The following is a 115,343-nucleotide window of genomic DNA, read 5'->3' as shown; positions in this document are numbered from 1 at the left end:
AGCTCTTCCGGTCGTGGGTCGTCAGCGGAGACGCGGCCGCCACCTTCACCGCCGAGCTGATCGAGCGCCTGGAGGCCGGCGCCTACACCATGTCCGGCGAGCAGGGGACCGTGTTCGGCGAGCCCAGCGAGGCCTCGTCGGCGCAGCGCTGACCGGGCCCCGGTGCAGGACCTGCGCCCGGCGGCGGGGTGGCGCGGCCAGCTAATCAAGTTTGACTACCTTGCCCGGGTTCGCCATGCTTGGCGAAGTGTTCAAGTTTGACTACCGATGTCACTCCCAGGGGGAGCAGTGATCCATACCCGTGAACTCGGCCGGACGTTCAAGACGAAGACCGGCACCGTCGAGGCGGTGCGCAGCCTCGACCTCGATATCGGGGCGGGCGAGCTCGTCGCGTTCCTCGGCCCCAACGGTGCGGGCAAATCCACCACGTTGCGCATGCTCACCACGCTCCTGCTGCCGACCTCCGGCAGCGCCGCCGTCGCCGGATGCGACGTGGTCGCCGACCCCCGCGGGGTGCGCCGGCGCATCGGCTACGTCGGCCAGGGCCACGCGGCCGGAACGGGCCAGTACGTCGCCGAGGAGCTGATCAGCCAGGGCCGGCTCTACGGGCTTAGCAAGGCCGAGGCGAGGTCGCGCGCCGCCGAGCTGCTGGCTGATCTGGAGCTGGAGGGCCTGGACAAGCGCGAGGCCGGCCACCTCTCCGGCGGGCAGCAGCGGCGGCTGGACATCGCCATGGGCCTGATCCACCGGCCCGAGCTGCTGTTTCTGGACGAGCCCTCCACCGGCCTCGACCCGCACAGCCGCGCCAACCTCTGGGCGCACATCGCCCGGCTGCGCGAGAGGTTCGGCACCACCATCCTGCTGACGACCCACTACCTCGACGAGGCCGACGGCGTCGCCGAGCGCGTGGTCGTCATCGACCACGGCTCGGTGATCGCCGACGGCACGCCCGACGAGCTCAAGGGCAAGGTCTCGGGCGACCTGGTGACCCTGGAGACCGGCTCGGAGGAGGACGCCCGCGCAGCGGCGGCCGCCGTCGAGGCGGTGCCCTCGGCGCACTCGGTGGACACCGCGGCGGCCGCGGTGCGGCTGCGTGTCGACCGCGGCGACGCGGTCCTGCCCGAGATCCTGCGCGCCGTCGACGCGCGCGGGCTGGAGCTGCGCACCGTGCAGGTGCACCGGCCCTCGCTGGACGACGTCTTCCTCACCCTGACGGGGCGCAGCCTGCGCGAGAGCGCCGAATGAGCGCCCGGCCCGCCCTCCGCCACGACATGACGGACCGAAAGGAACGCTGACGATGTCCCTCCTGCGCGACACCTGGCTGATCTGCCTCCGCCAGTTGCGCCCCACCCTGCACAGCCCTGTCACGGGCATGGGCTTCAGCATGCTCCAGCCGGTGCTCTACCTGACGCTCTTCGCGCCGCTGCTGGCGGGGATGCCCGGCGGAATGGGCCAGAACTCCCTGCAGTGGTTCGTGCCGGGTGTCCTCGCCATGCTCGCGCTGTTCGGCACGTCCTTCGCGGGCTTCGGGCTGCTGCCGGAGCTGCGCAGCGGCGCGCACGAGCGGCTGCTGGCCGCACCGGTCAACCGCGTCGCCCTGCTCCTGGGGCGGGTCATGCGCGACATCACGGTGCTGCTCTGCCAGGCGACCGTGATCCTGCTGCTGGTCCTCCCGTTCGGACTGCGGGTGTCGCCAGCGGGCGCTGTCGCCGGTCTGCTGGTGCTGCTCGTCATGGGCATCGGCCTGGGCACGCTGTCGTACATGCTGGCGATGTCGGTGAAACAGGAGTTCCTCTTCCCGGCGATCCTGCAGACCACGACGATGCCGCTGATCCTGCTGTCCGGCATCCTGCTGCCCATGGACCTGGCGCCGACCTGGCTCTATGCGCTTTCCCGCGCCAACCCGCTGAGCCACGTCGTCGACGCCGAGCGTGCGCTCTTCGCCGGTGACTTCGGCGACCCCTCCGTCTACATCGGCTCCGGCGTGGCCGTCGCGGTCGCCGTCGTCGCGCTCGGCCTCGGCACCCGCCTGATGCGCCGCCTGGCGGCCTGACCGGGCGCCCGCCCCGCACCGGGCGGCCGCGGGACGGGCGCGGGGCCTTGCGGCTGGGATGTTAGTCGCTAACATGTTAGTTACTAATATTTCTTCGGCGAGGATGTGCTCATGGGCGACGACTGGCGGGAACGGAAGAAGGCGCGGACCCGGGAGCGGATCCAGCGCGAGGCGCTGCGCCTGTTCGGCGAGCAGGGCTACGACGACACCACGGTGGCGGCGATCGCCGCGGCCGCGGGCGTCTCCCACACCACCTTCTTCCGCTACTTCCCGACCAAGGAGGACGTCGTGCTCGGCGACGATTACGACCCTCTGATCGAGGAGGCGCTGCGTAGCCGCCCGCGCTCCGAGGGCCTCGTCGAGCGGGTCCGCGGCGCGGTGGGCGAAGGGCTGGCCGCCGTCTACGCCGCCGACCGCGACGCGCTGCTCGCCCGCGTGCACCTCGTACTGGGCGCGCCGGCACTGCGCGCGCGGCTCTGGGAGCAGATGCAGGACACGCAGTCGCTGTTCGAACGGGCGCTGGCGGACACCGACGACCCGGCCGAGGTCCCGATGCGGGTCCGCATCGTCGCCGCCGCGTGCCTGGCCGTGCTCGTCACCGCCCTCACCGAGTGGAGCCGCGGCGAGGGCGGTGCCGAGCTGCCGGAGCTCGTCGACGATGCGTTCCTCCAGCTGAGCGCGGAACTGGCATGAGGCGGCACCGGCGCGGCACGCGCCCGCACGGAGCCGGCGGGGTGGACACGCGCGGACCGGACGCCGGTGCGGCGGTGATCGCGGTCGAGGACCTGCGCGTGCGCTACCGCGGCGCCGACGCGGACGCCGTCGCGGGGATGACCTTCGCCGTCGCCCCCGGCGAGGTGTTCGGCTTCCTCGGCCCCAGCGGGGCGGGAAAGTCGACGGTGCAGCACGTGCTCACCCGCCTTCTCCGCGGCTACACCGGCAGCGCCCGGGTGTTCGGCCGACCGCTGGGCCGCTGGGGCGCCGATTACCACGAGCGCATCGGTGTCGGCTTCGAGCTTCCCGTCGCGTTCGGCAAGCTCACCGCCGCGGAGAACCTCGCCGCGGTCGCGGGCCTCTACCGCCGGCCGACGCGTCCGGTACGCGAGCTGCTGGAGCTGGTGGACCTCGGCACGGCCGCCGACCGCCGCGTCGACGGCTTCTCCAAGGGCATGCGCATGCGGCTCAACCTGGCCCGCGCGCTCGCCCACCGGCCCGATCTGCTGTTCCTGGACGAGCCCACCGGCGGCCAGGACCCCGTGCACGCCGCCGCACTGCGCGACGTGGTCCGCGACCAGGCGCGCCAGGGCACGACGGTGTTTCTGACCACCCACGACATGGCCACGGCCGACCGGCTGTGCGACCGCGTCGCGTTCGTCGTGGACGGCCGGATCGCGGCCGTGGACTCGCCGCGCGCCTTCAAGCTGCGCTACGGGCGGCCGGGAGTGCGGGTGGAGTACCGCGTCGGGGGCCGACTGGACTCCCGCGATGTCCCGCTGGACGCGCTGGCCGCCGCTCCGGACCTGGCCGAGCTGTTCGCGGGCGGCGCGGTCGAGACGGTGCACACCCGCGAGGCGTCGCTGGACGACGTGTTCGCCACCGTCACCAGGACGCGGCTGTGACCGTGCCGGGTGCGCCGGCGCGCGCGGCGGCCGGACTGGCGCTGGAGTGGCGGGTGGAGCTGCGCCACGGCGTCCCCGCGGCCGCGGCCGTACTCGCCGTGCTGTGGAGCGCGGTGCTGGCCGCCGTCCCCGCCGGCGCCGCCCCCGCTGCCGCCGTCTACCTGCTGATCATCGACACCGCGGGCTTCGGGGTGCTCTTCGCGGTGGTGCTGGTGCTCTTCGAGCGGACGGAGGGCGGCCGGGACGTCCTCGCGGTGTCGCCGCAGCGTGCGGCGGAGTACGTCGGCGCCAAGCTCGCCGTGCTCACGGCGCTCTCGGCGGCGATCGCGGTCCCGGCGACCCTGGCGGCCGCGCGCGAGCGGTCCCCGGCCGCCGCCGCGGCGGCGCTGCCGCCGGTGCTGCTCGGCGTGGCACTGCTGTCCCTGCTGCTGGTCGGCCTGGCGCTGGCGGTCTGCGGGGGCGCGGGCGGGCCGGGTGTGCTGTTCACCCGGCTGCCCCTGGTCGCACCGCTGGTCGCGGCGCCGGTGGCGCAGGTCTCCGGTGCGCTCGACCACCCCCTTCTGTACGCGGTGCCCACCACGGGCGGCGCCGAGCTGATCCGCGCCGGGCTCCTCCCGCACGCGGCCCCGGGACCGGTGCCCCTGGCGCTGGGCGCGCTGTACCTGGCGGGGTGCGCGGCGGCCGCCGCCGCGACCGCCTGCCGGGCGGTGGGGCCCAGGACGGCGGCCGGCGCGCCTTCGGGCGGCCCGCCGGCGGTACGGGCGGGCGGCGCCGAGGGCGCGTCCCGCGCAGCCGCCCGCGCACCGGCAAAGGCGCGGCCGGTGCGCGCGGGCGCGCCGGCCGCGCGAGCGCGCGGCCGGGCCGTGGGCGGGCTGGCCCGCATCGACCTGCGCGGGCTGCTGCGGGATCCGATGCTCAGCGCGCTGCTGCTGGGCCCGGCCGTGCTGGCGCTGCTGCTGAGGTGGGGGCTTCCGCCGGTGAGCGGGTTCCTCGCGGACCGCTACGGGCTGCACACCGAACCCGTCACCCCGGTGCTGCTGGCGGCGCTGGTGGTACTGCACGTGCCACTGATGATGGGCGCGATCGGCGCCCTGCGCACGGTGGAGGACGCCGACGACGGCACGCTGGCCCTCTTCCGCGTCTCGCCCCTGGGCCTACCGCGGTATCTGGCCTACCGGCTCGCCGTCGCGGCGGTCGCCGCGGCCGCCGGACTGGCCGCCGCGGTGCCGCTGTCGGGCCTGGCGCCGGACGTGCCGGCGGAGGGGCTGCCCGCACTGGTGGCGGCGGTCGGGCTGGCGGCACTCCAGGCGGCGCTGCTCGTGCTGGCCGTCACCGCGTTCGCGGCCTCCAAGGTCGAGTCGCTGGTGCTGGTCAAAGCGGCCGGAGCGGTGTTCACGCTGCTACCGGCCGCGGTGTGGTGGCTGCCCTCCCGGGCGGTCTGGCTGCTGGCGCCCGTGCCCGCGTTCTGGCCGGTGGCGGTGCTGCCGGGCTACGGCGCCGCTCCGTGGCCGGCGGGGCTCGCGGCGGGGGCGGCGCTGTCGGCGCTGACGGGTGCCTGGCTGCTCCGCCGGACCCTGCGGCGCCTGGAGCGCGGGTGAGCGGGCGGCGCGCCCCTGTGCGCGGGTGCGGTGAGCGAGCGGCGGAGAGCCGCGTGCGACGGGAAGCCCCCCGCGCACCGGTCCGTGCGGGGAGCGCGGGTCAGGCTGGCCGGGGGCGGAAGGACGGGATGGCGTCGTTGACGCGGTCGTCGGCGTAGGAGGCCCGGGCCTCCGCTGCCGCCGTCACGACGGCGCCGACGGCGGGCGCACGGGCCGCCAAGGGTAGGTGCTGGAGAGCACCATCGTGCTGGACGGGCGGCCGTGCTCGGCCAGGCGGTCGATGACCTCCTCGAAATGCGCCATCGACGCCACCGCCACCAGCAGCACGCAGCAGGCGTCGCCGGTGACCCGGTGCAGCTGCAGTATCTCCGGCATCGCCATGGCCGACGCGTCGCGCAGCAGGCACAGGGGGCCGAAGCACTCCATGCGCACCAGGGCGGTCACCGGCAGTCCCGCGGCGGCGGGATCGACGTGGGCGTGGTAGCCGGTGATCACGCCGGTGTCCTGCAACCGCCGCACCCGGTCCGCCACAGCGGGCGCCGACAGGTTCACCCGCCGCGACAGCTCGTTGTAGGACAGCCGCGCGTCCTCCTGCAGTTCGGCGAGTATCCGCCGGTCGACGCCGTCCAGCATCCGCCCTCCCGTCACCCGCCACCACCCCGAGCCGGGGCGCTGCGCGCCGCGTGCCCGCAGGTCACCCGCCACCACCCCGAGCCGGGGCGCTGCGCGCCGCGTGCCCGCAGGTCACCCGCCACCACCCCGAGCCGGGGCGCTGCGCGCCGCGTGCCCGCTCTGCCGACCTCTGCCCGCCGCACGATGCGCGGCGGAAACGCCGCTTCCGGAGCCGGTTGCCGACTCGCAGGCGCCGTCTTGCATCCGTAACCCTGAAGAGCGATCTCGCTTACGCATGCTAAGCGAGACCGCCGGATCCGCAACCGCCGGCCATTCATTCAGCGGACCCGATTGGCGCATGCTGAGGATGATCAGTCCCTACGGTGCCGACGGCGAGGAGAGCGACGATGGCGATGACCGCGTCCTACGACAACGGGTGGTCCGCGGCCCGAGGCGCGGCCGCGGAGAGTGCCGGGGAACCACGGTCCTGCCCGGTGCTGGGCGCCGACGAGGCCGCCGCCTACACCGACTACGTGCACACCGAGACCCTGCTGAGCCTGCAGCGTCCGCGGACGGGCGAGCCGGCCGAACTGGACTTCATCATCGCCACGCAGGTCATGGAGCTGCTGTTCCGGCTCGTCCGCCACCACTGGGAGGCCGCCCGCGACGCGCTGGAGGCCGACGACACCGGATCGGCCCTGGCCGCGCTGCGCCGCGGCGCCGGTACGCAGGACGTGCTGGCCGAGTCGTGGGGCCTGCTGGCCACGCTGACGCCCACCGAGTTCGACAGGTTCCGCGACGCGCTGGGCGTGGCCTCGGGCGTGCAGTCGGCGTCCTACCGGCAGCTGGAGTTCCTGCTGGGCAACAAGTCGGCGGGGTTGGCGCGCGCCCACGAGGACCTGCCGCTCGCCCACGCGGAGTTGGAGCGCGCACTGGCCGAGCCCGGCCTCTACGACGCCGCGCTGCGGCTGCTGCGCCGTCGCGGACTGCCCGTTCCGCACGAGGCCGCCGAACGCGACTGGCGCCGCCCCTATACCGCCGACCCGCGGGTGGAGCGGGCCTGGGCCGAGGTCTACGCCGACGAACGCCCCGAGAACGACCTGCTGCAGCTGGCGGAGGCGCTGCTGGACACCGCCGAGCGCGTCACCCGCTGGCGGCACCGGCATTTGATGGCGGTCAAGCGCGCCATGGGAGCCAAGCCGGGCACGGGCGGTTCCAGCGGGCTGGACTGGCTGGCCCGCAACGCCGCGCAGGACGTCTTTCCCGAACTGTGGTCGCTGCGCACCGGCGTATGACGGCCCGGGCGTGAGGCGGCGGCGCGGGCGGGCATGCACACCACGTGCCGACCGTCCGCGCCCGCCCGAACGGCGGCTCCGGCCGCCGGAGCCGCCCCGCGCGGCCGGCGGGCCGCCCCACCACCCAGCTCAGGAAGGCGCACCGCGATGACACCCACCACCCGTGACGACTGCCTCCGCCGCGACGAGAAGGACCCGCTGGCCGGCTTCCGCGACGAGTTCCTGCTGCCCTCGGGGACGGTCTACCTCGACGGCAACTCGCTGGGCGCCCTGCCCGCCGCCACCCCGGGCCGCGTCGCGCGGACGGTCGAGCAGGAGTGGGGCGAGCGGCTGATCGCGAGCTGGAACGAGGCCGGCTGGTGGGAAAAGCCGCGCACGCTCGGCGCCGGGATCGCGCCGCTGGTGGGCGCCGCGCCGCACGAGGTGGTGGTCGGCGACGGCACCTCGGCCAACCTCTTCAAGGCGCTGGTGGCGGCGCTGCGGCTGAACCCCGAGCGGCACGTCGTCCTGGGCGAGCGGGGCAACTTCCCCACCGACCTCTACATCACCGAAGGCGTGAGCGAAATCATGGGCGCCGTCGAGCGCCGGGTCCACGCGGACAACCGCGCCGCCCTGGCCGGCGCGCTGGCCGCGGGTGACGTCGCGGTCCTGCTCCTCAGCCATGTCGACTACAGCACGGGCGCCCTGCGCGACATGGCCGAGATCACCCGGTTGGCGCACGCCAACGGAACGCTCGTGGTGTGGGACCTGTGCCACAGCGCCGGCGCGCTGCCCGTCGAGCTCGCGTCCGACCGGGCCGACTTCGCGGTGGGCTGCACCTACAAGTACCTCAACGCCGGTCCGGGTGCGCCCGCCTTCCTCTTCGCCGCCGAACGCCACCACGCCGCCTCCCGGCAGCCGCTCACGGGTTGGCACGGCCACGCCCGCCCGTTCGACTTCTCCGCCGGGTACGCGCCCGCCGAAGGCGCGAGCCGGTTCCTCAGCGGGTCGCAGCCGGTGGTGGCCGCAGCCGCTCTGGAGGCGTCCCTGGAGCTGTGGCAGCGCGTCGACCTCGGCCTGCTGCGGGAGAAGAGCCTGGCGCTGACCGACCTGTTCATCGAGGCGACCCGCCCCGCCGGGCTGCGGCTCGCGACCCCGCGCGAGCCGGAGCGGCGCGGCAGCCAGGTGTCGCTGCGCCATCCGGACGGCTACGCGATGGTCCGGGCGCTGATCGAGCGCGGCGTCGTGGGCGACTTCCGAGCCCCCGACATCCTGCGCTTCGGCTTCGCCCCGCTTTACCTGCGCTATGCCGACGTGTTCGATGCGGCCCAGGCGCTGGTCGAGGTGGTGCGGAGCGGGGAGTGGCGTGACCCTCGCTTTGCCGTCGCCACGGGCGTGACGTGACGCACGGACCGCCGCCCTGAGGGGGCGGCCCCGCCCGGCACTCGTCAAACTGTGACGGGTGCCATATTTTTCGCGGTTTAAACCGCCGAACAGCCGTGTATGCGGGCGTTTCGTATGGCGCGGTCCGCAGTCGGGTCCGTCCTGATCTGCGACTTTACGTTCCTGCTTGTGGCGTTTGACTTTTTCGTGGGCTACAGTCCTTCGTGATCGGTTCGTGACCTGGTCATTACCTTTCCAGGATCCAGGTCTGCCTAGCCGATGCCGAGCCCCGGGATCTGACCCCGGGGAGGAGAGGCCCCCGACCTCTTGCGGGTGGGCCGCGCATCCAGCGCCTGCCCCGGTGCGCCGTCGTTCGACGGCGGCCGGCGATCCCGCCGCTCCTGGCCATCCAGTCAGGAGTCCCCACCAGGTACATCCGGCATTCGGACGCCCCTGTCTCCGGCGTATCCGAAATGCCCGGTATGTCGTGCCTGCGCGGCCTCGCTCGGCCCCCGCTCAGTCGAATTGGGTTTGCGTTTCTATGAGTTCTGACCCCATCCAGTACGGCCAGACCACCGCCTCCTACTTCTGGGACGACGGCTCCGGGATCAACGGCGACACGGGCGCCCCCGCATCCGGCCTGCCGATGCAGAAGGGCATGGCGGCCAGCCCGAGCTGGCCCCTCGGCACCGAGGGCTACGTCGAGTACAACGGCAAGAAGGCCGAGTTCTTCATCGGCGACCGCGGACCGGGCGACCCCGCCGAAGGCTGCGGCGTGATGCTCGACCTTGACGGCCAGACCTTCGCCGACCTGGTCGGATCGAGCTGGAACGACTCCAGCTACACCGTCGCCAGCGGCCAGGGCCACATCGAGCTCGAGTACTACATCACCGAGTGGGGCGACGGCGCGGGAACGCCCGGCGCGCCCATGCCGATGAGCGAGTCCGAGGTCTGCGACGGCCGCGAGGTCCAGCCCGTCCCGGCCTCGGCCAAGGACAACGGCGACGAGAAGAAGCAGAGCAAGGAGAAGCCCGAGCAGGCCTCCTCCGAGCAGAACAAGGACGACGGCGGCGACGACGGCGGCTCCGGCGGCGAGTCCAAGGCGCAGGAGTCCGAGGAGTCCGGCGGCGACGGGTCGAAGACCCAGCAGGCCGACGGCGACCAGCAGCAGCAGAGCGGCGCCGCCTCCGGCAAGGACGACGGCGGGTCCGGCAAGGGCCTCACCGCTGAGACCGCGGCCAACGACGTCTCCGGCATCTCGCTGGCGGGCAACGACCTCCCCATGGCCGCCGGTGTCCTCACTCTGGCCATCCTGCCCGCGCTGCTGGTGGCCTTCCTCTTCGCGCGGCGCCGCCACGCCACCGACTACGCCGGCTCGGGCCGCCACCGCGAGGCCTCGCTGCTCTCGGCCGAGGGCATGCGCGGGACCGCGCAGAGCGTGCGCGAGACCGTGGGCGCCTACTGGGAGCGCGCCGCCCGCGCCGTGCGCGAGCGCGGCTCCGGGCGCACCGGCCGGGAGTAGCCCCCGGCCCTGCGGCGCACGCGGCCGCGCCCCCGCCCCGGCTCGACCGGTCGGCGGGGGCGCGGCCGCCGCGTCGTCTCCGGGCTCACATGTCGCCGACGAGGAGCGCCGGCCGCTCCACGCAGTCGGCGAGGAAGCGCAGGAACGCCCCGGCCTGCCCGCCGTCGCACACCCGGTGGTCGAAGGCCAGCGTCAGCTCGGTCACCGGGCGCAGCGCCACCTGGCCGCCGTGCGCCCACGGCCGCTCCACGATGCGCCCCATGCCCGCGATCGCCGACTCGGGGTGGTTGATGACCGCAGCCGCGCCGTCGACGCCGAACACGCCGTAGTTGTTCACGGTGAACGTGCCGCCGGTCAGCTCGGCGGGGGGCTGGGTGCCCGCCCGGGCCCGCTCGGTGCGTGCGCTCAGCTCGGCCGCAAGCTGCCGGGTGCTCAGCCGGTCGGCGTCGTGTACGACCGGCACCACCAGCCCGCGGGGCGTCTGCGCGGCGAAGCCCAGGTGGACGCCCGCCGGGCGGACCAGCTCCTCGCGCTCGGCGTCGAACCGCGAGTTCAGCGCGGGCCACCGCTGGAGCCCGAGCACGCAGAAGCGGGCGACCAGCGCCAGCAGACTCACCGGGCGCTCGGGGTCGGCCTCGTTCAGCGCCGTGCGCAGCTCCAGCAGGCCGGTCGCGTCGGCGTCGACCCAGACCGTCGCCTCGGGGATCTCCCGCCGGGACCGGGCCGTCCGGCGCGCCATCTCGCGGTGCGCGGCGGAGAGCGCGACGCGCTCGGTTCCGGCCGCGTGCGCGTCGGCCGCCGCTCCGTTCGGTGATGCGGAGGTGCGCGCGACGCCGTTCGCGCTCGGTCCGGGAAGCGGCGGCGCCGGCGGCCGCTCGGCCGCGGCGGCGGCCGCATCGGCGCGGGCGGGAGGCGCCATGGCCGCGGCGGCCGCCTCCACGTCGCGCCGCAGCACCAGCCCGCCTTCGCCGCTTCCGGACAGCGCGGCGGCGTCGATGCCGTGCTCGCGCGCGATCCGGCGCACCAGCGGCGAGATGACCGGTGCCCGTTCCCCGGGACCCGGCCGGGGGCGGGGAGGCGCCGCCGACGCCGTTGTCGGCGGCGCCTCCTCCATGGCGTCCCACCAGGGGAGGCGGCGGCGGGACGGGCTTTCCGGACGGGTACCGAAACCGACCAGGACTGCACCGGAACCGGCCGCATCGCCGCGGGAGTCCTGCGTGTCGGCGGTGTCGGCGGTGTCGGCGGTGTCGGCGGTGTCGGCGGTGTCGGCGGTGTCGGCGGTGTCGGCGGTGTCGGCGGTGTCGGCGGTGTCGGCGGTGTCGCGAGTGTCCGGCGCGTGTTCCGGACCGCCCGCGTGTCGGCCAGTCCCGTCCCGCTCGCCGGTATCGGCGGCTCCGGTGTCGGCCGCGGTGCGCACACTGACCAGCGGCGACCCCACGGCGACGGTGTCGCCCGGGGTGCCGTGCAGCTCCTCCACGGTCCCGCTGAACGGGCACGGCACCTGCACCGCCGCCTTCGCGGTCTCGACCTCGGCCACCGGCTGGTCCACGGCCACCGCCTCGCCCACCGACACCAGCCACTCCACGATCTCGGCGTCGGTCAGCCCCTCGCCCAGGTCCGGGAGCAGGAAGCTGCGCACCGGGCCCCGGTCCGCCGCGCTCACGCGCCCACCTCCGAACGCTGCGCCGCAGCGCGGACCGGTGCCGCGCCGGGCACCCAGGACGACTCCCACTGCAGCCGGTCGACGGCGGAGAGGATGCGGTCCACGCCGGGAAGGTGGAACTCCTCCAGGTGCGGCGGCGGGTAGGGGATGTCCAGGCCGCACACCCGCAGCACCGGCGCCTCCAGGTAGTGGAAGCACCGCTCCGTGACGCGCGCGGCGACCTCGGCGCCGAAGCCGGCGAACCCGGGAGCCTCGTGCACGACGACCGCTCGGCCGGTGCGCCGCACCGACGCGGCCACGGTCTCGTCGTCGAAGGGGGAGAGGCTGCGCAGGTCGACCACCTCGGCGGAGCGCCCCTCCTCGGCCGCCGCCTCGGCGGCCAGCAGCGCGGTGTCGACGGTCGGGCCGTAGGCGACGATCGTCAGGTCGCTTCCTTCGCGGCGCACCACGGCGCGGTCCATCGGCTCGGTGCGCGCCGGGAGCTCCACATCCTCGCCGGCCCAGTAGCGGCGCTTGGGCTCCAGGAACACCACCGGGTCGGGCGACTCCACCGCCTCGCGGAGCATGGAGTAGCCGTCGGCCGCGGTCGCGGGGGTGACGACGCGCAGGCCCGGTGTGTGGGCGTAGTAGGCCTCGGAGGAGTCGCCGTGGTGCTCCACGGCGCCGATACCGCCGCCGTAGGGGATGCGGATGACCAGCGGCAGCTCCAGGCGACCGCGGGTGCGGTTGCGCATCTTGGCCACGTGCGAGACGACCTGCTGGAAGGCGGGGTAGGCGAAGGCGTCGAACTGCATCTCGATCACGGGTCGGCGGCCGTACATCGCCATGCCCACCGCGGTCCCCGCGATCCCGGACTCGGCCAGCGGGGAGTCGAAGCAGCGGTCCTCGCCGAACTCCGCGGACAGGCCGTCGGTCACCCGGAAGACCCCGCCCAGCGGTCCGACGTCCTCGCCGTAGACGACCACCTCGGGGTCGGCGGCCATGGCGTCGCGCAGCGCAAGGTTGAGTGCCTGGCCGAGGGTGGTGCGCGCCATCAGCGGCCTCCGTCCGGCTCGCCGGCCCGCTCGGCGTGTGCCGCGGCCTCGCGTACGGCGGCGCGCTGCCGGCGCAGGGCCGCCGTGGGCTCGGCGTAGACGTGGGCGAACAGGTCGTCGGCGCTGCGCCGCGGCGGCCGCGAGAGGCGGTCGCGCACCGACGCGGCCAGCCGGTCGGCCTCATCGTGGAAACCGGCCATGCCCGCGTCGTCGAGCAGGCCCTCGCTGCGCAGCAGCGCCTCCAGGCGGGCCAGCGGGTCGCGTCGGCGCCACCGCTCCACCTCGGCGTCCTCGCGGTAGCGCTTGGGGTCGTCGGAGTTGGTGTGCGGCTCCACCCGGTAGGTGCGCGCCTCGATCAGCGCCGGGCCGCCGCCCGCCCGGGCCTCGGCCAGTGCGCGCGAGACCACCGCGTGCACGGCCGCGGCGTCGTTGCCGTCGACGTGGTAGCCGCGCATGCCGTAGCCGATGGCCTTGTGCGCCAGTGTCGGGGCCGCGGACTGCTTGTGCAGCGGCACGCTGATGGCCCACTGGTTGTTCTGGATGAGGAAGACGACCGGGGTGTTCCACACCGCCGCGAAGTTGTACGCCTCGTGCGCGTCGCCCTCGCTGGTGGCGCCGTCGCCCATCAGCACCAGCGCCGCGGTGTCGGCGCCCTTGCGGCGGGCGGCGTAGGTCAGCCCCACGGCATGGGAGGCGTTGGTGGCCAGCGGCGTGCACTGCGGCGCGCAGCGGTAGGCCTTGGGGTCGTAGCCGCAGTGCCAGTCGCCGCGCAGCAGGGTCAGCACCTCGACCGGGTCGACACCGCGGGCGACCAGGGAGACGCAGTCGCGGTAGGTGGGAAACAGCCAGTCGTTCTCGGCGAGGGCGAGCACGCCGCCGACCTGGCAGGCCTCCTGGCCGCGGCTGGAGGGGTAGACCGCCAGTCTGCCCTGCTTGGCCAGCGCGCCGGCCTGGCCGTCGAAGCGGCGGCCGACGACCATGGCGCGCAACAGCGCCTCCAGGGTGTCCGGGGCGGGCAGGTCGAAGCCGGCCCGCACCGCCGGGTCGGCGGTGCGGCGGCCCTCGGCGTCGATCAGACGGATGGGCTCCGCGGAGGGGACCGTGGGAACCGCAACCGGTGGCGCGTCGCTGGTCGTCATGGTCCGAATATGCGGCTGGGTGTCGCATAATGTCCATAATGAGCCGCGTATCGTAGACGGATGGCTAGACCTAGCGACCGTGGAGGCGGATCCGTCTCGATGTGCTCCCACTCCGCCGGTGTGAGGTGAGACACATGGCCACCGCTTTGGACGACGTCGACCACGTGATCATCGACCTGCTGCGCGCGGACGGCCGCATGTCCATCCGCGCGGTGGCCGAGCACGCGCACATCTCCCGCGCCAACGCCTACGCCCGGCTGCACCGGCTGCGTTCGAGCGGCGTCATCCGCGGATTCACCGCGGTCATCGACCACGAGAAGTACGGCAACGGGCTGGCCGCCTACGTGTCGGTGCGCATCGAGCAGCACTCCTGGGAGAGGTTCCGCGACCACCTCAGGGACATCCCCGAGGTCGACCACGCCGCGCTGGTCTCCGGCGACGTCGACCTCCTGCTGCTCGTCCGGGTGGCCGACGCCGCCGCGCTGCGCACCTTCGTGCTGGAGCGCCTGCAGCGGATCCCGGAGGTGCGCAACACCCAGACCATGTTCATCCTCGACGAGCCCGCGCTGCGCGAACCGGACTGAGGCGCGGTGCGCGGGGTCCGCGTGCGCCCGCCCCGGCGGCGCGGCGCCGCGCCGCCGAGTCCCGCCGCATCCGTCCTGAGCGGCAGCGGGTCCATCGGCCTCACCCGGCTTCCCATTCGTCCAATACGGCGGAGCGCACGGAGCCTAGCTTCGGACCGAACGCATCGCACAGGCGCAGGGATGCGCGCGAGGAGGGATTCCGATGCACGAGGCGAACGGGGCCGCGACCGTGTGGCCGGTGCTGCTCTACCGCGACGCCGCGAAGGCGATCGACTGGCTGGTCGAGGCATTCGGCCTCACCCGGAACCTGGTCGTGCCCGACGACGGCGGCCGTATCGTCCACGCCGAGCTGGGGTGGCGGGGCGGTGTGATCACCCTCGGCGGCTACGACGAGGACGCGGCCTTCTCGAATCTCAAGCCCGGCGGCGGCGCTGTCTACCTCGTCGCCGCCGACCCCGACGCCCGGTTCGCCCGCGCCACCGCGGCCGGGGCCGAGGTCGTGCGCCCGCTGAAGGACGAGGACTACGGTTCCCGGACGTTCACCGTGCGCGACCTCGAAGGCAACTCCTGGACCTTCGGCACCTACGGGGGAGCCGCCCCGCCGCAGGCCTGATCGCCGGCGGGCGGCGCGGCGGGTGCGGGGCGGACGGTGCGCGCCGCGCCCGCCGCCGCGAGCCGGGGCGGAGCCGATCCGGATGCCGGGCGTTAGGGTTGGCAATCGGCCGCGGTGGCCGATCCGGGCGGGGGCGGGGGAGCCGAACGCACGCCCGCGGGAAGGCCCCGCCGGCGGCCCGGCGGCCGAGTGCCGTCCGGGTCCGGAACGCGGCGCCGCGCATGCCGCACCGCCGAGCGGGCAGCCGACCCGCGCGCCCGTGGGCCGGAGCCGCCCGGCACAGGCGAAGCCCGACGCACGAGAACACACCATCAGGAGGGATCCGACCGATGCCTGGACGGTACGGGGGCCAGGAGCGCCGCCACGGCGGAGGACGGCCGGAGCGGCGCGGCGGTCCGGGTGGCGGAGGCGGCCGCCGCGACGAGCCCGAGATCCGCGGTCGGCGCGACGACGCCCGCTTGGCCGAGGAGCTGCGCAAGATGGACGGCTCCTCCTACGGCCGCTACAAGTCGCTCACCGGCGACTGGTCCTTCCCCGACTTCACGCTGACGGTCGACCGCGTGCAGTCCGACCCCTTCGCGCCGCCCTCCCGCGTGTCCGTGCGCATCCCCGCCGACGTCGCCGAACTGCCCGACTCCGCCTGGCACTCGCCGGTGCGCCGCCGGGCCACCGCCGACTACCTGGTGCGCCGCGCCTACCGCGAGCTCAAGGGCGCCCGGCTGCGCATCGACGCGGGCGGCCAGGAGGTGCTCGACCGCGCCGCCTGCCAGATCCGCGACGGCGAGGTGCTGCTGCGGCTGGGTATCGAGATGCCGGGCCACGGCCGCAGGATCGACGGCCGCACCGCCGAGCGCGAGCTGTGCGAGCGGCTGCCCGACATGGTCGACGCGCTGCGCTGGCCCGCGCTCGACGCCGCCGAGGCCGCCGCCTTCGCCGACACGGTCGAGGACACCTGCGCGCTGCGCGACCGCCTGCCCGACCTGGGCCTGGTGGCCTTCGTCGCCGACGGCTCGGTGCTGCCGCGCCGCAGCGGTGTCAGCGACCTGCCCATGCAGGGCAGCGCCGTGCCCTTCCGCTCACCGGAGAGCATGCGCGTCTCCGTCAGCCTGCCGCACGCGGGCGAGGTCAGCGGCCTGGGCATCGCCGAGGGCATCACCCTCATCGTCGGCGGCGGCTTCCACGGAAAGTCGACCCTGCTGCACGCCCTGGAGCGCGGGGTCTACGACCACGTCCCCGGCGACGGCCGCGAGCTGGTGGTCTCCCGCGCCGACGCGGTCAAGATCCGCGCCGAGGAGGGCCGCCAGGTCGAGCGCACGGACATCGGCGCGTTCGTGCGCAACCTGCCCACCGGCGCCGACACATCCGACTTCTCCACCGAGAACGCCTCGGGCTCCACCTCCCAGGCCGCCAACATCGCCGAGGCCCTCGAAGCCGGGTCGACGGCGCTGCTGATCGACGAGGACACCACCGCCACCAACCTGATGATCCGCGACGCCCGGATGCAGCGCCTGGTGCACGGCGACCGCGAGCCGCTGACCCCCTTCGTCGACCTGGTCCGCCCGCTGCGGCGGGACCACGGGGTCTCCACGGTGCTGGTGATGGGCGGAAGCGGCGACTACTTCGACGTCGCCGACCAGGTCGTCATGCTCGACGGCTACCGCCCCTACGACGTCACCGACCGCGCCCGCGAGCTGGCCGCCGAACGCGCCGACGCCGACTTCGCCGCGCCCGCCGCCCGCGTGATCGACCCCCGCTCGGTGGACGCCACCGCGCGCGGTCGCTCCCGCATCAAGCGCCGCGACATGGACGTGCTCACCTTCGGCGAAAACGAGATCGACGTGCGCAACCTCGCGCAGCTCGTCGACTCCGGCCAGATCATCGGTGTGGGCCTGGCGATGCGGCTGCTGGCCGAGGGCGGCCTGCTCGGCGACGACCGGACGCTCGCCGAGGCGCTGGACGCACTGGAGGAGCGGCTGGAGGGCGACGGGGTGACGGCACTCGGGCGCGGCTATGCGGGCGACTACGTGCTCCCGCGCCGCTACGAGATCGCCGCCGCGCTGAACCGGCTGCGCAGCCTGCGGGTGCTGCGTTCACAGTGACGGGGCCGACTCCGGCGTTGGGGGCGGGGCGGTCGCGCTCGACTATTCTGGACAGCGAATCCGACCGCGCGCGCAATCGCCGCGCGTGTGTCGCCGCCGCCCCGCCGCCCCGTGTGCGAATGGAGACCCTGCCAGGTGCGTGACCACGCTGACCTCTACCAGCTCCGCCAGGCCGCCGAGGAGGCCGCCGGGACCGTGATGCTGGTCGTGCTCGACGGGTTCGTGGACGCCGGTACGGTCGGCCGCCAAGCCGCCGACGCCCTCTTCGCCGCGTTCGAGGCCGAGGAGATCGCGGCCTTCGACGTCGACCGGCTGCTGGACTACCGGGCCCGCCGCCCCGTGCTGACCTTCGTCGAAAGCGCCTATACCGAGTACAGTCCGCCCAAGCTGTCGCTCTACCAGATGCGCGACACCGAGGGCACCCCGTTCCTCCTGCTGCACGGGCTCGAACCCGACCACGAGTGGGAGGCCTTCGCGGCGGCGGTGCGCGACCTCGTCGAGCGGTTCTCCGTGGGCCTGGCCGTCGGCCTGCACGGGATCCCCATGGCGGTACCGCACACGCGGCCGACCACCGCCACCGCCCACGCCACGCGCGCCGAGCTGGTGTCGGGGCACACGCCCTGGATCGGCCGCGTCAACGTGCCCGCCAGCGCCGCCGCGCTGCTGGAGTTCCGACTGGGCGAGTGGGGCCACGACGCCCTCGGCTACGCCGTGCACGTGCCCAGCTATCTGGCCCAGTCGGAGTACCCGCGCGCAGCCATCGCCGCGCTGGAGTTCGTCTCGGGCGCCACCGGCCTCGCGCTGCCCAGCGCCCGGCTGAAGGAGGCCGCCGAGCAGACCGACGAGGAGATCGAGCAGCAGGTCGAGGCCTCCGAGGAGGTCCGGCGCGTGGTCGCCAACCTGGAGCAGCAGTACGACGAGTTCATGGCGGCCCGCGAGAGCGCCGGCGAGGCGGGCTCCGAGCGTCCGATGTTCGGCGAGGACGGCACCGACCTGCCCACCGCCGACGAGCTCGGCGCAGAGCTGGAGCGATTCCTCGCCGACCGCGAGGGCGGCGACGGCTGAGTCCCGCCGCCGGCGGGCCGCGCCCGCCGGCGCCACCCGCACACCCGCGCGCGGCCCCGGCGGGACCCCGCGCGCTCGACACGACACCGGGAAGCCCGTGCTCTACCAGCTCCTCTTCTCCGCAGTCCTGCGGCGCACCGACGCCGAGTCCATCCACCGGATGAGCTTCGCGGCCCTGCGCGGGCTCGCCGCGGTGCCCGGCGCCCCCGCGGCCATGCGCGCCGTCCTCGGCCCGCGCGAGCCCGGACTCGCCGTGCAGGCCTTCGGGCGGGAACTGCCGGGGCCGCTGGGCCTGGCCGCCGGCTTCGACAAGAACGCCGAGGGTGTCACCGGCCTCACGGCGCTGGGTTTCGGACATGTCGAGGTCGGCACCGTGACCGCCCACCCGCAGCCGGGCAATCCTGCGCCGCGCCTGTTCCGGCTCCCGGCGGACTCGGCGATCGTCAACCGGATGGGCTTCAACAACCACGGCTCGGTCGTGGCCGCCGACCACCTGCGCGCACTGCGCGCCCGGCGCGGAGGGGGACGTCCGGTCGTCGGCGCCAACATCGGCAGGACCAAGGCGGCGCACGAGTCCGAAGCGGTGGCCGACTACGTCGAGAGCGCCCGCCGGCTGGCGCCCTTCGCCGATTACCTGGTGGTCAACGTCAGCTCGCCGAACACCCCCGGACTGCGCGACCTCCAGGCCGTCGAACGGCTGCGGCCGCTGCTGCGCGAGGTCAAAGCGGCGCTGGACGGCGACGGGCACGGCACGCTGCCGCTGCTGGTCAAGATCGCCCCGGACCTCGCCGACGACGACGTCGACGCCGTCGCCGATCTCGCCGTCGACCTGGGGCTGGACGGCGTGATCGCCACAAACACCACCATCTCGCGCGCGGACCTGCGCAGTTCCGACGAGGAGGTCGCGGCAGCCGGGGCCGGCGGGCTCTCCGGCGCCCCGCTGCGGCGGCGGTCCCTGGAGGTGCTGCGCCGACTGCGGGCCCGTGCGGGGGAGGGCCTGTTGCTCATCGCGGTCGGCGGGATCTCCACCCCTGAGGACGCCTGGGAGCGCATCCGGGCCGGCGCGACGCTCGTGCAGGGCTACACCGGGCTCGTCTACGGCGGGCCGCTGTGGCCGCGCCGCATGCACCGCGGCCTGGCACGGCTGGTGCGCTCGGCCGGATACACGTCGGTGGCCGAGGCCGTGGGGGCCGACGCCGGCACCGACGCGGCCCCGCTGCCCGGCTGAACGCCCGCCCGCCCGTGCCGTGCGCGGTGCTCCCTCCGTGTCTCCGCCGGCGGCGCCCGCGCACGGGCGCCGCGCGTCAGATCGGGCAGCCGTCCAGGAGGATGCACTCCTCGTTGGCCACCGGGTCCCTCGTGTAGTACGGCCGGCCGGCCTCGGTGTCGCCGAGCAGGTCGGGGACCGTCACCGCGGCCCAGCCCTGCGACTCGAAGTGGTCCAGGATCTTCGGCAGGGCCTCGACGGTGGTCCGCTCGGTGTCGTGCAGCAGCACCAGGCCGCCGGGCGGGGTCGCGGCGACGTTGGCGGCGATCTCCTCGGCGCTGATCCCGGTCCAGTCCTCGGAGTCGGTGTCCCAGACGATCTGCGCCTGGCCGTGCTCCTTCGCCACCTCGCCGACGGCCTTGCCGGTGTCGCCGTACGGCGGGCGCAGCAGGTCCACCCGCACCCCGGCCTCGCGGCGGATCAGCGCGTCCACGGTGTCCAGCTCGGTGTCCAGCTCTCCGCGGGACAGGTCGGTGAACCGCTCGTGGGTCTCGCCGTGGCTGCCGATCGCGTGGCCCGCCGCCCAGGTGCGGCCCGCGAGCGCGGGCCGGTTGCGGATCGCGTTGCCCGACAGGAAGAAGGTGGCCGCGGCGCCGCGGCGGTCGAGCAGGTCCAGGACCTCGCCGGTGTGCGGGCTGGGGCCGTCGTCGAAGGTCAGGGCGACACACACGGTCTCGACGCCGCAGTCGTGGTCCTCGCGGGGCGGGACCGCCCCAGGTACGCCGGGGCCCGGGGGAGGCGGCTCGTCCGGCGGCGGGTCCTGGGGCGGGGAGTCCACGGAGAACGCGCGGGGATCGGTCCGCGTGGCGGCCAGCACCCGATCGCCCAGCTCCGACAGCAGCGGGCGGGCGTCGGCGGCGGCGACCACGGCGGCGACGCGGCCCTCGGCGACCGGCGCGACCCGCCCCGCGTCGAACTCCACGAGGAGGGCGCCGTCCGGGTTGAACCCGATGGAGTCGTAGAGCCGGAAGCCGGGGTGCAGGCGCCGCGGGTCGCCGGCGCCGTGCTCCAGCTCCTCGGCGACGAGCCCGTTCAGCTCGCGCAGCTCGGCGTCGCCGGCGAGCAGCTCCGTGGAGTAGGCGGTGCGTCCGGTGCGCACGTCGTAGTAGTAGGTGGAGTAGGCGTCGTGGCGGCCGCGGTGGTCGACCTCGGTGCGGACCATGCGGACACCGACCAGCCCCTTGGCGGCCGCGGTCAGCTTCCAGCCGACCTCCATCCGCTCGGCCTCGTCATAGGCGTTGCGGAAGTCCGCGGCCTCGCGGTCGGCGATCGCCGCCAGGCGGCCGGTGAGCGGCTCGGCACCGGGGATCTCGGGGACCGACCCGCGGAGGTCGAAGCCGCCGGATTCGTCCTCGACGCTGCGCTCGCTGAGGCCGGGCACGTTCTCGGCCGCGAACGACGTGAACGCGGTCGGCGGCGGAACGGGCGGTGCGAGCGCGTTGCATCCGGTCGCCGCGGCGAGCGCGGCCGCCAGGACGAGCACCCGGCCGCGCGCCGGGGCGCTCGGAGCGGAGGCCGCGGGAGATGGGGACATGCGCCGGAGGGTTCCTTCCACGTGGCCGACAGCGCCGCTCCGGGCCGGGGCGGCGGGTCGCCTCATCCGGACCCCGTCGGCGTCCATGCAAGAAACGTAGGACACCCGGTGCCGCCGAAGAAGCAGCGTCGCTGTATGTGACCACAACAGGTCAGCGGCCTGCGCAGGACAACGCACTTCCGTCCTCGGGCGTCGCCCCGCCGGCGGTCCGGCGCGGCGGCGGGCACCCCTGCGCGCGGGGACGGACCGCCCGCCGGCCTCGGAGGGTCCGCCGCGTCCTCGCGCCGGGCCCCCGTCGGTGTCGGGGCGGGGAGGTTCAGCGGGGCGTCAGGGGCAGAGCGGAGTCCAGTTCGGCGCCCAGCAGGGGGCCGGCGAGGTGGGAGGAGCGGATGCGCACGCCGGTCACCCGGTCGGCCAGCGCCAGCACCGCGGCTGCGGGCTCGGTCTCGGCGACCGTGCCCCCCAGGCCCACGGCGCCCATGTGGGCCTCCAGGGAGTCGGGGCGGGTGCCGCGGCGCACCCGCGGCGTGCGGGCGTCGAAGAAGGTCTGCAGCACGCCGTCGATGACCCAGCGGAACTCGTAGCGGTGGTCCATCAGCACGCGCACGGAGACCAGCTCGGTCTCGGCCGAGAGCGCGCGGTAGCACTCGGGCCGGGTGGCCCGGCAGCCGGTGGGCTCGATGATCACCGTCCAGCCGCCCAAAGACAGCGCGTGCACGGTCATCGGCGGGCGGTCGTCGGCGCAGCAGAGCGCGGCCTCGACGGCCTCGGCGATGGGCAGGCAGCGCATGTCGCGCTCGGCCACTCCGAGCCGCCCCAGAGCGGCGGCCTTACCGAGTCCTCGGACGTAGGAGAGGCAGTACGCTTCGGCGAGGTCCGGCTGAGTCTCCCGCAACCAGGCATAGTCGCGGGCCAACGCAACGGCCATCGGAATTCCCTTCACGTCCACGGGGCACGCTGTGGTGGCTGCTCACATCGTCGGGAACGACCGCCCTCATCCTTCGCGTTCCCCAGGGAGCCCCGCTCAAGCGGGCCGGTAGAGGACACGTCGGCGCGGTTCGGCGGTCCCTGCGCGGGTACCCGGGTATCCGGCGGGGGGTCCGTCCCAGTGCCACGGCGCCCCAGCCTACGCGCGCACGCGGGGTGCCCCGCACTGGGGACACCCCGCGTGGTGTCGCCGCTCATCCGCGGTCGGTCAACCCTCCGCTTCGACGAAAGCCCGGGTCACGGCCTCGCGTCAGTTCGACGGGCTCGCCGAGGCCGACGGTTCGGGCTTGGGCGGGTGGCCGTCGATGTACTTCTTTCCGGGGTCGGTCTCGCCGAGCAGTTGCGACACCGTGACCATGGTGTAACCCTTCTTGTCCAACCGCTTGAGGATCTCGGGTACGGCGTCGATCGTCGAGCCGTGGATGTCGTGCATCAGCACGATCGACCCGGGCCGGGCGCGCTCGACGGCGCGGTCGCTGACCAGATCCGCATCGTGGTCGCGCCAGTCGTTGGTGTCGATGCTCCACAGGATCTGCGCCTGGCCGAGCTCCGCGGTGACGTCGGCGACCCCTTCGTCGGTGGCGCCGTAGGGCGGGCGCATCAGGTCCATGCTGTAGCCGGTCTGGCGCCGGACGAGCCCGTTGACCGTCGCCAGCTCGTCGTCGATCTCGCCCTTGCCCAGCGACGTGAGGTCCGGGTGGTGGACCGTGTGGTTGGCCAGCTCGTGTCCCTCGGCGTACTCGCGGCGGACCGTGTCGGGGAACTCGCGCACGGGCACGCCGGTGACGAAGAACGTCGCCTTTGCGTCGTACTTCGCCAGTGCGTCCAGCAGCTCCGGCGTGCGCCCTCCCGGACCGTCGTCGAAGGTCAGAGCGATGCACTTGGAGTCGGGATCGTCGCAGTCGACCTCGTCGGGGTCCGTGGCGAACGTCCCCGGGACGCTGCCCTCGGGCGGGCTGTCCTTGGGGGCGCTCGCGGCGTTCTCGATCTCGAACTCGGGCGTGACCACCACGGCCGCCTCGCGGGCCCGCTCGCCGAACGAGGACAGCAGCGGCGCCGCCTTCTTGCGGGGCACGACGGCGCGGACCCGGCCCTTCTTCGCCGGGGCGATCTGGCCCTCGTCGAACTCCACCACGAGGCCGCCGTCGGGGTTGAACCCCACGGAGTCGTACATCTCTGCGATGGGGTGCAGCTTCGAAACGTCGACCCCGTCGCGGTCCTTCAGCCGCTTCTTGACCAGCCCGTCGAGCTCCTCCAGGCTGCCCTGGCCGTCCAGCAGCTCGGTGGAGTAGGCGGTGCGGCCGGACTCGGTGTTGTACCAGTAGGTGGAGTAGCCGGTGCGCTCGCCGTCGCCGTCCTTCTCGTGCTGGGTGAGGCGGACCGCCAGGACGTTGCCGCCCGCGGCGCTCACCTGCCAGTCGACGGTGTAGGACTTCGCGCCCCGCTCGGCGCTCGCGAAGTCCCGCGCCTCCTGCGCGGTGATCTCGCCGAGCCGCTCGGTGAACGGGCCGGCCTTGGGCACGCGCGGGTAGGACACGTGCGTCTCCACACCGCCGTCGAGGGTCTTGGTGGAGGTCTGCTCCTCCAGGCCGGGGATGTGCTCCGTGTCGACGGCGGTCAGCTCGTCCGGTGCGCCCGTGGCGGGCGTGGCCCGAGGCGAGGCCGACGCCGAGGCGTCCGACGCCGCCGGGTCCGCATCGCCGCCCGTGCAGGCGGTCAGCGCCAGAAGCAGCGCCAGAGCCGCCGCGCCGGGTGCCGTACGCACGGTTGCTGATCGGGAACGGGGCGTGACGGCGCCTGGCCGTGACCCCGGATGCGAGCCGACTGGCTGGTGCTTCAACTGGTGCGCGTCCTTCACGGTTCTGGAGTCGGGTGCCGGTGAATGTGTCGCCCTGGGAATCCGCGCGGGTTCCGCGAATGACATATCGATTCGGACACGGTCCATCGGTCGAGGGTAATCTCCGCAGGGGCGAATTAGGCGACAGAAGACGTCATGTTGCAGCCAACAACCGCACAAGGTTGGCAAAGCCCGCCGCAGCGGATCGGTCTCGCGTTCCGTCGGAGCGGTTCGGGGCGGCGGCCACCAGGCCTCGTCCGGTCGCTGTGCGGGCCCGGGAACGCTGTGTGGGGAGGCGTCCACGGGCGGCCGTGACTGCCTGGACTATAGTTGCAGCCGCGGTCGGTACACGCATGTTGCGCCGTGCGTGTCGCAAGAGGGAACCCGGTGCGAATCCGGGACTGCCCCGCAGCGGTAAGTGGGAACGAAAGCCGTCATCGGCACTGGGCGTACGCGCCTGGGAAGCGGCGGCCGGTAGGAGGAGCGGCCCGAACGGGCCGTGCCGTGCCCACGAGTCCGAATACCTGCCACCGCCCGCGGGCGAACGCGCCCGCGGTGGTCCGTGCGCCTCGAGGGAGGGCCAGGGCGGTGACGCGCGTGCGCTCGCACACCCTCTCCCGCGGCCGCGGATCGTCCGGCTGATCGACGAGGGAGAGAACAAGCCATGCGAGAAGGCCACACGTCCGCGGGCGGTGCCGCATGATGCCCACGACCGTCCACGGATACCCGCGCATCGGCGGCGACCGGGAGCTCAAGCGCGCCTGCGAGTCCTACTGGGACGGCCGCTCCAGCGCAGCCGACCTGGACGCCGTCGCCGCACGCCTGCGCCGAGGAGTCTGGGAGTCGCTGCGCGACGCCGGGATCGGCGCGATCCCCTCCAACACGTTCTCCTACTACGACCACGTCCTCGACGCCGCGGTCCTGTTCGGGCTGGTGCCCGAGCGCTTCCGGGCGGCGTTCGAGGCCGCCGAGGACCGCGAGTCCGAGCTCGCCGCCTACTTCGCCATGGCGCGCGGGACCGGCGACCTCCCGCCCATGGAGATGACCAAGTGGTTCGACACGAACTACCACTACCTGGTCCCCGAGCTGTCGCCCGCGACGCGGCCGCGCCTGGCGGGCGGCAAGCCGCTGTCGGAGTACACCCAGGCCAAGGGGCTGGGCGTGCCGACCCGGCCGGTGCTCGTGGGGCCGCTGACGCTGCTCATGCTGGCCAAGCCCGCCGCGGACGCCCCTGAGGGCTGGCGGCCCCTGGACCTGCTCGACGACCTGCTGGGGTGCTACTCCGAGCTGCTCGCCCGGTTGTCGGCCGTGGGCGCCGAGTCGGTGCAGATCGACGAGCCGATCCTGGCGAGCGACGAGGGCCGCGCCGAGCTTGCGTGCCTGGAGTACGCCTACGGCCGCCTGGGCGACCAGGCCCGGCGGCCCGACCTGCTGGTCTCCACCTACTTCGGCGCGATCGGCGCGCAGGCGCTGGAGGTGCTCAAGGGCACCGGTGTCGAGCGGATCGGCCTGGACTTCGTCAGCGGCCCCGAAGGGGTCGGCGAGCTGGCGCGGGTCTCCGGCCTGGGTGACAAGACACTGGTCGCGGGTGTCGTCGACGGGCGCAACGTCTGGCGCGCCGACCTGCCCGCCAAGCTGTCCACACTGGGCTCGGTCCTGGGGCTCGCCGGCCGGGTGGAGGTGAGCACCTCGTGCTCCCTGCTGCACGTGCCGATCGACCTGGACGCCGAGCCCGGCATGGACCCGGCGGTGCGCGAGCGGCTCGCGTTCGCCAAGCAGAAGGTCGACGAGGTGGTGCTGCTCGGCCGCGCGCTCTCCGAGGGGGACGAGGCCGTCACGGCGGAGCTGAAGGCCGCCCGCGGCGCCCCGCCCGCGTCCTTCACCAACTCCCGCGTGCGCGCCCGGTTGCAGGCGCTGGGCGGCGAGACCAGCCGGGTGGGTGACGAGCAGCGCACGGTCGCCGGCAAGGAGCCCGTGCTGGCGACGACCACCATCGGCTCCTTCCCGCAGACGCCCGAGGTCCGCAGGGCCCGCGCCGACCACCGGGCCGGGCGCATCGGCGGAGCGGAGTACGAGCGCCTGATGCGTGCGGAGATCGACCGCGTCATCAAGCTCCAGGAGGACATCGGCCTGGACGTGCTCGTGCACGGCGAGCCCGAGCGCAACGACATGGTGCAGTACTTCGCCGAGCAGCTCGACGGCTATGCCACCACCGCCAACGGCTGGGTCCAGTCCTACGGGTCGCGGTGTGTGCGCCCGCCGGTCCTCTACGGCGACGTGTCGCGCCCCGAGCCGATGACCGTCGACTGGATCACCTACGCCCAGTCCCGCACCGCCCGGCCGGTCAAGGGCATGCTCACCGGCCCGGTGACCATGCTGGCGTGGTCGTTCGTGCGCGACGACCAGCCGCTGGGCGACACCGCCCGGCAGGTGGCGCTGGCCCTGCGCGACGAGATCGCCGACCTGGAGAAGGAGGGCATCCGCCACATCCAGGTCGACGAGGCCGCGCTGCGCGAGCTGCTGCCGCTGCGTGAGGAGGCGCGTGCCGGCTACCTGGCCTGGGCCGTCGACTCCTTCCGGCTGGCGACCTCGGGCGTGGCCGCGAGCACCCGGATCCACACGCACATGTGCTACTCGGAGTTCGGCAGGATCGTCGGGGCGATCGAGGCGCTGGACGCCGACGTCACCAGTGTGGAGGCCGCCCGCTCGCACATGGAGCTCGTCGGCGACCTCGCCGCGAAGGGGTACCGCCGGGCGATCGGCCCGGGTGTCTACGACATCCACTCCCCGCGGGTGCCCTCGGTTCCGGAGATCGAGGAGTCGCTGCGCAGCGCGCTGAGCGCGCTCTCGCCGGAGCAGCTGTGGGTCAACCCCGACTGCGGACTGAAGACCCGCGGGTACGCGGAGGTCGAGCCGGCGCTGCGCAACATGGTCGAGGCGGCGCGGCGGGTCCGCGCCGAGCTGGGGCGTGCTTGACGGGCCGCTGAGGTAGGGCGGCCGTAGGCGGGCCGGGGCGCCGCCCCCGGCCCGCGACCGCGCACTCGGCGGCCGCAGGAACCGGGCACGCGGGCACACGAACCCGCGGGCACACGAACCCGCGGGCACACGAACCCGCGGGCACACGAACACGGACACACGAAGGGGGTGCGGCCCGCGGGCCGCACCCCCTTGCTCGGCTCGCGCGCAGTGCGCGGCGGCCGTCAGCCTCCGATGGGGCTGAGCGACTCCTCGCCGAGGTCGTGCATCAGGCTCTCGACGTCGGAGAACTCCAGCGGCGCCGGAGTGTCCTCGTCGGCGGAGAGGCCGGGGGAGAGGGAGTAGCGCACCTCGACGTTCATGTTGCCCTGGCGGATCAGCATGGTGGAGACCGAGTCCTGAGTGCTCAGCACGACCTCGGTGGAGAACACCAGCACGGCCTCGTCACCCAGGTCCGCCTCCTCCTCGTTGTGGACCTCCAGCTCGCTGTAGCTGTTGCTCTCGTCGGTGGCGTAGTCCAGGTTGGACTGGAACTCCTCCTTGGCGCCCTCGATCGAGTCGGAGCCGCCGTAGGGGGTCTGGTAGGTGAGCGAGAGCCCGCCGTAGGTCTCGCCCTCGCCGTCGACGTACCAGTTGCACGACGAGGAGGAGTCGGTGAGGTTCTTGCTGCCGTCCTGGATGCCGTGCTCGGCGAGCATGTCCGCCGGGATCGCGGAGCAGGGGTCCTCGGGCAGCGCGTAGGGCGGACCGCCGGCCTGCTGGGTGTCGTCCCCGGTGTCGCCGCTCGGGTCCTCGTCCGGGGGCTGGGTGGTCTCGTCCGGCGTGTGGGTGGGGTCGGTGACGGGGGGCTGCTCGCCGGGGGTGCGCAGCAGCACCACCAGCACGGCGATCACCAGTACGACGATCACCGCGCCGCCGCCGATGACGATGAACAGGCCGGCCTTGCTCTTCTTGGGCGGCGGGTAGCCGCCGCCGGGGTCCATCGGCCCGCCCGGCCCACCCGGCCCGCCGGGGCCGTAGGGCGGCTGGCCGCCGGCGAACATCTGCTGCTCGGCCGGCTGCTGGAACTGCGGCCCGCCGGGAGGGCCCTGGGGGGCGTAGCCGCCGGGAGGGCCGTAACCGGGCTGGCCGCCCGAGGGATCGTTGTAGGGGTCGCCGTAGGGACCGCCCTGGGGCTGCTGGGGGTACGGCTGCTGCGGCGCCTGGTAAGGCCCGCTGCCGTAGGGCTGCCCGGGAGGGGGAGGAGGCGCACCCTGGTCGGGTCCGGGCTGGCCGTAGCCGCCGTAGGGCGGCTGCTGCCCGCCCGAGCCGCCCTCGCCTTCCGGATACTGCGGAGGCTGTGTGTAGGGCCCGTTGTCGCTCATGACTCCCCTCGCGCCAGCTGAATTCGAAACGCTGTCTGAGACGCGCGTCGGCGTGCTTCTGGTTCCACCACCCCTGCGGCCGCCCTCGGTCGCCGTGGGCGGGCCGCGGGGGGACGCGCGTGCTCCCGGACCGGTTCCGGGCGCAGGTGTGACCGCGCCGAAGGCACGGGTCGTTCACGGCCCCCGGCCGCGTCGCGGCCGACCGTGCCCGCGGGTGGAGGTTCGCGGACCGGGGCCGGGGTTCGCATCCTAGCGTCCGAGTGTGCACGCGAGAGTGACGGGGGAGGGCCGAACCTGCGGATATCGTCACCGTTTCGTGCCAGGACCGTACTCTTTCGTGTCCTGGGCAGCGAGGTTTGCGGTACCCGGTAGGCGGTGCAGCAACCGGGGCCGGAACCGGACGCGCCCGCGGGGACCGTGCCGCGGCGGCGGATCGTTGCCCGATCGCAACGGCGGAGGGAGTACGGGACCTGGCGGCGGACTACGGTGGAAACCGCTTCCTCTCATCCGTCCGGGACAGCCCCCGGTCCGCGCGGCCGCAGGGGCGGGAAGGCCCCCATTGCCATCGTCGGACTCCGGCGGCCCCGCGCCGCCCTCCAAGCAGCGGCGCCGAAGCGGCTACGGGCCCTTCGCCTGGACCGTCTTCGTCCTGGCGATCGTCTCGGTCCTGGCCCTGCTCGGCGGCTGCGTGTCGGTCCTCTACGGCCCGCTGGTCACAGGCGGCACCTGAGCGCCGGGACCCGTCGACGGGGACCGGGCCGCCGCTCGGGAAGCGGCGGCCCGAGCGTCGGAACGGCCTTAGAACATCGAGATGTGCACGTGGTCGTAGTGGTTCTCGGTGATGCTGCCGCGGTCCTCCATGGGGCGCCAGCCCTCGCCGCCGCGGCGGATGTCCCAGATCTCCTGGCGGTAGATGACGTACATGATCCCCAGCCGATCGGCGTTCTTCTGCGCCCAGTCGGCGATCCGCTGGCCGCGCTCCACCTGCTCGGGTGAGGGCATCTGCCCGTTGGCGTCGACCATGAAGTCGCAGGCGCGGCCCTTGGGGTGCTCGCCCACGACCCAGCCGCCGTCGGGCCGGTAGCAGCCCACTCCGCCGGTGCCGGGGCTCTCGCCGAACTTCTCGATGACCAGCCTGCGCATCTGCTCGGTGCGCGGGGTGATGTTGTAGGGCCCCTGCATCTCCTGGACGGGGTAGTCGGCGATCATCTTCTGCACGTCGGCGCGCCGGTCCTCCAGTTCGTCGAGGTCCTTCTCGACCTCGTCGACCTTCTCCTCGGCGTTCTGCTGCGCCTTCTCGTCGCGTTCGATGGCCTGTTCGAGCTGGTCCACCTTGTCCTGGTTGGTCGCCGAGAGGTGGCCCACGAGCTGGGCCTGGTCGATGATGGCCTGCGGGTCGTCCTCGACGAACATGGCCAGGGCGGGGTCGAGGCCGCCGCCGGTGTAGCTGGCGACCGCCAGCTGGCGCACCTGCTTCTGAGCGTCCCCGACCTCTTCGCGGGTGCTGTCGGCGCGCTCCTCGGCGGCCTGGGCCTCCTCGATCACCGCGTTCATGTCGTTCAGCTCACCGCGGTACTCGTCGCTCAGGCTGTCGGCGCGGTCGCGGAGCTCGGACAGGCTCGGGTCGGCGGGCAGTGGCGCGGCGCTGGACGGCAGGGAGACCAGCGAGCACGCCGCCAGCACCGCGGCGGCCAGGGCCGCGGCCGTGCCGCGGCGGCCGGCTCCGGGCGGGTCGTCGAGGTCGCGCGGGCACGGGGGATCAGGCGCCCAGAAGTCGGCGAAGTCGTTCGCTCGGTCGGGTCGTTCGGACTCCACGTGGGTCGCTCTCCTCGGCTGGCGCGCCCGCCGGACGGGGAGGCGCGCTCTCGATCGGATGCGCGGTGCGACTCGGCGCGGCCGCGTAGGCGGATCAAGGGCGCGCCGAGCGCCTGCGAACAGGCCGGTGTTTAACTTGTCGCAGGCTAGGGCAACTATCTAGGTTTGCCAATCGATGGCCCGCCTGAGGGGCGCCTTTGATTCTACGGAGGCTCCGGGGGCGGGCGGGGCGGGCGCGCCGGAACGGATCCGGGCCGGTGGGAGCCGTGGAGGGAGTCCGCGTCCCGGCGCCGGGCGCCGGGACGCCGTGCGTCGCGGCCGGGTGCGGCCGAGCGGGACCTTCTTCGCCCGTCCAGCCGATTCCCAGGTCAACCGTGGGTCACCAGTGTGTTCGGACGGTGTGTCCGAACGCGCCCCGCGGTGCTGAAGGGGGTCGTGGGACGTCATCACGGTAACGGTTGGGTTTCGTCGAGGGGTCCGGGCATTGACTGCGCGAGTGTGACCCGATTCTCTTATGGGAGCGCTCCCAAGAGGGGGTACGGGGACGCGGTCAGATTGGAATCCTCGTGTGACGTAAGGGGTCGCAGATGTTTAAGCGTAGGCGCGGTGCCAATGTGGCCACCGCGATGCTGGGCGGCGGAGCACTGCTCCTCGCCACCGCATGCGGTGGCGGAGGAAGCGCCGGCGACGGCGGTGAGATCGAACTCGTCCTGGACACCTTCGGCGTCATGGGCTACGACGCGCGGATCAAGGCGTTCGAGGAGGAGCACCCCAACGTCACGGTCAAGGAGCGCAACGTCACCGACCTGGCGAACTACACCCCGCAGCTGCAGCAGAACATCGCAGCCGGCAGCGGCGCGGGCGACGTGGTGGCCATCGAAGAGGCCAACGTCGCGCAGTTCTTCGCCCAGCCCGACCAGTTCGTCGACCTGAACGACCACGGCGGCGCCGAGCTGGAGGACGACTTCCTGGCGTGGAAGTGGGACCAGGGCCACGGTGCCGATGGGCAGCTGCTGGGGCTGGGCACCGACATCGGCTCCATGGGCATGTGCTACAACGTGCCCCTCTTCGACGAGGCGGGCCTGCCGACCGAGCCGGACAAGGTCAGCGAGCTGTGGCCGACCTGGGACGACTTCACCTCCACCGGTGAGGAGTTCATGGACGGCGACACCGGGGCCTCCTTCGTCTCCTCCATCCAGCCCTACTACCGGGCGGTGCTCGCCCAGTACGGCGGAGAGCCCTTCCAGAACCGCCAGGGCGATCTGGTCATCGAGCAGACCGACAGCACCCGCGAGGCCTACGACACGGTGACCGCTATGGCCGACGCCGGCCTTTCGGGCAGCCTGCCGATCTGGTCCGAGGAGTGGAACGCCGGCATCCAGAACAACTCCTTCGCCACGCTGCCCTGCCCCTCGTGGATGCTCGGCCACATCGAGTCGACCGCGGGCGACGAGGGCAACGGCCAGTGGAACGTCGCCGAGGTCCCCGGCGAGGGCGGCAACTGGGGCGGCTCGTTCCTCTCGGTCCCCTCGCAGGGTGAGAACCAGGAGATGGCCGTCGAGCTGGCCAAGTTCCTGACCAGCCCCGAGGGCCAGCTGAGTGCCTGGGAGGAGGCCAACGTGCTGCCCTCCAGCCCGCAGGCGCTGGAGGACCCGAAGATCACCGAGTTCACGCGCCCCTACTTCAACGACGCGCCCGTGGGCGAGATCTACAGCTCCACCGCGATGGAGCTGAAGCCCGTCTACTACGGCCCCGACACCCAGGCCATCGACGACGCGTTCCGCGCCGCACTGGAGTCCGTCGAGCAGGGGCAGGCCTCGCCTGACGAGGGCTGGAACGCGGCTCTGGAGGAAGCCAAGCGCGCCACCGGCGAAGGCTGACCCTTCCCGCCCGGCGGCCCGGCCTCTCCCCTCCGGCGGTGACGTTGCGTCCACGCCCGTCACCGCCAGGCCGGGCCGCCTTTCACGCTGGCATGACCCGCCCGGGCACGATCTGCCCGCCTCAGCAGCCCTGGACGCCTCCAGGGCGATTCGAAAGGAGTGCGACGTGACCTCCCTGCAGCACGGCGCCCCGCCGTCACCCTCCCCGGGGTCGCCGGACGGTGCCGGTCCCCGCCCTCCCGGTCCACGGGAGCGGGCGCGTGCTCGCCGCAGCGAGATGCTGAGCAAGCTCGACACCCGAACCTCGCCGTACCTGTTCATCACCCCGTTCTTCCTGCTGTTCGGGGTGTTCGGCCTCTTCCCGCTGCTTTACACCGTGTGGGTCTCCCTGCACGACTGGAGCCTCATCGGGGGCAACGAGGGCTTCACCGGCCTGGACAACTACGTCCGCCTGGTCGGCGACGAGAAGTTCTGGAACGCGCTCTACAACACACTGGGCATCTTCGTCATCGCGGTCGTGCCCCAGCTGCTCCTCGCCCTGCTGCTGGCCGACACGCTCAACCGCCGGATCCGCTTCGCCAACCTCTTCCGGATGACGCTGATCCTGCCCTACATCACGTCGATCGCCGCCCTGGCGATCGTCTTCAGCGTGGTCTTCGGCGGCGAGCAGTTCGGACTGATCAACCAGCTCCTGACCGCGCTGGGACTGGACCCGATCGCCTGGCAGGGCGACCGCTACTGGTCCTGGGCCGCGATCGCGACGATGATCGACTGGCGCTGGACCGGCTACAACGCGCTCATCTACCTGGCCGCCATGCAGTCCATCCCCAAGGACGTCTACGAGGCCGCAGACCTCGACGGCGCCTCGCGCATGCGGCAGTTCGCGCAGATCACGGTCCCGCTGCTGCGGCCGACGATCATCTTCACGGTCATCATCTCCACGATCGGCCAGATGCAGCTGTTCACCGAGCCGACGATCTTCGGGACCAACGGCTACGGCGGCGGCAACCAGGGCCAGTTCCAGACGGTGATGATGCTCGTCTTCCAGGAGACGTTCGACTACCAGAACTTCGGCTACGCCGCCGCGGTCTCCTGGGTGCTGTTCCTGATCGTGGTGGTCATGGGACTGATCAACGTGTGGCTCACCAGCCGGATCAAGGGGGCGGAATGACGGCCACGACCACCGGGCGGCCCGCGCCGGCGCACGCGCCGCAGCGCCGCCGCCCGCAGAGCCGGCGCCGGGGCGGCGGTCTGCGCCGCATGCGCCAGGCCACGCCGCTGACCTACTTCGCGCTGCTGCTGACCTTCGTCCTGTCGGTCTTTCCGCTGTGGTGGATGTTCGTCGTCGCCACGCGCACCACGACGGCCGCCTCGCAGTTCCCTCCGGCGCTGGTGCCCGGCGGGAACTTCTTCGCCAACGTCGAGCGCCTGTTCGCCAACACCTCGGCCAACTTCACCACCGGCATGCTGAACTCGGTCATCGCCTCCACCTCGGTGGCGGTCTCGGTCGTGTTCTTCTGCTCGCTGGCCGGGTTCGCCCTGGCCAAGCTCAAGTTCAAGGGCCGCGGGTTCTTCACGGTCGCCGTCGTCGTGACCATGGCCGTGCCCGTGCAGATCGGCCTGGTGCCGCTGCTGATCCTGATGGACTGGCTGGGCTGGCGGGGCGAGCTCCAGTCGGTGATCGTCCCGTTCATGGTCAGCGGCTTCGGCGTCTTCATGATGCGCCAGTACGTGCTGCAGACCATCCCCGACGACCTGATGGAGGCCGCGCGCATCGACGGCTGCTCCACCTTCCGGATCTACTGGAGCGTCGTGCTCCCGGCGCTGCGGCCGGCGATGGTCGTGCTGGCGCTGCTGACCTTCATGCAGACCTGGAACGAGTTCATCTGGGCGCTCGCGGTGCTGACCCCGGAGAACCCCACGGTGCAGTTCTCCATCCAGCAGCTGAACCAGTCCGCGTTCGCGCGCGACTTCGCCCTGATGTTCACCGGCGCGACCTTCGCGACTCTGCCCCTGCTGATCATTTTCTTCGTGTTCGGCCGCCAGCTGGTCGGGCGCATCATGGAAGGTGCGATCAAAGCGTGACCCAATCACACGTGTCCACCGTCGCCGATCCGACCGCCGACACCGAGACCGACCCCGGCGCCGATCCGGCGGTCCGATTCCCCGAGGGCTTCGTGTGGGGCGCCTCCACCGCCTCCTTCCAGATCGAGGGCTCGACCACCGCCGACGGGCGCGGCCCCAGCATCTGGGACACCTTCTCGGCGACCCCGGGCAAGGTGCTCAACGGCGACACCGGCGACCCCGCCGTCGACCACTACCGGCGCTACGCCGAAGACGTCGAGATCATGCGGGACATGGGCATCGGCGCCTACCGGTTCTCCGTCGCCTGGCCGCGGATCCTGCCCGAGGGCGGCGGGGCGGTCAACCGGGCCGGGCTCGACTTCTACGACCGGCTGCTGGACAACCTGCTGGAGGCCGGAATCACGCCCTGGCCCACCCTCTACCACTGGGACCTTCCCCAGGCGCTGGAGGACAAGGGCGGCTGGCCCGAGCGCGACACCGCCTTCCGCTTCGCCGAGTACGCCGAGGTGCTGCGCGACAGGTTCGGCGACCGCGTCCGGGACTGGACGACGCTGAACGAGCCCTGGTGCGCGGCGTTCCTCGGCTACGCCGACGGCGTGCACGCACCGGGCCGGCGCGACCCCGCAGCCGCGCTCGCCGCGGCGCACCACCTGCTGCTGGGCCACGGCCTGGCCACCGCGGTCCTGCGTGAGGGGGGTTCCGACCGCCGTGTGGGGCTGACGCTGAACCAGACCACCGTGCGGCCCTACACCACCGCGCCCGCCGACGTGGCGGCGGCCCGCCGCGCCGACGCCGTGCGCAACCGGGTCTTCACCGGTCCGCTGTTCCAGGGGCGCTACCCGGCCGACCTGCTCGACGACCTCGCGGCCATCACCGACTTCGGCTTCGTCCACGACGGCGACCTCGAGCTCGTCTCCGCGCCGCTGGACCACCTGGGGGTCAACTACTACACCCCCGAGTGGGTCTCGGCCACCACCGAGGGCGTGGACCCCGCGCGCATCGAGAGCGGCGGCGACACGGGCGCCTTCGTCGGCTGCGACGACGTGGTGTTCGTCAGCCAGGGCCTGCCGCGCACCGGCATCGGCTGGGAGATCGACGCCACCGGGCTGTACGAGGTCCTGGTGCGGCTGGCGGCCGAGTGCCCCGGTGTGGACATGTACGTCCACGAGAACGGTGCGGCCTACGAGGACGAGGTCGGCCCCGACGACCGGGTGCACGACCCCGACCGGGTCTCCTACATCGACGCCCACCTGCGTATCGTGCACGAGGCCCTCAAAGCCGGTGTGCCCATGCGGGGCTACTTCGTCTGGTCACTGCTGGACAACTTCGAATGGGCCTGGGGCTACTCCCAGCGCTTCGGCGTCGTCCACGTCGACTACGAGACGCAGCGCCGCCGCGTGAAGGACAGCGGCCGCTGGTACGCCGATGTGGTGCGAAAAGGTGGCCTCCCCGGCTAGCGGCGGATGCGATCCTGGTAGGGGTGTGGACGAGCCCGGCGCGGCGGTGATCGGGGAATCGGGGAGAGTGTTGCGATGAGTGGGGTCCGGCGGCCGACGCTGGAGATGGTGGCCACGCGCGCCGGTGTCGGGCGCGGCACGGTCTCACGCGTGATCAACGGGTCGGACCAGGTCAGCCCGGCGACGCGCGAGGCGGTGCGCAACGCCATCGCCGAGCTGGGCTACGTCCCCAACCACGCGGCGCGCACCCTGGTCACCCGCCGCACGGACACCGTGGCGCTGGTGGTGCCCGAGCCCAACGACCGGCTGTTCGCCCAGCCGTTCTTCGCCCACATCGTCCGCGGTGTCAGTGCCACGCTGAACGAGCGCGACCTGCAGCTGCTGCTGACCACGGTCCGTTCCGCGGACGAGTACGGCAGGCTCGGCGACTACCTGACGGCCCACCACGTCGACGGCGTGCTGCTGGTCTCGCTGCACGCCGACGACCCGCTGCCGGACCGCCTGGCCGAGGCGGGTGTGCCGTGCGTCATCGGCGGCCGGCCGTCGTGGCAGACCAGCCACCCCATCCACTACGTCGACATCGACAACGTCGGCGGGGCGCGCACGGCGACCCGCCGGCTCGTCGAGACGGGGCGGCGGTGCATCGCCACGGTGGCCGGCCCGCCGGACATGGTCGCCGGCGAGGACCGGCTGGAGGGCTACCTCAAGGCCATGCGCGAGAGCGGGCTCGCCACGCCGCCGGAGCGGATCGTGCGCGGCGACTTCAGCTACGAGAGCGGCGAGGCCGCGATGCGCGAGCTTCTGGAGGCTGTCCCCGACGTCGACGCGGTGTTCGTGGCCTCCGACCCCATGGCCCTGGCGGCGATGCGGGTGCTGCGCGACAACGGGCGGCGCATCCCCGACGACGTGGCGGTCATCGGCTACGACAACTCCTCCTTCGCCTCGCACAGCGACCCGCCGCTGACCAGCGTGCACCAGCCCACCGAGCGGATGGGCGGCGAGATGGCGCGCATCCTGGCCGACGTCGCCATACCGGGCGAGGCCGAGTTCAGCGAGCAGGTCCTCGACACCCACCTGGTCGTCCGCGAGTCCGGCTGAGGGGCGCCCGGCGCCCCCGACGCCGCCCCCGCGCGCCGGGCCGCGCCGCGGGCTCTCCCGAGGCTGCTCACGGCCCTGCCGCCGGCGGTGCGGCGGCTCCGTGCACCCGGGTGGACACGGACGGGAGACCTCCGCCGCCGGGATACCGTGAAGCCGGGAGGAAAAGGGCCGAAAGGCCCGGCGGCCACTGCTGGGAGGGGAGCATTCGATGCGGTGGGTCACCTATCTTTCGCCGAGTGGGGGAGAGGAGCGCTCCGGGGTCGTCGACGACGGCTGCGTCTTCGGCTACCCGGGCGCGCAGAGTGTTCCCGAGCTGCTCGAAGAGAACCGCGACACCCTCGCCGACGCCTACCACAAGGCCCTTGCGGCACCGGTGGAGATCATCGTCGAGTTCGAGACCCGCCTGTGCGCGCCGGTGCGCCCGGAGCGCCCGGTGCCCGCCCGCCTCGAAGGCGTGTGGACGCGCCTCGCCCCCGCACTGGTGCGCGGTACCGACGACGGGGTCGTGCTGCCCGCGGGCGAGACGGCGCTGACCGCCTCTGTCGGCGTGCTGGCGCTGTTCGGCGGCCAGGGCAGACACGCCGGCTACACCCCGGCGTGCCTGTGGCGGACGCCCGGCGGCGGCCCGGTCTCGCTGAGCGTGGGGCCGGCCATCGTCACCCACGACGAGTTCGACGGCTCGCCGCTGGTCGTGGAGGCCTCCGTCGACGAGAGCGGCGTCGCGCGCGCCGAGCTGGACGGGGGACTGGCCTGGGCGGCCGAGGCCCGCGACGGCCGCGCGGCCGCGGCCCTGTCGGAGCGGAGCCGGCCTTTGGAGCGCGGCGAGGAGGTCTACGTCGACGGCGGGCCGCTGGGCGAGTTCGAGCTGCGGGTGGGCTCGGGCGCCTGAGGACCGCTCAGGCGGTGTACTCCCAGTGCCACGGCTCGAAGCCGCCCCGGGCCCACGGCGGGTTGCGCCATCCGAAGCCGGGGGCGTGCGCCGCCATCCACGCGTGCTCGGCCGCCCCGAGCCGGTCGACACCGCCGCACAGGTCCACCGCCGTGCCGCGGCCGTGCGCGCTGGTGCCCGGGCTCGCCGCCATGCCCGCGGCCTTCTCGCGGAAGAGCCGGACCTGGTCGGAGAAGGGCCGGTAGGCGTCGGTCACGCACATGGGGCGTCCGAAGCGGTCGCGGAACGCGCCGTCGAGCTCGATGAACGCGGCCGCGGCGTCCGCCCGCAGCATCTCGCCGCTTTTGGGGAGCGGACACAGCGCGGACGCGGGGATGCGCCCGTTGGCGAAGCCCTCGGCGCCCGATGCGGCACAGGTCCCTTCGGCGGGATCCGCGGCACCACCGCCGCGCCCGTCCGAGCCGCCCTCGCCGCCTGAGGAGCCGCCCGGCCCGCCCTGCGCGCCGGCGGCGGCCCGGGCCCGCTCCAGGGCCCGCTCGCGCTCCTGCTCCTGCTCCCCGGTCTCCCCGGCGCCGCCGCGGACCCGCTGCAGCGCCACGTGCACCCTCGACTGCTCGGCGGTGATGCCGGCGAGGGCGTCCTCCTGCTCGGCGACCGCCTCCAGGGCCTCGTCCTTGGCCTCGGCGGCCTCGTCGGCCGCCTCGCGGCGCTCCTCCTCGGCCTCCTCGGCGCGGTCGCCGAGCGTGTCCGCGGCGCTGAGAGCGGCGCCCGCCGTCTCGACCGCGCTGCCGCGGCGCTGCCCGACGTGGGCCAGGCCGGCTCCGCGGTCGAGGACCTCCTGGGGCCCCTCGGCCGAGCTCCAGGCGAGGGCGGGGCTGAGGTCGGCGCCCATGTAGGCGGCCGCGGCGTAGTCGGCGGCCTCCTCGCGGACGTCCTCGGTCCGCACGCGGGCGCGCTCGGCGGCGAGCGCGGCCGACGCGCTCTCCTCCTCGGCGTCCTCCAGCCGGTCGGCAGCCGCGGTGTAGTCGAGGATCTTCTCGTCGGCACGGTCGTAGAGGCCCTCCAGGCGTGCTCGGATGCGCGCCGCCTGCGTGTTCAGATCGGCCAGGGTCTCCTCGTGTGCGGCCGCCTCCGGCCCGTGGCCACCGTCGCCGGCGGCCCCGGCCGGCGCGGCGGCCGGGGCGGACGCCCAGAGCGCCAGGCACAGCGCGCCGGCGGCCCGAGCGGCCGCGCGGCGGCGGGCTCTCCCGCCGCGGGCGGGGACGGGCGAGGGCTCGGGAAGCGGTATCTGCCAGCGGTCGGACGGCACGGGCACCCCTCCGATGTCACGGTGCTCACCAGGCACGATGACATGACGGAGTGGTCGTTTCACCCCAAGTCGGGGGTGTGTCCGAAAAGTTATCTAAGTGATTTCGGGGGTCCGATACCCGGCCCGTCTCCGGCGCCTTCGGTGCGGGTCGGGCCAGGTAAGGGGGGTTTCACGGTGGTCGCAGCGGCCGCGGACGCGCCGTGGTGCCGCTCACGGGAACCGTGGCATCTGCACGGATTGGTACGCTATCAACCTCACGTGCACCATTTTTGGTTTATGGTGCACAACGCCTCTTCATTCCCCCTGAGGGTGCGTCAAGGCGCGGAACCCCACTCTATTCCGCGCTGACCGCCGCGCGCGGCCGGCCCGATCGGGCCCATCCGGAATCACTCAGGCTCCATCGGCCGCCCTCCGATCCGGTATCGCCCGCAGGGAACAGGAATCCGGCGGTTGAGGCGGTGAACACGAAAGGTTGCGAGGGTCCGTGTCGACACGAGCGACAGATGACGGAGGCGGCGCCGCACGGGGCGCGCCTCAGGCCGACCGCGCGGCCGAGCCGGCGGAAGGCCGGCGGCGCTGGTGGGCACCGCGTGAATGGCGCGTACGCCCCCGGTTGATCGCACTCATCGTGATCCCCACTGCGGTCGCCCTGATTCTGGGCGGGCTGCGGATCTCGGAGAGCGTCGTCAACACGGTCACCCACGACCGCATCGAGAAGGCCGCCGCGCTGGGCGAGGCCGTCGTCGACCTGTCGACCGAGCTGGGGCGGGAGCGTCTGATGGCCGCCGCCTTCATCGCCGACGACCCCAACTACGAGCAGCGCTCCGACGAGACGCTGGGCGCCCTCCAGGACCAGATCGAGGAGAGCCGCCAAGCCGAGCAGCGGGTGCAGAGCCTCATCGACGGCCTGGGCGACCCCGGCAGCCAGCTGATGGCCACCCGACTGGCGACCATGCAGGGCAGCCTCGGCAACCTTGACCGGGTACGCGACGAGGTGCAGAGCACCCGCCTGACCGTGCTTCCGATGGTCACCAAGTACACCCAGGTGCTCGACTCGCTCTCCGACTTCAACCAGGTCATCGCCGAAGGAACGAGTGACACCGAGCTGCGGTCGAGTGTGCGCGCGCTGACGGGAGTGGCCAAGGCGCGCGAACAGCTCTCCTACGAGGGCGCGCTGATGCTGCACTCACTGATGCGCGGCAGCATGTCCGAGGGCATCCGCTCCGAGATCGAGGACAGCCGGGCCACCTTCGAGAACGAGCGCGACAACTTCCGCAACGCCGCCACCACCGGCCAGCGCCAGATGTACGAGGAGACCTTCGTCGGCGCCGAGGTCAGCCAGATGGCCACCACCCGGCTGCGGATCATCATGCGCGCCCGGGACGACCAGGACCTCTCCGGCGTGACGCCGGGCGACACCCCCAAGTCCTACCAGGAGGTCACCGGCGTCGTCCTGGACAAGATGTCGCAGATCGAGTCCAACCTGGCGACGTCCGTACGCGCCCAGGCCGACTCGCTGCGGTCGGGCGCCTTGAACCGGGCCGTGATCGAGTCGATCCTGGTGCTGGCCGTCCTCATCACCGTCTTCACGCTGACCTCGATGGTGGTGCGCTCCCTGGTGCGGCCGCTGCGCGCACTGCGCGAGGGCGCGATGCGCATCGCCGAGGACGACCTGCCCGGCGCGATCTCCCGCATGCAGGAGTCCAGCGCGGCCGGCGAGGTCGAGGTGACCCCGATCGAGGTCAAGTCCCGCGACGAGATCGGCGAGGTCGCCCGGTCCTTCGACGAGGTCCACCGCGTGGCTCTGCACCTGGCCTCCGACGAGGCCGCGCTGCGCAGCAACGTCAACGCGATGTTCGTCAACCTCTCCCGGCGAAGCCAGACCCTGGTGGAACGCCAGCTGCGGCTGATCGACGGCCTGGAGCAGGGCGAGCAGGACGACGAGCGCCTGGGCGACCTGTTCCAGCTTGACCACCTGGCCACGCGCATGCGCCGCAACAACGAGAACCTGCTGGTCCTCTCCGGCCAGGACAACACCCGCAAGTGGGCGCAGCCGGTCCCGCTGGTCGACGTGCTGCGCGGCGCCATCTCCGAGGTCGAGGAGTACGAGCGCATCAACGTGCGCGCACCCTCGCACATCTCGGTGCTGGGGCGCCCGGTCAACGACGTCATCCACCTGGTGGCCGAGCTGGTCGAGAACGCCACGGCGTTCTCCTCCAGCGAGTCCCCGGTGGCCGTCACCGCCCAGGTCCTGGAGAACGGCGGTGTGCGCGTCGAGGTCACCGACAGCGGCATCGGCATGCCGCCGCAGGAGATCCGCGCCGTCAACGCCCGCCTCGCCGAGCCGCCGGTCATCGACGTCGGCGTCTCCCGGCGCATGGGCCTGTTCGTGGTCAGCCGCCTGGCCGCCCGGCACGGCATCAGCGTGCAACTGTACGAGGCCCACAACGGCGGCATCACCGCCTACGCCGTGCTGCCCCCCGACCTGCTCATCACGCCGGTGGAGTCCCAGCAGGCGCTGGAGTCCCCCAGCGCTCCGGGCGCACCCGACACCTACGCCGAGGCCGCCGCCGCGTTCGCGGCCAACCCGGCCCCGCCCGAGCCCTCCGTCTGGGGCGACCGCCGCGACTCCGCCGCCGGCCCGCAGCTGCCCAAGCGGGAGCCGGGCATCAACCGCGCGGGCGGCTCCGCGGAGGAGCATCCGCCCAGCGGCGAGGACCTGTGGCAGGGCTCGGGATGGAACCTGCCGCCCGCGCAGTCGCAGAGCCGCCCGCCGCAGCCCCCGGCGGCCGCCGAGCCGCCGGCCGCACCTCCCCGCCCGTCCGCCGCGCAGCCGCCCGCCCGTCCGGAGCAGAGCCGGCCGCCGCAGCAGCCCGCCGAGCCGCCGACCTACGCGTCGGAGCCCCAGCCCGCGGAGCCGCCGCGCGCCGAGCAGCAGTCGGGCGGCCCGCAGTGGGACGCCTGGGACACGCGCCGCTGGCGGGAGCAGCCGCGGAACCAGCAGCAGCGGCCCGACGAGCGGTACCGCGAGGAGGCGCCCACGCAGTCCTTCGCCCGTCCCGCCGACGAGGCGGCCCCTCGGGCGTCGGAGGCCGGCCCCGCCGAGCACGGCTGGGCCAACGGGGCCAACGGCCACTACCCGCAGCAGGCGGGCGGCCGGCCCGAGGAGCCCCGCCAGCAGCCCGCTCGTGCGGAGGCGGGCCGCCAGGAGTGGAGTGAGCCCGAGAGCCGCGAGGGCTACGGCTCCACCGCCTACCTTTCGCGGCGCTACGGCGGCGGGGGCGGCGCAGCAGGGCAGAACACCGTCGTTCCGCCTTCGCCCGACGGCGGCTCGGAGACGCTGCCGATCTTCGACGCCATCGAGTCCAACTGGTTCCGGCGGCGCAGCGGCGGCCCCGCGACCGAGCCCGAGACGGGTCCGCTGCCGCGCTTCGGCGCAGAGCCGGACGCCGGCGGCGACCGGGGCCGGTCCGAGCGGCCGCAGCAGAGCCCTCCGGCCGCCCAGGCGCCGCAGCGCGGCGCAGCCGAGACGGCGGGCGCCAACGGCGCCTCGGCGCGACAGGGTGATCAGTACATGCACCACGACCAGGGCGCTCACCAGTCCAACGACGGCCACGACCCCGCGACCGCGCAGTCCTACGGAACCGAGGACGACTGGCGGTCCGAGTCCGACCGCGGTTGGCAGGCGGCGCAGACCGCCGCCGAACCCATCGCAGGCGGATTGACGACTTCGGGCTTGCCAAAACGCGTTCCTAAGGCAAACCTTGTGCCCGGAACGGCTCCCACGCCGGAGAACGTCAAGCAGGTCCCGAACCGCTCCGCAGACCGGGTGCGCAACCGCTTCTCAGGCTTCCAGCGTGGGGTCCGCGAAGGCCGCAACCAGATCGGCGATGCGCCGAACGAGGAGAACTAGTGCATTGTGCGGGTACGGTCAGGCGCGCTCCGACTCGCCGCGGGCCGCCGGGTCGGGGTCCTGACATATCACGGAACAGCGATGGATTAGCATCATCCGCACCTCTCGTGATGATCAGCAGCAAGCAACCGAATAAGGTCACTACAGGAGCCCATTCGGCCGCCGACGTGAGGCCTGCGGGCCGCGGTCGATCCCCCGGCCGATACGGACAGGAGAACAGATGAATCAACCGGTGAACGAGCTCAACTGGCTGATCACTGACTTCGCAAATCGAGTGCCGGACGTCGCACACGCGATCGTCGTCTCGTCGGACGGGCTCCCACTCGCCTCCTCGACCGGCTTTCCCGCTGACCGGGCCGACCAGCTGGCCGCCATCGCCTCGGGGCTCTCCAGCCTGACCCAGGGCGCCTCCCGGGTCTTCGAAGGCGGCGCCGTGTCGCAGACGGTCGTGGAGATGGAGCGGGGGCTGCTGCTGATCATGTCGATCAGCGACGGCTCCTGCCTCGCTGTGCTCGCGGCCGCCGAGTGCGATCTCGGCCTGGTCGCCTACGAGATGACCCTGCTCGTCGAGCGGGCGGGGCGTGCGCTGACTCCGGCGGCGCGTACCTCGGGAATCCACTGAACCACCACCGACAGGAGGAAGTGGTGGCACCTCACAGTCGAGATGCCGGGAGCGCCTCGTGGTTCGGACAGCAGCCCGCCGGCGCCTCCAGGCCGCCGGCGGCAGGCCCGGGCGGCGCGGATGTTCCACGACCAACCCAGAACAACAACGCCGACCAGCAGGCGGCGGCCAACAGTTCCCCCAGTTCGCTGGTCCGCCCCTACGCTGTGACGAAGGGGCGCACCAAGCCCAAGTCCGAGCTGCCCCTGGAGACGCTGATCTCCTCGACGGACACGGCGCGAAACGAGTCGGGGACCCTCACCCCCGAGTGCCAGGCCATCAGCGACCTGTGCCGCGAATGGCGCTCCGTGGCCGAGGTCTCAGCTCTGCTGCGCATCCCGCTCGGTGTAGCGCGGGTGCTCGTGGCGGACATGTCCGAACAGGGACTGCTGCAGATCACCTCGTCGACCAACACCGACAGTCGGCCCAACGCCAACCTTCTTGAAAGGGTGCTCAGTGGACTTCGCAAGCTCTAGCGCGGCCGACGAGGGCGGTGCCGCGGCGAGTGCGATGACGTCGGTCAAGATCGTCGTCGCCGGAGGCTTCGGTGTAGGGAAGACGACGTTCGTCGGCTCCGTCTCCGAGATCGTGCCGCTGACTACCGAGGCGGTCATGACCAGCGCCAGTGTCGGGGTCGACGACCTCGCGAAGACGCCGGACAAGCAGACCACCACCGTGGCCATGGACTTCGGCCGGGTCTCGCTGGACTCCGACCTCATCCTGTACCTGTTCGGCACGCCCGGCCAGCACCGCTTCTGGTTCATGTGGGACGACCTGGTCAAGGGCGCCATCGGTGCCGTGGTGCTGGTCGACACCCGCCGCCTGGCCGACTGCTTCCCGGCCATCGACTACTTCGAAGAGGCCCGGCTGCCGTTCGTCGTGGCGGTCAACGGCTTCGACGGGTACTACCCCCACGCAGCCGAGGAGGTGCGCGACGCGCTGACGCTCAGCCCGGAGATCCCCATCGTCCAGGTGGACGCGCGCGACCGCTCCTCGACCAAGTCGACCCTGATCACGCTCGTGGAGCACGCCATAACCGTCGGCGACCCCGGAGGGGCGGGCCAGCCCACCTCCACCGGCGGACAGGGCTCCTGGCGCTGACCGCCCCCCGGCCCGCCGCGGGAGTCGGCGCGGCCGGGGGACGGTCCGGCCGCGCCGGCGCCCGCCTCAGTCCAGCCGGGCGGCCACGGCCCGCACGGGCGCTCCGTCGCCGCCGCTGAGGCGGATCGGCAGTGCCATGAACAGCGGGTCGGCGAAGTCGACGCGCTCCAGCCCGCGCAGGTTCTCGACGATGACGGCACCCGCCCCCAGCAGGACGGAGTGCGCCGCCCAGTCGCCCGGGGCGTGCGGACCGTGCGGCGTGGAGTCGGGACTGGGCGAGTCGACGCCGACGCAGCGCACCCCGGACTCGGCGAGCAGCCGCGCCGCGCTCGCGTCGAGGTAGGGGTGGTCGAAGTAGCGCGGCGTGCCGTAGTGCCCGTCCCATCCGGTGCGCACCAGCACCGCCGCGCCCGGGACGAAGCGGTTCCGCCAGGGCTCCAGGTCGGCGGCCGTGACAGGCGCGCGATCGGGGAGCCCCGTCGCGTCGACCACCACCGCGGGACCCGTGAACCGCTCCAGCGGCAGGTCCTCCAGCCGCTGCCCGCCGTCCAGGAAGTGGAAGGGCGCATCCACGTGGGTGCCGCTGTGCGAGCTCATGTGCACCGCGCTGGAGTTGAACCCCTCCACCGGCACGGTGGCCGAGCGCTCCACGCTCGGTGCCCGGTCTCCGGGGAACGCCTGCGTCCGGGGCCCCACGGTCCGGCTCAGGTCGACGATGCGGGTTAACTGCACGGGAATCCTCCACTGGTTCGCGGCCGCTGTGTGCGCGAGCGGGCCCCCGCGGCGGGCACCCCGCCTGTGCACACGGGGGTGCGTCGCGCGCGGTGACGGTGCAAGATAGCAGGCGATGACTTCCGATCCTTCCCGCGATCAGCCCGAGCCCGGCGCCAACGCGATGACCGACCGCTTCCACGCGGTCGGCGAGGGCATCCTCGACGCCCTGCTCGAAGAGGCGCCCGAGTGGGCCGACGACCTCGGCGACCACCGCTTCTCCGACCGCCTCGCCGACCACGCGTCCGAGGCCGACGCCCGGCGCGCCGGCGTGCTCACCGACGCCCTGGGCGCACTCGACGAGATCGACGACCTGCTGCTGCCCGCCGCCGACCGCGTCGACCTGGAGATGCTGCGCAACCGCGTCTCGGCCGACCTGTGGCAGCTCACCGAGCTCCGCCCGCAGACCTGGGACCCGCTGGTGCACCTGCCCGGCGACGCGCTCTACGGCATCCTCGCCGGCGAGGACCTGCCCGCTGAGGACCGGCTGCGCGCGATCACGGCGCGCTGCGCCGCCGTCCCCGGCTTCCTCGCCACCGCCCGCGAGCGGCTGGAAGGCGGCCCCGGTATGCCGCGCGTGCACGTCGAGACCGCCATCGGGCGCGCCGAGGGCACTCTCGGGCTGCTCGGCGACGGCATCGACGGCCTCGCCGAGCAGGTGCGTACCCCGTCGCTGCGCTCCGGCGCGGAGGACGCCCGCGGCATCGCGGCGGCCGCGCTGCGCCGGCACATCGACTGGCTGCGCTCCCGTGTCGAGACCGCCGACGCCGACCCCCGCCTGGGCGCGCGCGACCACGCCGCACGGCTGTGGTACACGCTCGACTCCGAGCTCTCCCAGGACGCACTGCTCACCCGGGCCGAGAGCGACCTGCTGGCCACCGAGGAGGCGATCGCCGAGGCCGCCTCCGACTTCGCCGGCGCCCCGCCGCGCCCCGGCCGGGTGCGCGAGGTCCTCGACCGCATCGCGGCCGACTCCGCGACGACCGAGGAGACCGTGCGGCCCGCCTGCGAGCGCGCGCTGGAGCACCTGATCGACCGCACCCGCGAGCTCGACTTCGCCACCCTGCCCGACCGGCCCGTGCGCGTGATCCCCATGCCCGAGTCCCGCCGCGGCATGGCGGTCGCCTACTGCGACCCGCCCGGCTCGCTCTCGGCCGCGCCCGAACGCCCCACCCTCGTCGCCGTCGCCCCGCCTCCCGCCGACTGGCCCGCTGAGCGGCGCGCGTCGTTCTACCGCGAGTACAACGCCGACATGCTGCGCGAGCTGATGGTGCACGAGGGCGTGCCCGGCCACGCGCTGCAGCTCGCGCACGCCGCGCGCTACTCCGGCGGCACCCGCCTGCGCCGGGCGCTCTTCAGCGACACCTTCATCGAGGGCTGGGCCGTCTACGCCGAGGAGGCATTGCACGCCGACGGCTGGTGCGCCGACGACCCCGGCCTCAACCTGCGCATGCGGCTGGTCCAGCTCAAGACCCGGCTGCGGATGATCATCAACGCCATCCTGGACGTGCGCGTGCACGCCCACGGCATGACCGAGTCCGAGGCCATGTCGCTGCTGGTCGAACGCGGCCACCAGGAGGAGGGCGAGGCCGCCGGGAAGTGGCGCCGCGCCCGGCTCAGCAGCGCGCAGCTTTCCACCTACTACACCGGCTACCGCGAGGTGTCGGAAATCGTGCGCGACTCCGCCGCTGCACGGCCCGGCGCCTCCCGCCGCGAGCTGCACGACAGCGTCCTGGCCCACGGTTCGCCGGCTCCGCGCCATCTCCGCACCCTGCTCGGCGTATGAGCGGCCTGATCCGGCCGCCGCGACGGATGTCCTTTTACCAAGGGCACACATCGGCATGATCTAGACTCCACACGCCCGCACTTGTCCCCCGACCGCAGATCCCCGGAGCTGACGACCCCGCCATGACCACGGACCTGATCGTCGGATTCTTCACGCTGACCGCGCTGGAGATCGTCCTCGGTATCGACAACCTCGTCTTCATCTCGATCCTGGCGAACAAGCTGCCCGAGCACCAGCGCGCCCGCGCGCGCCAGCTGGGTATCGGCCTCGCCCTGATCAGCCGGTTGCTGCTACTGGCCTCCATCACGTGGATCATGCGGCTGACGGCCCCGCTGTTCTCCCTCGGTTCGTTCGAGTTCAGCGGCCAGTCCCTCATCCTGCTCGTCGGCGGGCTCTTCCTCATCGCCAAGGCGACCTACGAGATCCACGAAAGCCTCGAAGGCGAGGTGGACCACGCGGGCTCGCAGGTGCGCGCCGCGATGGGCGCCGTGCTGATCCAGATCGTCGCCCTGGACATCGTCTTCTCGCTGGATTCGGTCATCACCGCGGTGGGCATGATCGGCGACCAGCCCAACGGCATCTGGGTGATGGTCGCGGCGGTGGTCATCGCCGTGATCGTCATGCTGGTGCTGGCCGCGCCGCTGAGCCGCTTCGTGAACAACCATCCGACGATCAAGATGCTGGCGCTGGCGTTCCTGCTGCTCATCGGCATGACCCTGGTCGCCGACGGGCTCGGCTTCCACGTGCCCAAGGGCTACATCTACACCGCCATGGGCTTCTCGCTGTTCGTGGAGATCCTCAACCTGCTGCGCCGGCGCTCCAAGGGCGCCCCGGTCAAGCTGAGCAGCCGCTACGCCGAGGAGGGCACCGGGGAGGGCGCGGCCGGCGGCGCAGCGTCCGGCTCCGGCGAGGAGTCCGCCAAGGCCGAGTGACCCGCGGCGGGGATCTTGCGGACCCCGCCGGACCGCCGCGGCCTGCGCGGCCGACCGGCGGGGCGGCGGGCTGTTCGGCCCGCGCGGCCCGGGCGTCCTATGCTGGAGCCAGCACGGCCGCCGCGGTGCGGACCGCACACGGTGGCGGCGTCGAGACGCGGTGAGGTGAGCCGACGATGAGTGAAGCCGAGCGGGAGGCCCCCTTCGGCGACCCCGACGGCTTCGAGCGCCTGTGGACCCCGCACCGCATGGCCTACGTCCAGGGCGAGAACAGGCCCAGCGGACCGGCGCCCGACGACGGCTGCCCCTTCTGCCGCGCCCCCGGCCGCGAGGACGCCGAGGCCCTCGTGGTGTCCCGCGGCACGACCGCCTACGCCGTGCTCAACCTCTACCCCTACAACAGCGGCCACCTGCTGATCTGCCCCTACCGGCACATCGGCGACTACACCCTGCTCGACGGCGCGGAGACCGCCGAGCTCTCCTCGCTGACCCGGTCCGCCATCACCGCGCTGCGCCGCGCCTACGGGCCGCAGGGGTTCAACGTCGGGATGAACCTCGGCGAGCCCGCCGGGGCCGGGATCGCCGCCCATCTGCACCAGCACATCGTGCCGCGCTGGGGAGGCGACAACAACTTCATGCCCGTGATCGGGCGCACCAAGGTGCTGCCCGAACTCCTCCAGCAGACCCGCGCGACCCTCGCCGAGTCCTGGCCCCAGGAGTGACCGCCGCGGAGGAAGAGGTGAGTCCCATCGCCCCACAGCGCCCCGCACCCGTGCTGGTCTTCGACGGCGACTGCGGCTTCTGCACCAGCAGCGCCCGACTGGCCCGCCGCTACGTCGAGCCACGGCTGCGCACCGTGCCCTGGCAGCGCAGCGGACTGTCCGCGCCGGCCCGGGCCCGCGCCCAAGAGGAGGTCCTGCTGCTGGACGCCGCCGGCAGGCGGCTGTGGGGCGGCATCGACGCGATCGCGGTGCTCATGCTCGCCAGCCGGCGCCCGCTGTGGCCGCCCGTGGGGTGGCTGCTGCGCCGCGCGCCCCTGCGCGCGCTCGGCGCCGCCGCCTACCACTGGGTCTCCCGGCACCGCCACCTGATGCCGGGAGGAACCCCGGCCTGCCGCCTGGACCCGGGAGAAGCGCCCTAGCGCCGACCCCTCCGCCGACCGTGGCGGCGGGCGGCCGAGGCGCACCGGGCGACGCAGGGCCGGTGCCGCCGGAGCGCCGCGTGGCCGCCTTCGCCTCCTGCGCAATACGATCTTGAGAGATCATGCTGAGATATCTGCGTCCCCTGTTCAGCCGACTGCTCCTGCCCGTCGGCCGGCTGCTGGCCAGGCTCGGGGTCACTCCGAGCATGGTCACCCTCGTCGGTGCCCTCGGCGTCGTCGTCAGCGCACTCGTCTTCTACCCCCTGGGCGAGCTGTTCGCCGGCTCGGCCGTCATCACCGGCTTCGTGCTGCTGGACATGCTCGACGGGGCCGTGGCCCGCGCCTCCGACAACACCACCAAGTGGGGCGCCTTCCTCGACTCCACTCTCGACCGGCTCTCCGACGCCGCGATCCTCAGCGGCCTCATGCTGTGGTTCTTCGGCGGCGGCGAGAACCCGACCCTGGGCTGCGTCAGCCTGTTCTGCCTCGTCGCCGGGTTCGGCGTCTCCTACATCAAGGCGCGCGCCGAAGCGCTGGGCGCCAACTGCGACGTCGGTGTCGCCGAGCGCGCCGAGCGGCTGGTGATCCTGCTGGTGGCCGCGGGGCTGGGCGGCCTGGACGTGCCCTACGTCCTGCCCGCCGGGCTGTGGATCCTGGCCCTGCTCAGCGGCATCACGGTCGTCCAGCGCCTGATCGAGACCCGCAACCGGCTCACCCGGCCGCGGCGCACCGCCGGCGACACCGGCTCCGTCTGAGCGAGGGAGGGACGGCATGGAAGCCCGGGAGCGCGCCACCACGGCGCTGTACACGGCGGGCTGGGCCGTGCTGCGGCGCGTCCCGGAGCGCGCCGGGCGCGCCGCGTTCCGCGCCCTGGCGGACTGGAGCTGGCTGCGGCGCGGTCCCGGCGTGCGGCGCCTCGAAGCCAACCTGCGGCGGGTGGTCGGCCCCGCCGCCGGCGAGGACCGCATCCGGGCGCTCTCCCGCGCGGGCATGCGCTCCTACCTGCGCTACTTCTACGAGATGTTCCTGCTGGAGGCGCTCGGCGAGGAGCAGGTGCGCGCGCGGGTCGAGTGCACCGGCATCGAGCGGATCGACCGCATCATGGCCGGCGGCCGCGGCGTGGTCGCGGCGCTGCCGCACATGGGCAACTGGGACCTCGCCGGCGCCTGGGTGAGCCGCTACGGCATCCCGCTGACCACGGTGGCCGAACGCCTGAAGCCCGAGCCGCTGTTCGAGCGCTTCGTCTCCTTCCGCGAGCACCTGGGCATGGAGGTGCTTCCCCTGACCGGCGGGAACGCCCACAGCGCCGGTGTGCTCGCGCAGCGGCTGCGGCGCGGCCGGTTGGTCTGCCTGCTCGCCGACCGCGACCTCACCGAGTCCGGGGTGGAGGTGGAGCTCTTCGGCGAGCCGGCGCGCCTGCCGGCCGGGCCCGCCGTTCTCGCCGACCGCACCGGCGCCGCCCTGGTGCCGGTGTCGCTGTGGTACGAGGGCGGGCGCATGCGGGTCCACGTGCACGAGGAGGTCGCCCCGGCCGGCGGCGACTCCGGCGCCGACCGGGTGCGGGCCACCACCCAGCGGTTGGCCCGCGTGTTCGAAGCCGCCGTCTCCGCCCACCCCCAGGACTGGCACATGCTCCAGCGCGTGTTCACCGCCGACCTCGACCACCGGGCCGGCGGCGAGGCCGCGGACGGCCGGGGTAGCGTTGAGGAGCCCCCCGCCGCACCGCCGGCGTCCGCCCCGCGGCGCGGCCGCACTCCGAGTCGGAAGCGAACGAGGCCATGAGGGTCGGTCTGGTCTGCCCCTACACCTGGGAGGTCCCCGGTGGCGTGCAGCAGCACGTCGGCGACCTCGCCGAAGCCCTGATACACCTGGGCCACGAGGTGTCGGTCCTGGCGCCCTGCGACTCCGAGACCCGGCTGCCCGACTACCTGGTCTCGGCCGGTGGCGCGGTGCCGGTGCCCTACAACGGCTCGGTGGCCCGGCTCTCCTTCGGGTTCCGCGCCGCCGGCCGGGTGCGCCGCTGGATCCGCGACGGCGCCTTTGACGTCCTGCACGTACACGAACCCGCGGCGCCCAGCCTGTCCCTGCTCGCCTGCTGGGTGGCCGAAGGCCCGATCGTCGCCACCTTCCACGCCTCCACCCCCCGCTCCCGGGCCCTGGCGGCCTCCGCCGGCGTGCTGCAGTCCGCGCTGGAGAAGATCAACGGCCGCATCGCCGTCTCGGACGCGGCCCGCAAGACGCTCGTCGAGCACCTGGGCGGCGACGCCGTGCTCATCCCCAACGGTGTCGCCGTCGACCGCTACACCGAGGCCCGGCCCTTGGACGGCTGGCCCGGCGAGGGAGGCGCGATCGGCTTCCTCGGCCGGCTGGACGAGCCGCGCAAGGGCCTGGGCGTGCTGCTGGACGCCTTCGACTCCCTCGCCCGCGAGCGCCCCGGACTGCGGCTGCTGATCACCGGCCCCGGCGACACCGACGAGGTCCGCGAGCGCGTCGCGCCCGAGCTGCGCGACCGCGTGGTGTGCCTGGGCCGGGTCGACGAGGTCGACAAGGTGCGCGCCTACCACTCGGTGGACGTGTTCTGCGCGCCCAACCTGGGCGGGGAGAGCTTCGGGATCGTGCTCGCCGAGGCCATGTCGGCCGGCGCGCCCCTTCTGGCCAGCGACATCCCCGCCTTCGCCCGGGTCCTGCGCGAGGGCGAGGCCGGCCGGCTGTTCGCCACGGGCGAGCCCGCCGATCTGGCGCGCGGCGCCGCCGAGCTGCTCGACGACCCCGAGCGCCGCCGGGCCCTCTCCCACGCGGCGCGCAAGGCGGTGCGCGCCTACGACTGGACCACGGTGGCCGCCGACGTCGTGCGGGTCTATGAGACCGTGCTTCCGCTGGGCCGCGACCACGGCCCGGTGACCGCCGGCCGCGCCGAGATCGTGTAGGCGCCGATGCCCACGTGGATCTCGATCGCAGCCCTGGCCGTCGCGGCGCTGGTACTCCTGTCGGCGTACGTGTCCTGGCGGGCGGGGCGGCTCGACCGGCTGCACACCCGCGTCGAGACCGCCTGGGCCGCGCTGGACGCGGCACTGCTGCGGCGCGGCGCGGTGGTGCTGGAGCTCGCCGGCTCCCAGGCGCTGGAGCCGGCCTCGGCCCTGCTGCTGGGCGACGCCGCCGCCCGCGCCCGCCGCGCCCACGGCGACGGCCGCGCTGCCCGCGAGCTGGCCGAAAGCAACCTCTCGCGTGCCCTGCGCGCCGTGCTGGGCGAGCCCGGGTTCGCCGTGGAGATGGCGGGCCGGCCCGACGGCGCCACCGCCGGCGTCGTCGCCGAGGTCGAGGCCGCCGGCAAGCGCGTGCTACTGGCGCGGCGCTTCTACAACGACGCCGTGGCCGGCATCCGCGAAGTCCGCGCCGGCCGGCTGGTGCGGCTGCTCCGCCTGGCCGGAAGCGCGCCCATGCCGGAGTTCTTCGAGATGGACGACGAGCCGCCCTCCGCCGAGCACCTCTAGCGGAGCGGCCGCACCGGACTCCGGCGGGCAGCCGTCCGCTCCGCGCGCGGGCGCCGGCGGAACAGCGAACGGGCCCGCACTGTTGCCACCACAGAGCCATCCGAACGGGTGAACTACCATGGAAACCGGGACAGCACCGGCGGCACGCCGCTGACGTGCCACGTCGACCTACCAGCGCGCACCGGGCCGCCCGCCCCGGTCCGCCCGAATGACTAATTGGGAGTCCGCAACCGTGACCAACACCGTTGACACCCCGGCAGGCAGCGCCGTCGGTACCACCCGCGTCAAGCGCGGGATGGCAGAGCAGCTCAAGAACGGCGTGATCATGGACGTGGTCACCCCGGAGCAGGCCCGGATCGCCGAGGACGCCGGTGCCGTGGCGGTCATGGCCCTGGAGCGGGTGCCCGCCGACATCCGCCGGCACGGCGGTGTGGCCCGCATGTCCGACCCCGACATGATCGACGGCATCGTCGAGGCCGTCTCCATCCCGGTGATGGCCAAGGCCCGCATCGGCCACTTCGTCGAGGCCCAGGTGCTGGAGTCCCTCGGCGTCGACTTCATCGACGAGTCGGAGGTGCTGACCCCCGCCGACGAGGCCCACCACATCGACAAGTGGGCGTTCACCGTCCCGTTCGTCTGCGGCGCCACCAGCATCGGCGAGGCCCTCCGCCGCATCGCCGAGGGCGCGGCCATGATCCGCTCCAAGGGCGAGGCCGGCACCGGCAACGTCGTCGAGGCCACCCGCCACATGCGCGCCATCCGCAGCGAGATCGCCCGGCTCGGCACCCTCGACGAGCCCGAGCTCTTCGGCGCCGCCAAGGAGATCCAGGCGCCCTACGAGGTCGTCAAGGAGGTCGCCACGCTCGGCAGGCTGCCCGTGCCGCTGTTCTCCGCCGGCGGCGTGGCCACTCCCTCCGACGCCGCGCTGATGCGCCAGCTCGGCGCCGAGAGCGTCTTCGTCGGCTCGGGCATCTTCAAGTCCGGCGATCCCGCCAAGCGCGCCGACGCCATCGTCCAGGCCACCCTGCACTACCGCGACCCCGAGGTCATCGCGAAGGTCTCGCGCGGCCTCGGCAACGCCATGGTCGGCATCAACCTGGACGACCTGGAGGAGTCCGAGCGCTACGCCGGACGCGGCTGGTAGCCCCGCCGGCGCCGCCGGCGCGGGAGCGCCCCGCGCCGGCGCAGCGCTGCGCGTGCACCGGCGACCGAGAGCCACCGAAGCGAGGAAGCACGTGTCCGCGACACCCACCGTCGGCGTTCTCGCCCTGCAGGGCGACACCGCCGAGCACCTGCGCGTGCTCGGCGGACTCGGCGTCCCGGCCGTCCCCGTCCTCCACCCCGAGGACCTCGACCGGGTCGACGGGCTGGTCCTGCCCGGCGGGGAGTCCACCACGATGTCGAAGCTCGCCGCGCGCTACGACCTCGTCGAGCCGCTGCGCAAGCACATCGGCGACGGCATGCCCGCCTACGGGACCTGCGCCGGCATGATCCTGCTGGCCGACCGCATCCTCGACGGCGCCGCGGACCAGCAGACCCTGGGCGGGCTCGACATCACGGTGCGGCGCAACGCCTTCGGGCGCCAGACCGAGTCCTTCGAGGCGGGCATCGACCTCGACGGCGTCGGGGGCGACCCCTTCGAGGCGGTCTTCATCCGCGCGCCCTGGGTCGAGGCCGTCGGCGAGCGCGTGCGCGTCCTCGGCCAGATCGCCTACGGTGAGCGGGCCGGTAGGATCGTGGCGGTACGACAGGGCGGCCTGCTGGCTACCTCTTTCCATCCCGAACTCACCGGTGACCCGCGGATACACCGGCTCTTTGTCGACATGGTGAAAGGACAGGCATGAGCGGCCACTCCAAGTGGGCCACCACCAAGCACAAGAAAGCCGCCATCGACGCCAAGCGCGGCAAGCTCTTCGCCAAGCTGGTGAAGAACGTCGAGGTGGCGGCGCGCACGGGCGGCGGGGACCCGGAGGGCAACCCCACCCTGTTCGACGCCATCCAGAAGGCGAAGAAGAGTTCGGTCCCGCTCGACAACATCGAGCGCGCCCGCAAGCGCGGCTCCGGCGAGGAGGCCGGCGGCGCCGAGTGGCAGACCGTCATGTACGAGGGATACGCCCCGGGCGGCGTCGCCCTGCTCGTCGAGTGCCTCACCGACAACCGCAACCGCGCCACCTCGGAGGTGCGCGTGGCGGTCACCCGCAACGGCGGTTCGATGGCCGACGCCGGCTCGGTGTCCTACCTCTTCAGCCGCAAGGGCGTCGTGCTGGTGTCCAAGGAGGGCGTCAGCGAGGACGACGTCACCCTCGCCGTGGTCGAGGCCGGCGCCGAGGACGTCAACGACCTGGGCGAGTCCTTCGAGGTCGTCAGCGAGCCCGGCGAGCTCGTCAACGTGCGCACCGCCCTGCAGGAGGCCGGCATCGACTACGACTCGGCCGACACCTCCTTCCTGCCCAGCGTCGAGGTGCAGGTGGGCGAGGAGGACGCCAAGAAGGTCATGCGCGTCGTGGACGCCCTGGAGGACTCCGACGACGTGCAGAACGTCTTCACCAACGTCGACATCCCCGACGAGATCATGGCGAAGATCGGCTAGCGCCCGCGCCGCACACACCTTCGCCGCACGCCCCGCACCCGGAGACCGGACACGGGGCGTGCGGCGTTTCGCCCCCGCCGCCCGGCGGGCCCGCGCCCGCCGCGGCCCCCGCCTCATCCGACAGCCCGGCGCCCCCTCGCCGCGCGCGATAGAGTGGCCACTCGCCGAAGCAGTCAGCACCGCCCCCCGTGAGGAAAGCTCCTGATGAATCCCCCCGGCGAGAACCCCTACGAGCCCGGCCGCCCCGACTACGGCGGCCAGTACGGACAGCCCGGCCCGGACACCCCGGGCCCCTCCGGCGCCGGCGGCTACCCGGGACCGCAGCCGGGGCAGCCGGGCACGCCTCCGCCGCCCGGCGCATCGGGGCCCCAGCAGGGCTGGCAGCAGCCGCCCCAGCAGCCCTACGGCGGCCCCGGGGGGCCCGCACCCGCCGCACCGCCTCCCGCGGCCGACGGCGCCGGCTTCTTCGCCGCGCTGTTCGACCTGCGGTTCCGCAGCTTCGTCACCACCCGGATCATCCACGTCCTGTTCGTCCTCTGGCTGGTGCTGATCGCCATCGTCACCCTCAGCGGCGTCGTCAGCTCCTTCGGGCTGATGGGCTTCAGCCCTCTGACCGGGCTGCTCACGCTGCTGGGCTCCCTGGTCGGCGGCGCCGTGGCGGTGCTGCTCACCCGCGTGGGCCTGGAGGTGCTGATCGTGCTGTTCCGCATCAGCGAGGACCTCACCGCGATCCGCTCCCGCAACGGCATGTAGCCCGGGCTTCCCCGGCGCACCCCCGCCCCCGGCCCGTGTCCCCCGAGCGCGGTGGAGCCTGCGGGCGGTAGGCTCTGCGAACGGACGTTCGAGGCCCGGGCCGGAAGGGAGCCGCCGACCATGCGCGTGCTGGGGGTCGACCCCGGGCTGACCCGGTGCGGGGTGGGGGTCGTCGACGGCTCCGTCGGCCGCTCGCTGACGCTGGCCGCCGCCGGTGTGGTGCGCACCGACCCCGGGAGCGACCTCGCCGAGCGGCTGCTGGGCGTGGAGCGCGGCGTCGAGCGCTGGCTCGACGACCACGCCCCCGACGCCGTCGCCGTCGAGCGGGTCTTCGCCCAGCACAACGTCAGCACGGTCATGGGCACCGCGCAGGCCAGCGCGATCGCCATCACCTGCGCCGCGCGCCGCGGGCTGCCGGTCGCGCTGCACACGCCCAGCGAGGCCAAGGCCGCCATCACCGGAAGCGGCCGGGCCGACAAGGCGCAGGTCCAGGCCATGGTCGCGCGGCTGCTCGGCCTCGACGCCGCGCCCAAACCCGCCGACGCCGCCGACGCGCTCGCCCTGGCCATCTGCCACATCTGGCGCGGCGGCGCCCAGGACCGCATCGCCCGGGCCCAGCAGGACTTCGCCCGCAAGGTCGAGCTCGCGCGCCGCTCGCGCCGCGCCCCCGACCCCCAGGGAAGGTGACCTTCGCAGTGATCGCGTTCCTCAGCGGCCGGGTGGCCGCCCGCGCCGGCGGCACCGCCGTGATCGAGGTCGGGGGTGTCGGCATGACGGTGCACTGCACACCGGCGACCCTCGCCGGACTGCGGGTGGGCGAGCACGCCACCGTCGCCACCTCCCTGGTGGTGCGCGAGGACTCGCTGACCCTCTACGGCTTCGCCGACGACGACGAGCGCGACGTGTTCGAGCGCCTGCAGCAGGCCGGCGGTGTGGGGCCGCGGCTGGCGCTGGGCATCCTGGCGGTGCACACCCCCGACGCACTGCGCGCCGCCGTGGCCGCCGAGGACACCGCCGCCCTCACCCGGGTTTCGGGCATCGGTCCCAAGGGCGCCCAGCGCATCGCTCTGGAACTGCGCGACAAGCTCGGCCCGCCCCCGGCCGCCGACCCCGCCCTCGCCGAGTACGGCGCCGCTCCCGCCCCCGAGGCGCCGTGGCGTCCGCAGGTGGTCTCGGGCCTGGTCAACCTGGGCTGGTCGGCCAAGGACGCCGAGGCCGCGGCCGACGCCGTCGCCTCCGAAGCCGCCGACACCCCCGATGTGGCCGTGCTGCTGCGCAGCGCCCTGCGCCGCCTGAGCCGCGCCTAGGAATGGCGAAACCATGAGCGACTACGAGCGGGACGCCGTCTCGGCCGACGCCGACACCGACGAGCGCGCGCTTGAGGGTGCGCTGCGGCCGCGGCTCCTGGAGGACTTCGTCGGCCAGGAGCGCGTGCGCGAGCAGCTGAGCCTGGTGCTGCGCGGCGCCCAGCGGCGCGGCCGCGCCCCCGACCACGTGCTGCTGTCGGGCGGGCCCGGCCTGGGCAAGACCACGCTGGCCATGATCATCGCCGCCGAGCTGGGAGCGCCGCTGCGCATCAGCTCGGGGCCGGCGATCGAGCGTTCCGGCGACCTCGCCGCCGTCCTGTCGACCCTGCACGAGGGCGAGGTGCTGTTCCTCGACGAGATCCACCGCATGGCGCGTCCGGCCGAGGAGATGCTCTACGTCGCCATGGAGGACTTCCGCGTCGACGTGATGGTGGGCAAGGGCCCCGGCGCCACCGCCATCCCGCTGGACGTCGCCCCCTTCACCCTGGTCGGCGCCACCACCCGCGCGGGCCTGCTGCCCGCGCCGCTGCGCGACCGCTTCGGCTTCACCGCGCACATGGACTTCTACGCCGCCGCCGACCTGGAGCGCATCCTGCACCGCTCGGCCGGCCTGCTGGGGGTCGAGGTCGACGGCGACGCCGCCGCCGAGATCGCCGGGCGTTCGCGCGGCACACCCCGCATCGCCAACCGGCTCCTGCGGCGGGTGCGCGACTACGCCGAAGTGCACGGCGACGGCCGCCTCACCCGCGACACCGCCTGCGCGGCGCTCGCGCTGTTCGAGGTCGACGGTCACGGGTTGGACCGCCTCGACCGCGCGGTGCTGGAGGCGCTGTGCGGCAAGTTCCGCGGCGGGCCGGTGGGTTTGTCGACCCTGGCCGTGGCGGTGGGGGAGGAGCCCGAGACGGTCGAGGTCGTGGCCGAACCCTTCCTCGTGCGCTCCGGTTTCGTCGCCCGCACCCCGCGCGGGCGGGTCGCCACCCCCGACGCCTGGAGCCATTTGGGCATCGCGCCGCCCCCCGACGCCGCCTTCGGCGCCGCCGCTGCCGCCGACAGCGCGGCCGCCCCGCGCGCCGCCGAGGCGCCCGGAACAAGCGGCTCCTAGCCGGTCCGGTCCCACCGGCCCCCGGCTCCGGAACCGGGCCGCCGACACCGCGGTGAGTGCCCGGGCGAAGCCGGACCGCCGGTAGGTAAACTGAGTGCCGGACCTTGCGAAACGGCAACGATGCCCACGGGCGTGCGGCCGATGGGAACACGCGCCGCCTGCGGAGCGTTGACCTGCGGCGGCGACAGCCGCGGACACGGCCCCGCCACCGGCGTGGCGGCGCGGCCGCGAAGGTCGGAACAAACGATGGAAGGACACCCCGTGCTGGCTCAGACAATTTTGGCCGATGGCGCCCAGGGACAAGGCGGGCTCCTCGGGATGATCCTGCCGTTCGTGCTGATCGCACTGGTCTTCTGGCTGCTGATCCTGCGCCCGCAGCAGAAGCGCAAGCAGCAGGAGTCCAAGATGCAGGGCGAACTGCAGCCGGGTGTCGAGGTGCTGACCAAGGCGGGCTTCTACGCAACCGTCGTGGAGGTGCGCGACAGCGAGATCGAACTGGAGATCTCCCCCGGCACGCGGATCCGGATGCTCAAGGCCGGCGTGGGCGACGTGGTCCGCCCCAACGACGGCGTGAGCGACGACACCCCGGTCGAGGACCGGCCCGACTTCCCGGGCAACGACGACAAGAACGACGGCCCGAGGTAGCAGGCGAAGCGACCGCACGGGTCCCCGGGGCGGGCCCGTCGCCTTCGCGTGTCCGCGCCCGCCCCGTGCCGCCCGAACCGCCGGCCGGGTCGGGCGCCGCGCGGCCCCCCGAGCCGCCGTGCCCACCGACCAGACGAGGAGACTCCCCCTGCCATGCCCGCTGACCTGAGCGCCCTCATCAAGGCCGGCCTGCGCGACGTTCCCGACTTCCCCGAGGAAGGGGTGGTCTTCAAGGACATCACCCCGCTGCTGGCCGAGCCCTCCTCGCTGCAGGCCGTCGTCGAGGGCATCGCCGCGCGCTACGAGCAGGCGGAGGTGGACGCGGTGCTCGGGCTGGAGGCCCGCGGTTTCATCCTCGCCGCACCGGTCGCCCTCGCGCTGGGCGCCGGCTTCGTACCGGTGCGCAAAGCGGGGAAACTCCCGCGCGAGACCTACCGCGCGTCCTATGATCTGGAGTACGGCTCGGAGACGGTCGAGATGCACGCCGACGCGCTCAGCCCGGGCAGCCGCGTGGTGATCGTCGACGACGTGCTCGCCACCGGCGGCACCGGACGGGCCGCGGTGGAGCTCGTGGACAAGGCCGGTGGTACGGTCGTGGGATTCTCGGTCCTCGTGGAACTCGGCTTCCTCCAGGGCCGGCGGAGACTGACCGACGTGGAGCCGCACGCACTGGCCGTGGTCTGAACGGGCCGGAGTCCGGCGCACCCTGCCCGGCCCCGCTCCTTCTGCAGCCCTGACATGCGAAGACCGCTGCGGCGCAGCAGTAGACTCGCGGGCATAACGGAGCTGCGGCGACGCGTTGGTACAGGTGACACCTGACGTTTACGACGCAGACGTCGACCCGGCGGGCCGAGCGGCGGCAACACCGCCGCGCAGCGGTGGCCTCCCGCACGACGGGCGGAGCGCACCCGGTCCCCGGGACTGGCCGCGGGAGGGATGTCCATGGCAGGCGATGCGGTATCGGCTGAGGCGGCCTCCGCGCTGCGCGGGGCCTCCCTGAGCGGGCAGGAGCGCCCTGACGACCCACCGCGGACACCCGCGCCCCCCGCAGCGCAGGCCGCCGAGCCCGCCGACCCCGGAGCCCGGTCCGACGCAAGCCCCGGCCCCGGCACCGGCGCCGACGGCGGGAGCGCCGCACCGGCCCGCTCCAGCCCGTCGTCCAGCGTGCGGGTACGCCGCAGACTCGCACGACTCGGTGCACAGCGGGGGGTATCAATGAACCCGGTCCTCGAACCACTCATCAAGACCGTCCGGGCGACCCACCCCAAGGTCGACGTCCGGCTCATCGAGCGTGCCTACGAGGTCGCGGCCTACCACCACCGCGATCAGAAGCGCAAGAGCGGCGACCCCTACATCACGCACCCGCTGGCGGTGGCGACCATCCTCGCCGAGCTGGGTATGCAGGAGCCCACGCTGGCCGCCGCGCTGCTGCACGACACCGTCGAGGACACCACCTACACCCTCGACCAGCTGCGCGACGACTTCGGCGACGAGATCGCCGAGCTGGTCGACGGCGTCACCAAGCTGGACAAGGTCAAGTACGGCGAGGCGACCCAGGCCGAGACCGTGCGCAAGATGGTCGTGGCCATGTCCCGCGACATCAAGGTGCTGGTCATCAAGCTGTGCGACCGGTTGCACAACATGCGCACCCTGCGCTACCTGCCCCAGCCCAAACGCGAGAAGAAGGCCCGCGAGACCCTGGAGATCTTCGCGCCGCTGGCCCACCGGCTGGGCATGAACACGATCAAGTGGGAGCTGGAGGACCTGGCCTTCGCCACGCTCTACCCCAAGCGGTTCGACGAGATCGCCCGCCTGGTCTCCGAGCGGGCACCGCGCCGCGACGTCTACCTGCAGGATGTCATCGAGGCGGTCTCGGCCGACCTGCGCGAGGCCAAGATCAAGGCGACGGTGCGCGGCCGGCCCAAGCACTACTACTCGATCTACCAGAAGATGATCGCCCGCAACTGCGGCTTCGACGAGATCTACGACCTCGTCGCCGTGCGGGTACTCGTCGACAGCGTCCGCGACTGCTACGCGGCCCTGGGCACGATCCACGCGCGGTGGAACCCCGTCCCCGGACGGTTCAAGGACTACATCGCGATGCCCAAGTTCAACATGTACCAGTCGCTGCACACCACCGTGATCGGCCCGTCGGGCAACCCGGTGGAGCTGCAGATACGCACCCGCGCCATGCACCGCCGGGCCGAGTACGGGATCGCGGCGCACTGGAAGTACAAGGAGGAGCGGGCCTCGGCCAAGGACAGCGCCAAGTCCCGGGGCACCGCCGACATGGCCTGGCTGCGCCAGCTCATCGACTGGCAGCAGGAGACCAAGGACCCCGGGGAGTTCCTGGAGTCGCTGCGCTTCGACCTGTCGGTGCAGGAGGTGTTCGTCTTCACCCCGCAGGGCGACGCCATCGCGCTGCCGCAGGGCGCCACCCCCATCGACTTCGCCTACGCGGTGCACACCGAGGTCGGCCACCGCACGGTGGGCGCCCGGGTCAACGGCCGGCTCGTCTCGCTGGAGAGCGAGCTGCACAACGGCGAGACCGTGGAGATCCTGACCTCCAAGGCGAGCGACGCCGGCCCCAGCCGCGACTGGCTGCAGCTCGTCAAGAGCGCACGCGCGCGCAACAAGATCCGCCAGTGGTTCACCAAGGAGCGCCGCGAGCAGGCCATCGAGCAGGGCAAGGACGCCATCGCCCGGGTCATGCGCAAGCAGGAGCTGCCGATAAAGCGGCTGTTCAGCGGCGAGGCGCTGATCGCGCTCGCGCGCGACCTGCGCTACGGCGACGTCGACTCGCTCTACGCCGCCGTCGGCGAGGGGCGCATCGGCCCGCAGAACGTCGTGCAGAAGCTCGTCGAGTCCATGGGCGGCATCGAGAGCGCCGAGGAGGACATCGCCGAGTCCTCACTGCCCACGCGCTCGCGGCCGCGGTCGCGCCCCGCCGGCAACCCCGGCGTCGTGGTCGAGGGCGACTCCGACGTGTGGGTGCGGCTGTCCAAGTGCTGTACGCCGGTCCCGGGCGACAGCATCGTCGGGTTCGTGACCCGCGGAAACGGTGTGTCCGTGCACCGCAGCGACTGCGTCAACACGCGCGCGCTGGACCGCGACCGGATGGTCGACGTCGACTGGCAGCCCACCGAGGACTCCATGTTCCTGGTCGCGTTGCAGGTCGAGGCGCTGGACCGCTCCCGGCTGCTGTCCGACATCACCCGCGTGCTCTCCGACCAGCACGTCAACATCCTCTCGGCCACCGTGCAGACCAGCCGCGACCGGGTCGCACTGAGCCGCTTCACCTTCGAGATGGCCGACCCCACCCACCTCGGACACGTCCTCAAGGCCGTGCGCGGCGTCGACGGCGTCTACGACGTCTACCGGATGAAGAACTGACACCCCCGCCGGCGCGGCGCGCCGCCGGCACCGGGCATGCGCGGCGTTTTGCGGCGTGTGAGCCGCCGTCCAGCGGTCAGACTGCAGTCATGAACAAGTTGTCGCTGGACGCCCTGGCACGCAAGCACATGGAGACCGCCGCGGCGGCTTCAGCCGGCCGCAGCTCCGAGACCTTCTACGGCGGGCACGAGCAGACCCTGCGCCAGACCCTCATCGCGCTGACCAAGGGAAACGCCCTCTCCGAGCATCCCAATCCCGGCGAGGCGACGGTGCTGGTGCTGCGCGGACGCGTGCGGCTCAAGGCCGGCGGCGACACCTGGGAGGGCAGGACCAACGACCTGCTGGTAATGCCGCGGGGGGAGGCCTCACTGGAGGCGCTGGAGGACTCCGCGGTGGTGCTCACCGTCGCCAAGCACTGAGCGCGGCCGGCGGCCGCGCCGGGGCGAGCGCGGAGCCCGCCCGGGGCGGCCGCCGGGCGCCCCGGCTCAGCTCATCTCGTCCAGCGCCTTCTCGGCCTCGTCCAGCCAGGACCGGCGGGCGCTGAGCGCCTCCTCGACCTCGCGGATCCGGCGCTCGTTACCGCGCGCCCTGGCGTGCTCGAGGTCGTCCTCCAGCTGGGCGATCGAGTCGCGCAGCCGGCTGGCGGTGGACTCGGCGCGCGCACGCCCCTCGGGGTTGGTGCGCTGCCACTCGTGGTCCTCGGCCCGGCGCACCTCGTCCTCGAGCTTGCGGAAGGCGCCCTCCAGCCGGTCGCGCTGGTCGCGCGGCAGCGGGCCCGCCTCCTCCCAGGCCTCCTGGAAGTCGCGCAGCCGGGCGCGGGCGGCCCGCGGGTCGGAGATCTCGGCCAGCTCGCTGCGTGCGTCCTCCAGAATCCGCTCCTTGGCGTCGGCGTTGACGCGCAGTTCGGCGTCGCGCTCGGCGAAGGCGGCGTTGCGCGCCTGGAAGAACCGGTCCTGGGCCGCCTTGAACCGCCCCCACAGCTTGTCCTCGCTGGCGCGGTCGGCCCGGCCGCTGGCCTTCCACTGCTGCATCAGATCGCGGTACCGCGCGGCCGTGCCGCCCCAGTCGGTCGAGTCGGCAAGCGACTCGGCCTCGGTGACGATGGCCTCCTTGTCCTGGCGGACCTGCTCGCGCTGCTGGTCCAGCCCGGCGAAGTAGGCCTTGCGGCGCTTGGAGAAGGAGTTGCGCGCGGCCGACATGCGCTTCCACAGCGCCTGCTCGGTGGGCCGGTCGGTGCGCGGCGCGGCCTTCCACTCGTCGATCAGCTGCCGCATCCGCTCGCCGCCGGACTTCCAGTGCGTGGTCTCGGCCGCCACGCGCTCGGCTTCGGCGACGATGCGCTCCTTGACCTCGCGGGCCTCGGTACGGGCCTGCTCCTGGGCCTGCTTCTGCTCGACCCTGCGCTCCTCGGCCTGCCCGGTCAGCGCGTCCAGGCGCCGCGAGAGCACGTCGAGGTCGCCGACGGCGTTCGCCTCGCGCACCGCGGTACGCAGCTTCTCCACGCTCGACAGCGCCTGCGAGGCCGACAAGTCGGTGGTGCGCAGCCGCTTCTCCAGCAGGTCGACCTCGGTCACCAGGGCGTCGTACTTGCGGCGGAAGAACGCGAGGGCCTCCTCGGGCGCGCCCGCCTGCCACGATCCGACGACGCGCTCGCCCTCGCTCGTGCGCACGTAGACCGTGCCGTCGTCGTCAACGCGGCCCCAGGGGTCCGTGGTCACCGTGTCCTCCAGCAGTCATGAGCCCGGCGCATCGCGCCAGGTCCGGGTGGTCCGGCGGCGGCTGGGTGAGAGCCGGTGTGAACCGCCGTGACTAAGCACGATATCCGCACACCCCACCGGATATCGTCCGCCTCCTGTCAGCGTCGTCGCACATCAACGGCCCAAGCCGTATCGGGGCATGCCGTCCGGACACACCGGACGGGTGCGACGCGACCAATATGACACTGACGGGGCGTTTGGCAAAGAGTCGTGAGTCTGGCGGTGATCGAATGGTGATGTGACGGCGCTATACGTGCGGAGGGGCGGGCACGACCCGGTCGCCGCCGCGCCCGCGCCTCGGTAGGCTCGGTCGGGCGGGGCGCGGTTCGGCGGCCGCCCTCCGCGCCCGCCAGGCAGGACGTTCGAGAGGAAGTCAGCGCTCACCGTGTTCATCTCCGCTTTCCCAGCCGGGCCGCTCGCCGCGAACTGCTACGTGGTCGCCGCGGCCGCGGATCGGGGAGCGGAGTGCGTGGTCGTCGATCCCGGCCAGGACGCCGCCGGGCAGCTCTCCTCCCTTCTGGCCGAGCACGGGCTGGCCCCCGCTGCGGTGCTGCTGACCCACGGCCACTTCGACCACGTCTGGTCGGCGACCGAGGTCGCCCGCGACCACGGCGTCCCCGTCTACGTGCACGCCGCCGACCGGCCGCTGCTGACCGACCCCGCCAAGGGGCTCGACCCCGCCCTGGCCGTCCAGCTGTCGGCACTGCTGGGCCAGGCCGCGCTGGAGGAGCCCGACGACCTGCGCGAGCTCACCGGAGGCGAGACCCTCGCGCTCGCCGGGCTGGAGCTGAAGGTCGAGCACGTACCCGGCCACACACCCGGATCGGTGTGCTACGGCCTGGCGCCCGACGGCGCGGAGCCCGTCCTGTTCACCGGCGACCTCCTCTTCGCCGGCTCCATCGGCCGCACCGACTTCCCCGGCGGCGACCACGGCGAGATCATGCGCAGCCTGGAGCGGGTCTGCCGCGACTGGGCCGACGGCACCGACGTGCGCCCCGGCCACGGGCCGCAGACCACCATCGCCCGCGAGCGCGCGACCAATCCGTTCCTCGGCGATATCCCGGGGCGCTGACCCTCCCCGCGACCGATGCGCGCCGCGCCGATGGCCCCGGCCTGCGCGCGGGATCAGCCGCCCCCAACCGCGGGCCGCGAACCGGCGGGCACGCCGGCCACAGACCCCGCCTGCTCCGCACCGACCGCGGCACCGGCCGACCACCCCGGCGGGCGCCGGCAGCGCCGGTCCCCGCACGGGAACGGACGGCACGCAGGTCAGGCAAGATGAGTAGGTACCTGAGACACCTGAAGGAGAACTCCGTTGATCCGCACGCATGACGCCGGCGCCCTACGCGCCGAGCATGCAGACGCGACCGTCGTCCTTGCCGGGTGGGTCGCCCGCCGGCGCGACCACGGCGGCGTCGTCTTCCTCGACCTCCGCGAAGCCTCGGGCGTCGTCCAGGTGGTCGTCCGCGAGGACGACCTCGCCCACGACCTGCGCGCCGAGTACTGCATCAAGGTCACCGGCCGGGTCCGGGTGCGCCCCGACGGCAACGAGAACCCCGACATCGCCACCGGCGCGGTCGAGGTCGTCGCCGACGAGATCGAGGTCCTCAGCGAGTCCGCCCCGCTGCCCTTCCCGCTCGACGGCTCCCAGGATGTCTCCGAGGAGGCGCGCCTGCGCTACCGCTACCTGGACATGCGGCGGCCGGAGACGGCCTCGGCGCTGCGGGTGCGCTCGCACGCGGGCTACGTCGTGCACGACGTTATGCGCGACCACGGGTTCGTGAACGTCGAGACCCCCTACCTGACCCGTTCGACCCCCGAGGGCGCGCGCGACTTCCTCGTGCCGGTGCGCCTGCAGCCCGGTCACTGGTACGCGCTGCCGCAGTCGCCGCAGCTGTTCAAGCAGCTGCTGATGGTCGGCGGTATGGAGCGCTATTACCAGATCGCCCGGTGCTTTCGCGACGAGGATTTCCGGGCCGACCGCCAGCCGGAGTTCACCCAGATCGACCTGGAGATGAGCTTTGTCGACCAGGACGACGTCATCGGCGTCGCCGAGGACCTCGTCGTGCGCCTGTGGCGCGAGGTGCTGGGCTACGACGTCCCGACCCCGCTTCCGCGCATGCCCTTCTTCGAGGCGATGGCGCGCTTCGGCTCCGACAAGCCCGACCTGCGCTTCGGTCAGGAGCTGACGGAGCTCACCGCGTTCTTCGCCGACACGTCGTTCCGCGTGTTCCAGGCGCCCTACGTCGGCGCGGTGGTGATGCCGGGCGGCGCCTCGCAGACTCGCAAGGAGCTGGACGGCTGGCAGGACTGGGCCAAGGCCCGCGGCGCCAAGGGCCTGGCCTACGTGCTGATCCAGGAGGACGGGACGCTGGGCGGGCCGGTCGCCAAGAACCTCTCCGAGCAGGAGCGCGCCGGCCTGGCCGCGGCCGCGGGCGCGGGTCCGGGCGACGCCGTGTTCTTCGCCGCCGGCGCGCGGCGGCCGTCCCAGGAGCTGCTGGGCGCGGCCCGGTTGGAGATCGGCAACCGGCTGGGCCTGGTCGACACGTCGCAGTGGTCGTTCCTGTGGGTTGTGGACGCGCCCATGTTCGAGGAGGAAGGCGAGGGCGGCTGGACTCCGGTGCACCACCCCTTCACCGCGCCGAAGCCGGAGTGGGCGGACTCCTTCGACCAGGACCCGGCCGGCGCCCTGGCCTACGCCTACGACATGGTCTGCAACGGCAGCGAGATCGGCGGCGGGTCGATCCGTATCCACCGCGGCGAGATGCAGCAGCGCGTGTTCGAGGCGCTGGGTATCAGTAAGGAATCGGCCGAGTCGAAGTTCGGATTCCTGTTGGACGCCTTCCAGTTCGGCCCGCCGCCGCACGGCGGCATCGCCTTCGGCTGGGACCGGATCATCGCGCACCTGACCAGCGCGGAGTCGATCCGCGAGGTCATCGCCTTCCCCAAGACCGCCTCCGGCGGCGACCCGCTCACCGGGGCGCCAACCCGGATCACGCCCGACCAGCGGGAAGAGGCGGGCGTCGACTTCGTCCCCGAGGATGACGGGGCCTGACCGGCGCCCGACCGCGAACAGCCGCCCGGGGAACCCCCGCGTCCCCGGGCGCTTCGCCTCGGGGCCGGGTACGGTTCCGCCGTGCGCATCCGGCTCCGCTCCGCCGGTCCCGCCGGCCGGCCGCGCGGTCGTTCCTGCGTCTTGGTGCCGGGTGGGGCCCTGCGGCGGGAGAGAGTTCGTTCGAGCGGGGCGCGCAGGGCTACCCGGGGGTGTGCGGGGTGCGCTATGGTGCGCGGCGGCGGGCTACTTCTTCGCGGCGCCGCAGCGCTGGCAGCAGATGTCCTCGCTGTCGGGGTTGCTGTAGGTGCAGAGGCGGCAGGTCCAGTTGCGGACGATGATCGCGTTCCCGAGGGCGGGTCCCGTTCGTGTAGTTGGTTCACACATGACCGAATTTTAGGCCGGTCTTTCCTCGCGCTCCCGTGACGCGATGCGCGGCGCGATCAGTGGTTTAGGCTGTACGCGGCCTTTGCGCAGATATGCGGCGATGGTCACGCGCGCGTAACGATTCCCCGAATGTCACGGGGTGGAACCGTGTGATTCGTTGGTATTCCTGGTGCTCGGGTTGTTTTTTGTATTCCTGTGTGCCGAATGGTGTGCGGTTTCGCAGGGAGTAAAGGGGCTGCGGGGCACGCCTCGGACAAGCCATCCTTCACCTGCACGGACAGGCGGTGATCTGGCTAGACTGAGCCGAATCGGATGTCCCCGGGAGGAGCGCGCAATTGCGCGAAAAGGACGTCTGTGACGATACAGGGATGATCTATTCGTGAACGGTGCAACCGGCTCTACCGACGGCTTCGCCGGTGCTTCGGCGATACCCGGGGGTGAACAGCTCCACCGGGCCGGCGCCGCTTTCGGCACGGCCCCGGCCGCCATGGTCGTGGCCGATCGCGCGGGCGGCGTCACGCTCGCGAACCACGCGTTCACCGAGTTCACCGGGCGGACGCAGGACGAGGTCCTCGGCCGCCCCTGGCCCGAGGTGTGCGACCGGGCCGACCCCGAGTCGGCGTGGAAGCTGCACCGGGCCGCACTCGGCGGCGCACCGGTCCACCAGCGCGCCCTGGTCTCGGCCGACTACGGCGGAGTGTCCCACCGCATCGTCGCCGAGGCCCGCGCGCTGCCCGGGACCGGGACCGAGGGCAAGCCCGACGGCGTCGTCGTCGTCTTCCGTGAACCGCTGCGCGAGGAGGAGACCCTCCGCGTCATCAGCGAACTGCGCACCGAGAACGCCGACACCGCCCTGTGGACGCTCGACCTGCGCAGCGGCCGCCTGCAGGAGCTGTTCGGCCCCTCGCCGCTGGGCCGGCTGCTCGCGGGCGACGCCCGCGGGCTGGACGAGCTTCTGGCCCGCGTCCACCGCGACGACATCGCCCGCGTCCGCGACGCCATCGAGGCCTCTCACCAGGGACGCGACTACGAGCAGCGCTTCCGCATGTTCGACCACGTCGGCGACGAGCGCTCACTGCACGCCCGCGCCCGCTACATCCCCGGCGACCACCCCCGCCTCGTCGGCACCATCGACGACGTCACCGAGCACGTCCAGCTCATCCGCCGCCTGGCCGACCGCCGCCGCATCGAGGCCGCCCAGGGGCGCCAGGTCACCGACCTCGCCGCAAAGCTGGTCTCGGCGACCACCGTCGAAGAGGTCACCGGCCTGCTCACCGACGAGTTCGCGCCGATCTTCGGCGGAGCGGGCGCCGCGGTCATGCTCGTCGAGGAGGGCAGCCTGCGCCCGTCGCCCGCCCCGCCGGAGGAGGACGCGGGCCACATGGGCCTGGCCGAGGAGCACGACGCCTCCGACATCGCCCACCCCGTCGGCGCCGTCGTCTCCGACCGCCAGCCCCGCTTCTTCGAGAGCCGCGCCGAGATCCTGGAGCGCTTCCCCGGAGTCGCCGAGTTCCTGCACCGCACCAGCGCCCAGTCGTGGGCGACCATCCCCATCTTCGGGGACCGCCGTGTGGCACTGGGCGTGTGGCAGGTCTCCTGGGGCGAGCCCCACCACGCCACCCCCGACGAGCGCGCCCTGATGCTCACCCTGGCCGGCCTGGCCGGCCAGGCCCTGCAGCGCGTGCGCCGCCAGCAGGAGGAGCTCCAGCTCGCCGACGCCATCCAGCGCCGCATGCTGCCGCCCCAGATCGCCCGGTTCGACGAGCTCAGCATCGCCGTGCGCTACCTGCCCGCCCGCGCCGGGTGGCGGGTGTGCGGCGACTTCTACGACGTCATCCGCCTGCCCGGGCGCCGCGTCGGCCTGGTCGTGGGCGACGTCCAGGGCCACGGTGTCGAGGCCGCGGCCGCCATGGGCCAAATCCGCGTCGCCTTCCGCGCCTACGCCAGCAACCAGGTCGATCCGGGCGCCGTGGTCGCCGAGACCAACCGACTGCTCTCCGAGACCGGCGAGATCGTCTTCGCCACCTGCGGCTACCTCGTGCTCGACCTCGACAACGGCGAGATGCAGGCTGCCTGGGCCGGCCAGCCGCCCGCCGTCATCGCCACCGCCGACTCCTACGACCTGTGGGAGCCCGAGACCGGCCCGCCGGTGGGCGTCGACTCCGACAGCAAGTACCCGGTGACCACCCGCCGGCTGCGGGCCGGCGACACGCTGCTTATGTGCTCCGACGGGCTCGTGGAGAGCTCGGGGATGCCCATGGACGAGGGGCTGCGCATCGTCGGCGAGAACCTGCGCGGCCGCGCCGAGGACGTCGAAGGCGCCGCGGCCTCCCTCATCGGCCTCACCCCGGCCGGGCGCGGCGACGACATCGCCCTGCTCATCGTGCGGATGAACGGCGGCGGCTGAGCACGTCGCCCCGTTCGCGCGCCGTGCGGCCGCCCGGGGCGCTCGCTTAGGCTGGGAGGCGTGTCCGAAACACTGTTCGACGACGCCGGCGCCGAAGCCCAGCGCGGCCAGGAACCGCTCGCCGTGCGCATGCGCCCGCGCACCCTGGACGAGGTCGCCGGCCAGGCCCACCTGCTGGGCGAGGGCAGCCCGCTGCGCCGCCTGGTCGAGGACGACGCGCCGATGTCGCTCTTCTTGTGGGGCCCGCCCGGAACCGGCAAGACCACCCTGGCCACCGTGGTCAGCCGGGTCACTCAGCGGCGGTTCGTGGAGCTCTCGGCCGTCAGCGCCGGGGTCAAGGACGTGCGCGCCGTCATCGACGACGCCCGCCGCCAGATGGGCATGCGCGGAACCCGCACGCTGCTGTTCGTCGACGAGGTCCACCGCTTCAGCAAGACCCAGCAGGACGCCCTGCTGCCCGCCGTGGAGAACCGCTGGGTCAGCTTCATCGGCGCCACCACCGAGAACCCGTTCTTCTCCGTGATCAGCCCGCTGCTCTCGCGTTCGCTGCTGCTGAGCCTGGAGTCGCTGACCGACGACGAGGTGCGCGGCGTCGTCGACGCCGCGCTGCGGGACGAGCGCGGGCTGGGCGGCCGCTACACGCTGGCAGGCGACGCCGCCGACCACCTCGTGCGCCTCGCCGGCGGCGACGCGCGCCGCTCGCTGACCTACCTGGAGGCCGCCGCGCTGGTCGCCGGCGGCCGCACCGAGATCGGCTCCGCCGACATCGAGCGCGCCGTCGACCGCCACGCCGTGCGTTACGACCGCACCGGCGACCAGCACTACGACGTCATCAGCGCCTTCATCAAAAGCATGCGCGGCAGCGACCCCGACGCCGCCCTGCACTACCTGGCCCGGATGATCGAGGCGGGCGAGGACCCCCGCTTCATCGCCCGCCGCATCGTGGTGCACGCCAGCGAGGACGTGGGCATGGCCGACCCCACGGCGCTGCAGGCCGCGGTCGCCGCCGCCCAAGCGGTCGAGCTCATCGGGCTGCCCGAGGCGCGGATCAACCTCGCCCAGGCGGTGGTGCACATCGCCCTGGCGCCCAAGTCCAACGCCGTGATCAGCGCGATCGACACCGCGATGGCCGACGTGCGCCAAGGGCGCGCCGGCCCCGTGCCCGCGCATCTGCGCGACGCCCACTACAAGGGCGCCCGCGAGCTCGGCCACGGCGTCGGCTACACGTCCGCCCACGACCATCCCGGAGGGGTGGCGGCCCAGCAGTACGCACCCGACGCGCTGGTGGGCCGCGAGTACTACACCCCCACCACTCACGGCGCCGAGCGCCGGTTCGGCGAGGTCCTAAAGCGCATCAGGGGCGTCCTGCGCGGCGAGCCCGGCGAGCCCGGCGAGCGCTGAGACCGGCCGCCGCGGTCAGTCCGGCGGTGTGGGATAGACCTCGACGATGCGGGTGAGCTCGCGCGGGCGGTCGCCGCCCTCGTCCTCGGGTCCGGCGAACTCCACCTCCGCGATCACCGGCTGACCCCAGGCGAGGTAGTCGATGAAGTCCTGGCCCTCCATCGGGAACGTACCGCGGTCGTCCTCGACGTAGCCCGGCCCGGGAACGCAGAACCGGGCGCAGAGCACCTCGGTCTCCTCGGTGATGAGCGCCTTCCGCTCGGCGTCCTCGCCCACCGGCTGCCACTGCTCGCTCCAGGCGTCCGGCGCCAGCGTGGCCGCGGGCGTGGCCGGCGCCGAAGGGCGGCGCTCCACTTGCGTATACACCCACGGCCCGTCGGCCGGGTTCTCCTGCTCGGCCGGATCGAACCGCACGATCGTCGGGCCCTCCGGGCCGCCGGCGGAGGCCGAGGGCGAAGGAGAGGGAGACGCCGTGGGCGCGGCCGGTCCGGGCAGGAGCCCGTTCGCCGCGGCGTAGGCCGCGAGCCCTCCGCCGCCGATCAGCGCCAGCGCCACCACCGAGCCGCCGGCGATCAGCAGGCCGCGCCCGGCGGTGCGGCCGCGGCCGGTGCCCAGCCGCACCAGCCGCGGCAGTCGGTCCGGCTCCACGACGCCCCGCCACTCCCGCGAGAGGACCTGGGTGACCGCCGTGCCCTGCACCGGTGCCGCGTCGGAGCCGCTGATGGCCTCCCACGCGGCGATGGTCGACCCCAGCACCTCGCGCACTGTGGGCCGGTCGCGGGGGTCCTCGGAGAGCGCGCGGCGCACGATCGGGCGCATCTCCGCCGGTACGCCCTCCAGCCACGGGCTCGCCGACGCGGGGGCGCCCTCCTCCGCGACCGGGGGCCTGCCCGTCGCCGCGAACACGGCGATCGCCGCCCAGGAGAAGATGTCGGCGGGCGAGGAGGGCTCGCCGCCCTCCAGCCGCTCGGGAGCGGTCCACGGGGCGGCGTTGCGGCGCAGCAGCTCGCCCTCGCCCGGCAGGGCGCAGTCCAGCACGCGCGGGCCGCGCCCGCTCAGCAGCACGTTGTCGGGCGTGAGGTCGCCGTGGGCGACCTGCTTGCTGTGCAGCGCCGAGAGGACCTCGCCGACAGCCGCTGCCAGCGCGATGAGCCGGCCCCGGCCCAGCGGCCCGTGGTCGTCCACGAAGCCGTCCAGCGGCAGGCCCGCGACATAGGGCATGACCAGCCACGGTTGCCGGGCCTGGACGTCGAACGCGACCGGCGGGACGTAGGTGCGCCCGTCCACGTCCGCCAGCGCCGCGAGGCGCGCCCGCAGGCGCGCGCGGTCCTCCGGCTCCTCGGCCGACCAGGGGTGCAGCACCTTCACGGCCATCAGGTCGCCGCTCGCCTCGTTGGCGTCGATCGCGGCGAAGACCGTTCCGGTGCCGCCGGCGCCGAGGCGGCCGATGAGCACATAGGGTCCGACCGAATCCGGGTCTCCGGGTGCGAGAGGGTCGAGATGCGGCGGTACCAGAACGGTGATCTCGCGCTCGGAAGGGCGGCTCATGGGCATCCTGTCTGCACGGGGGGTCAGGCCATCTCGCGCCGTCGGGCGGGCGTGGCGGGAATCGATGCCCTGATTCTGCGACATATGCGGAATTTCGTCGACGCCGGGACGTCCGACGCGCACGCGCGCGTCGGACGCCACACACCGGCCGCACGCGGGCACACCGGCGCCGAACGCGGTAGGGTCGGCGTATTCGGATCTCCGCATTCCGTCGGCCCGGTGCCAACCGGAGGCGCCGATGCGGCCTCCGCCGCCGCGGCGGAGCGGGCAGACCCCCAATGCCGCCGATGGAGATTCCGCCACCCCGATTTCCCACGGAGTCCCGCATGCTGACCGCAGGAGACGTAGCAGCGCTCATCGCGGCGGTGGTCTGGACGGTGCTGGTCGCGTTCATGTGCGTGGCCCTCGTCAAGCTCACCCGTCTGCTGTCGGAGACCACCAAGGTCGTCGCGGAGCTCGGCGAGCGCGCCCGGCCCATGCTCGACGACGTCGCCGGCACCGTCGAACGCACGGGGGCGTCCCTCGACCGGGTCGAGGAGATCACCGCCAACGTGGCCACCGCCACCGAGGACGTCTCGACCGTGACCGCGCTGACCCGTTCGGTGGTCGCCGGCCCGCTGGTGAAAGCGGCGTCGTTCTCCTACGGGGTGCGGCGGGTGCTCGGCCAGCGCCGGGCCCTGGCGCTGGTGCGCGGCCGACGCAGGAGGGAGCGCCGATGATCCGCCGCCTGCTTTATCTTGTCGCAGGTGCCGCGCTCGGCGGGTATGTTGTGCACAAGCTCAACCGCACGGCCCGTGCGTGGAGCCCGGCGGGAATCGCCGGCCGCGTCGAGGACCAGGTCGCCGACTACCGCGCCGCCCTCCGCGAGTTCAACGAGGACGTCCACGACGCCGTGCGGCAGCGCGAGGCCGAGCTGCAGAGCCGCTACGACAGCGAACGCGGACGTCCTGCGCTGCCCGGCGCCCCTCCGGGCCGATCCACCCGACCCAGCGGCGCAATCGACGCCCCCGACATGAAGGACGGCACCTGATGGAGACGGCAGAGATCGCCCGCCGCTTCCTCTCTTTCTTCGAGGAGAACGGACACACCGCGGTGCCGTCGGCCAGCCTGGTCGCCGACGACCCCACGCTGCTGTTCGTCGCGGCAGGAATGGTGCCGTTCAAGCCGTACTTCCTCGGCCAGCGCACGGCGCCCTACGACCGCGCGGCCAGCGTGCAGAAGTGCATCCGCACCATCGACATCGAAGAGGTCGGCAAGACCTCGCGGCACGCGACCTTCTTCCAGATGCTCGGCAACTTCTCCTTCGGCGACTACTTCAAGGAGAAGGCCATCCCGCTGGCCTGGGAGCTGATGACCAAGCCCGTCGCCGACGGCGGCTTCGGCATCGACCCCGACCGGCTCTGGGTGACCGTTTACCTCGACGACGACGAGGCCGAGACGATCTGGCGCGAGAAGGTCGGCGTGGCCCCCGAGCGCATCCAGCGCTTCGGCGTCGAGGAGAACTACTGGTCCATGGGCGTTCCCGGCCCCTGCGGACCGTGCTCGGAGATCTTCTACGACCGCGGCCCCGAATACGGCGCCGAAGGCGGCCCGGCCGCCGACGAGGACCGCTACGTCGAGGTCTGGAACCTCGTCTTCATGCAGTACGAGCGCGGCGAGGGCGGCGCCAAGAAGGACTTCCCGATCCTCGGCGACCTGCCCCGCAAGAACATCGACACCGGCATGGGCCTGGAGCGCCTGGCCACCGTGCTGCAGGGCGTCGACAACATCTACGAGACCGACACCCTCGGCCGCATCCTGCACGACGCCTCGGAGCGCACCGGCGTGGCCTACGGCGCCGACGAGCGCTCCGACGTCATGCTGCGCGTCGTCGCCGACCACGTCCGCAGCGCCACCATGCTCGTCTCCGACGGCGTCCGGCCCGGCAACGAGAAGGCCGGCTACGTCCTGCGCCGCATCCTGCGCCGGTCGATCCGCAACCTGCGCCTGCTCTCCGGCACCGACGCCTCCTACCTGCACGGCCTGACCGAGACCTGCATCGCCGCCATGGAGGGCATCTACCCGGAGCTGCGCGCGAACGCCGAGCGCATCCACGAGGTCATCGAGACCGAGGAGAAGAACTTCTCGGACACGCTGCGGTCGGGCACGGCGCTGTTCGCCCGCGCCGCCGAGCGCACGCGCGGCGGCGGCTCCACGGAGATCTCCGGCGCCGACGCGTTCCAGCTGCACGACACCTACGGCTTCCCCATCGACCTCACCCTGGAGATGGCCGCCGAGCAGGGCCTGGGCGTCGACGAGGAGACCTTCCGAACGCTCATGGCCGAGCAGCGCGAGACCGCCAAGCGCGACGCCAAGGCGAAGAAGCTCGGCAACGCCGACGTCAGCGTCTACGGCCGGCTGCTGGAGAACGCCGGCGCGACCGACTTCCTCGGCTACACCGACCACGAGGCCGAGTCCCGCGTGCTGGGCCTGATCGTGGACGGCGAGTCTGTGGGCGCCGCCTCGGCCGGCGACGCGGTCGAGCTCGTACTGGACCGCACCCCCTTCTACGCCGAGAGCGGCGGCCAGCTCGCCGACAAGGGCACCGTCTCCGCGCCCGGCCGCGGGACCGTCGACGTCGAGGACGTGCAAAAGCCCGTCCCCGGCCTGTTCGTGCACCGCGGTACCGTGCGCGAGGGCACCGTCGCGCTGGACGACCGGGTCGAGGCCGCGATCGACACCGGCCGCCGCGGCTCGGTCTCCCGGTCGCACTCGGCCACGCACCTGATCCACTCCGCGCTGCGCAACGCCCTGGGCCCCTCTGCCGGGCAGGCCGGCTCGGAGAACCAGCCGGGCCGGCTGCGCTTCGACTTCACCGCGAGCAAGCCGCTGGGCACAGCGGAGCTCAGCGAGGTCGAGGACGAGGTCAACACGGTCCTGGCCGGCGATATCCAGGTGCGCGACTTCACGACCTCGCTGGACGAGGCGCTGTCCATGGGCGCGCTGGCGATGTTCGGCGAGAAGTACGGCGACCGCGTCCGCGTGGTCGAGATGAGCGACTACTCCCGCGAGCTGTGCGGCGGCACCCACGTTGGCGCCACCGGCCAGCTGGGCGTCGTCAAGCTGCTGGGGGAGTCCTCGGTCGGCTCGGGCGTGCGCCGCGTCGAGGCCGCCGTCGGCATCGACGCGTTCCGCCGCCTCTCCAGGGAGTCACTGCTGGTCGGACAGCTCTCCGAGCAGCTCAAGACCCCGCGCGAGGAGCTGCCCGAGCGCATCGACTCCATCGTCACCCGGCTGCGCGGCGCCGAGAGGGAGATCGAGCGCCTGCGCGCCGCCCAGGTGCTCCAGCAGGCGGGCGAGCTGGCCGAGAGCGCCCGCCCGCACGGCGACACGCTGCTGGTCGCCCACCGCGCACCCGACGGCACCACCGCCGACGACCTCCGCCGGCTGGCCTCCGACGTGCGCCAGCGCCTGGGCGAGGACCGCCCGGCCGTCGTCGCCCTCGCCGCCGTCCCCGAGGACCGCCCGGTCGTCGTGGTCGCGGTGAACAAGCGCGGCCAGGAGAGCGGCATCAAGGCCGGCGACCTGGTCGGCCCGGCCGCCCGCGCCCTCGGCGGCGGAGGCGGCGGCAAGCCCGACCTGGCGCAGGGAGGCGGAAGCGACCCCTCCGCCGTCGACGACGCCCTGCGCGCCGTCGAGAATCGGGTCGCCGAAACCTCCTGACCCGCCCCCACGGGCAGAAAGGACACCCCGAGTTGAGCAGGACCCTCCCCAGCGCGCCCCCGTGCGCACTGCCCTGTCCCCGCATGGGGGAGCCCGATTCTTGAGGCACGGCGTGCGTATCGCGGTGGATCCCGGTAGTACCAGGATCGGGGTCGCACTCAGCGATCCCAGCGGCATGCTCGCGACCCCCGTCGAGACCGTCCGCCGCGGAGACGGCGACCTCGACCGGATCGCCGAGCTCGTACTCGAACACGAGGCCCGAGAGGTCGTCGTCGGCTACCCCGCCTCGCTCTCCGGCGAGGCGGGGCCCTCCGCGCGGCGGGCGCGCTCGTTCGCCGAAGCGCTGGCGCGCAGGCTCGCGCCCGTGCCGGTGCGTCTGGTGGACGAGCGCATGACCACGGTCACCGCGCAGGAGCAGCTGCGCGCCGGCGCCTCCTACGGTCGGCGCGGCGCCCGCGGCGGCAAGGCGCGGCGCTCGGTCGTCGACCAGGCCGCGGCGGTCGTGCTGCTGCAGAGCGCCCTGGACGCCGAGCGCCAGACCGGGCACCCGCCCGGCGAGACCGTGGGGGGCGGCGCATGAACGACCGCACCCCCTACGACGACGGCGACCACGACCGGGGCCGGCGCGGCCGCCGTCGGGCACCGGGTCCCGACCCCCTCGACGACGGCCGCGGCGGGCCCCCCGCCGGCGGACCGCAGGGGCCCGACCCCTACGCCGACCCGCGCACCGATCCGTGGCGCTCGGCCCCGGCGCGGGCCGGGCGGGTCGCCGACCCGCTGACCGACCCCTGGCCGCGCGGGCCCGAGGCGCCCGGCGGTCCCGACTACGGCACCGACCGGCGCCCGCCCCGCTGGGAGGACGTGCAGGCCGCCCAACCCCGCGGCCGCCGGCACCGCGACCCGGCCGAGGCGGGACCGGCCACCGGGCCGCACTCCTCCGTGCCGCCCGACGACGGCGCACCGCACCGCCGCCGCTCCCGCTCCGCGGACGAGGCCGAGGAGCACCTGGCATGGAGCCGGCCCGAGCCCGGCGACTCCGACGACGACTTCCGGCCCGTGCCGCCGCGGACACTGGACTTCGACGCCGTGCCGGTGCGCCGCAAGCGACCGCGCGACGACGCCGCCCGCGACGAGGGGCGCGGCGGACGCCGCCGGCGCACGGGCGACACCGGGGCGTTCCCGGCCGTGCCCGAGCAGGGCCCCGCGGAGGCCGATGACGGCCGACCGGGCCGCCGTCGGCGCTCTCCGGAATCGGGCGCCTTCCCCGCGGTGGACGAGCCGGGCGAGGGTCCCGGCGACCCCTCCGGCGAGGAACCGCGCGGCGGCCGCAGGCGCCGGAGGGCCGACACCGGCGCGGCCGCGCCGGCGGACCCCGCCGAAGAGGAGGCGCCCGCGCCCCGCCGCGGCCGCTCCCGGCGCGAGTCCCCCGACCGCCCGAACGACACCCCGGCCGGCGGCGAGCACTTCGGGGCGCCCTCCGGTCCGGCGCACGACGACGGGGCCGAGGAGGCCGCACCCCGCGGGCCCCGGCGCCGCCGGGCGCGGGAGGCTCCGCCGGAGGAGCCCGGCGGCCGCAGGCGGCGCAGGGGCGCCCCCGCGGACGAGCCGCCCGAACCCTCCGACGGCGAGGACGGCGACCCCGGACGCCGCCCGAGGCGCGGAGCCCGGGCCGACGGGGGGCGCGGCCGCACGCGGCGCCCGGGCAAGCAGCGCAAGCGCCGTTCCCGGAAAGGTCCGGTGATCCTGCTCTGCGTCGTCCTGGTCGCCGTGCTGGGCGCGGGCGGCTACGTCGGCCGCGCGTACGTGTTCCCGCCCGACTACGAGGGCAAGGGCAGCGGCTCCGTCCGGATCGAGGTCGCCGAGGGCTCCTCGGGCAGCGCCATCGCCCAGAACCTGGCCGACCAGGGCGTTGTGGCCAGCTCCCAGGCGTTCCTCAACGCGCTGAACGCCGCCGAGGGCAGTGTCGCGCCCGGCACCTACCGCCTCCGCGAGCGGATGAGCGGCGAGGCCGCGGTGGCCATGCTGACGGACCCCTCCACCCGCATCCGGGCCCACATCACCTTCAAGGAGGGCCTGCGCTCGGAGGAGATCCTCACCCTGATCTCCAAGAAGACCGACATCCCGATGAAGGAGTTGCGCTCGGCCTTCGCGGACGGGGACAAGCTGGGCCTGCCCGACTACGCCGAGCAGGGGGCCGAGGGCTACCTGTTCCCGGACACCTACCACATGCCCGCAGACAGCGACGCCTCCGCGCTGCTCAAGCGCATGGTCGACCGCTTCCACACGGTGGCGGGCGAGGTGGAGCTGGAGAAGAGGGCGGAGGCGCTCAACCTGACGCCCAACGAGGCCATGTCGGTGGCGGCCATCGTCCAGGCGGAGTCGGGCTCGGCCGAGGACATGCCCAAGGTCGCGCGCGTCGTCTACAACCGGCTGCAGCAGGGCATGGAGCTGGGCATGGACAGCACCTGCTTCTACGTCCTGGACGAGTACGGGATCGCGCTCACCAGCGCGCAGGTCGCGGAGTGCGAGAGCAGTGGCAGCGAGTACGCCACCTACGGCCGCAAGGGCCTGCCGAAGGGCCCCATCGTCAGCCCCGGCGAGGACGCCATCAAGGCCGCGCTGAACCCGGCCGAGGGCGACTGGCGCTACTTCGTTGCCACCGATCCGGAGAACGGCGTGACCGAGTTCGCCGAGACCTACGACGAGTTCCTGCAGCTCAAGCAGGAGTTCCAGCAGAACCGGGGTGACGCGTGATGCGGGCGGCGGTACTGGGCTCGCCGGTGGGCCACTCCCTGTCGCCGGTGCTGCACACGGCCGCCTACAGCGCGCTGGGCCTGGCCGGGGAGTGGTCCTACGAGAGCCGCGAGTGCGCGGAGGCGGAGCTGGCCGGCTTCCTCCAGGGAAGCGACGACAGCTGGGCCGGGCTCAGCCTGACGATGCCGCTCAAGCGCGAGGCGCTGCGGCTCGCCGACGAAGCCGAGCGCGTCGCCCGCGAGGTCGGCGGCGCCAACACCCTCGTCCTGGGCGGCGGGCGGCGCAGCGCCTACAACACCGACGTCCACGGGATCGCCGCGGCGCTGCGTGAAGCGGGAGTGGAGCGGGTGTCCTCGGCCGCGGTGCTGGGCGGCGGCGCGACCGCCGCCTCGGCGGTGGCCGCGCTGCGCGACCTCGGCGCGGACGCCGACGGCGGGATCGCCCTGCTCGCACGCGAGCCCGCGCGGGCCGCGGGCACAGTCGAGGCGGCCGAGCGCATGGGCGTGCGGCCGGCGGTCGCGCCGCTGGCCCGGATCGACGGCTTCCTCGGTGTGGACGTGGTCGTCTCCACGCTGCCCAGCGGGGCCGGCGACGCCTACGCCGGGGCGGTCGCCGGGTGCGGCGCGGCCGTGTTCGACGTCGTCTACAGTCCGTGGCCCACGGCGCTGGCCGCGGCCGCGCAGGAGGCCGGGCGCACCGTCGTCGGCGGCTTCGCGATGCTGCTGCACCAGGCGGCGCGCCAGGTGGAGCTGATGACCGGCGCCGAGTCGGCCCCGGTCGAGGCGATGCGCACCGCGGGTCTGGCCGAGCTGGACCGCCGCAACGGCTGAGGCGCCGGGCGGGCGCCTGCACCATGCCGATGGCGCGCGGCGCCGCTTCTCGGGGTGGTGGCGGGTGACGGGTGGGCATGTGGCGCGCGGCGCCGCTTCTCGGGGTGGTGGCGGGTGACGGGTGGGCATGTGGCGCGCGGCGCCGCTTCTCGGGGTGGTGGCGGGTGACGGGTGGGCATGTGGCGCGCGGCGCCGCTTCTCGGGGTGGTGGCGGGTGACGGGTGGGCATGTGGCGCGCAGCGTCGCATCTCGGGGTGGTGGCGGGTGACGGGCGGGAATAGCCGCACACGCCGCGGATGTTGAACGCAGCAGTCGAGTGCAGACTGCAGGTGTCACCCGGCGCTCGTGGCCGAGCGCAGCGGAACTGCTGGTATGATTGTGGCCTGACCTGATCCGGTGCCCATCGCACCGGACACACGTAAGCGGAGGCGGATCCTCCCACCCGTCGGGGCACACCCGTCCGGGTCCCGGTCGGCGGCGCACTGGGTGCGCCGTTCGGCGCCGCCGGTTTCGGCGGCGGCGCGTCGCGGCGACGGTCGAACCGCTCGCCGGCGGACGCGCTTCGGTGGATCACCCCGCTTGCACACCGCCGGCGGGGTTTTCGCTTTTCGGTTCCGTTCAGGGCCGGGTGACCCCCCACAAGATTCACGACAATGCTAGGGAGGGGTCCCATCAGCGCTGAGCCCCGCATCAATGACCGCATCAGGGTGGCCGAGGTCCGACTCGTCGGTCCGAACGGCGAACAGGTCGGCATCGTGCCGGTCCAGGACGCGTTGCGCCTCGCCGAAGAAGCCCAGCTCGACCTCGTCGAGGTAGCGCCCACGGCCCGCCCGCCGGTCGCGAAGCTGATGGACTACGGCAAGTACAAGTACGAGTCCGCGGTCAAGGCGCGCGAGTCGCGCAAGAACCAGTCGAACACGATCATCAAGGAGATCAAGCTCCGTCCGAAGATCGACCCGCACGACTACGAGACCAAGAAGGGTCACGTCGAGCGGTTCCTCAAGGGCGGGGACAAGGTCAAGGTGACGATCATGTTCCGCGGCCGCGAGCAGTCGCGGCCGGAGCTGGGGCGCCGGCTCCTTGCGCGGCTGGCCGACGACGTCGCGGATCTCGGGGCGGTCGAGTCGCAGCCCAAGCAGGACGGCCGCAATATGGTCATGGTGCTCGGACCGCACAAGCGCCGCTCCGAGCACAAGGCCGAAGCGCGCGCCGGCGCCGCCAAGCCGCGGCGCGAGCAGCGCCAGGAGGAGCAGGCCGGCCAGGGGACCTGAGCCCCGGCGGACCAGGCCGGGCGCACAGCGCCCCGGTACGTTGATGCAGCGCGGTGTGCCGCCGCCGAACCCGCGGGGGAGAGGCGGGGGCGCACCGCGGTGTGCGGAACGCCGTGCGCACCCGTGCCGCCAAAGGACCGGCGGCACGGGTGGGTACCGAGAACTGAGTAGGAGACGACGGCGACTATGCCGAAGAACAAATCCCACAGCGGAGCCGCCAAGCGCTTCCGGGTGACCGGCTCGGGCAAGATCATGCGCCGCCGTGCCAACAAGAACCACCTGCTCGAGCACAAGCCGAGCAAGCGCACCCGCCGCATCAGCGGCGAGATCGAGCTCGCCCCCGCCGACACGAAGAAGATCAAGAAGCTGCTCGGCTAGCGGCTGAGTTCCATTCCGTCCGATCCGCCCGGCCGGATCCGTCCGGCGGGGGCACCGCGCGCCCGCGCCGACCGGGGCCGCGCGGCGGATACCGACGCCAACCCATTAGGGAGTCACTGTGGCACGCGTGAAGCGGGCTCTCAACGCCAAGAAGAAGCGCCGGGTCGTTCTCGAGCGGGCCAGCGGCTACCGCGGGCAGCGTTCGCGCCTGTACCGCAAGGCCAAGGAGCAGATGCTCCACTCGATGACCTACTCCTACCGCGACCGCAAGGATCGCAAGGGGCAGTTCCGCAAGCTGTGGATCCAGCGCATCAACGCCGGCGCCCGCGCCAACGGCCTCACCTACAACCGGTTCATGCAGGGTCTCAAGCTCGCCGGCATCGAGGTCGACCGCCGCATGCTCGCCGAGATGGCCGTGAACGACGAAGCGGCCTTCGTCTCCCTCGTCGAGACCGCGAAGAGCGCGCTGCCCGGCGACGTGCAGCAGAAGACCGCGGCCTGACCGGGCCCACAGCACGACGCGATGGCGAGCCACGAGTTCACAAGCGCCAGGTCTCCCCGCATCAAGGGGGCTCGTCGGCTCGCCAAGCGCGCGTTCCGTCGCCGTGAGCGGCGGTTCCTGGCCGAAGGCCCGCAGGCGGTACGTGAGGCGCTGGCCGCGCCGGGGCGGGTGCACGAGCTGTTCGCCACCGCCGAGGCCGCGCAGCGCCACCCCGAGCTGATCGAGGCCGCCGACGCGCGCGGTGCCGCCGTCCACCGGGTCACCCTCGAGGTGATGACCGAGCTGGCGCAGACGGTGACCCCCCAGGGTCTGCTGGCGGTGTGCGACTTCGTCGACGTCCCGCTGAGCGGGATCGGCCCGGCCCGGCTGGTCGTCGTGCTCTCGCACGTGCGCGACCCCGGCAACGCCGGGACCGTGGTGCGCACCGCCGACGCCGCCGGCGCCGATGCGGTCGTGTTCACCGACGCCTCGGTCGACCCCTACAACGGCAAGTGCGTGCGCGCGTCGGCCGGCAGCCTGTTCCACCTGCCCGTCGTCGTGGACGTGCCGGCCGCCGACGTGCTGGGCCGCCTGCGCGGCGCCGGCTCCCGCGTGTTCGCGGCTGACGGCGGCGGTCGGCGCGACCTGCACGAAGCCGCCGACGCCGGCGAACTCGACGGCCCGGTGTGCTGGGTGTTCGGCAACGAGGCCTGGGGCCTGCCCGAGGAGACCGTCGGGCTCACCGACGGCGCGGTCGCGGTACCCATTTACGGCGCTGCAGAAAGCCTGAATCTGGCTACCGCCGCGGCGGTGTGCCTGTACACCACTGCGCGCCAGCAGCGCGCCAACCCCGCAGCTCCGGCCACCGCACAGCGTTATGCGGCAGAGGCGTAGCAACCCGCGACGCGGGTAGTCCGGTGTTTCGGGCCCAAGGCCCCTGGTGAGACGTCCCCGCGCCGGTGTTTCCGGCGTATGCCCAGGTTTTCCCGCGTTCGGCGGGTTGCCCGCATCCCCCTTGTTGCCGATACGCTCAAGCCCTCATCTACGGGTCGCCGGCACAGCGCGGCGGAACCGCTCGGCCGTCGTGGGCCACGGGTCACAAGGCCCCGGAGCGTAGCGGGCGGAGACTGCGGGTAATGATCCCCGGCGGGCAGTCACATCAGGGCGTGGGGAGGCGGTCGTGGGCGGCGACCAACCAGGGGAGCTCGGCGGCTCGGACGCGCCGTGCGCGGTGTCCGGGCTCTCGGCCGAGGACCTTCCCGACGGCCTCGTCGTCGCCGACGGCGAGGGCCGCGTGGTCACGTTCAACCGCATGGCCCAGCGCCTCTCCCGCATCGCGCGCCAGGACGCCCTCGGCCGCGACTTCCGCGACGTCCTCCCCCTGCACGACGCCGACGGCCGCGACTGGTGGAAGTGCAGCGACCCCTTCGGCGGCCTGCGCACCCGCACCCGCCAACCCGAGCGCCCGCTGTTCCTGGTCGACGGGCGCGAGATCCTGGTGGCCGCGCGCTACGTGCGCGGCACCCCCGGCGGCGACCTCACGCGGCTGGTCGTCACGCTGCGCGACGCCTCGCACCGCGCCCGCGGCGAACGCAGCCGCGCCGACCTGGTCTCCACTGTCGCCCACGAGCTGCGCTCGCCGCTGACCAGCGTGAAGGGTTTCACCGCCACACTTCTGGGCAAGTGGGACCGGCTCACCGACAAGCAGAAGATGTTCATGCTGGAGACGGTCAACGCCGACGCCGACCGCGTCACCCGGCTGATCACCGAGCTGCTGAGCGTCTCGCGCATCGAGTCCGGGCGGGTGGAGATCCGCAAGCAGGTCGTCGACCTCCCCGAGCTCGCTCGCACGCTGATCGCCGGCCGGGTGACCGCCGGCGAGCCGGCCGACCGCTACCGCCTGGAGGTCCGCGCGCCGCTTCCCGAGCTCTGGCTCGACGCCGACAAGATCGGCCAGATCTTGGCCAACCTGCTGGAAAACGGGGTACGGCACGGCGCTGGTACTGTCACCATTGTGATCGAGCCGTACGAGGATGGAGCCGTTGTGTCGGTGCGCGACGAAGGCAAGGGGATCGCACCCGACGCCGTTCCGCGTGTCTTCCGGCGGTTCTGGCGCACGCGGCGCCGCGGCGGCACCGGTCTGGGGCTGTTCATAGTCAAGGGCCTCATCGAGGCCCACGGCGGCGAGATCACGGTCGGCCGCGCGCCCAGCGGCGGTGCCGAGTTCCGATTTACCGTGCCCGCCGGCACCCCCGAGTTCGCTTAGGCGCACCCGGAGCGGCCGCGGCGGGCGGTCTTCCACCCAGGTCCCTGTCGGCTTGAGCCCATGCGAAGCGCTGGGCCGTGACGGCCGCCCCGCCCACGCGGGCGCGGGCGGCGAGGCGAACATCCATGTCTGCACCCAATAACCAGTACGATCCGGTTGAAGTGACCCCCCTGCATCCCGACGAGGTCGCCCGGATGCGCGACGAGGCGCTGGAAGCCGTCGCGGCGGCCGCCACGCTTGAGGAGCTCAAGCAGGCGCGCCTGGCCCACGTCGGCGACCGCTCCCCGCTGGCCCTGGCCAACCGCGAGATCGGCGCGCTGCCGCCTTCGGGCCGCGCCGAGGCCGGCAAGCGGGTCGGCGGCGCCCGGCGCGACGTCGGCGAGGCGCTGAAGAAGCGCCAGGCGGAGCTGGAGGAGGAGCGCGACGCCCGCGTCCTCGTCGAGGAGGCGGTCGACGTCACCCTGCCGACCGGCCGGCTGCCGCAGGGCGGGCGCCACCCGGTGGCCACCGTCGCCGAGCGCATGGCCGACATCTTCGTCGGCATGGGCTTCGAGATGGTCGAGGGCCCCGAGGTCGAGGCGGAGTGGTTCAACTTCGACGCGCTCAACTTCCTGCCCGACCACCCGGCCCGCACGATGCAGGACACCTTCTTCGTGGAGTCGCCCGCCGGCGGCGAGTCCGGCCTGGTGCTGCGCACCCACACCTCGCCGGTGCAGGTGCGCGCGCTGCTGGAGCGGGAGCCTCCGGTCTATGTGGTCGCCCCCGGCAAGACGTTCCGCACCGACGAGCTGGACGCCACCCACACACCCGTCTTCCACCAGCTGGAGGGCCTGGTCGTGGACGAGGGCATCACGATGGGCCACCTGCGCGGGGCCATCGACGCCTTCGTGGAGAACATGTTCGGCAGCGGCCTGGGCACCCGCTTTCGGCCCTCCTACTTCCCCTTCACCGAGCCCTCCGCCGAGGTCGACATGGAGTGCTTCGTGTGCCGGGGGGCGTCGGTGGGCGACCCCGCCAACCCCTGCCGCACCTGCTCCTCCGAGGGCTGGATCGAAGTCGGCGGCTGCGGCGTGGTCAACCCGCGCGTGCTGACGGCGGCGGGTGTGGACACCGACCGCTACAGCGGCTGGGCCTTCGGCCTGGGCGTGGAGCGGACCCTGATGTTCGCCCGCGGAGTGGAGGACATGCGAGACATGGTCGAGGGCGACGTCCGGTTCACCTCGGCGTTCGGGATGGAGATCTGATGCGCGTCCCCGTTTCCTGGCTCAGGGACTACACCGACCTGCCCGAGGGCGTCACCGCCCGGGACCTCGCGGCCGCGCTCGTGGGCCTGGGGCTGGAGGTCGAGACCGTCGACAGCGTCGGCGCCGACATCAGCGGGCCCATCGCGGTCGGACGCGTGCTGTCGATCGAGGAGCTCACCGGGTTCAAGAAGCCCATCCGGCACTGCCGGGTCGACGTCGGCGGGGCCAACGGCACCGGCGAGCCGCAGAACATCGTCTGCGGCGCGCGCAACTTCGGCGAGGGCGACCTGGTCGTGGTCGCCCTGCCCGGCGCCGAGCTGCCCGGCGGGTTCGCCATCAGCTCGCGCAAGACCTACGGCCGGGTCTCCGAGGGCATGATCTGCTCGGCCGCGGAGCTGGAGCTGTGGGAGGACCACACCGGCATCGTCGTGCTGCCCGCCGGCAGCGCCGAACCCGGCGAGGACGCCTACGGCCTGCTGGGCCTGCGCGAGGACGTGCTCGACATCGCGGTCACGCCCGACCGCGGCTACGCCCTGTCGATGCGCGGCGTGGCCCGCGAGGCCGCCACCGCCTACGGCACGGCCTTTCGCGACCCGGCCGACGCCGCGCCGGCCGGGACCCCCGGCGGCGGGTACCCGGCCGCCGTGGCCGACCCGGCGATCTGCTCGCGCTACGTGCTGCACGGGGTCACCGGCTTCGACCCCGAGGCGCCCACACCGGCGTGGATGAAGCGCCGCCTGGCGCTGGCGGGCGTGCGGTCGATCTCGCTGGCCGTGGACATCACCAACTACGTGATGCTGGAGCTGGGCCAGCCGCTGCACGCCTGGGACCGCTCCGCGCTGAGCGGCCCCGTCGAGGTCCGCCTCGCCCGCTCGGGCGAGAAGCTGGAGACCCTCGACCACGTGACGCGCGCGCTGGACCCCGACGACATCCTCATCACCGACGACTCCGGGCCGATCAACCTGGCCGGCGTTATGGGCGGGGCGGCCACCGAGATCGGCCTGTCCTCCACCGACGTGCTGGTTGAGGCCGCGCACTTCGCCGAGACCCACATCGCCCGCGCCTCGCGCCGCCACCAGCTCTCCTCGGAGTCCTCGCGGCGCTTCGAGCGCGGCGTCGACTCCGCGCTGCAGCCCGCGGCCGCCGCCCGCGCGGTCCGGCTGCTGGCCGAACTGGGCGGAGGGGAGATCGACCGGGGCTACACCCACATCGCCGACGAGTCCGCCGCAGGTCCGCGGCCCATCGCGGTCGCGGCCGACCTCCCCGACCGCGTCGCCGGGGTGTCCTACGGGACCGGGCGCGTGCGGGCGGCGCTGGAGCGGGTCGGCTGCACCGTCGAGGAGGACGCGGGCGGCCTGCGCGTCACCCCGCCGACCTGGCGTCCCGATCTGACCGACCCCAACGACCTCGCCGAAGAGGTCGTCCGCATCGAGGGATACGACAACATCCCGTCCATCCCGCCGCGTGCTCCGGCGGGGCGGGGACTGACCGCGGGCCAGCGGCTGCGCCGCTCCGTGTGCCGGCGGCTGGCCGCCACGGGCTTCACCGAGGTACTCACCTACCCGTTCATGGGCGAGCGCGACCTCGAAGGCCTGCAGGTCGGCGCCGACGATCCGCGCCGCCACGCGCTGCGGCTGTCCAACCCGCTCAGCGAGGACGAGCCGCTGCTGCGCACGACGCTGCTGCCGGGGCTGCTGAAGACCCTGGTGCGCAACGTGGGCCGCGGTTTCAACGACGTCGCCCTCTTCGAGACCGCGCTGGTCTACATCCCGCGGCCCGGCGCGCCCGACAGCGCGCCCATGCTGCGTGTCGACCGCGGCCCCACGCCCGAGGAGCGGGAGTCGCTGGCCGGCGCCCTGCCCGACCAGCCGCGCCGCGTGGGCGCGGTCCTGGCGGGCGACCGCGAGCCCGGTGGCTGGCAGGGCCCGGGCAGCCCGGCGACCTGGGCCGATGCGATCGAGACGGCACGCGAGGTGGCCCGCTCGGCCAACGCGGAGCTGGTCGTGCGGGCGGCGCAGTTCGCGCCCTGGCACCCCGGCCGCTGTGCGGCGCTGTACGTGCGCATCGGCGGCGAGGAGCGCCTCGTCGGCCATGCCGGCGAGCTGCACCCCCGTACCGTGGCGGCCTACGGGCTGCCGGAGCGCACCGCCGCCGCCGAGATCGACCTCGACGCCGTCGAGGAGGCCGGGGGACCGGCGACCGCCCCGCACGTCTCGGGCTATCCGGTGGCGCTGCAGGACGTCGCACTCGTGGTGGAGGAGGGCGTCCCGGCGGCCGACGTCGAGGGCGCGCTGCGCGCGGGCGCCGGCGACCTGCTGGAGGACGTGCGGCTGTTCGACGTCTACACCGGCGAGCAGGTGGGCGAGGGCCGCCGCTCGCTGGCCTACTCGCTGCGCTTCCGCGCCCCCGACCGCACGCTCGCGGCCGAGGAGATCGCCGGTGCGCGCGACGCGGCGGTGGCCGCGGCCGCCGAGCGCACCGGAGCGGTGCTGCGCGGCTGAACGGCCGCGGCCCGGCGCCGCTGGCTCTGCGTGTCGGCCCCGCCCCCTGTCAAACATCGGAGGGGCGGGGCCGAAGACGTTTTCTCAGAAGAATTTTCCCCCCGTCGTCGCAGGTCAAAGGGTATTCAATGCCGTGAGGTCAAAGGTAGGATGAATGCTGCCGGTTAATGCGGGGATTATTCTTTGTTTCGTCTCTTGAACCGGGCCGCTCCCAGAACTTAACCTGCAGTCACCTGCCGCGATCCGGGGTCCCGGGCACTCGCGGAACAGCTGTTTCAATCGGCGTTGCGTGTCTGCACGCACAGCTCGGCTCGGAGGTCGCTCTATGACCGAAACAGTGGTTTCGTATGCGCGCACACCGATGGAGCGGCTGGAGCCCAGCCGCTTCTGGCACACCTTCAGCGATATGAACAAGGTCTCCCAGGGGCCCAAGTTCGTCGTCGAGCGGGCTGAAGGGGCCTGGCTCTGGGACGACAACGGCGACCGGTTCCTCGACGGCACCGCGAGCCTGTGGTACAGCAACGTCGGTCACGGTCGCCGCGAGATCGCCGACGCCGTCCACCGGCAGCTCACCACCCTCGACGCGTTCACCGTCTACGGCGACTTCGCCAACCGGCCCGCGCTGGAGCTGAGTGAGCGCCTGGCCTCCCACGCCCCCGTGATCGACCCGCGGGTGATTTTGACCTGCGGCGGCGGCGAGTCCATCGAGACCGCCGCCAAGCTGGCCCGCCGCTACTGGGCCACCCAGGACCGCTCGGCCAAGCGGCACCTGATCAGCCGGACCGGCGGCTACCACGGCCTGCACGGCATCGGCACCGGGATCATCGGCATGGACCGCTTCCGCACCGGCTTCGGTCCCATGGTCGAGGACGCCTCGGTGGTGCCCCACGACTCCGTGCGCGCGCTGGAGGAGGAGATCCTGCGGGTGGGCCCGGAGAACGTCGCCGCGTTCTTCGCCGAGCCCGTCATCGGCGCGGGCGGGGTCTACGCCGTCGACGCCGCGTACTTCACCGGGGTCTCCGAGGTCTGCCGCCGCCACGGCGTGCTCTTCATCGTCGACAGCGTCATCTGCGCCTTCGCGCGCATGGGCGACTGGTTCGGGATCGAGCGCTACGGTGTGCGCCCCGACATGATCGTCTTCGCCAAGGGCGTCACCAGCGGGTACCAGCCCCTGGGCGGCGTGATCACCAGCGGCGAGGTCGCCGAGCCGTTCTGGAACCGCTCGGGCAACCCGTTCCACCACGGCACCACCTACGCCGGCCACCCGGCCTGCAGCGCGGCCGCCTCGGCCAACCTGGACATCCTGGAGCGCGAGGACCTGTTCACCGTCGCCATGGAGCTCGAGACCCAGCTCGACGGCGCGGTGCGCACGCTGGCCGACCACCCGCTGGTGGCCGAGGTGCGCTCGGGCACCGGGGTCATGGCCGCGGTGCAGCTCACCGAGGAGGCGCTGGGCGAGCGCGGAATCACCACGGCCGCGGTCTTCGCCGAGGCGCGGGCCCGCGGCGTGATCCTGCGGGCCATCCCGCACTCGCTGCTGATCTCGCCGCCGCTAATCACCACCTGGGAGCAGATCGACCACCTCGTCTCCACGCTCCGCTCCGCACTGGACGCCGTGGCAGAGCGGCACCAGTGACCCACCCGGCCGGGCAGGGCGCCGCATCCGCCGCGGCGCCCCCGCCGCTGTGCGGTCCCGGCGCCGCGCAGGGGCTCGGTGCATTCATCTGACGAGCAAGATACTTCTCTTGGATAATGTTGGTACCGCAGGGTCGCTAGGAGGTCGATGAAAGCGGGGGCCGGACACGTGAGCGGGGACGCGGACTCTCCCACCGGCGGCGCCATGAGCGACGACGAGGTCATCACGGCGTGGGGGCTGCTGGTCGAGGCGCAGAGCGAGACCTCGCCGCTGCTGCTCCGCGGCGTCGACCCCAGCGGCGGCGACATGTCCGGCCCCTGGTTCGAGGTCCTGATCCGGCTGCAGCGCTCACCGGGCAACCGGCTGCCGATGAGTGCGCTGGCCCGCGAGGTCAGCCTCAGCAGCGGCGGGTTCACCAAGCTGGCCGACCGCCTGGAGCGCCAGGGCTACCTGGCGCGCACCTCGTGCCCCGATGACCGGCGCGTCGTCTACGCCGAGCTCACCCCCGCCGGCCGCGAGTTCGCCGACAAGGCACGCGCCCAGCACGTCGTGCTGCTGCGCGAGCACGTCCTCGGCCCCCTCGGCGAGGACGGCCTGCGCCGCCTCGGCGAGCTCGCCCGCATCCTGCGCGACAGCTCCCGCAAGGGCTGAGCACGACCCGCAGCGAGGGGAGGGCGGCCGCCGCGGGGCCGATCCCAGGTCCGGGGCCCGAGCGCGCGTCCGGGCCCCGGTAGTCTGGTCGGCCCTTACCGCAGCACGACCCGACCAGCCGGGGGCCGCACAATGACACCGTTCGCCACCGCCGCCGAGATGCGCGCCGTGCCCCGTTCATCGGGCTTCCGCAACGGCGGGGTCTCCTACTGGTTCCGCGACGTCGGCATGCCCGAGCGCCGCACCGCCCTGCCCGGCGGCGCCGACTACGACGTGTGCATCGTGGGCGCCGGGTACACGGGGCTGTGGACCGCCTACTACCTCAAGAAGGCCCGCCCGGACCTGCGCGTGGCCGTGCTGGAGCGCGAGTTCGCCGGCTTCGGCGCCTCGGGCCGCAACGGCGGCTGGCTCTCGGCCGAGTTCGCCGGGTCCAAGCGGCGCTACGCCGCCACCCACGGCAAGGGCGCGGTGGTCGCCCTCCAGCGCGCCATGATGGCCTCGGTCGACGAGGTGATCTCGGTGGCCGAGCAGGAGGGCGTCGACGCCGACATCGTCAAGGGCGGCATGCGCCTGGTGGCGACCAACCCGGCGCAGAAGGCGCGCCTGCAGGAGGAGGTCGCCGACCTGCACGAGTGGGGCTACTGGCCCGAGGACCTCCACCTGCTCGACCCAAGGGGCGAACCGCGGCTGCAGGTCGACGGCGCGGTGGCGGCGGCCTACAGCCCGCACGCCGCGCGCGTGCATCCGGCCAAGCTGGTGACCGGCCTGGCCGCGGCCGCCGAGGCGCTGGGCGCGGACATCTTCGAGGACACCGCGGTCTCCGAGATCCGCCCGCGCACCGGCGGAGAGCGGCCGTGCGCCGTCACCCCCGCCGGGACCGTGCGCGCCGACCACGTCATCCGCGCCACCGAGGGTTTCACCTCCGGCCTGAACGGGCAGCGCCGCCAGTGGCTGCCCATGAACAGCTCGATGATCGCGACCGAGCCGCTCTCCGATGTGATGTGGCGCCACATCGGCTGGGAGCGCCCGGAGGTCCTGGGCGACACGGCCCACGCCTACTGCTACGCCCAGCGCACCGCCGACGGCCGCATCGCCATCGGCGGCCGCGGGGTCCCCTACCGGTTCGGCTCGGCCCGCGACTCCAACGGCGCCACCCCGCCCCAGACCATCGCCGAGCTGTGGCGCGTGCTGGCGCGGCTGTTCCCCGTCGCGGCGGAGGTGCCCATCGTCCACGCCTGGTCGGGCGTGCTGGGTGTGCCCCGCGACTGGTGCCCCACCGTCGACCTCGACCCCGAGACCGGCCTGGGCTGGGCCGGCGGGTACGTCGGCAGCGGCGTGACCACGAGCAACCTGGCCGGGCGCACGCTGCGCGACCTGGTGCTGGGGGAGCGCACCGACCTCACACAGCTTCCCTGGGTCGGCCGGCGCGTGCGCGGCTGGGAGCCCGAGCCGGTGCGCTGGGCCGGCACCCGCCTGGTCTACGGCCTCTACCGCGGCGCCGACCGCCGCGAGTCCGACCGGGTTTCGCGCACCTCCCGCCTGGCCGGAATCGCCGGCCGGCTCGCGGGCCGGGACTAGCCCGGCCGGAACGGCGGAATGCGGCGCCGACCGCCCGGCGCGGCGGCCCCGGCCGCCTGCCCCCGAGTAGCCGCCGCTTGCATAATTTTGCACGGTGCTGCATTATGGTTCAAGAAATGCGGAGGGTGCACCACGGGGGGCGAGCATGGGATACACGGCGGCCGTCGCCGGAGCCAGCGGCTACGCCGGCGGGGAGCTGCTGCGCCTGCTGCTGGCCCACCCCCGGATGGAGATCGGGACGCTCACGGCCGGGGGCAGCGCCGGCAGCCGGCTCGGTGAGCACCAGCCGCACCTGGTACCGCTGGCCGACCGGGTGCTGGCCGAGACGACGGCCGACACCCTCTCCGGCCACGACGTCGTCTACCTGGCGCTGCCGCACGGCCAGTCCGCCGCGATCGCCGAGCAGCTGGGCCCCGAGGTCCTCGTGGTCGACTGCGGCGCCGACTTCCGCCTGACCGACGCGCAGGACTGGGAGCGCTACTACGGCACCCCGCACGCCGGCACCTGGCCCTACGGGCTGCCCGAGCTGCCCGGCGCGCGCGAGGCGCTGGCCGGCACCCGCCGCATCGCCGTTCCCGGCTGCCACGTCACCACCGCCACCCTGGCCCTCTTCCCGGCGCTGGCCGCGGACCTGGTCGAGCCCGAGGCGGTCGTCGTCTCGGTCACCGGGACCTCCGGGGCCGGCAAGGCGCCCAAGCCGCACCTGGTCGGCAGCGAGGTCATGGGATCGGCCAGCCCGTACGGCGTCGGCGGCACGCACCGCCACACACCCGAGATCGTGCAGAACCTGACGCAGGCGGCCGGCTCCCCGGTGCGCGTCTCCTTCACGCCGGTGCTCGCGCCCATGGCGCGCGGCATCCTGGCCACCTGCACGGCACCGCTGCGCCCCGGCGCCACCGCCGAGGGGATCGCCGCCGCCTACCGCGAGCGCTACGCCGACGAGCCCTTCGTGCACCTGCTGCCCGAGGGCAGCTGGCCCGCGACCGCCATGACGCTGGGCGCCAACACCGCGCTCGTCCAGGTCGCCGTCGACCCCGGCGCCGAGCGCATGGTCGCCGTCGCCGCTCTGGACAACCTCACCAAGGGCACCGCCGGCGGCGCCCTGCAAAGCGCCAACATCGCCCTGGGGCTGCCCGAGACCGGCGGACTCCCGGTCACCGGCGTCGCGCCCTAGGACACCGCCTTCGAATCGTGAAAGGCCCACTGTGAGCGTCACCGCACCCAACGGGTTCCGCGCCGCCGGCGTCAGCGCCGGGCTCAAGCCGGACGGCGCACGCGACGTCGCCGTCGTCGTCAACGACGGGCCCTCACGCGCCGCCGCGGCGGTCTTCACGCGCAACCGCGTCAAGGCCGCCCCCGTCCTGTGGTCGCAGCAGGTCGCCGCGGGCGGGCGGGTGCGCGCGGTCGTGCTCAACGCCGGCGGAGCCAACGCCTGCACCGGCCCTGCCGGGTTCCAGGACGCCCATGCGACCGCCGAGCACGTCGCGGCCGCCATGGAGGACTCCGCGGGCGAGATCCTCGTCTGCTCCACCGGCCTCATCGGCGAGCGGCTGCCCATGCCCGCGCTGCTCGACGGCGCCGGGCGGGCCGTCGAGTCGGCCGCGCGCGACGGCGGGCCCGACGCCGCCGACGCCATCCGCACCACCGACACCGTCGCCAAGATCTCGTTCAAGCGCGGCAGCGGCTACACCATCGGCGGCATGGCCAAGGGCGCCGGCATGCTCGCGCCCGAGCTGGCGACCATGCTCTGCGTTGTCACCACCGACGCCGACCTCACCGCCGCCCAGTGCGACAGCCTGCTGCGCGCCGCCACCCGCCGCACCTTCGACCGGGTCGACAGCGACGGCTGCGCCTCCACCAACGACACCGTCGTGCTCATGGCCAGCGGGGCCTCGGGCACCGCACCCGACGAGGCCGAGTTCGGCGCGCTGCTCACCGAGGTCTGCGACGACCTGGCCCGCCAGCTCGTCGCCGACGCCGAGGGCTCCACCAAGTCCATCGCGGTCGAGGTCGTGGGGGCGGCGAGCGAGGACGACGCCGTCGAGGCCGCCCGCGCCGTGGCCCGCAGCACCCTGTTCAAATGCGCCGTCTACGGCGAGGACCCCAACTGGGGCCGGGCGCTGGCCGCCGTGGGCACCACCCGGGCGGTCTTCGAACCCGACGAGGTCAACCTCGCCGTCAACGGGGTCTGGGTGTGCCGCCGCGGCGCCGTCGGCGACGACCGCAGCAAGGTCGACCTCAGCGGGCGCGACGTCACCGTCACCGTCGACCTGGCGGCCGGCAGCGAGGCCGCAACGGTGTGGACCAACGACCTGACCACCGCCTACGTCCACGAGAACTCCGCCTACAGCTCCTGACAGCACCCGTCCGACCGCCGGGCGGCCGCTCCAGGCGAACACGTTGGAAAGGGAGGGAAGAACGGTGCATCCGGGCCCCGCCGACAGGGCGGCGGCCGCACCGCGAATCCGATGAACTCTCGCAAACAGGCCCTGGACAAGGCCAACACGCTGATCGAAGCCCTTCCCTGGCTGAGCCGGTTCCACGGCAAGACCGTCGTGGTCAAGTACGGCGGCAACGCCATGACCGACCCCGCGCTGCGCGAGCGCTTCGCCGAGAACATCGTGTTCCTGCGCTACGCCGGGCTGCGCCCCGTGGTGGTGCACGGCGGCGGCCCGCAGATCAGCGCGCACCTGGACCGCCTCGGCGTCACCAGCACCTTCGCCGCCGGCCTGCGCGTCACCACGCCCGAGACCATGGACGTCGTCCGCATGGTGCTGGTCGGCCAGGTCAACCGCGACATCGTCGGGCTCGTCAACGCGCACGGGCCCTTCGCGGTCGGCATCTCCGGCGAGGACGCCCACCTGTTCACCGCCGAGCGCAAGGCCGCCTGGATCGACGGCGCCCCGGTCGACCTCGGCCAGGTCGGCGAGGTCGTCGACGTCCAGCCGGGCGTCGTGCGCACGCTGCTCGACGACGGGCGGATCCCGATCGTCTCCAGCGTCGCCCGCGCCGACGAGGGCGTCTTCAACGTCAACGCCGACACCGCCGCCGCGGCGCTCGCCGTGGAGCTCGACGCCGCCAAGCTCGTCGTCCTCACCGACGTCGAGGGCCTCTACGCCGACTACCCGACCTGTGAGGAGCTGATCAGCAGGCTCACCGCCGGCGAGCTGGAGGCCATGCTGCCCGAGCTGGCCTCGGGCATGGTGCCCAAGATGGAGGCGTGCCTGAAGGCCGTGCGCGGCGGCGTGCCCCAGGCCCACGTCCTCGACGGACGCACCCCCGACTCCATGCTGCTGGAGATCTTCACCAACGAGGGCATCGGCACCATGGTCGTCGCCGAGGCCGCGGAGCCCACCGAACCTGTGGACATCTTCGAGGGCAGTGACGAATGAGCGCCACGACCGACCTCCAGGCCCGCTTCGACGCGGTGCTGATGCCCAACTACGGCACCCCGCCCGTGGCGATCGCCCGCGGCGAGGGCTGCCGCGTCTACGACGCCGACGGCAAGGCCTACCTCGACCTCATCGCCGGCATCGCCGTCTCCGCGCTCGGCCACGGCCACCCGGCGCTGGTGGCGGCGGTGGCCGACCAGGCCGCCGCCGTCGCCCACACCAGCAACCTGTTCCTGCACGAGCGCGAGGTCGAGCTCGCCGAGCGCCTCGTCGGCCTCCTCGGCAGCGAGGGCGACGGCGACGTGCGCGTGTTCTTCGCCAACTCCGGCACCGAGGCGAACGAGGCGGCGCTCAAGCTCGTCAAGCGCGCCGCGGACGAGGGCCGCCCCCGGATCGTGGCCGCGGACAACGGCTTCCACGGCCGGACCCTCGGCGCGCTTTCGCTCACCGGCAAGGCCGCCATCCGCGACCCCTTCGGCCCCTACGGCACCGACGTGGTCTTCGTGCCCTACGGCGACGCCGACGCCCTGCGCAAGGCCGTCGACGCGACCTGCGCCGCCGTCTTCGTTGAACCGGTCCAGGGCGAGGCCGGCGTGGTGCCCGCGCCCGAGGGCTACCTCGCCGAGGTCCGCCGCGCCTGCGACGAGGCGGGCGCCGCCTTCGTCCTCGATGAGATCCAGAGCGGCATCGGCCGCACCGGCCGCTGGTTCGCCCACCAGGCCCACGGCGTCACACCCGACGTGCTCACCCTCGCCAAGGGGCTCGGCGGCGGGCTGCCCATCGGCGCGTGCGTGGGCTTCGGGCGCTACGCCACCGCCTTCGCCAAGGGCGACCACGGCTCCACCTTCGGCGGCAACCCCGTCGCCTGCGCCGCCGCCCTGGCGGTGCTCGACACGGTCGAGAACGAGAACCTGCTGGCCTCCGCCGCCGAGCTCGGCACCCTGCTGGAGCGCGAGGCCGCGGCGATCGACCACCCGCTGCTCGCGGGCGTGCGGGGCAGCGGGCTGTGGCGCGCGCTCGTGCTGAGCGCGCCCGCCTCCGCCGCCGTCCAGGCCTCCGCCGCCGCACACGGCTTCCTCGTCAACGCCCTCGCACCCGACGCGGTGCGGATCGCGCCCCCGCTGACGATCTCGCGCGACGAGGTCCTGGAGTTCACCGCTGCCCTGCCCGCCATCCTCGAGGAGGCACGTTGACCACCCCGTCCCCCCGGCAGGTACGGCACTTCCTGCGCGACGACGACCTCACCTCCGCCGAGCAGGCCGCCGTCCTCGACCTGGCCGACGCCATGAAGAGGGACCCCTACGCCTACCGGCCGCTGGAGGGCCCGCGCACCGTCGCCCTGCTGTTCGACAAGCCCTCCACCCGAACGCGGGTGTCCTTCGCGGTCGGCGTGTCCGAGCTGGGCGGCCACCCGCTGGTGATCGACGCCCAGGGCAGCCAGCTCGGCCGCGGCGAGCCGGTCGAGGACACCGCCCGCGTCCTGGAGCGCCAGGTCGCGGCGGTCGTGTGGCGCACCTTCGCCCAGGCGCGGCTGGAGACCATGGCCGCCGCCGGCGGCGTGCCCGTCGTCAACGCCCTCACCGACACCTACCACCCCTGCCAGGTCCTCGCCGACCTGCAGACCGTGCGCGAGCGCAAGGGCAGCCTCGCCGGGACCACGCTGACCTACTTCGGCGACGGCGCCAACAACATGGCCCACTCCTACCTGCTGGGATGCGCGCTCGCGGGCATGCACGTGCGCATCGCCGCACCCGACGGCTACCGGCCCGAGGCCGGCGTGCTCTCCCGCGCCGAGGACATCGCCCGCGGGACCGGCGCCTCGATCACCGTCACCGGCGACGCCGCCGCGGCCGCCGACGGAGCCGACGTGCTGGCCACCGACGTGTGGACGTCGATGGGCCAGGAGGACCAGGCCGATCAGCGCGCCGCCCCCTTCCGCGACTACGCCGTCGACGAGCGGGCCCTCGCCGCCGCCGCGCCCGGCGCGATCGTGCTGCACTGCCTGCCCGCCCACCGCGGCGAGGAGATCGCGGCCTCGGTCATCGACGGTCCCAACAGCGCCGTGTGGGATCAGGCCGAGAACCGCCGCCACGCCCAGAAGGCGCTCCTGCACTTCCTGCTCGCCGGGGGCACCGCGCCTGCAGCGGGCAGAGAGGGCGACCGACGATGACCGTCGACGGCGCCGGCTCCGCACCCATGACCAAGACCGCCCGCCACGCCCGCATCAGCGAGGTCCTCACCCGCCACGACGTCCGCTCCCAGGCGGACCTGGCGAGGCTGCTGGCCGAGAGCGGCGTGCAGGTCACCCAGGCCACGCTCTCGCGCGACCTGGACGAGCTCGGAGCGGTCAAGCTGCGCACCGTCGACGGGGAACTCATCTACGTCCTGCCCGGGGAAGGCGGCGAGCGGCTGCAGCGGGCCCGGCCCGACGCACTCGACCTGGAGCACGCCTCCAACGCCCGCCTGACCCGCCTGGCCGAGGACCTCCTGGTCTCGGCCGAGGCCTCGGCCAACATGGTCGTCGTCCGCACACCGCCGGGCGCCGCCCAGTACCTGGCCTCGGCCATCGACCACACCGACTTCCACGCCATCCTCGGCACCATCGCCGGAGACGACACCATCCTGGTGATCTCCCGCGACCCCGAAGGCGGCGGGGAACTGGCATCAGCGCTGCTGCGGCTGGCCGACCGGCGCCCCTGAGGGCACCGGCCGACCGGGGGCGGCCGCGGCCGCGACGCAACCGGGACCGTACAAGCAACAAGCAGGGAGAAGGACATGACCGAGCGGGTCGTACTCGCGTACTCGGGGGGCCTGGACACCTCCGTCGCCATCGGCTGGATCGCCGAAGAGACCGGTGCCGAGGTGGTCGCCGTGGCCATCGACTGCGGCCAGGGCGGCGAGGACCTGGACGTGGTCCGCCAGCGGGCCCTCGACTGCGGTGCGGTCGAAGCCGTCGTCGCCGACGCCAAGGACGAGTTCGCCGGGGAGTACTGCGTCCCCGCCCTGCAGGCCAACGCGCTCTACATGGACCGCTATCCGCTGGTCTCGGCGCTGTCGCGGCCGCTGATCGTCAAGCACCTGGCCGAGGCCGCGCGCTACCACAACGCCACCATGGTCTCCCACGGCTGCACGGGCAAGGGCAACGACCAGGTGCGCTTCGAGGCCGGTCTCGCGGCGCTGTTCCCCGAGCTGAAGGTGGTCGCGCCCGTGCGCGACTCCGGCATGACCCGGGACAAGGCCATCGCCTTCGCGGAGGAGAAGGGCCTGCCCATCGACGTCTCCAAGAAGTCGCCCTACTCCATCGACCAGAACCTCTTCGGCCGCGCTGTGGAGACCGGCTTCCTGGAGGACATCTGGAACGGTCCCATCGAGGACGTCTACGCCTACACCGACAACCCCGCCGAGCAGCGCGAGCCCGACGAGCTGGTCATCACCTTCACCGCCGGTGTGCCCACCGCCATCGACGGCAAGGAGCTCTCCCCGCTGCAGGTCGTCGAGGAGATGAACCGGCGCGCCGGCGCCCAGGGCGTGGGCCGCATCGACATGGTCGAGGACCGCCTCGTGGGCATCAAGAGCCGCGAGGTCTACGAGGCGCCGGGCGCCGTCGCGCTCATCGCCGCCCACCAGGAGCTGGAGAGCGTCACCGTCGAGCGCGAGCTGGCCCGGTTCAAGCGCGGCGTCGACCAGCGCTGGGGCGAGCTGGTCTACGACGGCCTGTGGTTCTCGCCGCTCAAGGAGGCCCTCGACGGGTTCATCGCCCAGGCCAACCGGCAGGTCACCGGCGACATCCGGATGGTCCTGCACGGCGGCCGGGCCGTAGTCACCGGGCGGCGCAGCGACTCCTCGCTCTACGACTACGACCTCGCCACCTACGACACGGGCGACACCTACGACCAGTCGATGGCGCGCGGCTTCATCGACGTCTGGAGCATGCCCGCCAAGATCGCCAACCTGCGGGACCGCCGCCAGGGCTGAGGCCCGCGGGAGTCCGCGCCGCGGGCCGCTTTCGGACCCCCGACCTCCTCCGCACCCCGGGCCCGCCCCGGTGCGGGCGCGCGCCCGCACCGGGGCGGGCCCGGCGACCGAACGACAGAACGCAAAGGACCCCGACCGTGGCCAACGAGAGCGACACCGAGGTCACCCGCCTGTGGGGCGGCCGCTTCGCCGGCGGCCCCTCCGAGGCGCTCGCCCGCCTCTCCCTCAGCACCCACTTCGACTGGCGCCTCGCCCGCCACGACATCGCCGGCTCGCGCGCGCACGCACGTGTGCTGCACACCGCGGGGCTGCTCACCGGCGACGAGCTGGCGGCGATGCTGGAGGGCCTGGACCGGCTGGAGGCCGACGTGGCCTCGGGCTCCTTCACCCCGGTGCTCGCCGACGAGGACGTGCACACCGCCCTGGAGCGCGGCTTCATCGAACGCGTGGGCCCCGAGCTGGGCGGGCGGCTGCGCGCCGGGCGCTCGCGCAACGACCAGATCGCCACCATGGTGCGCATGTACCTGCGCGAGCAGGCGCGCGCCGTCGCCGGTGAGCTGCTCGACCTCGCCTCGGCGCTGGCCGACCAGGCCGAGGCCAACATCGCCGTGCCCATGCCCGGCCGCACGCATCTGCAGCACGCCCAGCCGGTGCTGCTGGCCCACCACCTGCTCGCGCACGCCTGGCCGCTGCTGCGCGACGTGGAGCGCCTGCGCGACTGGGACGGCCGCGCCGCCGTCTCGGCCTACGGGTCGGGCGCGCTGGCGGGCTCGTCGCTGGGCCTGGACCCCGAGGCGGTCGCCGCCGAGCTGGGCTTCCCCGACTCGGCCGAGAACTCCATCGACGGCACCGCCGCGCGCGACGTCGTGGCGGAGTTCGCGTTCGTCGGGGCGATGACCGGCGTCGACCTGTCCCGGCTGGCCGAGGAGATCATCCTGTGGGCCACCAAGGAGTTCTCCTTCGCGGTCCTGGACGACGCGTTCTCCACCGGCTCCTCGATCATGCCGCAGAAGAAGAACCCCGACGTCGCCGAACTGGCCCGCGGCAAGTCCGGCCGCCTCATCGGCGACCTGGCCGGCCTACTGGGCACCCTCAAGGGGCTTCCGCTGGCCTACAACCGCGACCTGCAGGAGGACAAGGAGCCCGTCTTCGACACGGTCGACACCCTGACCCTGCTGCTGCCGGCGTTCACCGGCATGGTCGCCACCCTGCGGTTCAACGGAGAGCGGATGGCGGAACTGGCCCCGCAGGGGTTCTCCCTGGCCACCGACATCGCCGAGTGGCTGGTGCGCAAGCGGGTCCCCTTCCGCGAGGCGCACGAGATCGCGGGAGCCTGCGTCCGCGTGTGCGAGGAGCGGGGTATCGACCTTCCCGACCTCACCGACGCCGACCTCGCCGGCGTCTCTCCGCACCTCGACTCCGGAGTCCGCGGTGTCCTGACCGTCGCCGGGTCGCTGGAGTCGCGTTCGGCCAAGGGCGGCACCGCGCCGGCGCGCGTGGCCGAGCAGCTGGAGCGCCTCCGCTCCCGGATCGCCGGCCACCGCGCGTTCGCGGAGGCGAAGCCGGAGTAGCCGCGCTCGAACCGCGCCGGACCCCAACCGGCGGACGGGGACACGGGGACCGGAGCGGCCGTGCGGGCCGCGCCGGTCCCCGTCGCCGTCCGCGCGGCGCCTCGCACGGCGTCCGCAACCGCGGTCGCGGCCGCCCCGTCCTCCCCCCGCTGCCTGCGCCACCCCGGTTCACCCGGGACTTCGCGCAAACCCCCGGCACGGCCGAAGCCGGTGATGTAGCGTCCTGGACAGTGGGCACCACGGGTATTCGCTCCTACGCACGTTGTGACTGAGGGGCGTCATGGCAGGGGAGGCGCCGGCCCGTCGGGGGGACCGAGTCCGCGGCCGGCAATGGGAGCGCTCGCCGCGTGGATCCGAATCCGGTGCCCGCGTCCGCGTACGCGTCGTGGGGGGAACTCGATGAGCGAGCACAGCGGCTCCGATCGCGGTATCAGAGCCCAGCTCAACAGGATCGTGCTGATTCCCAGCATCACGTTCCTTGCGCTGTTCGCCGTGCTGAGCACGGCCACGCTCACCCAGGCGGTCTCGCTGCGCGTGGCCACCGGCGACGGGCGCACGGGCGTCCACCTCTACCACTCGGTCGTGGAGCTCCAGCGCGAGCGCCGGCTCGCCACCGAGTACGCCAGCGCACCCTCGCAGGACGCCGTCGAGGCGCTGCGCCGCCAGACCTCCGTCACCGACGAGGCGCTGCAGAAGGTCGAGTCCCGCGCCGGAGGGCTGCGCGGCCACTCCGAGGCCGACACCGCCCGCATCGCCGACGAGTACCTCGCCCGCATCGACGGGCGCACCGGCGTCCGCGACTCCGTGATGGCCGGCGAGACCGGCCCGGAGGCCGCCCTCACCGCCTACGACGGCATGATCGCCGAGGCCGTCCGCCTCTACGACTCCATCGCCCACAACCTCGACGACGGCCCCTCCGCCTCCGCCGGCGCCGACGCCGTGGGCCTCATCCGCGCCCAGGAGTCCTTCACCCGGGCCGACGCGCTGCTCAGCGGCGCGCTCGCCGCCGACAGCCTCCGGATCCGCCGGCAGACCGAGTTCGCCTCCCGGATCGAGGGCGCCCGCAGCCGCCTCTCCGGCCTCTCCCACGCCCTGGAGGGCGAGACCGAGCGGGCGCACGGGCGCATGGTCGCCGGCCCCGCGTGGGAGCGGATGAACGACCTGGCCGACACCGTCATCGGCTACGAGCCCGAGATCGAGGTCGACCCCGTCACCGGCTCCGGGGCCGCCGACCGGAGCGCCCCCGACGGCCTGGACGGCTGGCGCTCCACCGCCGACGAGGTCAACGCCGACCTGGTCGACCTCGCCGACGCCCAGGTCCACTCCGTCATGGCCGCCACCGACGCCGCCAGCACCTGGATGTTCAACCTCGCGCTCGGCGGCGGGATCCTCTCCCTGTTCGCCGGGACCGTCGCCTACGGCGTGGCCTCCCGCTCCGCGGCCCGGCTGACCGCGCGGCTGAGCCGCCTGCGTGCCGACACCCTCAGCCTCGCCCGCGACGAGCTGCCCCGCATCGTGCGGCGGCTCTCCGACGCCGAACCGGTCGACCTCGACACCGAGCTGCGCCGCCTCGACCACGGAACCGACGAGGTCGGCCAGGTCGCCGACGCCTTCAACACCGCCCAGCGCACCGCCGTCAGCGCGGCCGTCAAGGAGGCCGAGACCCGCGCCGGCGCAAACCGGGTGTTCCTCGCCATCGCCCACCGCAACCAGTCGCTGGTGCAGCGCCAACTCCAGCTGCTGGACCGCGTGGAGCGCGAGGAGGACGATCCCGACCTGCTCGAAGACCTCTTCCACCTGGACCATTTGGCCACCCGCGGGCGCCGCAACGCCGAGAACCTCATCATCCTCGGCGGCGGGCGCCCCGGCCGCCGCTGGCGCAACCCCATCCCGCTCGTGGACATCCTGCGCGGCGCCATCTCCGAGATCGACGAGTACACCCGGGTGAAACTGCGCGGCGTACCCGAGCTCTCCCTGTCGGGCTCGGTCGTCGCCGACGTCATCCACCTGCTGGCCGAGCTAGTCGAGAACGCCACCGCCTTCTCGCCGCCGCACACCGTGGTGCACATCCACAGCGAGGTGGTGCCCAAGGGTGTCGCCGTGGAGATCGAGGACCGCGGCCTGGGCATGAGCGCCTCCGTGCTGGAGGCGGCCAACGCCACCCTGGAGCAGGTGCCGGAGTTCGACGTCATGGCGCTGAACCAGGACTCCCGACTCGGCCTGTTCGTGGTGGCCCGGCTCGCGGCCAAGCACGACATCAGGGTGCGGCTGTGCCCCTCGCCCTACGGCGGCACGCGCGCGGTCGTCCTCGTCCCCGCCGCGCTGATCTCGCAGGCCGAGATCCCGGGGCCGGAGCGTCCCGGCGGCGCGCCCGCGCCGACCGGTCCGGTCCGCACCGACGGCGACCCGCTCACCGCGGTGCGCGCCGCCGGACGCAGCCCCGCCGACGAGCCGTCCGGCGCCCGGCAGGTGCAGCAGGGCGGGCTGCACGGGCCCGCCCAGCCCGCCCTGCCGATGCGCCGGGAGAGCTCGGCACGGCACGGACTTCCCGACAACGGCGTCTCGGCAGCGGGAGGCGGACACCCCGAGGCCGGCGAAAGCCCCGCCCAGCGGGAGCCGGCCGATCGACACGACGCACCGGGCCAGGACGGCGCCGCCGCTCCGCCGCCGGCCGAGGGCGGCGACGGCGGGCGCCCGTCCCTGCCCCGCCGCCGCCGGCAGGCCAACCTCGCGCCGCAGCTGCGCCAGGAGCCCGATCCGGGGGGCACCGACGATCCGGGCTCCGGCGCCCCCGTGCGCGCCCGCGCGCCCGAGGACGCCCGCCGGATGATGAGCGCCTTCCAGATCGGCACCCGCAGGGGGCGCGAGGAGTCCGACGACGCGGACGGGCCGGAGGGGGCCGCGGCCGGAGAACGGGCCGAACCCGCCGAGGCGGTCGACGGGCACCGCCCCGACCCGCGCGCGGCGGAGGGACCGGCAGGAGCACATCGCCCCGACGGTCCGGGCGATGACACGGGGGGAGCCCGACGGCCGCCCGCGCCGGTCGGCGCGGCAGGGGAGCGCCCCGCAGGGCGGTCGGCGGGCCTACACACGGGAGAGAGCGAATGATGATGCAGAACAACCACGCCGCAGGCGATCTGAACTGGCTGCTCGACGACCTCGTCGACCGCGTCGTCGGCGCCGAGCACGCGATCGTGCTGTCCGCCGACGGCCTGCTCATCGGGCGGTCCCGCGGACTCACCCCCGAGGACGCCGAGCACCTCTCCGCGGTCGCCTCCGCCTTCCAGAGCCTGGCCCGCGGTACCGGCCGGCAGTTCGGGGGCGGAGCCGTGCGCCAGACGGTCGTCGAGATGGAGCGCGCCTACCTGTTCGTGACCGCGGCGGGCGAGGGCGCCTGCCTGGCGGTGCTCGCCGACGAGACCGCCGACGTCGGCCTGATCGCCTACGAGATGAACATGCGCATCAAGCGGGTCGGGCAGTTCCTCAGCTCGGCACCGCGGTTCCCCGAGTCCATGGCGGCGGGGAGCTCCGGATCATGAGGGGAGCGGGCGAGCACCGCCGCGGTGGACAGCGCCCCGCGCACGTCCGCGAACCCGCGGCCGAGCGCGAGCCCCCTCCAGCCGCCCCGGCACCCCTCGGCGGCTGGGACGCCGCTCCCGGCGCCGAGGCGGTGTGGGGCGCCTCCGCCCCGGCCGGCGGCGCCCGCGACGCGGCCGAGGAGCTCCTGCGGCACCGGCGCCAGCGCGGCGGCCACGACGGGTCGCTCCCGCGCCACGGCGCCGCCGGACCGCTGGTCCGGCCCTACACCGTGACCGGCGGCCGCACCCGCCCGGCCGAGGCCGGGCTGGACATGATCAGCATCGTGGTGGCCACCCGGGAGCGGGTGGACTGGGGCCCCTTGGAGCCCGAGCACGCCGCGATCCTGCGGCTGTGCGGCCGCCCGGTGTCCGTCGCCGAGCTCTCGGCCCAACTCGACCTTCCGATGACCGTGGTAAAGGTGCTGCTGGGCGACCTGATCGCCAACGGCGACGTCCTCGCCCGCGCGCCGATGCCCGCGTCGGACCCACCCCACATGAGCGTCCTGCAGGCGGTACTCGATGGCATCCGCAGACTCTGACAACGGCACGGCCCCCGGCGCAGACCCCGGCGGCGATCCCGGCGGGCACATTCCGCTGGCCGTCAAGATCCTGGTGGCCGGCGGCTTCGGCGTCGGCAAGACGACCCTCGTCGGCTCGGTCAGCGAGATCGAGCCGCTGAGTACCGAGGAGGTGATGACCGAGGCCAGCATGGGCGTCGATGACCTCGGCGGCGTCGAGGAGAAGACCACCACCACCGTCGCCCTCGATTTCGGGCGCATCACCGTGAATCAGCAGGTCGTCCTTTACCTGTTCGGTACGCCCGGCCAGGGCCGATTCTGGTTCATGTGGGACGAGCTCGCCGAGGGAGCCCTCGGCGCGGTGGTGCTCGCCGACACCCGGCGGCTCGACACCTGCTTTCCGGCGGTGGACTTCTTCGAGCGGCGCCGGATCCCCTTCGTCGTCGCCGTCAACCTCTTCGACGGCGCCTACGACTACGGCACCCAGGAGGTCCGCGAAGCGGTCGACGTAGGCGCGGACGTCCCCATCGTGCTCAGCGACGCCCGCGACCGGGAGTCGAGCAAGGCCGTCCTCCTCGCACTCGTGGAGCACGTGATGCGCCGACGCAGCCCGGCGACGACCGGCAGACCGCTACCATAGGCCCACGTTCCTGCCCGCGATCCCCCCCGCAGTCCGAGGTCCGGCGCCGTTTCGGGCGACGAAGACCGGGCTTCGGGCGAGATCATCACTCACTAGTCGTTAGCATTCTTCGCGTGAACCCTGACAGTATGCATAACCCGGACAGACTGCCCCCTCGGGATCTTCCGCGGCGCCGCTCCGGCCGCCACCGCAACCCGCTGTCCTTCGACAGCTGGGTGGGGACCCCGACCCTCGTCCTCGCCGTCCCCGCCGCCGCCGACACCGGGGCCGAGGGATCCGACGGCGCCGGCATCGGCGAGCAGATGGCCGACCTCGTCCGCTCGTACCGGCCCGAGGTCACCATCAAGCACGGCCGCGCCGGAAGCGGCGACCTCGTCGAAGCCCTCGCCGACCTGGAGGAGCGCGACGACCACCCGCTGCGCGGTGTCGTCGTCCCCCTGGTCACCGGACCCCACCGGGCCACCGCGGAGGCCGTGGCCGCCGCCGTCGAGGAGGCCGGCGCCGACGCGCGCGTCACCGAGGCGCTGGGCCCGCACCCGATGCTCGCCGAGACGCTGCACCTGCGGCTGGCCGAGGCCGGCTTCGTGCGCGCCGACCGGATGCGCCTGATCAGCGTGGTGGCGCCCGGAACCCAGATGACCGACGGCGTCGTGGTGGGCGCGGTCGGCGGCCCCGAGGCCGTCAACGCGGCGGGGGTCACCGCGGTGCTGCTGGCGGCCCGGCTCGGCATCACCGTGCTGCCCGCCGACATCGAGGACCGGGCGAGCATGGACGACGCCTTCCACCAGCTGTCGACCGCCGGCTGCGCGCGCCCGGTGATCGCGCCCAGCGTGGTGGGCCCGGAGGTCCCCGCCGCTCGCCTGGAGCAGCTCGCACAGCACTACGGCGCCCGTGCGAGCGCTCCTCTGGGCGCGGGCAGCACCCTCGCCAAGATCGCCGCGCTGCGCTACGCCGAGGTGCTGAACACCCTGGGCGCCGAGACCCCGCCGACGGCCGAGGACATCCCCGCGCCGGTGGGCTCGCGCCACCGCCCGGAGAGCTGACCGGCGCCCCGCTGCCCTCGGTGGCGCGAGCACGCGCGCCGCCGAGGACGGCGGGGTCCGCTGTATTCCTGTCACCGAATGTGATCGTTCTGCAACACGGCGGGGCCGATCTTCGGTAGCGTCTGTGGTTCCAGGTTGGGGGGACCATGGACGAACATCGACCGACCATACGCAGGCAGCTCACCCGTATCGTGCTGATACCCGGCGTCAGTTTCCTGGTGCTGTGGGCGGCCACGGCGGCCGTCGAGACCTACCAGGCGGGCTCGCTGCTGCTGTCCGTCGCCCACGGACGCGACGGCATCGCCGCTTTCGACCGCCTCGCCGACGACCTGCGGAGCGAGCGCCGCCTCACCCAGGTCCACCTCGGCGATCCCGACGACGCGCGGGTGCGCCGCGCCCTGGAGGACCAGCGCGAGCGCACCGACGCCGCCGCCCAGCGCGCGCACGGGTTCGCCGCCGGCCTCGGCTCCGCTCCGCAGAGCGAACCGCTGCCCGGCACCCGCGCCTTCGCGCCGGACAACGCCCGCCTCGACGACGTGCGCGCCGCGGTCGACGACGGCGGAGCCGGCCGCAGCACCGCGCTGAACTCCTACAGCGACCTCGTCGACGCGACCGCCGCGGCCACCGGCGCCCTGCTGCGCCCGCTGGAGCGGGGCGCGAGCCTGCCCGAGGCCGAGCTGGCCCGACGGCTGGCCACCGCACACGAGCAGTTCGCCCGCTCCGACGCCCTGCTCGCCGGCTCGATCGCGGCCGGCGGCATGGGTTACCAGGAGACCGCGCACTTCACCTTCCTCACCGCCTCCTACCGCGACACCCTCGCCGACGCCTCCGACGACATGAGCGGCGCGACCCTGCGCCGCCACGAGTCCCTTGTGGCCTCCAACGCCTGGAGCGCCGCCGAGCGGCTCAGCCGCTCCGTGGTCACGCGTCCCCCGGTGGCCGACGGCGGCGAGGCCGCCTGGAACTCCGAGGTCGGCGTGGGCGCCCGCGAGTGGGACCGAGCGGCCGGCGCGGCCGAACCCGGACTGGGCGCGATGGCCTCCGCCCAGACCGACCGGGCCGTGGACTCCGCGTGGAACGCCGCGGTGCGCCGCCTGGCCGCGGGCGCCGCCGGCGGAGCGCTCACCCTCGCTGCCGGAGCCGCCGCCATCTACGCGGCCATCCGCTCCTCGCGCAGGCTCACCGCCCGGCTGCGCCGCCTGCGCGACGACGCCCTCGCCCTGGCCGAGACCCGCCTGCCCGCCATCACCTCCCGCGCCCGCTCCGGTCGCAGCGTCGACGTCTCCGCGGAGCTGCCGCGGCTGGACTACGGCGGCGATGAGCTCGGCCAGGTCGCCGAGGCCTTCGACACCGCCCAGCGCACGGCGGTCGGCGCCGCCGTGAAGGAGGCCGAGATCCGCCGCGGCGCCAACCGCGTCTTCCTGGGCATCGCCTACCGCAACCAGACCCTCGTCCAGCGCCAGCTGCGCATGCTGGACGAGATCGAGGCCGACGAGGAGGATCCCCGCTCCCTGCGCCGCCTGTTCGCCCTCGACCACCTCGCCACCAGGGCGCGCCGCTACGCCGACAACCTGATCATCCTCGGCGGCGCCGGCTCCGCCCGCCGCTGGCGCGAACCCCTGCCGCTGGCCGATGTGCTGCGCGGCGCCATCACCGAGACCGAGGACTACGACCGGGTCCGGCTGACCTCCGCTCCGCGCGCCCGGCTCAGCGGCGCCGCGGTCGCCGACGTGGTGCACCTGCTGGCGGAGCTGATCGAGAACGCCACCCAGTTCTCGCCCCGCAGCAGCACGGTCGACGTCAACTGCGGCCGCGTGAGCGGCGGCGTCGCCGTCGAGGTCGAGGACCGCGGCCTGGGCCTGACCGACCAGGGCTACGCCGAGGCCGCCCGCGTGCTGGGCGAGCCGCCGGAGTTCGACGTCATGGCCCTGCCCGAGGAGCCCCGCCTCGGCCTGTTCGTCGTGGCGCGGCTGGCCGCGCGCCACGGCGTGGCGGTACGGCTGCGCCCTTCGCCCTACGGCGGCACGAGTGCCACGGCGGTCATCCCCGACCACCTGCTGGAGTGGGCCCCGGCCGGGGTCGAGCCGCCGCCTGCCGCACCGGCCGACCTGGCCGAGCACCGCTCGGGCGTCGGCAACGGCCATGGAGAGCGCGATGGACGCGGGTAGACGCGCGCCCGATGCCGACCCCGGGCGCCTGGTCCGCCCCTTCGCGATCGGCATCGACGGAGCACCCGCCACCAGTGGGCTGGACCTGCTCACACGCGTCACGGCGCAGCGGCCGCCCGGCTCCGACGACCACCTGCGCCCCGAACGCGAGTCGCTGCTGCGGCTGGCCGCGTCGCCGCAGACCGTCGCCGAGCTCGCCGCCCTGGTCGGGCTGCCGCTGAGCGTGGCCAAGATGCTGATCGCCGACATGGTCGAGGCCGGCGACCTGACGTTGTGCGCCAACGCCCAGTCCGTTCCGGGCGAGGACGTCCTGCACATGCTCCTGGAGGGACTTCGCGCCCTGTGACACCGCCGTGCGGGCGCGCGCCGCCCGCCGGGGCGGCCCCCGGGCAGCGCGCGCGGCCTTGCTACGTTTCGCGGATGAGCATCGAACGCATCGGGATCATCGGTGGCGGGATCATCGGACTCGCTCTGGCCAGGTGGGTCACGCAGAACCGGCCCGGCGCCCGCGTCACCGTCCTGGAGAAGGAGGACGCGGTCGCCCGGCACCAGACCGGGCACAACAGCGGAGTCGTGCACGCCGGCCTGTACTACCGCCCGGGTTCGCTCAAGGCCCTGCTGTGCAGGCGGGGAACGTCGCTGCTGCGCGAGTACTGCGCCGAGCGCGGCCTGCCCTACGAGGAGGTCGGCAAGGTTCTGGTCGCCCACGACGACGAGGACGCGGCCCGGCTGGACGACATCGAGCGCCGCGCCGGGGCCAACGGGGTGCCGGGCGTCACCCGGCTCGGTCCTGAAGGGCTGCGCGAGATCGAGCCGCACGTCAGCGGCGTGGCCGGCCTGCACTCGCCCACCACCGCGACCACCGACTTCATCGCGGTCGCCGAGGCGCTGGCCGACGACGTGCGCAGGGCCGGCGGCCGCATCGTGCTGGGCGCCCCCGTGATCGCGCTGCGCCAGGACACCGACAAGGCGGAGGTACTCACCGGCGACCCGCGGGGCGAGCGGGTCCGGCGCTCCTTCGACCGGGTGATCATCTGCGGCGGCCTGCACAGCGACCGCCTCGCCCGCATGGCGGGCGCGCCCGCCGAACCCCGCATCGTGCCCTTCCGCGGCCAGTACCACGAACTGGCGCGCGGCAGCCGCTATCTGGTGCGGGGCCTGGTCTACCCGGTGCCCGACCCGCGCTACCCGTTCCTGGGCGTGCACCTGACGCGGCACGTCCACGGTGAGGTGATGGCCGGACCCAACGCGATCCTGGCCGCCGCACGCGAGGGCTACCGGCTGCGCGACGTGCTGCCGCGCGACCTCGCCGACATCGCGGCGGCGCCGGGGTTCTGGCGGCTGGCCCGCCGCCATTGGACCATGGGCGTGCGCGAGATGGCGGTCTCGGCCTCCTCCGCCGTGTTCGCCCGCCAGGCCCGCCGCCTCATACCGGCGATCACCGCCGCCGACCTGCGCCCGGCGCCCTCGGGGGTGCGCGCCCAGGCGCTCACCCGCCGGGGCGAGCTGCTCGACGACTTCGCGGTCGACGCCTACGGGCGGTTCTCCTGTGTGCGCAACGCGCCGTCCCCGGCGGCGACGTCGTCGCTGGCCATCGCCGAGCACCTGGGCGAGAACGTGCTCTTCGGCTGAACAGCGGCGCGGCGGCGGTGCGCGCCCGAGCGCGCACCCCCGCCGCGGAGTGGGGCGGTGAAAGCTCAGCAGGCGGAGTCGAGCAGGTCCTCCAGCGCTGCGACCTCGGCGGAGTCGGCGCTGAGGTCCCACTCGTACTTGACGTTGATCCAGCTCTTGGCGTAGTCGCAGTGCACGGCGGTGCGCTCGGGCATCCACTCCGCGGGGTCGTCGGCGCCCTTGGAGCTGTTGCTGGAGATGCTGACGGCCCACAGCTGCGGCGTGGACAGGTCGTTGGCGAAGGACTCGCGGCGCGACGTGGACCAGGTGTCGGCGCCGGAGTACCAGGCCTCGGCCAGCGCCACCATGTGGTCGACGCTGACCTCGGAGGGGTCGGAGGTGGTGAAGCCGTCGTAGGGGCTGGTCCAGCTGCCGGAGTCGGGGTAGCAGTCGGCGCCGACCTGGACGCCGGATCCGTCCCGGCGCAGCACCGTCTCGCGTGCGTTGCAGTTGCCCTCGACCGCCGACCAGTGCGGGAACAGGTCGCGGTCGTAGTCGGAGGAGGAGCCCTCCGGCTCGGTCCGCAGCTGTGCGAGCTGGTCCCGGGCCTCAGCGAGCCCGGGCGGCGGTGGGGGCGCCGCCTGGGCGGGAGCGGCCGCGGACAGGAGCAGGGCGAGGGCGGCGAGCACGGCCGCGGCCGCGGACGCGGCGGGACGCAGGGGGCCTGGCATTCGGCTCTCCAAAACCTGAGCGGGGGTTTTCGGACACCACGAGGCTGCCCCGCGGTCGGTGATCGGCGAAACACGCGGGGTGTGAACAATCCCTTACTCCGGATGACCGTAATCCGACACGGCAGGCCGGGCGGCCCTCGCGCCGGCGGCCCCTGCCCCGAAACGGCGCGGCGGTCGCCTGCTCAGCCGGGTTCGGCCGCCCCACCCGGTCCCTGCTCGGAACCTCCAGCGTGCGGCCACTCCCGCAGCGACCGCACCAGCGCCTCCACAACGACCTCGAAACTGCCGTCCACGCTCTGCGGGAGACCGAAACCTCCGCGCAGCTCCAGGTCGACGAAGCCGTGCAGCGTACCGCGGAGCCAGCGGATGACATCGATCAGCGCTTCGTCGGGCAGACCGAAACCCGCGAGAATTGAGGCCAGGACCTCGACCGAGCGGTAGAAGACGGCCGCGGCCTCCTCGTCCTCCTCGGGCCGCGGCGCCTGCTGCAGCGCCGCGTACCGCCCCGGGCTCGTGCGGGCGTAGTCGCGGTAGGCCCGGGCCACCGCCCGCAGCGCGTCGGCGCCGGAGCGGCCGATCGCGGCGTCGCCGAGCACGCGGGCGAACTCCGCGGCCGCCGCCGTCGCGACCTCGCGGCGCAGCGCCTCCAGCCCGCCGACGTGCTTGTACAGGCTGGGCACCGCGACACCGCAGCGCTTGGCCACAGCGGCAAGGGACAGCCGGTCGAACCCCTCTTCGTCGCAGACCCGCGCGGCCTCCTCGGTCACCGCCGCGGGGCTCAGCCCGGCCCTAGCCACGGGGGTGGGGGAGCCCGGGCTCGCCCCGGTCCGCGGGCGCAAAGGCGAGGACGGCGCTGGCGACGGTCTCGGCCTGCTGCGCCTGGGGATAGTGGCCGGACTCGGGGACCATCAGCACCTCCGCGCCCAGCCGCTCGCCCATCCAGGCGGCCTCGGCGGCCGGGTCGGGCCAGTCGGAGTCCAGCTCGCCCATCACCACCAGGGCGGGTGCGCACACGTCGTCGAGGCGGGCGGGCACGGGCCGGTAGGAGTTGGCGATGACGGACCGGACGGCGCGGTAGCGCTGCGGCGGCGAGAGCTGTGCGCGGATGGCGGCGAGGTGGTCCGCGTGGTCGTCGGCGGTGCGTCCGGCGAAGAGGCCGGAGAGGTACTTGTGCACGAGTCCGGGGCCCCACGGGCGAAGGAACATCGCCCGCATGGACTGCTCCTTGAGCCGGCCGGCGCCGTCGCCGCGCAGGAACGCCCCGATCAGGACCAGGCCCTGGACCAGCTCCGGGCGGGTCGCGGCGAGCCAGGCCGCGGCGGTGCCGCCCAGGGAGTTGCCGACGAGCAGAGCAGGGCCGCCGCCCAGCTCCTCCACGAGGGCGGCCGCGTCTCCGGCGATCGCCAGGGTGGAGTAGTCGGTGAACGAGATGTCGCTGTCCCCGTGGCCGCGCAGGTCCATCGCGGCCACGCGGTAGCCGGCCGCGGCCAGCTCCGGCGCGAGGTGGCGGTAGGTGCCGCGGACGTCGGCCATCCCGGGGATGCACACGACCAGCGGGCCGGTGCCGTCCGCGCCGTGGAGGTCGTAGGCGATCCGGCCCTCGGGGCGCTGCAGGTACCTCATGTCGGTCTCCCTTGTTCGGCTCGGCGATCGTGGCTAATGCCTATAGCCAATAGGCTAATGGTATTAGAGAAGCCTGTCAACGCTCCAGGTGAACCTCGTGGGGCGACATCCGCGGGCGCAGTCCGGACGCAGCGGATACGGTGGACGGAGTTCGACCGCAACCACGACGGCCCCGCGCCGCCCCGGCGCGGAGGGCCCTACGACGGAAAGACGACCGTGACCGACATCATCGACGAACTCGAATGGCGCGGACTCCTCGCGCAGACCACCGACCTTGACGAACTCCGCAAGGCACTCGCCGATGGCCCGGTCACCGTCTATTGCGGCTTCGATCCCACAGCGGGCAGTCTGCACGTCGGCCACCTCACCCAGATCCTCTCCCTGGCCCGGTTCCAGCGGGCCGGACACCGGCCGATCGCGCTCGTCGGCGGCGGCACGGGGCTGATCGGCGACCCCAAGCCCAGCGCCGAGCGCGCCCTGAACTCGGTCGAGACCGTCGAGGAGTGGGTCGGCACCCTCGGCCGCCAGCTCTCGGCGTTCCTGCGCTTCGCCCCCGAGGGCGCCGGCGCGGCCACCGACGCCCTGATGGTGGACAACGGCGAATGGCTGCGCGCCATGAGCGCCGTCGACCTGCTCCGGGACGTGGGCAAGCACTTCAGCGTCAACCAGATGCTGGCCCGCGAGACGGTGCGCAGCCGCCTCGACGGCGAGGGCATGAGCTACACCGAGTTCAGCTACGTGCTGCTGCAGTCCTACGACTACGTCGAGCTCTACCGCCGCCACGGCACCACGCTGCAGATCGGCGGCAGCGACCAGTGGGGCAACATCACCGCGGGCCTCGACCTGATCCGCCGCATGGAGGGCAACGAGCCGCACGGGCCGGCCCACGGGCTGACCACCAACCTGCTCACCAAGGCGGACGGCAGCAAGTTCGGCAAGACCGAGTCCGGGACGGTGTGGCTGGACCCCGGCCTCACCAGCCCCTACGCCTTCTACCAGTTCTGGTTCAACGCCGACGACCGCGACGTCGCGCGCTACCTGCGGGTGTTCAGCTTCCGCTCCCGCGAGGAGATCGAGGACCTGGAGCACCATACGGAGGAGCGCCCGGCCGCCCGCGCTGCGCAGCGCGCCCTGGCCGAGGAGCTGACCACCCTGGTGCACGGCGAGGAGGAGTGCCGCAAGGTGATCGATGCGAGCCGCGCGCTCTTCGGGCAGGGCGACCTCGCGGCACTTGACGCCCGGACCCTGGGTGCCGCGCTCGCCGAGGTGCCCCACACCACCGCGACCGGTCCGGTGGAGGACGGCCCCGCGGTGGTCGACCTGCTCGCCGAGACCGGCCTGGTGCCGAGCAAGTCGGGGGCCCGGCGCACGATCCAGGAGGGCGGGGCCTATCTGAACAACACCAAGGTCGCCGACGTCGACGCCCGTATCGGCCCGGACGACCTGCTGCACGGGCGCTACCTGGTGCTGCGCCGGGGCAAGCGAAGCGTCGGCGGGGTGATCCTCGACCGGGGCTGAGCGCGACCGGGGCCCGCGGCGCGATCACAGGCGCGGCGGCCGGCGGCGGGGGAGCGGGGCACCGAGGGCTCCCGCCCGCCGCCGCCGAGGTTCCGGTCCGCGGGCCAGGCGAGCGGTACCGGCGGGAACAACGGCTCGGGCGGATGTGTTTAGCCCGTGTGACCGAGGGGCAGGACCCTCGGTGGAACAGAACGACTTGACCTACCGCGCGGCGAGCGCCGACCTGCCGAAGGCCGACCCCACCGCGTGAGCGCGGGACCGGAGCCCGATCCGCCCTCCGACCGCCCCCCTGGACGGTCTGCGGAGCAGGATGATCGGCCTGATTTGACGTCTCCGCGCGCGGAGCCTATCGTATGTAGGCCGATGCGGGCCGGTGGACAGCCGTCGAAGGCGTCCGAGCCGAACCGCAGTCGAGACCCAGGAAATCAAGGCATGCGCGATCAGTGTGCCTGGTAACCTCGAATGAAGAAACCGGCCGCCGCAATCGGTGCGCCGGCGACTTCGGAGAACAAGTCGGAGCCAACGGCGGCCAATTTGGCCGTTTCGCGGCGGACTGGTAAATTCGAAGAAGTCAGAGCGAATCCGCCGAAACGAACGAATCGGTTCCCGGATTCGCCGGGAGATTCCGTCTCTTGGGAAGAGCCTGAGCGGGCCCGCAGGGGTGCGGGGCCGGGGCTTGTACCGGATGAGCGGTCGCTTCTTGAGAACTCAACAGCGCGTGTTTATTCTTTGTGCCATAGTTTGTTTTGGCCCCGAGGAGCCACCCCGCCGTCGGTGGGATGTGGTTTC

The 115,343-nt window shown here is 73.5% G+C and carries 99 protein-coding genes and 1 riboswitch (1 of these 100 running past the window's edge); of the genes, 82 read left to right on the top strand and 17 right to left on the bottom strand.

Annotated elements, in window-relative coordinates:
* From ABD284_RS19175 to ABD284_RS19150, 6 genes are all read left to right on the top strand, one after another.
* Positions 1 to 152: the 3' end of a PadR family transcriptional regulator gene (locus ABD284_RS19175; protein ID WP_344145384.1), read on the top strand. Its footprint begins 457 nt before the window's first position; the window shows 152 of its 609 coding nt (coding positions 458–609); the start codon falls outside the window, past its left edge; its stop codon occupies positions 150 to 152.
* Between the two features lie 136 nt (positions 153 to 288).
* Positions 289 to 1,245, top strand: a complete 957-nt coding sequence (locus ABD284_RS19170) for an ATP-binding cassette domain-containing protein (RefSeq protein WP_344145382.1) — start codon at positions 289 to 291, stop codon at positions 1,243 to 1,245.
* Between the two features lie 52 nt (positions 1,246 to 1,297).
* Positions 1,298 to 2,053, top strand: coding sequence for an ABC transporter permease (locus tag ABD284_RS19165; RefSeq protein WP_344145379.1), 756 nt, complete (start codon positions 1,298 to 1,300; stop codon positions 2,051 to 2,053).
* A gap of 111 nt (positions 2,054 to 2,164) precedes the next feature.
* Positions 2,165 to 2,746 (top strand): TetR family transcriptional regulator, encoded by a 582-nt coding sequence (locus tag ABD284_RS19160; protein WP_344145377.1) that lies wholly within the window; start codon positions 2,165 to 2,167, stop codon positions 2,744 to 2,746.
* Positions 2,747 to 2,787: 41 nt separating this feature from the next.
* Positions 2,788 to 3,672: an ABC transporter ATP-binding protein gene (locus tag ABD284_RS19155; RefSeq protein ID WP_344145375.1), complete on the top strand. Its 885-nt coding sequence runs from the start codon at positions 2,788 to 2,790 to the stop codon at positions 3,670 to 3,672.
* Positions 3,669 to 5,270, top strand: a complete 1,602-nt coding sequence (locus ABD284_RS19150) for a fluoroquinolone export ABC transporter permease subunit (protein WP_344145373.1) — start codon at positions 3,669 to 3,671, stop codon at positions 5,268 to 5,270. The genes ABD284_RS19155 and ABD284_RS19150 overlap by 4 nt, the downstream gene beginning before the upstream one ends.
* A gap of 183 nt (positions 5,271 to 5,453) precedes the next feature.
* On the opposite strand, the gene ABD284_RS19145 is transcribed toward ABD284_RS19150, so the two are convergent.
* Entirely contained in the window at positions 5,454 to 5,903 is a 450-nt protein-coding gene (locus tag ABD284_RS19145) for an Lrp/AsnC family transcriptional regulator (RefSeq protein WP_344145371.1), read from the bottom strand.
* Between the two features lie 386 nt (positions 5,904 to 6,289).
* Here ABD284_RS19145 and ABD284_RS19140 point away from each other — a divergent pair, with 386 nt between their 5' ends.
* The 3 genes from ABD284_RS19140 to ABD284_RS19130 all read left to right on the top strand — a co-directional run bounded on the left by ABD284_RS19140 (position 6,290) and on the right by ABD284_RS19130 (position 10,061).
* Positions 6,290 to 7,177 (top strand): tryptophan 2,3-dioxygenase, encoded by an 888-nt coding sequence (locus tag ABD284_RS19140; RefSeq protein WP_344145369.1) that lies wholly within the window; start codon positions 6,290 to 6,292, stop codon positions 7,175 to 7,177.
* Between the two features lie 147 nt (positions 7,178 to 7,324).
* Entirely contained in the window at positions 7,325 to 8,560 is a 1,236-nt protein-coding gene (gene kynU, locus ABD284_RS19135; RefSeq protein WP_344145367.1) for a kynureninase, read from the top strand.
* A gap of 520 nt (positions 8,561 to 9,080) precedes the next feature.
* Positions 9,081 to 10,061: a hypothetical protein gene (locus tag ABD284_RS19130; protein ID WP_344145365.1), complete on the top strand. Its 981-nt coding sequence runs from the start codon at positions 9,081 to 9,083 to the stop codon at positions 10,059 to 10,061.
* 85 nt (positions 10,062 to 10,146) lie between these two features.
* Here the strand turns inward: ABD284_RS19130 and ABD284_RS19125 are convergent, their stop codons facing one another.
* The 3 genes from ABD284_RS19125 to ABD284_RS19115 are packed head-to-tail and all read right to left on the bottom strand — an operon-like array spanning position 10,147 to position 13,897.
* Positions 10,147 to 11,724, bottom strand: coding sequence for a dihydrolipoamide acetyltransferase family protein (locus tag ABD284_RS19125; RefSeq protein ID WP_344145363.1), 1,578 nt, complete (start codon positions 11,722 to 11,724; stop codon positions 10,147 to 10,149).
* The gene (locus tag ABD284_RS19120; RefSeq protein WP_344145361.1) at positions 11,721 to 12,758 is read right to left on the bottom strand and encodes an alpha-ketoacid dehydrogenase subunit beta; all 1,038 of its coding nucleotides are present in this window, start codon (positions 12,756 to 12,758) and stop codon (positions 11,721 to 11,723) included. Before ABD284_RS19120 ends, ABD284_RS19125 begins: the two co-directional genes overlap by 4 nt.
* Positions 12,758 to 13,897, bottom strand: a complete 1,140-nt coding sequence (locus ABD284_RS19115) for a thiamine pyrophosphate-dependent enzyme (RefSeq protein ID WP_344145359.1) — start codon at positions 13,895 to 13,897, stop codon at positions 12,758 to 12,760. The genes ABD284_RS19120 and ABD284_RS19115 overlap by 1 nt, the downstream gene beginning before the upstream one ends.
* 134 nt (positions 13,898 to 14,031) lie before the next feature.
* Between ABD284_RS19115 and ABD284_RS19110 the strand changes: the two genes are divergently transcribed.
* From ABD284_RS19110 to ABD284_RS19090, 5 genes are all read left to right on the top strand, one after another.
* Positions 14,032 to 14,481, top strand: a complete 450-nt coding sequence (locus ABD284_RS19110; protein WP_344145357.1) for an Lrp/AsnC family transcriptional regulator — start codon at positions 14,032 to 14,034, stop codon at positions 14,479 to 14,481.
* 202 nt (positions 14,482 to 14,683) lie between these two features.
* Entirely contained in the window at positions 14,684 to 15,094 is a 411-nt protein-coding gene (locus ABD284_RS19105) for a VOC family protein (RefSeq protein ID WP_344145355.1), read from the top strand.
* Between the two features lie 329 nt (positions 15,095 to 15,423).
* Entirely contained in the window at positions 15,424 to 17,193 is a 1,770-nt protein-coding gene (locus tag ABD284_RS19100) for an ABC-ATPase domain-containing protein (protein ID WP_344145353.1), read from the top strand.
* Between the two features lie 135 nt (positions 17,194 to 17,328).
* A complete protein-coding gene (locus tag ABD284_RS19095; protein WP_344145351.1) occupies positions 17,329 to 18,258 on the top strand; it encodes a PAC2 family protein in 930 nt (309 codons plus the stop codon).
* A gap of 97 nt (positions 18,259 to 18,355) precedes the next feature.
* Complete coding sequence (locus ABD284_RS19090; protein WP_344145349.1) at positions 18,356 to 19,486, top strand: quinone-dependent dihydroorotate dehydrogenase; 1,131 nt, start codon at positions 18,356 to 18,358, stop codon at positions 19,484 to 19,486.
* A 76-nt stretch (positions 19,487 to 19,562) separates the two neighbouring features.
* Here ABD284_RS19090 and ABD284_RS19085 read toward each other — a convergent pair whose 3' ends face one another.
* The 3 genes from ABD284_RS19085 to ABD284_RS19075 form a co-directional block, all read right to left on the bottom strand.
* Entirely contained in the window at positions 19,563 to 21,059 is a 1,497-nt protein-coding gene (locus ABD284_RS19085) for a polysaccharide deacetylase family protein (RefSeq protein WP_344145347.1), read from the bottom strand.
* A gap of 316 nt (positions 21,060 to 21,375) precedes the next feature.
* Positions 21,376 to 21,987 carry a DUF6461 domain-containing protein gene (locus tag ABD284_RS19080; protein ID WP_344145345.1) on the bottom strand — a complete coding sequence of 204 codons (612 nt, stop codon included), beginning with the start codon at positions 21,985 to 21,987 and terminating at the stop codon, positions 21,376 to 21,378.
* 309 nt (positions 21,988 to 22,296) lie between these two features.
* Positions 22,297 to 23,811 (bottom strand): polysaccharide deacetylase family protein, encoded by a 1,515-nt coding sequence (locus ABD284_RS19075; protein WP_344145343.1) that lies wholly within the window; start codon positions 23,809 to 23,811, stop codon positions 22,297 to 22,299.
* A 397-nt stretch (positions 23,812 to 24,208) separates the two neighbouring features.
* Positions 24,209 to 24,429: riboswitch (cobalamin riboswitch) on the top strand.
* Between the two features lie 156 nt (positions 24,430 to 24,585).
* Here ABD284_RS19075 and metE point away from each other — a divergent pair.
* Entirely contained in the window at positions 24,586 to 26,859 is a 2,274-nt protein-coding gene (gene metE, locus ABD284_RS19070) for a 5-methyltetrahydropteroyltriglutamate--homocysteine S-methyltransferase (protein WP_344145450.1), read from the top strand.
* A 224-nt stretch (positions 26,860 to 27,083) separates the two neighbouring features.
* Here the strand turns inward: metE and ABD284_RS19065 are convergent, their stop codons facing one another.
* Complete coding sequence (locus ABD284_RS19065) at positions 27,084 to 28,223, bottom strand: DUF3558 domain-containing protein (protein WP_344145341.1); 1,140 nt, start codon at positions 28,221 to 28,223, stop codon at positions 27,084 to 27,086.
* 559 nt (positions 28,224 to 28,782) lie between these two features.
* Here ABD284_RS19065 and ABD284_RS19060 point away from each other — a divergent pair.
* Positions 28,783 to 28,953, top strand: a complete 171-nt coding sequence (locus tag ABD284_RS19060; RefSeq protein WP_344145339.1) for a hypothetical protein — start codon at positions 28,783 to 28,785, stop codon at positions 28,951 to 28,953.
* Positions 28,954 to 29,021: 68 nt separating this feature from the next.
* On the opposite strand, the gene ABD284_RS19055 is transcribed toward ABD284_RS19060, so the two are convergent.
* A complete protein-coding gene (locus tag ABD284_RS19055; protein WP_344145337.1) occupies positions 29,022 to 30,038 on the bottom strand; it encodes a coiled-coil domain-containing protein in 1,017 nt (338 codons plus the stop codon).
* A gap of 587 nt (positions 30,039 to 30,625) precedes the next feature.
* Between ABD284_RS19055 and ABD284_RS19050 the strand changes: the two genes are divergently transcribed.
* From ABD284_RS19050 to ABD284_RS19025, 6 genes are all read left to right on the top strand, one after another.
* Positions 30,626 to 31,918: an extracellular solute-binding protein gene (locus ABD284_RS19050; protein WP_344145335.1), complete on the top strand. Its 1,293-nt coding sequence runs from the start codon at positions 30,626 to 30,628 to the stop codon at positions 31,916 to 31,918.
* 277 nt (positions 31,919 to 32,195) lie between these two features.
* A complete protein-coding gene (locus ABD284_RS19045; RefSeq protein ID WP_386699421.1) occupies positions 32,196 to 33,089 on the top strand; it encodes a carbohydrate ABC transporter permease in 894 nt (297 codons plus the stop codon).
* A complete protein-coding gene (locus tag ABD284_RS19040) occupies positions 33,086 to 34,003 on the top strand; it encodes a carbohydrate ABC transporter permease (protein ID WP_344145331.1) in 918 nt (305 codons plus the stop codon). Before ABD284_RS19045 ends, ABD284_RS19040 begins: the two co-directional genes overlap by 4 nt.
* Positions 34,004 to 34,095: 92 nt before the next feature.
* Positions 34,096 to 35,460, top strand: a complete 1,365-nt coding sequence (locus ABD284_RS19035; RefSeq protein WP_386699424.1) for a GH1 family beta-glucosidase — start codon at positions 34,096 to 34,098, stop codon at positions 35,458 to 35,460.
* Positions 35,461 to 35,535: 75 nt separating this feature from the next.
* Positions 35,536 to 36,558, top strand: coding sequence for a LacI family DNA-binding transcriptional regulator (locus ABD284_RS19030; protein ID WP_344145327.1), 1,023 nt, complete (start codon positions 35,536 to 35,538; stop codon positions 36,556 to 36,558).
* A 208-nt stretch (positions 36,559 to 36,766) separates the two neighbouring features.
* A complete protein-coding gene (locus ABD284_RS19025; RefSeq protein WP_344145325.1) occupies positions 36,767 to 37,447 on the top strand; it encodes a hypothetical protein in 681 nt (226 codons plus the stop codon).
* Positions 37,448 to 37,454: 7 nt separating this feature from the next.
* On the opposite strand, the gene ABD284_RS19020 is transcribed toward ABD284_RS19025, so the two are convergent.
* Positions 37,455 to 38,762, bottom strand: coding sequence for a M15 family metallopeptidase (locus ABD284_RS19020; RefSeq protein ID WP_344145323.1), 1,308 nt, complete (start codon positions 38,760 to 38,762; stop codon positions 37,455 to 37,457).
* A gap of 622 nt (positions 38,763 to 39,384) precedes the next feature.
* Here ABD284_RS19020 and ABD284_RS19015 point away from each other — a divergent pair.
* The 4 genes from ABD284_RS19015 to ABD284_RS19000 all read left to right on the top strand — a co-directional run bounded on the left by ABD284_RS19015 (position 39,385) and on the right by ABD284_RS19000 (position 44,431).
* Positions 39,385 to 42,669 carry a sensor histidine kinase gene (locus ABD284_RS19015; RefSeq protein WP_344145321.1) on the top strand — a complete coding sequence of 1,095 codons (3,285 nt, stop codon included), beginning with the start codon at positions 39,385 to 39,387 and terminating at the stop codon, positions 42,667 to 42,669.
* 220 nt (positions 42,670 to 42,889) lie between these two features.
* Positions 42,890 to 43,291 (top strand): roadblock/LC7 domain-containing protein, encoded by a 402-nt coding sequence (locus tag ABD284_RS19010; protein WP_131099191.1) that lies wholly within the window; start codon positions 42,890 to 42,892, stop codon positions 43,289 to 43,291.
* Positions 43,292 to 43,311: 20 nt separating this feature from the next.
* Positions 43,312 to 43,806: a DUF742 domain-containing protein gene (locus tag ABD284_RS19005; protein WP_344145316.1), complete on the top strand. Its 495-nt coding sequence runs from the start codon at positions 43,312 to 43,314 to the stop codon at positions 43,804 to 43,806.
* 34 nt (positions 43,807 to 43,840) lie between these two features.
* Positions 43,841 to 44,431, top strand: coding sequence for a GTP-binding protein (locus ABD284_RS19000; protein WP_344145448.1), 591 nt, complete (start codon positions 43,841 to 43,843; stop codon positions 44,429 to 44,431).
* A 66-nt stretch (positions 44,432 to 44,497) separates the two neighbouring features.
* Here the strand turns inward: ABD284_RS19000 and ABD284_RS18995 are convergent, their stop codons facing one another.
* On the bottom strand, positions 44,498 to 45,163 hold the full coding sequence (locus tag ABD284_RS18995) for a cyclase family protein (RefSeq protein ID WP_344145313.1): 666 nt from the start codon (positions 45,161 to 45,163) through the stop codon (positions 44,498 to 44,500).
* Positions 45,164 to 45,278: 115 nt separating this feature from the next.
* On the opposite strand from ABD284_RS18995, the gene ABD284_RS18990 reads away from it, so the two are divergent.
* From ABD284_RS18990 to ABD284_RS18900, 19 genes are all read left to right on the top strand, one after another.
* Positions 45,279 to 46,988: a DUF885 domain-containing protein gene (locus tag ABD284_RS18990; RefSeq protein ID WP_344145311.1), complete on the top strand. Its 1,710-nt coding sequence runs from the start codon at positions 45,279 to 45,281 to the stop codon at positions 46,986 to 46,988.
* A 122-nt stretch (positions 46,989 to 47,110) separates the two neighbouring features.
* Positions 47,111 to 47,920 carry a TerC family protein gene (locus ABD284_RS18985; RefSeq protein WP_344145309.1) on the top strand — a complete coding sequence of 270 codons (810 nt, stop codon included), beginning with the start codon at positions 47,111 to 47,113 and terminating at the stop codon, positions 47,918 to 47,920.
* A 176-nt stretch (positions 47,921 to 48,096) separates the two neighbouring features.
* On the top strand, positions 48,097 to 48,642 hold the full coding sequence (locus tag ABD284_RS18980) for an HIT family protein (RefSeq protein ID WP_344145307.1): 546 nt from the start codon (positions 48,097 to 48,099) through the stop codon (positions 48,640 to 48,642).
* Positions 48,643 to 48,659: 17 nt separating this feature from the next.
* On the top strand, positions 48,660 to 49,061 hold the full coding sequence (locus tag ABD284_RS18975; RefSeq protein ID WP_344145305.1) for a thiol-disulfide oxidoreductase DCC family protein: 402 nt from the start codon (positions 48,660 to 48,662) through the stop codon (positions 49,059 to 49,061).
* 122 nt (positions 49,062 to 49,183) lie between these two features.
* Positions 49,184 to 49,816 (top strand): phosphatidylinositol phosphate synthase, encoded by a 633-nt coding sequence (gene pgsA / locus ABD284_RS18970; protein WP_344145303.1) that lies wholly within the window; start codon positions 49,184 to 49,186, stop codon positions 49,814 to 49,816.
* 16 nt (positions 49,817 to 49,832) lie between these two features.
* On the top strand, positions 49,833 to 50,843 hold the full coding sequence (locus ABD284_RS18965; RefSeq protein WP_344145301.1) for a phosphatidylinositol mannoside acyltransferase: 1,011 nt from the start codon (positions 49,833 to 49,835) through the stop codon (positions 50,841 to 50,843).
* Complete coding sequence (locus ABD284_RS18960) at positions 50,840 to 51,988, top strand: glycosyltransferase family 4 protein (RefSeq protein ID WP_344145299.1); 1,149 nt, start codon at positions 50,840 to 50,842, stop codon at positions 51,986 to 51,988. The genes ABD284_RS18965 and ABD284_RS18960 overlap by 4 nt, the downstream gene beginning before the upstream one ends.
* Before the next feature lie 6 nt (positions 51,989 to 51,994).
* Complete coding sequence (locus ABD284_RS18955) at positions 51,995 to 52,552, top strand: hypothetical protein (protein ID WP_344145297.1); 558 nt, start codon at positions 51,995 to 51,997, stop codon at positions 52,550 to 52,552.
* A gap of 208 nt (positions 52,553 to 52,760) precedes the next feature.
* The gene (pdxS, locus tag ABD284_RS18950) at positions 52,761 to 53,696 is read left to right on the top strand and encodes a pyridoxal 5'-phosphate synthase lyase subunit PdxS (protein WP_386699395.1); all 936 of its coding nucleotides are present in this window, start codon (positions 52,761 to 52,763) and stop codon (positions 53,694 to 53,696) included.
* A gap of 91 nt (positions 53,697 to 53,787) precedes the next feature.
* A complete protein-coding gene (gene pdxT, locus ABD284_RS18945; RefSeq protein ID WP_344145293.1) occupies positions 53,788 to 54,396 on the top strand; it encodes a pyridoxal 5'-phosphate synthase glutaminase subunit PdxT in 609 nt (202 codons plus the stop codon).
* Positions 54,393 to 55,142: a YebC/PmpR family DNA-binding transcriptional regulator gene (locus tag ABD284_RS18940; RefSeq protein WP_344145291.1), complete on the top strand. Its 750-nt coding sequence runs from the start codon at positions 54,393 to 54,395 to the stop codon at positions 55,140 to 55,142. The genes pdxT and ABD284_RS18940 overlap by 4 nt, the downstream gene beginning before the upstream one ends.
* A 204-nt stretch (positions 55,143 to 55,346) precedes the next feature.
* Positions 55,347 to 55,895: a DUF4282 domain-containing protein gene (locus ABD284_RS18935; RefSeq protein WP_344145289.1), complete on the top strand. Its 549-nt coding sequence runs from the start codon at positions 55,347 to 55,349 to the stop codon at positions 55,893 to 55,895.
* A gap of 120 nt (positions 55,896 to 56,015) precedes the next feature.
* A complete protein-coding gene (ruvC, locus tag ABD284_RS18930; RefSeq protein WP_344145287.1) occupies positions 56,016 to 56,582 on the top strand; it encodes a crossover junction endodeoxyribonuclease RuvC in 567 nt (188 codons plus the stop codon).
* Between the two features lie 8 nt (positions 56,583 to 56,590).
* Positions 56,591 to 57,202 carry a Holliday junction branch migration protein RuvA gene (gene ruvA / locus ABD284_RS18925; RefSeq protein WP_344145445.1) on the top strand — a complete coding sequence of 204 codons (612 nt, stop codon included), beginning with the start codon at positions 56,591 to 56,593 and terminating at the stop codon, positions 57,200 to 57,202.
* Positions 57,203 to 57,215: 13 nt separating this feature from the next.
* Positions 57,216 to 58,304 carry a Holliday junction branch migration DNA helicase RuvB gene (gene ruvB, locus ABD284_RS18920; protein ID WP_344145283.1) on the top strand — a complete coding sequence of 363 codons (1,089 nt, stop codon included), beginning with the start codon at positions 57,216 to 57,218 and terminating at the stop codon, positions 58,302 to 58,304.
* Positions 58,305 to 58,550: 246 nt separating this feature from the next.
* A complete protein-coding gene (gene yajC / locus ABD284_RS18915) occupies positions 58,551 to 58,949 on the top strand; it encodes a preprotein translocase subunit YajC (protein WP_386699399.1) in 399 nt (132 codons plus the stop codon).
* A gap of 153 nt (positions 58,950 to 59,102) precedes the next feature.
* Positions 59,103 to 59,633, top strand: a complete 531-nt coding sequence (locus ABD284_RS18910) for an adenine phosphoribosyltransferase (protein WP_344145281.1) — start codon at positions 59,103 to 59,105, stop codon at positions 59,631 to 59,633.
* Between the two features lie 531 nt (positions 59,634 to 60,164).
* The gene (locus ABD284_RS18905) at positions 60,165 to 62,342 is read left to right on the top strand and encodes a RelA/SpoT family protein (RefSeq protein ID WP_344145279.1); all 2,178 of its coding nucleotides are present in this window, start codon (positions 60,165 to 60,167) and stop codon (positions 62,340 to 62,342) included.
* An 89-nt stretch (positions 62,343 to 62,431) separates the two neighbouring features.
* Positions 62,432 to 62,761 (top strand): cupin domain-containing protein, encoded by a 330-nt coding sequence (locus tag ABD284_RS18900; protein WP_344145277.1) that lies wholly within the window; start codon positions 62,432 to 62,434, stop codon positions 62,759 to 62,761.
* A 66-nt stretch (positions 62,762 to 62,827) separates the two neighbouring features.
* Here ABD284_RS18900 and ABD284_RS18895 read toward each other — a convergent pair whose 3' ends face one another.
* On the bottom strand, positions 62,828 to 64,060 hold the full coding sequence (locus tag ABD284_RS18895; protein ID WP_344145275.1) for a DUF349 domain-containing protein: 1,233 nt from the start codon (positions 64,058 to 64,060) through the stop codon (positions 62,828 to 62,830).
* A 424-nt stretch (positions 64,061 to 64,484) separates the two neighbouring features.
* Between ABD284_RS18895 and ABD284_RS18890 the strand changes: the two genes are divergently transcribed.
* Positions 64,485 to 65,171 (top strand): MBL fold metallo-hydrolase, encoded by a 687-nt coding sequence (locus ABD284_RS18890; protein ID WP_344145273.1) that lies wholly within the window; start codon positions 64,485 to 64,487, stop codon positions 65,169 to 65,171.
* 243 nt (positions 65,172 to 65,414) lie between these two features.
* Complete coding sequence (aspS, locus tag ABD284_RS18885; protein ID WP_344145271.1) at positions 65,415 to 67,154, top strand: aspartate--tRNA ligase; 1,740 nt, start codon at positions 65,415 to 65,417, stop codon at positions 67,152 to 67,154.
* Positions 67,155 to 67,397: 243 nt separating this feature from the next.
* Here the strand turns inward: aspS and ABD284_RS18880 are convergent, their stop codons facing one another.
* Positions 67,398 to 67,538, bottom strand: a complete 141-nt coding sequence (locus ABD284_RS18880) for a hypothetical protein (RefSeq protein ID WP_344145269.1) — start codon at positions 67,536 to 67,538, stop codon at positions 67,398 to 67,400.
* 379 nt (positions 67,539 to 67,917) lie between these two features.
* On the opposite strand from ABD284_RS18880, the gene ABD284_RS18875 reads away from it, so the two are divergent.
* Positions 67,918 to 69,945, top strand: a complete 2,028-nt coding sequence (locus tag ABD284_RS18875) for a SpoIIE family protein phosphatase (RefSeq protein ID WP_344145267.1) — start codon at positions 67,918 to 67,920, stop codon at positions 69,943 to 69,945.
* Positions 69,946 to 70,005: 60 nt separating this feature from the next.
* Positions 70,006 to 71,346, top strand: a complete 1,341-nt coding sequence (locus ABD284_RS18870) for a replication-associated recombination protein A (protein WP_344145265.1) — start codon at positions 70,006 to 70,008, stop codon at positions 71,344 to 71,346.
* A gap of 15 nt (positions 71,347 to 71,361) precedes the next feature.
* Here ABD284_RS18870 and ABD284_RS18865 read toward each other — a convergent pair whose 3' ends face one another.
* Positions 71,362 to 72,894: a serine/threonine protein kinase gene (locus ABD284_RS18865; protein WP_344145263.1), complete on the bottom strand. Its 1,533-nt coding sequence runs from the start codon at positions 72,892 to 72,894 to the stop codon at positions 71,362 to 71,364.
* 326 nt (positions 72,895 to 73,220) lie between these two features.
* Here ABD284_RS18865 and ABD284_RS18860 point away from each other — a divergent pair, with 326 nt between their 5' ends.
* The 32 genes from ABD284_RS18860 (at position 73,221) to lhgO (ending at position 110,703) form a co-directional block, all read left to right on the top strand.
* Positions 73,221 to 73,613 (top strand): DUF948 domain-containing protein, encoded by a 393-nt coding sequence (locus ABD284_RS18860; protein WP_344145261.1) that lies wholly within the window; start codon positions 73,221 to 73,223, stop codon positions 73,611 to 73,613.
* Complete coding sequence (locus ABD284_RS18855; RefSeq protein WP_344145259.1) at positions 73,610 to 73,924, top strand: hypothetical protein; 315 nt, start codon at positions 73,610 to 73,612, stop codon at positions 73,922 to 73,924. Before ABD284_RS18860 ends, ABD284_RS18855 begins: the two co-directional genes overlap by 4 nt.
* Positions 73,924 to 76,596 carry an alanine--tRNA ligase gene (alaS, locus tag ABD284_RS18850; RefSeq protein ID WP_344145257.1) on the top strand — a complete coding sequence of 891 codons (2,673 nt, stop codon included), beginning with the start codon at positions 73,924 to 73,926 and terminating at the stop codon, positions 76,594 to 76,596. Before ABD284_RS18855 ends, alaS begins: the two co-directional genes overlap by 1 nt.
* A gap of 100 nt (positions 76,597 to 76,696) precedes the next feature.
* Positions 76,697 to 77,176, top strand: coding sequence for a Holliday junction resolvase RuvX (gene ruvX / locus ABD284_RS18845; protein WP_344145255.1), 480 nt, complete (start codon positions 76,697 to 76,699; stop codon positions 77,174 to 77,176).
* Positions 77,173 to 79,350 (top strand): endolytic transglycosylase MltG, encoded by a 2,178-nt coding sequence (mltG, locus tag ABD284_RS18840; protein ID WP_344145253.1) that lies wholly within the window; start codon positions 77,173 to 77,175, stop codon positions 79,348 to 79,350. The genes ruvX and mltG overlap by 4 nt, the downstream gene beginning before the upstream one ends.
* Positions 79,350 to 80,180 carry a shikimate dehydrogenase gene (locus ABD284_RS18835; protein WP_344145251.1) on the top strand — a complete coding sequence of 277 codons (831 nt, stop codon included), beginning with the start codon at positions 79,350 to 79,352 and terminating at the stop codon, positions 80,178 to 80,180. The genes mltG and ABD284_RS18835 overlap by 1 nt, the downstream gene beginning before the upstream one ends.
* 653 nt (positions 80,181 to 80,833) lie before the next feature.
* The gene (infC, locus tag ABD284_RS18830; protein ID WP_344145249.1) at positions 80,834 to 81,451 is read left to right on the top strand and encodes a translation initiation factor IF-3; all 618 of its coding nucleotides are present in this window, start codon (positions 80,834 to 80,836) and stop codon (positions 81,449 to 81,451) included.
* A 186-nt stretch (positions 81,452 to 81,637) separates the two neighbouring features.
* Complete coding sequence (rpmI, locus tag ABD284_RS18825; protein WP_344145247.1) at positions 81,638 to 81,829, top strand: 50S ribosomal protein L35; 192 nt, start codon at positions 81,638 to 81,640, stop codon at positions 81,827 to 81,829.
* A 118-nt stretch (positions 81,830 to 81,947) separates the two neighbouring features.
* Positions 81,948 to 82,331 carry a 50S ribosomal protein L20 gene (gene rplT / locus ABD284_RS18820; protein WP_344145245.1) on the top strand — a complete coding sequence of 128 codons (384 nt, stop codon included), beginning with the start codon at positions 81,948 to 81,950 and terminating at the stop codon, positions 82,329 to 82,331.
* 21 nt (positions 82,332 to 82,352) lie between these two features.
* Positions 82,353 to 83,204, top strand: a complete 852-nt coding sequence (locus ABD284_RS18815) for a TrmH family RNA methyltransferase (protein WP_344145243.1) — start codon at positions 82,353 to 82,355, stop codon at positions 83,202 to 83,204.
* A 286-nt stretch (positions 83,205 to 83,490) separates the two neighbouring features.
* Complete coding sequence (locus ABD284_RS18810) at positions 83,491 to 84,576, top strand: sensor histidine kinase (protein WP_344145241.1); 1,086 nt, start codon at positions 83,491 to 83,493, stop codon at positions 84,574 to 84,576.
* A gap of 125 nt (positions 84,577 to 84,701) precedes the next feature.
* On the top strand, positions 84,702 to 85,820 hold the full coding sequence (gene pheS / locus ABD284_RS18805; protein ID WP_344145239.1) for a phenylalanine--tRNA ligase subunit alpha: 1,119 nt from the start codon (positions 84,702 to 84,704) through the stop codon (positions 85,818 to 85,820).
* The gene (pheT, locus tag ABD284_RS18800; RefSeq protein WP_344145237.1) at positions 85,820 to 88,321 is read left to right on the top strand and encodes a phenylalanine--tRNA ligase subunit beta; all 2,502 of its coding nucleotides are present in this window, start codon (positions 85,820 to 85,822) and stop codon (positions 88,319 to 88,321) included. Before pheS ends, pheT begins: the two co-directional genes overlap by 1 nt.
* A gap of 406 nt (positions 88,322 to 88,727) precedes the next feature.
* Positions 88,728 to 89,957, top strand: coding sequence for an aminotransferase family protein (locus ABD284_RS18795; RefSeq protein ID WP_344145442.1), 1,230 nt, complete (start codon positions 88,728 to 88,730; stop codon positions 89,955 to 89,957).
* A 204-nt stretch (positions 89,958 to 90,161) separates the two neighbouring features.
* A complete protein-coding gene (locus ABD284_RS18790; protein WP_344145235.1) occupies positions 90,162 to 90,608 on the top strand; it encodes a MarR family winged helix-turn-helix transcriptional regulator in 447 nt (148 codons plus the stop codon).
* Between the two features lie 132 nt (positions 90,609 to 90,740).
* Positions 90,741 to 92,186: an NAD(P)/FAD-dependent oxidoreductase gene (locus ABD284_RS18785; RefSeq protein WP_344145232.1), complete on the top strand. Its 1,446-nt coding sequence runs from the start codon at positions 90,741 to 90,743 to the stop codon at positions 92,184 to 92,186.
* A 145-nt stretch (positions 92,187 to 92,331) separates the two neighbouring features.
* Entirely contained in the window at positions 92,332 to 93,360 is a 1,029-nt protein-coding gene (gene argC, locus ABD284_RS18780; RefSeq protein WP_344145230.1) for an N-acetyl-gamma-glutamyl-phosphate reductase, read from the top strand.
* 31 nt (positions 93,361 to 93,391) lie between these two features.
* Positions 93,392 to 94,543: a bifunctional glutamate N-acetyltransferase/amino-acid acetyltransferase ArgJ gene (argJ, locus tag ABD284_RS18775; protein ID WP_344145228.1), complete on the top strand. Its 1,152-nt coding sequence runs from the start codon at positions 93,392 to 93,394 to the stop codon at positions 94,541 to 94,543.
* A gap of 111 nt (positions 94,544 to 94,654) precedes the next feature.
* Positions 94,655 to 95,578 carry an acetylglutamate kinase gene (gene argB, locus ABD284_RS18770; RefSeq protein WP_344145226.1) on the top strand — a complete coding sequence of 308 codons (924 nt, stop codon included), beginning with the start codon at positions 94,655 to 94,657 and terminating at the stop codon, positions 95,576 to 95,578.
* A complete protein-coding gene (locus ABD284_RS18765; RefSeq protein WP_344145224.1) occupies positions 95,575 to 96,771 on the top strand; it encodes an acetylornithine transaminase in 1,197 nt (398 codons plus the stop codon). The genes argB and ABD284_RS18765 overlap by 4 nt, the downstream gene beginning before the upstream one ends.
* Positions 96,768 to 97,748: an ornithine carbamoyltransferase gene (gene argF / locus ABD284_RS18760; RefSeq protein ID WP_344145222.1), complete on the top strand. Its 981-nt coding sequence runs from the start codon at positions 96,768 to 96,770 to the stop codon at positions 97,746 to 97,748. Before ABD284_RS18765 ends, argF begins: the two co-directional genes overlap by 4 nt.
* The gene (locus ABD284_RS18755; protein ID WP_344145220.1) at positions 97,745 to 98,278 is read left to right on the top strand and encodes an arginine repressor; all 534 of its coding nucleotides are present in this window, start codon (positions 97,745 to 97,747) and stop codon (positions 98,276 to 98,278) included. The genes argF and ABD284_RS18755 overlap by 4 nt, the downstream gene beginning before the upstream one ends.
* Positions 98,279 to 98,353: 75 nt before the next feature.
* Positions 98,354 to 99,553: an argininosuccinate synthase gene (locus tag ABD284_RS18750; RefSeq protein WP_344145218.1), complete on the top strand. Its 1,200-nt coding sequence runs from the start codon at positions 98,354 to 98,356 to the stop codon at positions 99,551 to 99,553.
* 137 nt (positions 99,554 to 99,690) lie between these two features.
* Positions 99,691 to 101,124: an argininosuccinate lyase gene (gene argH / locus ABD284_RS18745; protein ID WP_344145216.1), complete on the top strand. Its 1,434-nt coding sequence runs from the start codon at positions 99,691 to 99,693 to the stop codon at positions 101,122 to 101,124.
* A 399-nt stretch (positions 101,125 to 101,523) separates the two neighbouring features.
* Positions 101,524 to 104,232 carry a sensor histidine kinase gene (locus tag ABD284_RS18740; RefSeq protein ID WP_344145214.1) on the top strand — a complete coding sequence of 903 codons (2,709 nt, stop codon included), beginning with the start codon at positions 101,524 to 101,526 and terminating at the stop codon, positions 104,230 to 104,232.
* Positions 104,232 to 104,663 (top strand): roadblock/LC7 domain-containing protein, encoded by a 432-nt coding sequence (locus tag ABD284_RS18735; protein ID WP_311547774.1) that lies wholly within the window; start codon positions 104,232 to 104,234, stop codon positions 104,661 to 104,663. The genes ABD284_RS18740 and ABD284_RS18735 overlap by 1 nt, the downstream gene beginning before the upstream one ends.
* Positions 104,664 to 104,848: 185 nt before the next feature.
* On the top strand, positions 104,849 to 105,241 hold the full coding sequence (locus ABD284_RS18730) for a DUF742 domain-containing protein (RefSeq protein ID WP_344145439.1): 393 nt from the start codon (positions 104,849 to 104,851) through the stop codon (positions 105,239 to 105,241).
* A complete protein-coding gene (locus tag ABD284_RS18725) occupies positions 105,222 to 105,860 on the top strand; it encodes a GTP-binding protein (protein WP_344145212.1) in 639 nt (212 codons plus the stop codon). The genes ABD284_RS18730 and ABD284_RS18725 overlap by 20 nt, the downstream gene beginning before the upstream one ends.
* Before the next feature lie 128 nt (positions 105,861 to 105,988).
* Entirely contained in the window at positions 105,989 to 106,903 is a 915-nt protein-coding gene (locus tag ABD284_RS18720) for a sirohydrochlorin chelatase (RefSeq protein ID WP_344145210.1), read from the top strand.
* A 146-nt stretch (positions 106,904 to 107,049) separates the two neighbouring features.
* The gene (locus tag ABD284_RS18715) at positions 107,050 to 109,071 is read left to right on the top strand and encodes a sensor histidine kinase (protein WP_344145208.1); all 2,022 of its coding nucleotides are present in this window, start codon (positions 107,050 to 107,052) and stop codon (positions 109,069 to 109,071) included.
* Positions 109,058 to 109,417, top strand: coding sequence for a DUF742 domain-containing protein (locus tag ABD284_RS18710; protein WP_344145206.1), 360 nt, complete (start codon positions 109,058 to 109,060; stop codon positions 109,415 to 109,417). The genes ABD284_RS18715 and ABD284_RS18710 overlap by 14 nt, the downstream gene beginning before the upstream one ends.
* A 74-nt stretch (positions 109,418 to 109,491) precedes the next feature.
* The gene (gene lhgO / locus ABD284_RS18705) at positions 109,492 to 110,703 is read left to right on the top strand and encodes an L-2-hydroxyglutarate oxidase (RefSeq protein WP_344145204.1); all 1,212 of its coding nucleotides are present in this window, start codon (positions 109,492 to 109,494) and stop codon (positions 110,701 to 110,703) included.
* Between the two features lie 65 nt (positions 110,704 to 110,768).
* On the opposite strand, the gene ABD284_RS18700 is transcribed toward lhgO, so the two are convergent.
* From ABD284_RS18700 to ABD284_RS18690, 3 genes are all read right to left on the bottom strand, one after another.
* A complete protein-coding gene (locus tag ABD284_RS18700; protein WP_344145202.1) occupies positions 110,769 to 111,413 on the bottom strand; it encodes a GmrSD restriction endonuclease domain-containing protein in 645 nt (214 codons plus the stop codon).
* A gap of 182 nt (positions 111,414 to 111,595) precedes the next feature.
* Complete coding sequence (locus ABD284_RS18695) at positions 111,596 to 112,180, bottom strand: TetR/AcrR family transcriptional regulator (RefSeq protein WP_386699413.1); 585 nt, start codon at positions 112,178 to 112,180, stop codon at positions 111,596 to 111,598.
* Positions 112,181 to 112,202: 22 nt separating this feature from the next.
* Positions 112,203 to 113,036, bottom strand: a complete 834-nt coding sequence (locus tag ABD284_RS18690) for an alpha/beta fold hydrolase (protein ID WP_344145198.1) — start codon at positions 113,034 to 113,036, stop codon at positions 112,203 to 112,205.
* A 216-nt stretch (positions 113,037 to 113,252) separates the two neighbouring features.
* Here ABD284_RS18690 and tyrS point away from each other — a divergent pair, with 216 nt between their 5' ends.
* A complete protein-coding gene (tyrS, locus tag ABD284_RS18685; protein WP_344145196.1) occupies positions 113,253 to 114,554 on the top strand; it encodes a tyrosine--tRNA ligase in 1,302 nt (433 codons plus the stop codon).
* The last annotated feature ends 789 nt before the right edge of the window (positions 114,555 to 115,343 follow it).

The organism is Streptomonospora arabica, from assembly GCF_039531585.1.
Lineage (GTDB): Bacteria > Actinomycetota > Actinomycetes > Streptosporangiales > Streptosporangiaceae > Streptomonospora > Streptomonospora halophila.
This window is presented reverse-complemented; position numbering and strand designations above follow the sequence as displayed.

Excerpts from the sequence above, each read along its gene's own strand:
- ABD284_RS19165 (WP_344145379.1), top strand. The coding sequence starts at position 1,298 with ATGTCCCTCCTGCGCGACACCTGGCTGATCTGCCTCCGCCAGTTGCGC.
- ABD284_RS19160 (WP_344145377.1), top strand. The coding sequence starts at position 2,165 with ATGGGCGACGACTGGCGGGAACGGAAGAAGGCGCGGACCCGGGAGCGG.
- ABD284_RS19145 (WP_344145371.1), bottom strand. The coding sequence starts at position 5,903 with ATGCTGGACGGCGTCGACCGGCGGATACTCGCCGAACTGCAGGAGGAC.
- ABD284_RS19140 (WP_344145369.1), top strand. The coding sequence starts at position 6,290 with ATGGCGATGACCGCGTCCTACGACAACGGGTGGTCCGCGGCCCGAGGC.
- kynU (WP_344145367.1), top strand. The coding sequence starts at position 7,325 with ATGACACCCACCACCCGTGACGACTGCCTCCGCCGCGACGAGAAGGAC.
- ABD284_RS19130 (WP_344145365.1), top strand. The coding sequence starts at position 9,081 with ATGAGTTCTGACCCCATCCAGTACGGCCAGACCACCGCCTCCTACTTC.
- ABD284_RS19120 (WP_344145361.1), bottom strand. The coding sequence starts at position 12,758 with ATGGCGCGCACCACCCTCGGCCAGGCACTCAACCTTGCGCTGCGCGAC.
- ABD284_RS19115 (WP_344145359.1), bottom strand. The coding sequence starts at position 13,897 with ATGACGACCAGCGACGCGCCACCGGTTGCGGTTCCCACGGTCCCCTCC.
- ABD284_RS19110 (WP_344145357.1), top strand. The coding sequence starts at position 14,032 with ATGGCCACCGCTTTGGACGACGTCGACCACGTGATCATCGACCTGCTG.
- ABD284_RS19105 (WP_344145355.1), top strand. The coding sequence starts at position 14,684 with ATGCACGAGGCGAACGGGGCCGCGACCGTGTGGCCGGTGCTGCTCTAC.
- ABD284_RS19100 (WP_344145353.1), top strand. The coding sequence starts at position 15,424 with ATGCCTGGACGGTACGGGGGCCAGGAGCGCCGCCACGGCGGAGGACGG.
- ABD284_RS19085 (WP_344145347.1), bottom strand. The coding sequence starts at position 21,059 with ATGTCCCCATCTCCCGCGGCCTCCGCTCCGAGCGCCCCGGCGCGCGGC.
- ABD284_RS19080 (WP_344145345.1), bottom strand. The coding sequence starts at position 21,987 with ATGGCCGTTGCGTTGGCCCGCGACTATGCCTGGTTGCGGGAGACTCAG.
- metE (WP_344145450.1), top strand. The coding sequence starts at position 24,586 with ATGCCCACGACCGTCCACGGATACCCGCGCATCGGCGGCGACCGGGAG.
- ABD284_RS19065 (WP_344145341.1), bottom strand. The coding sequence starts at position 28,223 with ATGAGCGACAACGGGCCCTACACACAGCCTCCGCAGTATCCGGAAGGC.
- ABD284_RS19050 (WP_344145335.1), top strand. The coding sequence starts at position 30,626 with ATGTTTAAGCGTAGGCGCGGTGCCAATGTGGCCACCGCGATGCTGGGC.
- ABD284_RS19045 (WP_386699421.1), top strand. The coding sequence starts at position 32,196 with ATGCTGAGCAAGCTCGACACCCGAACCTCGCCGTACCTGTTCATCACC.
- ABD284_RS19040 (WP_344145331.1), top strand. The coding sequence starts at position 33,086 with ATGACGGCCACGACCACCGGGCGGCCCGCGCCGGCGCACGCGCCGCAG.
- ABD284_RS19030 (WP_344145327.1), top strand. The coding sequence starts at position 35,536 with ATGAGTGGGGTCCGGCGGCCGACGCTGGAGATGGTGGCCACGCGCGCC.
- ABD284_RS19025 (WP_344145325.1), top strand. The coding sequence starts at position 36,767 with ATGCGGTGGGTCACCTATCTTTCGCCGAGTGGGGGAGAGGAGCGCTCC.
- ABD284_RS19010 (WP_131099191.1), top strand. The coding sequence starts at position 42,890 with ATGAATCAACCGGTGAACGAGCTCAACTGGCTGATCACTGACTTCGCA.
- ABD284_RS19000 (WP_344145448.1), top strand. The coding sequence starts at position 43,841 with ATGACGTCGGTCAAGATCGTCGTCGCCGGAGGCTTCGGTGTAGGGAAG.
- ABD284_RS18990 (WP_344145311.1), top strand. The coding sequence starts at position 45,279 with ATGACTTCCGATCCTTCCCGCGATCAGCCCGAGCCCGGCGCCAACGCG.
- ABD284_RS18985 (WP_344145309.1), top strand. The coding sequence starts at position 47,111 with ATGACCACGGACCTGATCGTCGGATTCTTCACGCTGACCGCGCTGGAG.
- ABD284_RS18980 (WP_344145307.1), top strand. The coding sequence starts at position 48,097 with ATGAGTGAAGCCGAGCGGGAGGCCCCCTTCGGCGACCCCGACGGCTTC.
- pgsA (WP_344145303.1), top strand. The coding sequence starts at position 49,184 with ATGCTGAGATATCTGCGTCCCCTGTTCAGCCGACTGCTCCTGCCCGTC.
- ABD284_RS18965 (WP_344145301.1), top strand. The coding sequence starts at position 49,833 with ATGGAAGCCCGGGAGCGCGCCACCACGGCGCTGTACACGGCGGGCTGG.
- ABD284_RS18960 (WP_344145299.1), top strand. The coding sequence starts at position 50,840 with ATGAGGGTCGGTCTGGTCTGCCCCTACACCTGGGAGGTCCCCGGTGGC.
- ABD284_RS18955 (WP_344145297.1), top strand. The coding sequence starts at position 51,995 with ATGCCCACGTGGATCTCGATCGCAGCCCTGGCCGTCGCGGCGCTGGTA.
- pdxS (WP_386699395.1), top strand. The coding sequence starts at position 52,761 with ATGACTAATTGGGAGTCCGCAACCGTGACCAACACCGTTGACACCCCG.
- ABD284_RS18940 (WP_344145291.1), top strand. The coding sequence starts at position 54,393 with ATGAGCGGCCACTCCAAGTGGGCCACCACCAAGCACAAGAAAGCCGCC.
- ABD284_RS18935 (WP_344145289.1), top strand. The coding sequence starts at position 55,347 with ATGAATCCCCCCGGCGAGAACCCCTACGAGCCCGGCCGCCCCGACTAC.
- ruvC (WP_344145287.1), top strand. The coding sequence starts at position 56,016 with ATGCGCGTGCTGGGGGTCGACCCCGGGCTGACCCGGTGCGGGGTGGGG.
- ruvB (WP_344145283.1), top strand. The coding sequence starts at position 57,216 with ATGAGCGACTACGAGCGGGACGCCGTCTCGGCCGACGCCGACACCGAC.
- yajC (WP_386699399.1), top strand. The coding sequence starts at position 58,551 with ATGGAAGGACACCCCGTGCTGGCTCAGACAATTTTGGCCGATGGCGCC.
- ABD284_RS18910 (WP_344145281.1), top strand. The coding sequence starts at position 59,103 with ATGCCCGCTGACCTGAGCGCCCTCATCAAGGCCGGCCTGCGCGACGTT.
- ABD284_RS18905 (WP_344145279.1), top strand. The coding sequence starts at position 60,165 with ATGAACCCGGTCCTCGAACCACTCATCAAGACCGTCCGGGCGACCCAC.
- ABD284_RS18900 (WP_344145277.1), top strand. The coding sequence starts at position 62,432 with ATGAACAAGTTGTCGCTGGACGCCCTGGCACGCAAGCACATGGAGACC.
- ABD284_RS18880 (WP_344145269.1), bottom strand. The coding sequence starts at position 67,538 with ATGTGTGAACCAACTACACGAACGGGACCCGCCCTCGGGAACGCGATC.
- ABD284_RS18865 (WP_344145263.1), bottom strand. The coding sequence starts at position 72,894 with ATGAGCCGCCCTTCCGAGCGCGAGATCACCGTTCTGGTACCGCCGCAT.
- ABD284_RS18860 (WP_344145261.1), top strand. The coding sequence starts at position 73,221 with ATGCTGACCGCAGGAGACGTAGCAGCGCTCATCGCGGCGGTGGTCTGG.
- ABD284_RS18855 (WP_344145259.1), top strand. The coding sequence starts at position 73,610 with ATGATCCGCCGCCTGCTTTATCTTGTCGCAGGTGCCGCGCTCGGCGGG.
- alaS (WP_344145257.1), top strand. The coding sequence starts at position 73,924 with ATGGAGACGGCAGAGATCGCCCGCCGCTTCCTCTCTTTCTTCGAGGAG.
- mltG (WP_344145253.1), top strand. The coding sequence starts at position 77,173 with ATGAACGACCGCACCCCCTACGACGACGGCGACCACGACCGGGGCCGG.
- ABD284_RS18835 (WP_344145251.1), top strand. The coding sequence starts at position 79,350 with ATGCGGGCGGCGGTACTGGGCTCGCCGGTGGGCCACTCCCTGTCGCCG.
- infC (WP_344145249.1), top strand. The coding sequence starts at position 80,834 with ATGCTAGGGAGGGGTCCCATCAGCGCTGAGCCCCGCATCAATGACCGC.
- rpmI (WP_344145247.1), top strand. The coding sequence starts at position 81,638 with ATGCCGAAGAACAAATCCCACAGCGGAGCCGCCAAGCGCTTCCGGGTG.
- ABD284_RS18815 (WP_344145243.1), top strand. The coding sequence starts at position 82,353 with ATGGCGAGCCACGAGTTCACAAGCGCCAGGTCTCCCCGCATCAAGGGG.
- pheS (WP_344145239.1), top strand. The coding sequence starts at position 84,702 with ATGTCTGCACCCAATAACCAGTACGATCCGGTTGAAGTGACCCCCCTG.
- pheT (WP_344145237.1), top strand. The coding sequence starts at position 85,820 with ATGCGCGTCCCCGTTTCCTGGCTCAGGGACTACACCGACCTGCCCGAG.
- ABD284_RS18795 (WP_344145442.1), top strand. The coding sequence starts at position 88,728 with ATGAACAAGGTCTCCCAGGGGCCCAAGTTCGTCGTCGAGCGGGCTGAA.
- ABD284_RS18790 (WP_344145235.1), top strand. The coding sequence starts at position 90,162 with ATGAGCGACGACGAGGTCATCACGGCGTGGGGGCTGCTGGTCGAGGCG.
- ABD284_RS18785 (WP_344145232.1), top strand. The coding sequence starts at position 90,741 with ATGACACCGTTCGCCACCGCCGCCGAGATGCGCGCCGTGCCCCGTTCA.
- argC (WP_344145230.1), top strand. The coding sequence starts at position 92,332 with ATGGGATACACGGCGGCCGTCGCCGGAGCCAGCGGCTACGCCGGCGGG.
- argB (WP_344145226.1), top strand. The coding sequence starts at position 94,655 with ATGAACTCTCGCAAACAGGCCCTGGACAAGGCCAACACGCTGATCGAA.
- ABD284_RS18765 (WP_344145224.1), top strand. The coding sequence starts at position 95,575 with ATGAGCGCCACGACCGACCTCCAGGCCCGCTTCGACGCGGTGCTGATG.
- ABD284_RS18755 (WP_344145220.1), top strand. The coding sequence starts at position 97,745 with ATGACCGTCGACGGCGCCGGCTCCGCACCCATGACCAAGACCGCCCGC.
- ABD284_RS18750 (WP_344145218.1), top strand. The coding sequence starts at position 98,354 with ATGACCGAGCGGGTCGTACTCGCGTACTCGGGGGGCCTGGACACCTCC.
- ABD284_RS18740 (WP_344145214.1), top strand. The coding sequence starts at position 101,524 with ATGAGCGAGCACAGCGGCTCCGATCGCGGTATCAGAGCCCAGCTCAAC.
- ABD284_RS18735 (WP_311547774.1), top strand. The coding sequence starts at position 104,232 with ATGATGCAGAACAACCACGCCGCAGGCGATCTGAACTGGCTGCTCGAC.
- ABD284_RS18725 (WP_344145212.1), top strand. The coding sequence starts at position 105,222 with ATGGCATCCGCAGACTCTGACAACGGCACGGCCCCCGGCGCAGACCCC.
- ABD284_RS18720 (WP_344145210.1), top strand. The coding sequence starts at position 105,989 with ATGCATAACCCGGACAGACTGCCCCCTCGGGATCTTCCGCGGCGCCGC.
- ABD284_RS18715 (WP_344145208.1), top strand. The coding sequence starts at position 107,050 with ATGGACGAACATCGACCGACCATACGCAGGCAGCTCACCCGTATCGTG.
- ABD284_RS18710 (WP_344145206.1), top strand. The coding sequence starts at position 109,058 with ATGGACGCGGGTAGACGCGCGCCCGATGCCGACCCCGGGCGCCTGGTC.
- lhgO (WP_344145204.1), top strand. The coding sequence starts at position 109,492 with ATGAGCATCGAACGCATCGGGATCATCGGTGGCGGGATCATCGGACTC.
- ABD284_RS18700 (WP_344145202.1), bottom strand. The coding sequence starts at position 111,413 with ATGCCAGGCCCCCTGCGTCCCGCCGCGTCCGCGGCCGCGGCCGTGCTC.
- ABD284_RS18690 (WP_344145198.1), bottom strand. The coding sequence starts at position 113,036 with ATGAGGTACCTGCAGCGCCCCGAGGGCCGGATCGCCTACGACCTCCAC.